Raw genomic sequence first — 102,068 nt, 5'->3', positions numbered from 1 at the left:
TTAAGTTGATGGGTGTGGGGTACCCCCACATCGCCATCAAGCTAAAAATTTATAGTACCCTCAGAACGAAATTTTGTACTAACTTGTAACAAAAAAGCTTATTTTTTTGTTTTGGAGGTATTTGTATTTCTAAGCTTGATAGCGATGGGGTAGAGTCAGGAAAATGTGCATTTACAACGATAAGCATTTGGATACAAGTCTTATGAGACATTATGAAGTCTAATTTAAAGGTGATTTGATTATGTACCAGCTTTACTCTATTGAGATTGTGAAGTTTCCTACTTAAACTAACGGGGCAGGTTAGTTTAAGTAGAAAATATTTGGATTAAGATAGATATAAGTAAAAAAATTAATAACAAGGGGTGATTTTGGGGAGAAAAATATTGGGGATGTAGATTTTTTTAAACAAGTAGTAAAAAGACTTTGCAACTAATAAAATAATAAGGTTTACTTCAGTAAAATAAGGTATATTATATTTGTAGACTAGATTCTCTTTAAAGACAAGAAAAGTAGGTGAACAAAGTGGGAAAATATCAATTGGATTACAAAGGTCAGGTAGCTGTGACGAAGTTTCATGAAAAACAGACGCCTGCCAAATTTGATAAAAAGCAGCAACTTGAAAAATTGCGTGCGGAGTATTTGAAAAAGAAGCAAAAACAAACAGATAAATAACATGTTATGTTTTTCCCAATTTTCTGTATATGGTGCAAACAAACACAAGAAAATAGGTAAGTTATTCATCGTTCAAATATATACAGGCTATTTTTTCAAACCTCTTACTTATGCAACTAACGCATGCGTTAGTTCATTAAGAATAACTAAAAAAGTCGATTCCTTGAGATGGAAATCGGCTTTTTTAATAAGTGACATTTCCTTAGCGTTGTAAATCCGCATTTTCCTGACTCTACCCCATGCCCATCAACTTAAAAAAAATAAACGCCCCAAAACGAAAAAAATGAGCTGACTTCTCAAAATAACTACCTGTAGAGAAAGAAATTTTTCGTTTAGGGGTACTTCAAAACCTTAGCTTGATAGCGATGTGGCGAGACCCCTATAAAAACTATGACAAAATTTATCCTGTTTTCCTTTTTGCTTACTTGCTAAATTCAGCAAGTAAAATATTTTTAAAAGGATCAGGACTGTTAGCTCTATCCGTACTGTTAAAATTGATGGTCAACGTATGCTTGCCCCCAAGTGTACCACCAACAAGAGTAACAAACCCTGGAATGCTACCTGTGTGTCCCCATATCGAGACGCCGTTTGGAAGCTTAGTTTCATAGATTCCAAGTCCATATCCGCTGATTTCATCATATCCTGTAGGAACTGTAGTAAGCATTTGTTTTAGTTGCTGTTCCTTCAGTAATTTGCCACCGAGCAAGGAAGAAAAGAATTTGTTTAAGTCGTCAGCAGTAGAAATCATCTCTCCAGCCGAGCTAGCTATACTTGGGTTATAATAAGTAACGTCTTTTAGCTCACTTGCTCCGTCTGGTTGGACATATCCACGGGCATGCTTGGTGCCTGGAATAACGCTTGAATTGCCAGGTAGGAATGTATTCGACAACTCAAGCGGTTCAACAATCCGATTTTCAATCTCTTCCGCATAGCTGTTTCCGGTTACTTTTTCAATAAGGATACCCAGTAATACGTTTCCTGTGTTTGAATAAGACCAGCCCTTTCCAGGGGCGAAGTCTGGAGGCAGAGAAAGCCCAATCTTCACTATTTCTTCAGCGGCATATGTTTTTTTTGTATTCATCAGATCAACGTCTTTTGAATTTAAGTAGTCAGCGATACCACTTGTATGGTTCAATATCTGCCGGATAGTAATCTGTTTACCATCATAACCGTTTCCTTGAATGACACCAGGCAACCATTTTTCGATGGAGTCGTCTAGATTCAGGCGGTTCTCCCCAGCTAATTGAAGTACAACCGTTGCGGTGAATGTCTTCGTCACGCTGCCAATACGAAAGCGAAAATCTGTTTCCATTGGTTTCTTGGTGCTCAGATTCGCTACCCCAGCGGCATAACCCCACGTTTTTCCACCCTCAGAAGTTTTAGCAAGTATCCCCGGGAATCCAAGTTGCAATGTATCCCGCATTGCTTGCTTGACGGAATTACGATCTCGTTGAGTGCTTGTGTGTGACAAACTAGATACATTTTGGGTGGGCTCTGCTTTTACAATTGAAGTTGGCGCTGTGTATAACAGGGAACTTCCAGCTATTAAAAGGGCAAGACTTGCAAATGTAATTTGACTACGTGTTTTCATAGGGCATTCCTCTCCTCTATTCATATTGTATCGCTGGTTGTTTGCTTGCTATTTCATACTAACCACACAGCTATCATCTCTACCAATGACAAAAAACCAACAATAAAGTGAAACTTTAATCCGTGTGGGTCTTACTGCCCGTTAATGCGGGGTAAAATTGACTTTGTGCTCTTTCACTCTATAATAAACGGAAGATTCTAAATATCTATTTTCCTTACAAGAAGATTACAAAGTTGTCACTCCATCACCATCAAGCTAAGAAAAGCAAATACCCCAAAACGAAAAAATGTACATCTTCAGGTGAAAATGTACATTTTTTTGTTTTGGGGCCTTATAAAATTCTTAAGTTGATGGCAGTGTGGTACTACCCCTTATGTACTTTCAAATCAAGCTCACCAATAAATTGGAATTTTATGCTCCCTTAATCCGATATCCAACAACCATTATCTCATTGGCTCAGGGCATCTCGACAAGTGCCGTTAAATTAATCGATATCTGAAAATATGCGATTAAATAATTCCAGCAGTTTTAAGAAATTCTATTTCCTTTTCGTATGTATCACAAGTATACGGAATTTCGAATAAAGATATATTATGTGACTTGGCATAATCACGTTTTAATTCGTCATTCTTTACTTGAGACTCATATTGTGAAACACCACCGAACTCAGCTACAGGCTTATAATGCTGTTCACCTTGACACTCAATAAGACATTTAATGCTATTATCTGAACCGAGAACAGCAAAATCATAACGCAACAATTTCTTATGCCCTACACCATATAAGTCTTGAAACGAATATTCAACTCTATATGCTACATTATGTTCTCTCAGTATTTTTATAGTTCGCCATTGAAATGATGAAATTTTATGACATTCACAACAAGTATCACAATAATATCCATCCCTCGCTCTAGATCCGTATTTATCATTTTTCATCTTAAAATCCTCGGTCAATTTATGAGTTAAAAAACTCATTACATTATGTTGTTTGGTTTTTAGATATGATAATTACCAAATTTATTTTGATAAAAAAACTCTCTTACATGTAATTCTGCAAGAGAGTTTTTATCCTTACTTATTTTCAAATCTCATTTTTTCGTAGTAATTTTCCATCTCGAAGCGTCAATATACGGTCACATACATCAAGCATTTTTTCATCGTGTGTAATCATAATTGCTGCTTTTTTATTTTTCTTTACTTCATGCTTCATCATTTCAACAACTTCTCTAGCACGTTTTGAGTCTAAACTAGCAGTAGGCTCATCGGCTAAAATTAAATCTGGATCATTCATAAAAGCACGAGCAATGGCTACACGTTGTTTTTCACCACCAGAAAGTTGTCTAGGATAATGGTTAATTCGATGTGTTAATCCAAATGTCTCTAGTAATTCAGTGGCAAACGTGTCGGCTTCAGCTTTATTTTCGCCTTTTAATTTTGCGATATATAGAAGCTGTTCTTTAACTGTTAAGAATGGCACTAAGTTTGCGAACTGAAAGATAAATCCGATTCGTTTCAAACGAACATCCGTCATTTCTTTTTCCGATAAACTAGTTATATCTTGACCAGATACATAAATATTACCTTTAGAAGGAGATAAAAGTGCTCCCGCAATGGAAAGTAATGTACTTTTACCTGATCCAGATGGCCCAACAATACCAATGAATTCCCCTTCCTTTACATCTAGTGTGATGGGATGTAAAGCTGTCACTTCCGTATCGCCTTCCCCATACACTTTACTGACTTTATCTAGTTTTAATAATGATGCTGGTGTCTCCCACTTTAAATCTGTCACCATTACATCCCACCTCCGATAGCTTCTAATGCATCTACTTTCAACACTTGATATAGAGAAATCAATGTCCCTAACACGCTAATTACGATAAAGATAATAGAATACTGCACCATCATTGTCGTTGTTAGCAAGAACGGCATACTTTCAGGGAACACAGTTTGTACCGCGAGTGTTAAACCAATACCTACTATTAATGCAACAACAGTTAAGAATACAGCTTGTACTACTAAGCTATTAGCTAAATAAGAGTTTTTCGTCCCGATCGCTTTTAATACACCTAATTGTTGCGTTTTTTGTAAAGTAATAACATAGAAGAATACACCAATTAACAACGCTGTAATCACAAGTAAAAATGCAATAATCATTGTTAAAGTTGCTTGCTCTTCTTTATATCCAGGAATACTTTGTAATACTTCTTTTTTATCAACCACTTTTGCATTATTAATTTCTTTATCAGTATTTAAAGCAATAACGTTGTACTCTTTTTGATGTGGAAGTGCAATGCTTTCCCATACTTTCTCATTCATATAGGCAACTGGGGCATGACTAAACATTTCATTTTCTGTAAATCCAACTACTTTAAATGCCTTTTTGGATATAGGATCTACAATTTTATCATTTAATGCTAGCCCTTTATTTTTCGCTGATTGATCAATAATAATTTCATTGTCTGCTAAGTCACTTGATTTTCCTTCAATAACCTTTGGAGTAATAAATGAATCTTGTTTATTTGTAAAGATGGCAATGTCAACCTTCTTCGAACTTCCCTCTTTCTCAAATGTAGACATTGCAATATGCATTGGAACCGCTTCTTTTTCACTAACTTGTGCTAATACATTATCTACATCTTCTTTCTTGATTTGAGACCGTAGTAATTTCCCTTCGGCATCTTCAGATACTACAAATTTCTCTGCTTTCATTTCAAGAATGGAAGAAGCATTCGCATTGGATAATCCATTCGCTAACCCCGATATGATAAGTACAAGAAATGATAATAAAATCATGATTGTACCAATTAATCCGTACCTTAATTTCGACTGTTTTAATTCTTTAAGAGCTAAAAACATTCCTTATTTCCTCCTTATTTTGTACTTTGACTATACACTTATCATAAATAAGGAATATGAACAGATTATGAATGGAATATTACAAAAGACAATTTTAAATCGAAACTTCAACTTTTATAAGTACAAAGCCTTAATTATATATACGAAAAGAGACTTGTTCTAAAGAAATATTTTAGTTATTAATCAGCTAACTCCATTCCTTCTCTATTTTTTGGAAGATAAATAGTGAAGGTTGTACCAATCCCTATCTCGCTCTCCACTGTTATTGCACCCTCATGAAGTTCAATGATTTCTTTTACAATGGATAACCCTAACCCGCTACCTTTAATATTTCTATTTCTAGCTGAATCTACTTTATAAAATCGATCAAAGATTCTTTTTATCTCTTCCTCAGGAATGCCACATCCTCTATCAGTAATAGCAATACGCCACTCTAATTCATTTTCTTCAGCTTCAAACGAAATACTTTCCCCGCTTTCTGTAAATTTGATACTGTTAGTAAATACATTCGTCCACACTTGATGAAGTAGATTTTTATCCCCATAAATTTCGATATGAGGAATATCCGTTTCAATTGCAAGATCTTTTTCTTGCCATTCCCACTCAAACATAAATATAATACTTCTTATTTGTTTTCCTAGATTGAAAAATTCTTTACGTAAAGTTAGTTCTTCTTGATCAAGTGATGCTAGTGTTAATAGTTGTTTACACATTTTAGACATACGTTTACTTTCTGATTCAATGATACTCAAGTAACGATGTTTTTCTAATTCAGTTAAATCCTCTGTTTTTACTGTTTTAGAAAACCCTTGAATAGATGACAGTGGTGATTGAAATTCATGTGAAACATTCGAAACGAATTCTTGACGCATTTGTTCTGAGTTTTGCAACCTTTTTGCCATCTTACGAAAGTTCTTTGCAAGTACTCCAATTTCATCTTTTCGGTATTCTGGTAATACTAAATCATACTTACCACTCGCGATTTCTTGTGTCGCTTGTGTAAATTTTTGAATCGGACGAACAACGAAACGAGTAGCTATCGCTATACAGGTTAAGCTAATTAATACAATTAGCCCTAACAATACCGCGTAAAAAATTCGCAACTCTCCAAATTGCTGTTGAATATCCGGGCGAATAAATAGAGCAAATTGCTGTCCATTGGTATGAATAGGGATTCCAATACTGTTTGCTACTGTATTATCAAAAAAGCCAGTGGAAAACAATCGATTAGGATAGTTCTCAATCCCGTTATATACATTACCATTTAGTACATTATCTATGGCCTCGTCACTAATATTAATTTTTTTAAAGCCCTCTCCATATCGTTTTCCTTGTTTCTTTTCATCTACCATATAGATTGCAAAACCAAGATTGGAAATAGATTGTAGATATGTCTCTTTATTTAGTTCACTGTCTTCCTCATATAAATGTTCAATATATAGGGCGTAATTTAGAATTTTTTCACTGTTATATGGTTTTAAATACACATGGTAAAATATATTTGTAAGTAGAAATGCCACTATACTACTAACCACCATAATAACGGCTGATATAATGACAAATCTCCCATACAATGATTTCATTTTATTTCAACTCCTCTTTGGTGAATTTTTTATTCAGTAAATACTTCTGATTTATTCTTACTACATATGGAAAACATCTTTCCTATTGTGAATAGTAAATTAGAATAATTTATACTCTCTAACGATTATGATGAAAAGTATTACAGGGAATTGTAGCTATATAGAAGGTATAATGGAACCAAAAAAATTCATTGTATAAACAATGAATTTCTCCTTGCACTATTTTTACAATAACTAATAATTATGAACGAAAGATGAACATACAATTACAAATTCTTTTAATGTAAGAATACTATTCAGTACATTTATTAAATTCTCTTTAATAGTAACGATCTAGTAATATAATTACACATCAAGCTAAAACATTTTCCATACAAAAAAAGCCTATTTCCTTTTTCTGAAGGATAATCGGCTTTTTACTGTTATATTATACAGGGAGTTTTTATTAATTACTCTATAAAACAATCCGCTTCTCAGTTTCTGAATCGAAATAATGAACTTTGTCCATGTTTAAACCGAGTTCTATATTTGATTGACTTTGTACATCTATAGAAGTGTCCACACGTGCAACAAGGGATTGGCCATTCATATTAGAATAAAGATATGTTTCTGCCCCCATTAATTCTGCTACATCAATGGATACCGTTACTTTTGCGTTATATGGTAAAGATGCGATTGCTTTTCCATAATAAAAGTCTTCTGGGCGTATCCCTATTATGATTTCTTTATTCGTATAACCCTTGTTTCGTAAACTCTTCATCTTCTCTTCTGGCACTTCAATTTTCCACTTATCAATCATAACTGCATTTTCTGTTAATACTCCTTTGAAAAAATTCATTCCAGGAGAGCCAATAAATCCGCCGACAAATACATTCTCTGGATTTTCGTACACTTCTTTTGGTGTACCGACTTGTTGTACAATGCCATCCTTTAGTACAACAAGGCGAGTTGCCATCGTCATGGCTTCTATTTGATCATGTGTAACATACACAGTAGTTGTTTGCAACTTTTGGTGTAACTTTGTAATTTCAGCACGCATTTGAACACGTAGCTTCGCATCTAAGTTTGATAAAGGCTCGTCCATTAAGAATACTTTTGCATTTCGAACAATCGCTCGGCCTAAGGCAACACGCTGACGCTGTCCACCTGAAAGTGCTTTTGGCTTCCGATTTAAATATTCCTCCAGCCCAAGAATTTTTGCTGCATGTTGCACACGTTGGTCAATTTCTTCTTTACTATATTTTCGTAGTTTTAATCCAAATGCCATGTTTTCATAAACACTCATATGCGGATAAAGCGCATAGTTTTGAAATACCATTGCAATATCTCTATCTTTCGGTGTAATATCATTTACACGCTTTCCATCAATATAAAAGTCACCCTCTGAAATCTCCTCAAGTCCTGCAATCATGCGTAATGTTGTAGATTTCCCACAACCTGAAGGGCCAACCAAAACGATAAATTCTCCATCATTTACTTCTAGGTTAAAATCTTTTACAATTGTCACATCATGATCATATTTTTTGTAAATGTTTTTGAATGATAGTTGAGCCATAATATCCTCCTAGAATTTGAGCTATTTTTATAGATGTTGTTAAAAATACTCATGACATGTATTATAAAATTTTCGAAATATCCTTCATACTGTTTAAAATATAATCCGCTTTCCCTTCTAAATCTTCCTTCCGGCTCGCACCCGATAAGACGCCCGCTACTTTAATATTACTATTTCTCGCAAATGTTACGTCTGTTAATGTGTCACCTACCATAAGTACGTCTTCTTCAGTTAGTGAAAATTGTTCTTTAAACATATGATAAAAGTCACTTTCAGGTTTTGTTCTATTCACACCATCATCTGCACCTAAAAAATCTACATAATCATATAACTCTGTCATTTTCAAAGAATGTATAGCTGCATCAACATCGTCTGCCGTAACAACCCCAATAATATATTCATTGTCTTTTAAATATCGTAACGTTTCCTTTGCACCTTCCACTTCTGTAAATACTAAGTCATCTGCAGTAGAGTATTTTTTGAATAAAAGACATACATCATGAATAAACTTCTCTTCATTCACATGTTGATTTTCTAACAACGAAAACCAAGCAGCCGCAATAAAGTAATTTGTGCGACAAGCTAGTAAACTCGTACTCTCAAAATCGTTATCATTCATACCAATAATCGTTAAGTAGTCATCTCGTTTACTCTTTTCATTTGGATACATTTGAAATATATCATCTAACACACGATGCACAATTTTGTACCAAACTGAATCTAATTGTATTAATGTTCCATCTTTATCAAAAATTATTGCTTTATTCACCTTTTATTCCCCCTAAAACTTCATTCCATGTTTTCATATTTTTATACTGAACTTTATTATGAATAGGATTAATAAACGCTACTAATTCATCCTCTTCCCATCCCTCAACTCTAGCATATGCCCCTTCATTTAAAGAGAATTCAAAGGTTACGTCGCTACCATATTCTTTTTCAATTATTTGTCCATTTATAAGTAGTCTCCATTCACACGGTTTATCTGTACGAATGTTGTACATAATATTTCCTTTAGCCTCATCACCGACATAAATCGTTTCACCTTCGTTTTGAATATCTATCGCTAGTTTTCTAAATCGAGAGAAATAAATTTTCCCGTTTTTGATCGCCTCTTTTAAGTTTTTAATAGATAAACCGTTACATAATACAAATGTTCCTGGATCACCGTAAATAGATGGGTCTTTTGATCCTGGGAATGTTTTAGACGGATGTAAATGAGAATCACTTCCTCCTATCCCCCAGATTTTAAGACCATTTGACCACATTTGATCGAAACAACGCAAAGCTTCTAAAGTAGACGACTTACTCTTTTTATACGTTGGATCACACATAATTTCCATCGTATGAACATTTTCTAAATTAATATTCACTTGGTTCGCCCAAGGCTTCATAAATGGATGGTTCACACTCATTAAGTAGCCTCTTTCTTTCATGAATGAAAATAGTGCATTCATTTTTTCGGCGCTATACGATTCGTCTACATACTCTGTAAAATCCACGTATTCCTTCATACCGAATATGTTGTAATGACCGTAAGGAGTTGTAAGTTCCATAGATGGTATAATTAATGTGTTTCCTTTTTCATAAGATGGCATAACAATATTGTGCTCCGTCACATATAAAAAATCTAATTCTTGTTTTTCACATACTTTCATTCCAAGTTCATCATCTATCTCACCATCTGTTAAATCCGTATGTTCATGAAAATCCCCTTTGTACCAGCGATGTTCTTCATTTACTACCTTATTAAAACGATCTTCATCGATAAAAACATTTCCCTTGCAAAAATGCTCTCTATTATACTTTCGTTCCAACTGATCATTCACTACTATATTTACTGTATAGTCAACTTTTTCTCCGGTAAACTTTACTACTTTCTTTGCACAATGTGGTATATACACGACTTCTAATTCCCAATTACCTGACTGTATTTCTCCTCCAATACAACCAGCGGAACAAAACTTTGAATCTTTCGAAACGACTAGTTTTTCATTTACAATTGGAGTTTGATATTGTATACGTACATAACCGTTAGGATCTCTCAAGATTAGTAAAAGAGGAATTTTCCGGCTATCCCCTTGATCAATTGTTAATGTAAAGTTTGTAATATCAGTTTCATCCATTTGGAAACAATGTTTATTTTTTACGAATGGAGAAAGTGTTATCGTACTTTTCATTTCAGCCATAGTTCTCACACCTTTTTTATATTTTTATAAAAGAATGTTAGAGGCACTTCTTTCGTTCAAAAGCACCTCACGTTAGTCATACAAAACAGGTTTATTTCTTCTTTTTCAGAACTTTATCTAACTCTTCTTGTGCAACTTTAGCTGCTTCATCTAATGCTTTTTTTGCTGGAACTCCTTCAATCTCTACTTTATCTTTAGCTACATTTAAGGCATCATTAATTTTCCCGCCCGTTGGATCTACAAATGGTCCCACTCCGTAATTATTAGCTTGTTCTAACGGAACTAATGCTTGTGGTTGTTTTTTAACAAATTCAGCATATGGACCATACTCTGTTACATTGTTACGAACAGGGATATAGCCAGTTGCCATTGACCATTCAGCCGTTTTCTCGGTACTTGTCGCAAATTTCATAAAGTCATATGCACCTTTTGCTACTTCTGGGTCAATATTTCTCGTTAATGTGAATAAATATGTTTCTAATTTTGGTGCTGGTTTATGATTATCCCAAGCTGGTTGTGGTAATGCTTCAAATGTGTTTAAACGTTCTTCTTCCGTCATTCCTTTACCTAATGATTTAAAAACAAATCCTTGGTCACCAGATGATCCTGTAAACCCTAGCGTTCTACCTTCTACTAAATCGATTACTGTTTTATCCCAATATTCCCATCCAGTACCACCTGAATGTATTTTCATAATTTTATCTTCATGAAGCCATGTACGGAATTTCTCCCATACCGTAACCCAAGTATCATCGTTAATTAATACTTTTTTACCATCTTCACTTAATACGCTGCCGCCAGCGCTGCGGACCGCATCAATTAAGTTTGACGTCCCCCACATTGGCATCCAGCCAGCATATGTAACATTTCCATTCTCACCACGTTTTGCGACTGTTTTTGCTACCTTTTCAACACCTTCCCACGTCTTTAAATCCTCTTTTGTAAATCCATTCTCCACTAACGCTTTTTTATTGTAATAAAAGATTTGTGTTGTACCGTAAAACGGAATCCCATATAATTTCCCGTCAATCGTTGCTTGCTCCATAAAACCTTTTCCGTAATCTTCTTTTTTGAAATTATTATCATTTTTAACATATTCATCTATAGGCACAATTAACTGTTTTTTAACATACTCTTGAATGACGTCTGAACCTAGTAATGCGATTGCTTCTTGGTTATTCGCTGCAAATCCACTTTGTAGCTTTTGATAAGACTCATCGTAGTTGCCCGCTTTCGTCGTTTTCACTACATATTTGTCCTGACTTTTATTGTATTCTTCCACGATTTTGTCTACACGATCTGCAAGGGAACCACCTACTCCATTAATAAATGGAACAACAACCTTCTCGCCTTCTTTACTCGCTTTAACAGTACTTCCTTTTCCGCCTGAACAACCCGCAAGTGCACTAACAAACAATGTTAAAACTGTTAGAAGCATGAATATTTTTTTCATCCCACATATCTCCTTTACTATTTAATTACCCCTTTATTCCTGAATCTGTAACACCAGATAAGAACCATTTTTGTAGAATTAAAAATACGAGTAAGAGCGGCACCGTTGCGATTGTACTTGCAACCATAATGTGTGACCAATCTCGTCCTAAAGAACTATTAATGAAATAATCAGCAATTCCATTCGTGATTAACTTTTGCGTATTATCTTTCAAAATAAGAGCTGGCCAAATGTAATTATTATAATTACCAATAAATGTGACCAATCCTAGTGTTACAAATGATGATCGTGTCATTGGAAAAATAATCTTCCAAAGAATACGCCAGTCACTTGCTCCATCAATTTTGGCTGCTTCTACTATTTCAAAACCAACTTTATGGAATGATTGTTTTAAATAGAAAATACCGAATACGCTAACAGCCATAGAAATCATGTATCCAAAATGTGAATTAAGTAGACCAAACTTCCCTAACATTACATATACAGGAACATACGATACAGCTCCAGGGATCATATAGGTTGCCATCACAACACTAAACGTAATATTTTTACCTTTAAACTTGTAAAATGCCAACATATAAGCAAAAAGCGCTGACGAAACAAGTACATATATAGTAATAAGGAAAGAAGTATAGAAACTATTAAATAAATACGTGTTAAATGGAAGTATATCTAATACTTGACGATAATTTTCCCAATGAAATTCCTTAGGCCAAAAGCCTCCTTGTAATACTTCACTGGATGTTTTAAACGAACCAAGTACCATCCATATGAACGGAAAAATAAATAGGATACTTGATAACGCTAGAAAGAGATGCTTTACGATTAATGGACCTTTTTTCATATTATTCACCTTAATAATTCACCCACTTGTCACCTATTATTTTGTTTATAACAGATAGTAGAATTGTAATGATTAGGATGATAAATGCGATTGCTGTTGCAGATCCCATATCAAACTGTTCAAACCCTTGTTGGAAGAATAAATATAGTAACGTACGCGTCGAACCACTAGGTCCACCTTGCGTTAAAATTTTAATTTGGTCGTAAGCTTGCACCGCAGAAATTGTATTGACAACAACTAAGAAGAAAGTTGTTGATGAAACCATCGGTAGTGTTACATATCGAAATTTCTGCCACGAATTCGCTCCATCAATACTAGCTGCTTCATATAAACTATCCGGAACTTTTTCTAATGCACCGATATAAAAAATCATTGTCCATCCAACTAATTTCCAAACTGTCACAATAATGACTGCTAACATCGCTGTTTTACTACTTTGAAGCCAGTCCAAACCTGGTATCCCGAAAAAGTTTAGAACTTTATTAATAACTCCAAATTGAGGCTCATATAAGAGTGACCACACAATGGATACAGCTATCGTTGGCGTTACCCAAGGTGAAAAAATCATTAATTGGTACAATGCGGAACCTTTAAATTTTTTTCGGAAGAATAATGCGAATCCTAAACCTAATGCAATTGTCGGAATGACTGTTCCAATTCCGAAATAAAACGTATTTAACAATGCTTGCATAAAAGAATCTTGTGTAAACAAATTGAAATAGTTTTCTAATCCAACAAAGTTAAAATCATTCGTCATAAAATCCCAATCAGTAAAACTAATACCTAAACTAATGAAATTCGGAATAATCCAAAACAATATTAGAGGTATTCCAACTGGTATTAAAAAGAACACAGCTTTTGATAGTTTTATTTGCATTCTTGCCACCTCCTAATTCATATTGTACGAGTACATTATTAACACAATGTTGTTAATTTGTTAACTAATTGTAAAAACAACATATAAACAAAATAAAACAACATATAAACAAAAAAGAAGACTATTTCTCAACTTACTAAGAAATAGTCTTCTTTTTGTTTTGCTATACTGTTATTACTTCAACCCCATTACTTGTTAACACATTTTGCCACGCTTCATCAAGCTTAGCATTTGTATATAATGCATCTATATCACTAAAATTCCCGCTTTTATAAAACTTTGTTAAATTAAACTTTGACTCGTCAGCCATCATGACAACTTGCTTTGCATTGTTCTTTAACTGCTTATATATTTGTGCATCTTCAATATACGAACATGTCAGTTCTTTTTCTAATGAAATTCCATCACACGAAGCAAATAATTTATTAACAGTGAAATGATCAAGATAGTTTAACGTCATTTCTCCAGACAGTGCTAATGAATTTGAATTCAATATTCCACCAATAACTATTAACCTACAATCAAAGGAATCATATTGTTCTTTAAGCTCAATAATTTTATTTACAGCTGGTATGGAGTTTGTTAAAATCGTCAAATTCTTTTTATCGTGTATGTAATCTAAAATTTGCATTGTAGTTGTCCCAATTTCAATTGCGATAATATCATTATCTTCTACGAGTTTACTTGCTTCCATTGCAATTTTTCGTTTTTCTTCAATATTCTCAGATCGACGTTTATTAAAATGAAATTCTAGTGTTTGATCTTTTTTCTTAAGTGCACCACCATGTATTTTAGTAAGTGTCCCTTCCTTATGCATCATATCTAAATCTCTTCGTATCGTTTCCGTTGTAACATTTAATACTTTCGCTAAATCATTTACCATAACTCGGTTATACTTTTCTAACTCATCTAGTATATATTTTCTTCGTTCAAATTGTGTATACGATTTCATTTCATTAACACCTCTTCAAATTACGCAAAATATAGATTTTCTAAACACTTTTATTATAAGACAGGATTGATTATTACTTTTAACATAACATCATTTACAGAAAGAGGGAACGATTATCTTTATTTAAATTCAAATTTGCTTAACAATATAGACACGATTAAAATAAATAAAGATTTATTGTTAAACGATAAATATCATGTTAGATTAAATAGATAATATTTAAATGAGGTGCTTTATATGAAACAAGGATCAACACTTTTTTTAAAGACCGCTATTTTTCTTATCGGAATCCCTGTTCTTGCTTTATGTATATTTTTAGTTCCTAAAATAGGAAATTATGCAGCGGAATTGTATCCCGATATTGCATCTATAAAATATCTTGTTTTAATCAATCTGTATGCAACGGTGATACCTTTTTATTTAGCTCTGTATCAAGCTTTAAAACTTGTAAGCTTCATTGACAAAAATAACGCTTTCTCGAAATTATCTGTTAGAGCTTTAAAGAAGATCAAATACTGCGCAGTAACAATCAGTATTTTATATGTGGTAGGCATGCCACTCTTCTATCTCGTGGCGGAGAGAGCTGACGCACCGAGTATTATTATACTTGGAATGCTCCTAATCTTTGCTTCAATGGTTATCGCAGTCTTTGCTGCCGTTCTCCAAAGGCTATTAAAAGATGCTATAGATATAAAATCAGAAAATGATTTAACGGTCTGAGGTGAATAACATGGCAATTATAGTAAATATTGATGTAATGCTGGCGAAAAGAAAAATGAGCGTAACTGAACTTTCAGAGAAGGTTGGAATTACAATGGCTAACCTTTCTATATTAAAAAATGGAAAAGCAAAAGCAATTAGAATTTCAACTTTAGATGCTATTTGTAAAGCATTAGAATGCCAACCTGGGGATATTTTAGAATATCAACCTGAAGATACCGAATAAAAAGAGTCCTTCTATATAATGAAGGACTCTTTTTATTGCTCATTACGGTGCAAAGCTAACTTGACCAGTCAATACTAAAATAATTGCGATTATCCAAAATATAATAAATGATGAGGACAGTATTAAAGAAATTATAGGAATTACCTTTTTCTCCGTTTTCTTCGTAATTCCAATTGTTGAAAGTATAATACCTGCACCTGTAAGAGCAATCGTTATATAATCTCCAACTATATTTCCGGCATTCGCTATTCTCGTTGGAGTTATAAAAACGAATAAAAAACACATAATGCCGATGAGTAAAGATATATAGCTTATTATACTGTACTTCTTTTTGGGAACTATTTCGGTATTCAACGTAACCCCCCTCCTTTATACATATAAGTTAATATTAGTACGAACAACTAAAAATTAGTAAAACAAAAAAACAGATAAAGTAAGTACGATCACTTTATCTGTCATTCAACTACTACTTAATATACAACCCTGCTATTTCTTCTTTATCATTATAAGTTACGATAAAGGTACGTTGTTCTTTACTATATTTCGCTACAAGAACCACAGTATATAAACCATCTTTTTCTTCAATCGACTTTTTTTCGATCTTTTCGAATGTACCAGCTTTTTCAATTACAGGAGTAAGATCTTTCATTTTCTCCTCTGATAATGTTGTTTTCATCTTGCTATCAAATTTTTCATGTACTTCTTTATACTTAGCTTCATTTAGTAACGTTACAATTTCTTCCGCTTTCGGAATAAATTTTTTTGAAGTGCTTTCATCTACTTTATTACCCGTACATGCTGCAAGTGCGAAGGCCGTGATAGCACTTATAATAATGAGTAACATTCTCTTCATTTTAATACACCCTTTCTTTTTAAAAGAAAACTATAACTAAATACAAGTAAAGCACAAATTGCTATTGAAACTTCTGCAGCAATTATCCCCCTTTTCCCTGATACATATAGCGGTATAATGCTAGCTAATGCATTTACAGTCCCATGGATGAAAATTGCATATACAACATAACGAAATTTCTTTTGAACAACAGCTTGCAATACAATGAAGGAAAGCCCAACATGTAATACCATCGCAAAAATGCGCTCAATACCGCCGATATAATAACTGTCACCATTTTGAATGACTGTTTGTGACAATAATAGAGATATTACCGGGATACCAACTATCAACACCGCCTCAATACCGCCGTGCCCTGCTCCGAATAAAAAACCAGACTGCCAATCTCGTTGTTTCATAAAATAACGCATTGCGATAAAACGAGCTGTCTCTTCAAAAATACCAGCTGATAAACTAAGCACAATAACAAATAATATAGGCTGCATAACACTAAACATTTGAAAACCTGTGCTATTTCCATTTAAATAGTTCAGTAATGGTATTCGGATTAAAACTTGTGATACAACAAAAGCCAATACTCCGAACATATACGGGATATAGCGTTTCTTCCAAAAAGCATATAAAAGTGCAACAAGCGGTAATCCGATACTTATAAACGCTGTAAAAATAAGACCATTCATCTCGTTTCACCTCTTACTTGAAGTGTATAAAAACGAGTGAAGAAAGTATGTAGTTATTTCTTATTCGGTTTGATTTCCATCATAAATGGTTATCTTTTTTTGTATGAAAGTTTGCGTGAAATAAGGACTCGTATACGTTGTTTCTAACGTTGCATTATTTGTTTTATTTATAATACGTTTTAATGAGAATAACCCATATCCTCTGTCCCCTTCTTTACTCGAATAGTTTTTCTCATAAATTTTTTGTAAATTAATCTCTTTATGATGAGAGCTATTTCGTACAACAAAATATTGCTTTGCATCCATTTCAAAAAAGGCAATTTGCATTACCTTTTCCTCACTATGTAAAGCTTCTTCAGTCGCATTATCTAATAAAACTGAAATAATACGAATAAAAGGAACTATAGGCATTGAAACCGTCGCTATTTTTCCCGGAATATCAAGCATTACTTTTATTTGTTGTTGCTGGGCAGTACCAACTTTCGCTCGTAATACGCTTCTCATTTCAGGAATATGTATACGAGATAGTTTCGCAATATCGAGTTCATGATCATTTATTAATTTTAAAGTAGGAGTAATTACGTCATAATACACTTGCTCGATTTCGTTTACATTTTTTGTACGTATACCAGCTTCTAACGCAAGTAACACATTTATATAATCATGGCGAAAACTAGCCAGTTCATCATGCATTGATTCTAATTTCTCCACATATTCGAGTAACTCTTTATCTAAACGTTTTTCATGTTCTTCTAGTAACTTTTCTTTCGCTAAATGCGAACTCAGTAATACAATAAGTAGTAATACTAAGAATAATATAATTGCTGAAATGAAACTCAATTCACCATATTGTTGATTTAAATTTGCTAAAAAATCATTGGATGGACTCGTCAAAATTAATTCAATCATAAACCCTATAATTAGCAAAACATAACTAATATAATACAGCGGACTTCCTACAATATACTGCGCAATCTTTTGAATTTGTTTACGAGCTACTATAATACCGACAAAAGTAATTAACGACACGCAAAGATGTATGATACTCCCTGTCCATAAATATAAATTAAATGGTGTTAACATAAATAACTTCATACCTAATTCCAAACACAACATTTTCACCAATGTAATAACAACCATACTAACTAGTGCAAAATATAAATTATGCTTAAATTTCAATTCATTTTGCATTAATCCTAAACTTATTAGAAATAACACAATTGTACTATTTAACTCTGGATATCTTGTTACTGTTACGACAATTGCAAGCAAAATAATAAATACAGCACTTAAAACTGCTAACATTCTATAAGATAATCTGTTGTACCGGATTAATTGAATGTATAAGAATGTATGACTCATACTAGTAAGTAGCAGTGCAAATAAATCATAAATATACATTACATCTCACCCTTTAACATTTTACGTACTTTATTCACTAAACGACGTGATACCGGAATACTCTTCCCACTTTTTAAAATCATCATTTTTTGCTTCGCATCGTAAGAAGACATTTGCTTCGTATTCACGATATATGATTGATGACAACGAAATAAACGTTCATCTATTATTTCAATCTCCTTTAATGTCCCGTAAAAATAAATGATACAATCTAACGTAACTAATGCTAAACGATGTGGTTCATCGGTCATAATATATTCGATTTCTTGAAATGGTACTCGCACAGTCGCATTATTATTTTCAACGATAAAATCGTCATTTGGAATAGCAGTCTTATTGCGCGCCTCATATTGAAGCAAACATTGTTCAAAAACTTTGTATCGCTCTTCATATGGCAATCCTTTATCAATAAAAGTTAAAGCTGATACCATATATTGATATGAAATAGGTGCAAATTCAGAATGCGTCGTTACAAACACAATAATCCCTTGCGTATCATACTTTCTTATTTCTTGTGCCACTTGTAAACCTTTACGCTCTTCTCTTTTTATCTCTATATCCAAAAAATAAATTGGGACATAAGTCGCCCTTGAAATGTTATTAATAATGTTTTCACTTTTGCTAGTTACCTCAATAAAGTCAAAAGGCAACATATATTTTGCACAAATCTCCTCAACTAGCCGCTTCATTTGCTGCGCTTGTATGACATCATCTTCTAAAATGAAAATACTCATATAATCACTCACTTTATAGAAATCTACCATTAGAATATCATGATTCCTTACAAATAATGAATAATATTTCCTATATTTTCAAATATAATAATAGTTAATATCCTTTTTCCCTCAAACTGAAAAGGCATTTAAACTACCATTATAGAATACAAACTAGAGGAGATTTTTAATGACTAGTATACATATAGAAACAGATATACTAAATAAATGGATAGAACAATTCCTACCTGAATATGATTTATTCTTTTTTTCAGCTAAAAATGAATGTATAGTAAAGTATTTTACTTCTAACACTTTATTTATGACTAAGCAGGAGTTTTTCAATCATTCTATTTTCAACAATATTGATAATAGAAATAGCTATCAAATATGGAATATCCATAAAGACGTTAATTTAATTTGTGTAGCAAATCCTAATGTGATTACACAATTAGACAATGAGACACGCCAAATTATATTTCAAATTCAACTTGAAGTTAATAGCGGTTCAATTTATGAATGGGATTTTATTGAACTTGCACTACAAGATATCCATTCTGTTTCAATAAGAGATTCTATATTACAATATTTATCTCTTTATTCATTTGAACACAATTCGAAGCAATATATAAGTATGCAAAAAACGCTATGGGATAACTTACATAAAGAATTTAAATATAAATTTCTACTTCTATTAGCGAGACAATTTATTTATTCAAATTCATTAAATGAAAATCAAATTAAAACATTTAATGAACAGTTCCCACATATCGCTCCATATTTTAATACTTTTACAACTACAAATGGACCAAACTGTTTTGCATCAACTTTAGCGAGTATACGTAGCGAACATTCCGAAGTACAATGGATTATCACAAAATGGGTCCATGATTATAGTTTTCTAAAAGGTTTAGACGTAAAAAATTATAGATTAAAATCAATGTCATTAGATTTTTTACAACCTAAAGATATCCTTGTATGGAGAAATGAAGGAAACAATATAATACATGCTTCTTATTATGTAGGTGACGGCTATTTCTTTAATAAAGATGGACAATCATTCTTTAATCCGTGGCAATTAGTACATATTAATAACTTGCAAGATACATGGGGGAAAGAACGTATTGAAGTGTATAGAATTTAAATAATTGTCTCATAAAGAAGCAATAACTCTAAAGCATACAGACTGTACCTTTTAAACAAAAGATACAGTCTATACTCTATAATGAAAACTCCCTATCTCTATCAATAACTACCTTAAAAAACTCAGAGTAATGAGATAAAAAATAGTCCGCTACATCACATTTACCTTGAAACATACATGTTGAAATGCCTAATTCCTTTGCAGGTAATAGATCTAACTCTCTATCTCCAATTGCTAGATCAATATTGTGCTTTTTATGTAAATAATCATAAGCTAAAGAGTTCGGTTTTCGCGGAAAACCATCGTCAATTGTAACCATATCAGCGAAGTATTTGTCCCAGCCGTAATGGTTTAATATAGATAATACACCAGCTCTATCTTTATGAGTCATAATTACATTTTTATGTGCAAACTTTAAAACTTCTTCCACTTTTTCAAATGGTTTTATATCCGCTATAATAATTTGACTCTCTAAAACATCTATTTCACTTATTTGCTTTTCAGAGATTTTATAATAATCAATCGCGTGAGAAAAAGAAACTTTTAATTTTGTATAGATTTCTTCTTCACTTCCTTTCTTGCCTATAACTTGAGAGAGGATCTTTGTATATACTGGATACGTATCAAATAACGTCCCATCAAAGTCCCACAAAATATTCATTTCATTCACCCTTTTATTTTCTAATCATTGTATAACTAAATCAGCTCTCTTCTCTGGCGATTCCTTTTCCAAATAATACTCCTCAGCTTTCCAATACCTACTTTGAAACTTTGAAAGGTTCTGCTGCGTTGCCTCACTCTCACGAAGAAACCTTGTCTCTCTTGAACAATCCAAATACACCATATAATGAAAGAACTCTCTCCATTCTTTTCGCTGAAGAAAAACACCTTCAACAATTATTACACCTACTAAAGGAAGCTGTATTTCTTTCATTTCACATGAGTCTGTTTCATCATGATAGAAAGGCAACTCTATTTGTATATTGCTTTGTAACTTCAAAAAAAAGTTTTGCTGCAACCACTCTATATCCCATTGAAGGTTGTAGTACTCATACCACTCTGCAAATCCAGTATTATATCGCTTGTTACGCTCGGTTATGTGATCATCAATATGGAATATATGAAACGGGATTCCACTTTGCTTCATATCTTCTTCCAATTCTTTAACCAATGTTGTTTTACCCGAACGACTTAGACCATCTATACCTAAAATAAACCGCTCATCTTTATGTTCCTTAATAACTTTCATTATTTTACTTGTGCTCATTACTTTTGCCAATCTTCTTTTAATAATGAATAAACGACCGTGTCATGAGCAACATCATTTTGAATCATATATTTTCGAAGTAATCCTTCCTCTTGAAACCCTGCTTTTTTTAATAAATTACGGGAAGCTTCATTTTCTATATATACGACAGCTGCAATTCTTATAAAGTTCAACTTTTCAAACCCGTAATCTAGCATTGCTTGTAGTGCTTCTGTTGCGTATCCTTGCCCCCAATATGTATCATCTAGCTCATAACCAATTTCGGCTCTTTTATGATGATTGTTAATTAAATGAAACCCACACGTACCAATTAATTGATTCGTGCCTTTCTTCTCTATTCCCCAGCGAAATACACTTCCTTCTTCATAACGCTTTCTAAACGTTTGAATTGTCGTTTTCGCTTGCTCAATATTTTCAAAAGAGTCCATTCCGAAATAACGAATAACGGATTCTTTTGAAAAATAATGGAACATTGTTTCTGCATCTAACAGTGTAAGTTCTCTTAATAGTAAACGCTCTGTTTCTAATTTTGGAAACTCCATCCTCTTTTTCTCCTTCTATTCTAATGAACTACAAATTTCAATATAATTACCGTCTGGATCGGCTATGTAAGCTATTGTTTGTCCCCACGGTTTTACAATTGGCTCGACTAGAACTTTAACCCCTTGTTCTTTTAATTGCTCAATCGTTTCCTTTACATCCTCTACAATAAACCCTAATTCAAAATGAGAAGATTGTAGTACACCTTCTGTAAGAGGTAGTCCTGTTAACTCCTTAACGTCCTCACGTGTATTTATCGCTAAAATTGTTGCTCCTGTTTCAAATTCGATATATGTACCGTGTTCAGCTCTTATCGGTAATTTTAAAATTTCTTTATAAAACTGAAGACATTGTTCAAACTTTTCTACATATAAAATAATGTATTTCATTTTTAAGTTCATCATTATTCCTCCTTTACCTTCACCTCTTAAAATTCGACAAATGTTTTTAAAAACCTTGTACCTTATAAAGCCGAGCACAAAAAAATGAGGCCGATTTCTCGGCCCCCCAGCTTATTGGCATAAAACAGGAGATTTGGTTTGGACATAACCAGTTCTTACATTTATTATATTTTATTTTTTCTGAATTTTAAATATAATATATACCTATTTATATTGAGAAAGTTTTTTCTACATGACCATAAAACTATGTGCATAAATTCATACCATTTAAGAAATGCTACAAATGGAGGTGTATACATATGGAACCAATGCTATGTCCAAGCTGTAAAACGAACCGAACTCGCTTTAATATTCTTGAGCAACAAGTAAAACCAGTAAAATTAAATCCGCAAACTGGTCAAGTAGAAGAAGAATACACAAATGAAACGATGAATGCTTTTCATATGGCTTATCAAGGACCAACTTACCGCGTCCAATGTGCTGTGTGCGGGCTTGTTGAAAATCCTGAACAATTTATTAAACCAGCTCAAAATCAGTCTTTCTCTTAAACATTTTCCCTACCCCCTATCAATTTTCTATAGGGGGTTTTTTCTGTTTTACATCAGCAAGGTGCACAATCACTGTTTACTCAAAGGTTCATAATTCATCTACATGTCTACTATTCATACACCGTCATATATTTTTCTGTTTCACACAATTATAGTGAACCCAATAGAAATTAAAGAACATCTAAACCTTGCGACCCAAAGAAAGGAACATTGGATGAAGCAACAACCTGCAACCTTACTAGACTACCATCACTTTGAATATTAAATACTGACACTGTAGCCTGATTTCCATTAAGGGTGTAAAAATGCCGTCCGTCTTTACTCACTCCAACATCCATCGGAAGACCTGGTGCTGTACCCGGCGGTGTACTAGTAATATGCCTTACTACCGACAATGCTCCATTCGGGGCAATTTGGTAGGTGGAAATGGTGCCACTTAAAGTGTTGGTAGTGTAGGCAAAACGTTCATCTTTCGTTGTTATAACCCAACAAGCAGTTTTATATCCGTTCGGTACAGAGCCACTGATAACATGAAGGATACCGTCGTTACTCAATGAATAAGATGACAGCGCATTTGAAACTGCTTCTGTAACTAAGAGAATTCCAGACGATAGAAAATAAGCTCCCAATGGGCCTTTACCGTAAGAATTATTAACAATTGGTCCTGTAACCGTACCGTTTTTATTTACAGTGAATACACTGAGATGGTTTGATGTAAGCTCGGAAACAACGATTTTACTACCATCCGGAGTGAAGAGAACCTGTGCCGGCTGAGCATTGAAGGTACTAAGAGAACGGGTAGATCCTGGAATAGGAGTAAGACTTCCTTTATCATCTATGTGAAAGCCAGTAATATTTGATGAAAAATTGTTTGCAGCATAACCTACATTGGAGACATAGAGAAGATTACCATACACACCAATGCTATTCGGTTGAGCACCTCCTGATGGTTTTACATCCACGAAAACCGGTACCCCGTTATCTGCTATGATAAAACTACTGATACTATGACTGCCTGCGTTAACTGCAAATAGGAAACGACCATCACGGGACAAAGTCAGAGAACCTTGTGATGCTAGGGGATCTATACCATCATTTGCCGTTTCTGTAGAAACTCCTTTATACCAGTACCTCTTCCGTATGTTGGATAAGAACCCACAAAGGTGAGCATTCCATTCGTGTCCATGTGAAAAGCAATAATGGAATTCATCACTTCATTATTAGTCATCATGTACACCATACTCGCACGCGCCCGAAAATAATTGTTCATACTCTGCATTTTATGACTCTCCTCCCTTCATAATTTTATATGGTTCTTTTTTTATTTAAATTCCCAAACAAATGTAAATTGGTTTAGAAACAAATCCTACTCACCTTATATTTTCTTTAAGTGAAAACCTTAACAATTTCCGCGATGTTATTAACATAAATCTAAAACATTATCAAAAACGTTACTCAACAATTTGGTCCGATTATTGAATAGCATGGCTGGCGCCTTATTATGTTTCAAATGACTACTTTTTTGTTACTTAACAGCTTCGTTGTCATTTATGATTTTGTTAAGATTTACTGCGCTCTTAGTTCTACGCCTTAATTATATGTTTTTTATTATATAAAAAAGAGTGAACAAAATGAATTTAGATAATAATGAAAGAAGATGATTCCGTCTACTATACGGAATCATCTTCTTTTAATATCCATTTCTTTGAATTAAAAAATAATACAAATTTTCTGAATAATTTGTTAAAATATAGAAATATTAGCACTTTTATTATGAAAGGATTGATACATATGATTAATAAATTAAAAGAAAATATAGGATCTGTTTTTGTCGGTAAGGACAATGTTATTGATTTACTCATCGTTTCACTGCTTGCTGACGGACACGTACTACTTGAAGATGTGCCTGGCACCGGGAAAACATTACTAGCTAAAACAATTTCCAAAAGTATTGGTGGTAGTTTTTCTCGTGTTCAATTTACACCTGATGTACTACCGAGTGATGTAACTGGTATTGAGTATTTCAATCCGAAAACGAGTGAATTCGAGTTAAGACTCGGACCAGTCGTGGCAAACATATTACTTGCGGATGAAATTAACCGCGCGATGCCGAGAACTCAGTCTAGTTTGTTAGAAGCGATGGAAGAACGACAAGTAACTCTAGAAAAGCAGTCTACTCCTCTTCCGAAACCGTTCTTTGTTATTGCGACGCAAAACCCGATTGAATCACAAGGAACTTTCCCTCTTCCAGATGCGCAGCTTGATCGCTTTTTAATGACGATTTCTATTGGTTATCCGGCTCCTGAAGATGAGTTAAAAATGATGCGCCGTTTTCGCAATAACACACCGTTAGAAAGCGTTACATCTATCATTTCTTTAGAAGATATTTTAAAAGCACAGAAACAGGTGAAAGAAGTGTTTGTATCAGAACCGTTAGAACACTACATTATTAAACTTGCTCATGCGACCCGAAATCACGATTACATAGCTAACGGTGTAAGTCCGCGTGCCACATTAGCTTTAGTACGCGCCGTTCAAGCACTAGCCTTTTTACGCGGTAGAGAATATTGCACACCTGAAGATATACAATTTTTAGTTCCTTCCGTTTGGAATCATCGTATCGTTTTGTCAATGGAAGGAGCTTTACGTACGACAAAAAATGAAATCATGCAAAGGATTTTAAAAGAAATTGACGTACCTGTGGAGATTGAACAAGCATGAATGGACAGCGCGTTATAACTGTACCTTTATTTTTTCAAATTCATATTATTCAACTAACTGTGCCGATTGCTTTACTATTTACGTTTTTTCTACCGCAACGAATTCTTATGTTTCTCTTTTTCTTCTATTATTTATTTGCGATTTTCATTTATAAATATGTCGCTTACATAGAAAAAAAGTTTCAAGTTATAAATGAAAAACAAACAACTCGCCTTTTCCCTGATGAATCTGGACAGTTTTTTATTCATTTAAAAAATGGCGCAAATATACCACTCGTTAACGGTGTTTGTTATTTTCATTTAAATTCGTCCCTTATACCGCATAAGGATCAAGGAATTGAACAAATATCAAAAACGTTATTTTCTTTCCCCTTTTCACAACCTGCTCATTCAGCACAAAAATGGGATTTAACATTAACCGCAACGAAGCGTGGTGTGTTTCAAATTGAACAATTCGAATGCGTATTAAAAGATCCGTTTCATTTATTAACTGTACATTTACCTGTTTTCGATAAATTAAAAACTGAAATTATTGTATACCCTTCTCCTAAAGAAGTAGCCGGTTTGCAAGAACTTCAGCAACTATTAACTGGTTCTTATCGAACGAATTTTTCTTTTTACAATGATGAAACATCTATTATCGGTGTAAAGCGATACGAACGTGAGTCTTTCCGCTCTATCCATTGGAAAGCATCTGCTAAAATGCAGGCGTTACAAGCGAAGCAATATGAGCCTGTAAAAAATTATAGTTGGACGATTTGTCTTTCTTTAGCTGCTGATCGCGGGTTTGGTTGGAAAGAGAATGTAGAAGAACTTATTTCATTTACAACTTACATTTGTCAATTCGCAACGAAGCATCAAATTCCATTTGAATTATTTATTAGTATTTTAGCAGAAGGTGGCCCATTGCACTTACCTTTAAACGACGGACAAACGCATTACGCAAAGACGTTAGAGGAATTAGCACGTATTTCAGATGATAGTACGTTACTTCCGAAACAAGGATTCCTTCATTATGTCACGAGAAAAAGAGAGCGATCATCTACATTGATTTTCATTGGCTTTCAGAAGAATGAGCTCCCTCTTCTATCGCAGCCTACGTTTCTCATTAATAACGAAGGGATGGTGGAACCAGTTGAAAACTTGGCTCTATCACGTTAATGACTTTATTCTGCTCCTCCTCCTTTCGTTATTAACAGAAAGGGATGAATTAGTTGGTATTGCTATATTTTTAGCGACCGGTTATGTAGGAGTACTTTTTATTAATAAATTTATGAAGAAAAAAACAACAGGATTTGTAATACTGTTAGTTGCTCAAATAGTCGGTTGTTCTTTAACACTACCATTTTCTCTTTTTGGCACAATTATGTTACCGCTTTTCTTCTTTATCGTACACGCGGTCGGACCTGGATATCCAGTTCAAAAATCGTTAGGCGGCATTGTATGGTTTGTCGTTTCAGCTATATTTTATGCACCATTTCCTCCATTATGGAAATTGTTATTATTAGCTTTGCACATTATGATTACATTTTGGCTAACTGGGGCCAATCGCAAACAACAACTATTACGTTTCGCTTCTATCATTACGATTGGCGTAATGAGTATATTAATTGTTCAAGTATTTCCTTTCATTCGACTTATTTTTGGTTTTATCACGGAAGTAATCGCATTAGGGGTCGGCTACGCTATAAATCCATTACTTATAGCCGCTGAATTAAAAGACACTGAAGGGGTTTGGGCAAATAAAGGACATCTCTTAAAACCACGAATTGAAGACGGGAAAAAACTTCCTGATTTTGACCCAATACTCATAAATAGCATTACAATAATAGTTTGTACAACCATCGCTATTTACGTCGTTTGGAAAATAGTAAAAAAACGAAAATATTTGAGCTTAGCAAACATGCCAGTCTTCGAATCTACAATCATTACTGATAAAGAAGGAATTAGCCAAAAACGAATGAAGCGAAATAAACCACCACAAAACGAAATTCGAAAAGAAATTTTCAAACTGGAGAGTAAACTATCCCCTCCTTTAAACCGCGAACGGGGAGAAACAGTTGAAGCTTGGCTAAAGAGAATTAATGATGAAGAAGGTGTAAATACTCAGAGGCATATCATTATAGATGCGTATAATGCAGTACGTTACTCAAATGGTGAAAACACTGTACTTCTGTATGAATTTAAGGAAGAGGTTCATAAGCTTTATGCGTATCAGAAGAGTTTGAAGAAGAAGAGAAAATGAATAAATTTAAGTTTTGATACACACAAAAAGACTCCTATTAAACTAGGAGTCTTTTTGTGTAAAAGTCCACGTTGCTTTTCACAATTTATGCTTTTCGCTCTTCTGCAATTTCTAAAGATTCTTCATGCCACCAAAGTGTTTCTTCAGGGTCTTCTTTAGCGATTAGGTGTGCTTCTTTTTTCGATTCTACTGTAGGATAAGATCCTTTTAGTGCACGTCCTGATGTTGTAACAAACAGTACACTAAATACAATTAATCCAATTACACTTACACCAGTTAAATAAAATGCAGGTGCGAGCGGGTTACCAGTAGCATGAACTAAATATGAACATACGAGCGGTGTTGTCCCGCCAAATATGGATACAGAAATATTAAAGGAGATAGAAAGTGCACGATAACGTACATCGGTGAAAAAGAGTGCTGGTAATAACGATGGTAATGTTCCTTCATAAACACTTAGGAAGAAACCTAAAACGAAAACACCTGCAAATATGGCTGCAATATGTCCATTCCCTATTAATAAAAATGCTGGAATTGAGCATAATGTTAAACCAATTAAACCGATTTGTACTACGCGCTTATTACCAACTTTATCACTTAATTTACCGAAATAAAGTGCCAGTGGAATCATAAGTGCCATCGTAATTGAAATGATTAATAAGCCAGTTGTTTCTTTGACTTTTAATACTTGTGTTAGATAAGAAGGAATATATGAAAGGATCATATAGTTTGTAATGTTAAAGAAGGCAACAATTACTGTGCTTAATAAGAAGTCTTTTTTGTGATATTTTAATATATCACTAAACGGAATTTGTTCATTGTCTTCAGATTCCTCTTGCGCTTTTTCCATCTCTTCAAAGATTGGAGATTCATCTAAATGACGTCGTAAATATAAGCCGACCAAACCGATTGGTGCAGCGATTAAGAAAGGAATACGCCATCCCCAGCTGAGCATTTGCTCATCTGTTAATAATAACGTCAAAATGGTAACAATTACCGAAGCAGCAATGTAACCTGAGAGTGTCCCAATTTCAAGACCACTACCGAGTATACCACGCTTTTTATCTGGAGAAGATTCTGCGATATAAACCATTGCTCCTGAATATTCTCCGCCTGTAGAGAAGCCTTGAATCATTCGAGCAACTAAAAGTAGTATTGGTGCCCATACACCAATTTGTTCATAGGTTGGTAGTAATGCGATGAATAATGTAGATAGTGCCATTAAAATAATAGTTGTACTTAAAACAATCTTTCGGCCATATTTATCACCAATTCTCCCAAAGAAAATACCTCCAATTGGTCGAACTAGAAAGGCCGCCGCAAATGTACCAAATGTAAGTACAAGTTGCAAACCACTATTATCCACACCTGAGAAGAATAATTGACTTAAAATTACCGCTAAATACGCGTATAATCCAAAGTCAAACCACTCCATTGCATTCCCAATGCCAGTAGCAACAACTGCTTTCCTAGCCTGTTTAGGATTGACAATATTAACGTCTTGAGGTTCAAAATTCAAATCATTATTTTGTTGCATATAGTAAAACAGCCCCTTATTTAATTTATCTTCTTTAAGCACACCTTCTCTTATTGAATAAAATTAATACGAAGCACTTAAGGAAAAGCAACGTCTCCTTATCTGTTATTATTATTTCACATAATTAATTATTTGTCCAATGAGATGCTTCCTTGATTAAGGAAATAAGTACTTTAAAATAAGAAAAGACACTATATTAGTGCCTTTTTCAAGCTTTACATTTATTATATTTTATAGTGCGTGAGAGAACATAAATCAATGATTTTCTCCCCTAATCTCTTTTTATGTGAATTGAAAACAAGTTACTTTTTACATTCTAATCGTCACAAACAATTAATTTATTGTAATGAAAATATTATACATAGAAATCAAACACTTGCTAAAGCTGACAATCTATGAATACAGGAAATAAGCTCATTAACAAATGTATCAATCTCTTCTTTCGTAATAATATATGGCGGAAGTAAACGAATGATATTCCCTTGCGTAACATCAACTAACATCCCTCTATCCAATAACGCTAACTGTAATTTCTTTACGTTTTCATTCGTATCATTCATACTAATTCCAAACATCATTCCAGAATGACGTACTTCCTTAATGAGATACGAATTTTCTTTCTGAATTTCTTGAAGTTTATCATTTAAATATAGTGACGTTTCATAAGCTTCCTGCATTAAACCATCATCAATTAATGTTTTTAATACCGTTAATCCTAAAGCCGTTCCGATTGATGAATGAGCAAATGTTGTTCCATGATCTCCTGGTGAAAATACATCACATAGCTTTTCGCCTACAATGATTCCTCCTAGCGGTATCCCGCCTCCTGCCCCTTTACCAAATTGAATAATGTCTGGTGTAATATTGAAGTTTTGATACGCAAATAATTTCCCTGTTCTGCCCATACCACTTTGTACTTCATCAACAATTAGAATTACATTATATTTATCACACAGATGTTGAACGCCATTTACATATTCACTTGATAAAGGATAGATCCCACCACTTCCTAATACAGGCTCTAGCATAATTGCAATTGGATTTTCATTAATAATCGTTCTTTCTAGTTCTTCTATATTTTCTCGTTCCACTTCATATACAGGAATAGATGTTTTCGGGAAGTTTTGATATATACTTTCTTGTCTTGTAAAATGAAGTGCACCTAATGTTCTTCCGTGAAAACTACCTTTCAATACAACTACTCCGTCACGTTCTTCGTTTGTAATAGATCTATATTTATCAATTAATTTCAATGTTGTTTCTGTCGCTTCAGTACCAGAGTTTGTGTAGAAGACCTTACCATTTTGCAAAGTATAATCAACTAATTTCTTTGCATATTCAATCGCAACTGGATTTAAAAAATGGAATGGAAGATGCAGGCATTTCGTAACTTGTTCTAATGTGGTTTGCACAATGTTTGGATGATTGTAGCCTAATAAATTCACACCCACGCCAGAAAATAGATCTAAATATTCTTTACCGTTCACATCATACAGTTTACAGCCTTCTCCTCTTTCTATCGCAACCTCCGTACGACAATACGTAGGCATAATATATTCTTTATCTAATTGAAACCAATCCGTCATGATAAATTCCTCCTAGCTATTTTTCCCGTTTTTAATGTTTATTATCTATAAAGTCATTTTCAAATTAATTTTTAAGATTGAAATTTTAATAGTGGTTTTCTTCCACCTCTTTAATAAAACGTTTTATTTCTCTTCCCGATATTCATTTTTCCATAATTTCTTCTATTTCAACAGGTCCACTGCATGTGCGTTTTTTTCATCTAGCGGTATGTTACTAAATTGAACTTCGTATGTAATACATAATCGAGGCTAAAGAATCATATTTAGTAACAATCAACGAAAAAATTTTGGAGGCTATATCGATGAATGAAAAATATGATAAACAGAGGCAATCTTTATTAGGAGAAGACTTTAATAGCAATCGAGAGCTTAATGAACCAGCTAAACTTCACTCTCAAACAGTTGGTTCACGTGGACCTGTTTTAAAGCAAGATAGTGTACTGCACGAGGCGTTACAAGAATTTATTCATGAAAAAATTTTAGAAAGACCTGTTCATGCAAAAGGATTTGGTGCATTCGGTTATTTTCAAACGATATATCCAATGTCTGAACATACAAAACTAAGCTTTTTACAAAATTCAAATGAGAAAGTTCCTGTTATGGTGCGGTTTTCGTTAGCTGTTAGTACGAAAGGAACACCTGATACTTCTAGAAATGTACGCGGTTTTGCTACAAAATTTTATACAAAAGAAGGCGTATTTGATCTTTTATGTAATCATCTTCCTGTCTTTTCTGTTCGAGATCCGATGCGTTTCCCTGAAACTATTAAAGCGTTGTTGCCTTCACCTAAAAATAACTTAATAGACCCTGATAGATTTTGGAGTTTTGTCGCTAGAGCACCCGAATCCATTCATTTTGTCGTCCGTTTATACTCTGATGCTGGTACGGCAAAAAGTCTTCGCCACATCCCAGGACATAGTGTAAATACATATGTTTGGAGAAATGCTCAAGGTTATCGAAAGTACGTAAAGTATCATTGGTATCCATTTGAAGGTGTACAATTCATTAATAGTGAGGAAGCAAATAAACTAGCTGCCGAAAATCCTGATTATAGCGGGAAAGATTTATACGATGCAATTGAGGCTGGTAAACCAGTGGAATATGGTTTATATGTCCAGCTCATGGATCCAAAAGATGAAGCACACCTTTCTTATGACCCTTTAGACGATACAAAAGTATGGGATGAAAAGGAGTATCCTCTTATACCAGTAGGCAAAATGGTATTAAATAAAAATCCTGAAAATTATATGGAACAAGTTGAAAAAGTCGCCTTCTCCCCTTCTAATTTACTAGACGGTGCAGAACTATCAGATGATAAAATGTTGCAAGGCCGCGCTAACATTTATAGTGATTCTCAAAGAAGAAGAATTGGACCCGAATTTCGTAAAATAGCGATTAACCAACAGCAAGATTGGACACCTGCTAATCAAATTACAAGTGGTGATGGAAGATACGTTGAAGGAAAGCTTGAAAGAACTTCTATAACTAAGCAAAATGACTTTGCACAGGCTGGTGAGTTTTATGAGAAGTTAACACAAATAGAGAAAGAACATCTTGCTGAAAATTTAGCTAATGATTTGAAAGTTATATCCGATGATATTAGAAAGGTAGTTATGGGGTATTTCAATAAGGTATCAACTGATTTGGCAAAAAGAATAGAGATAGAAATGAAGAAGCATTAAGAAGATTAAAATGGTCATTTTAATGGTGAAACGTGATTTTCATTTTATAAGACTGTTTAACTTACAGGTTATTCACTCCATTCTTTGTATGAATCTATTGATGAACTACTATAGCGAGATGAATTTATATGTAAAATGATTTCAGTAGATTTAACCATGAAGATGCTTTATGGACGAGAATTTTAATCCGTAATAGTTTCTTTCTTGTCAAAATCCAATGCAATTGTTTAATTATAAAATTTAAAACCAGTATAACCCCGTTCTTAATACGGGGTTATACTGGCATTACATACTTTCCTACACTAAAAATACAATACAAAAATCGTTTAAGTATAAGTGTTATTATAAAAATCACACCTGTAATTGAAAATAGCCATTTTTAGTAAATCACATTTAATTTAAAAAGAACTTTAACTCAAAAGCACCTACATCATTTCTCCATAATAAATGTCTATATAATATACAAGTTTTCACTGGTTTTTATTAATAATTAATATTTCAGTTGATTTTTTTCAATATCAATCGATTTTACTAACAAAGAAATTTTATTTTCTTCATAATTAAATTATTTTACTTCTACTGTATAATTCCCTGTTCCACCACCATATTTATATACACTTAAGTAATATTTCCCTGGCTTCGCATTATAATTTCCAAGCAATTTGTTTCCATCACGTTTTGTTGCATAAGTTACATAATTATCTAGATCTGATTCAGAATATAACACCCAGTTCAGTCCAAGGTTTTGTTCGTTCGTAACTGTAATTTGTAAATCTTTTGGATCCTTTACATCGATAACAAATCGGTCAACTTGATCTTGATCACTTAAGTTTCCTCTTAATAACGTGTTCAAAGATAATGGATTTGCTGTATCAAATGAATTATTCGGTTCTTTTTCTACAGCAGTACCTTCTTCCGTATTTACTCCACTAAATACAACATCATATTCAAATTGTCCAGCATCATTGACACGGTAATTTACAAAATAAGCAGTCAAAGTTTTGTATCCACTCCACTCTTTTTCTGAGAGATGTTTCAACATATCATTCGTTGCTTGATTCATCACTTTCCTGTCCTCAATTTCTCCTTTTGCTGCACTTCCTGTATATGTTCCCTGTAGTGTGAATGTATTAAAGAATTGTGATTTATTCTTCGTTACCTTCACATTTTTTAACTTTGCTTCATTGGTGATATCTGACGCAACATCTGAAAGCGGTTTTGGAGCATGCTGTGCTAAATACTCATCTGATACTTGTGGAATTGTATACTTATCACGATTATCAATAAGCATTTGCATGTAAGATTGATATTCTTCATTTAATTTATTATCTTTGCTTAATGTAGAACGGTACGTGTCGTAACCTGGAACATCATTTGCACGAATTAAATCATGCACTTTATCAAACATTTCTGGACGGTTATTATACATATACGATTGTAATGCAAACGAATAGTTATAGAAATCCCACGTTCCATATTTTGCATTTAATGTTTGTGCTGCTGTATAACGTTTCGCAGGGTCATAAGACAATCCACCAATTATGCTTTTTCGTGGTACTACGCTGTCTAATCGCGTTGAACCTGCAAAGAACTCTGCATTTCCTTCTTCAAACCATGTTAAACGTTCATTTTGATACATTTCCCCTTGGCCCCATAATCCCGGAACCTCGTATCTTCCTTGTAAATAGTGTGTAAATTCATGGCGGAACAATTCTTCCAAACTATAAATACTTTGCTCTGGTGTACGTTCATATGTAAAGAACGTTCCACTTCCTTCAATGTAAATCCCACCATTATTCGTTTCATAACCATACAATTGACGGTTGAATTGATATTCGTCGGGACTATTATAGATGACCATCGTTAACACATCATCAGCATGTCCACTTTCAAGTGGTTTATCACTACCAACTGTACGATAAAATTGAGAACGTACTTCTTTTGCCGCCCAGTATAGACGTTTAATTTTCTCTTCGCTAACTTTATCCCCAGCTTTAAAGACAATTGCTCCATCATCAAACGTATACGTTTTCGGTAAATATTTCTTTTTACCATCTTCTCGAATTTGATCTAAATTTATAGTTTTTCCGTTCGCATCTACTCCTCCATAATTTGTAGTAATTTGTTCTGCCGCAACAAAATATTGCTCCCCTAAATATGGATAAATTCGCATTGCATCTGTAACAACTTGCTGTCCTTTTGTTGGCGTACTATGAAGCTTGCCCAATCGGCCAGCGTAGTAAATTCCGTTATTAATTAACCATCCGTTTTTATCTGTTACAGTACCAATTAGCGCAAAACGACTAATTTCATTAATAAAACCATCGATGTTTCGATACCACATCGTATCTTTTGCTTCTTTTCCTGTATTATACATATACGTCTGAATGTCAAAATCAATTCCTTTCATCAACTCATATACAGCATTTCCTTTTGTATAGTCTTCAATGAAAGTTGCCACATTATCGTTATATTGTTTGAAGATTTCACCTGCATATTGAACAACCTCAGCATCAGCGGATGCGTTTCCAATCAACATTCCATAGGACGAAATAACTTGGTTTTGTGCTGGTGTACCAAGTTTAAAATTTGGATTCTTTGCAATTGTCTTTAAAGCCGGTAAACATTTATCATGATAGCTACGCTCATTTAGTTTGCTTAATTCATCATGGTAAAAACCTAAATAAAATGCCGCACGTAAAGTTTCTACTAATGTTTCAATCCCTTTTGAATCATCTTTCGTATAAGCTTGTCCTTGTTCTGCTAGTTTATCAATTATCGCTTGCATGCGACTATCATCTTGATAGAACTTAAGACTATCACTATTAAACTGAAATAATTCCGGAATTTGATACCATTTAATCGTCACAAGAAGATCAGTTAATTGTTTGTTGCTTAATTGATTTAATTCGGCCATCGAATATTTTTTCTCTTCAGCTAACTGTTTTTCATTCTCATTTGGTGCTAGCGGACGCTGCGATAAATCCGCTAACTTTAACCGTTTTGTAAAAGATGCATTTTCTTGTACTTTCGAAGAGTGTGCCAACTCATCAACGGATTTCTGTATTCCTACCGGCTCCATTTGTAATACGTTCTTCACATTTTTTTCTTTTGTCTCTGCTTGAATTTGCAAACCATTACATGATATTGTCACTAGTCCAACACCAAGAATCAGCTTAGAAATTTTCGAATATTTAACCATACCGCTACCCCCTAATAATTTAAAAGAAAATTCTGAATTTTAAAAGCAGAACATTCTTATTTGTATGTATTTACAGTTCCGCTATAAATACAAGTAAGATCAATGATGCAATAGTAGTTTGTTTTTTACTATTACTAATACAAATTTCTTAAATGTAATCCTCCTTCCTTAAATTTAATACTAGCAAAAACTGTGCCAATAATATTTCCTGTGAATATCAAACATTCTTTTATTATTACTGTAGAATAAAATATACACAAACGGTTCAACAATGTATAAATCTTTTGACACAAACTCCTCTTTTTACGATGAAAGGATCCGTTGAATATTATAATTGCATTAGCCAGCAAATCATTTTCACCAAACACCATTCCGAATTTTAAACCCATTCAAAAAAAGGTAAATAAGCATATTACATAAGACTAATATGTTTACTTACCTTTCCCTATTTTATATAGACAACAAGCTATCAGTGGATAGAAACAACATTAATTAGTATTTGGTTACATCATTTTATATTTTGATATTCATTTCTCTTTTTCAGATAACCCTTTTCACATTGTAACGGTTTGTATTCCACTATTTTCCCTTGCTTCTTTTTCGTTTCGGTAACAACCCATTCCCCTTTTTCAAGTTTTAGGCGTTTCATAACATTTGTATCGTCTATTTCTTTATACAGTAAAAATGCTTCAAGTGCCTTCACAAACAACCTAGGCTCTCCTCTATATCCACCATTAGCAAAAACTTTAGTTAACGAATTATAATAAGAATCATTTTCCCGTCCACCATACATTAAGTGCGCAGCTTCTAAATCTTTTTTACTTACTTCCATAAATCCACCTTCATCAATATTTATTTCGAAAGTAGATTTGATGTCCTTCATTATATTTTTCACATACTTTTCATCACGAATATTCCTTTCCTCCATACAATCCGAAGACAGCCTTGGTGCATCTGTTTGAGAATGCACTACTTGTTGTATAGATACACATAAAATAAATACACTTAAAACATACAGTAGTTTTTTCATATTTAAGTATCACCTCAAATAATTTAGATACTATATTATTTGTTTTTGAGGAGATTCTATTCTTAAGCTGTAAATATAAATCCCCTATAAAATTGATTTTTATAGGGGATTTATATTTAACATTTAATCGGTGAAGCAATTACTTCTCTATTCTTTACATCATATAAACCTATTGGTGTCACTCTAATGAAAGGTAGATGAGTCGCTGAAAAGAATAGTATTGTGAAAGCTGGATCGTTATAAGAATAACCTCGTTCTTGTAATAATTTCACCATCATTTTCTCTTTATGTATTAATGCGCTCATTTCTAAGTCTGACATAATACCTAATAACGGCAATGAAATTTCATGTAAAACTTCATTCCTTTCAGTTAGTACCATGCCACCGCCGAGTTCTTTTACTCTATTAAAGGCGCCTAACATATCTTCTTTACTCTTTCCAATTAGAATAATATCCCCTGTACCAGAATAAGAGCTTGCAAAACCGCCTAATCGATTCGCAAACCCTTTCACAACTGTATTCACTCGCCAAGTACCATCACGAGCAATCATCATAAAGAAACATTCATCATGTTCAAAAGAAAGTTCCTCACAGTTTAATTCGATTTCACTAACATATGGCTTTGTAATAACGTCGTTTAATAATTTTATGCCCGTTGCACCAGTGAAAATCATATCTTCTTTCTGTAAACACCAGTCTAATTGTAATGGAGCTACTTGGAATTTATCCCATTGTACACTTACTGATTCATTTTTGTTTATTCCTTCACGCTTCACCCATTTCCCTTTTGCAATTACACTAATTGGAGTTGGATTTTCTTTACTTTCCAATATATTAATGTTTGCAATTCTTCCTGTTGCAATCGTACCGTGTAAATGCTCCATATTATAGTAACGAGCAATGTTATAGCTTGCCATATTATAAGCATCAATTATTGGGATTCCTTGTTTTATCGCGGTAGAAATCATCACATTTGTCATACCATTTTCATAAAATGACGGATGTGAACCGTCAGTTGTTAAAATGAATCTATCAAATTGTCTAACACCTAATTCCAGTAATTCTTTCAGTAAAACTTCTAAATCTGGGCGGATCGAAGAATTTCTAAGAGAAACGGTGTAGCCTTGCATAAGACGTGTTAGCGCTTCCTGCCCTGTCATCGCTTCATGATCGCAATCGGTACCTAGTAACTTTAATTTCGCTAACGTAGTTTCAGATGCCCCCGGAAAATGGCCTTCTATTTTCTTCTGTAACCGTTTCGTTTCCTGTACCCAATTTAACATTTCATCATCACCATTTAATAGTTTTGGCCACGCTGTTAACTCGCCGCCTTGAAGAACGTCTTCATGGTTAAGCCATTGCATTATTTCTTCACTATTAAACAAAGATTGACCATTTTGCAGCTCGGTCTGTCCATCGAAACGACACCACCAATACATACTTGCTGGAATCTTTTTGAATTCATCTAACAAACGAAACGCTATTTCACGTTGTAATGTGAAAAATAGAGTTAAATTATCATTAATTAAAGTTGTTGTACCAAATTGCATCGCATGATTTGCTAAAGTCTCTGGGTTATATAATTGGTATGGATGTGCATGTGGTTCTATATAACCGGGAACTAAATACTTCCCTTCGCAATCTATAACTTCACAATCATTTAATTGTTGCGGCAACTTTTCTCCCACATATACTATTCGATCATCATAAATCCAAACGTTCGCTATCGTCCATTCACGTATGTACGGATTTAAATATGTTGCATTCTTTAATAAAATGTGCAGACTTCTTGTGCCATCTATCACTTCAACATGCTCTCGTAATTGTTTATTACTCCATCTTAATTGGCTTTGTCCCAATGTATTCAACTCCAAATCTATTAACTGTTGTATTGGTTAAAACGAAAAATAGTTAATCAACTAAAGTATCTTCCATTCATAACTCCCCTGTAAAACCCCTATAACGTTTATTATATGGAACGATTTCAAAAATAACAATTTTCAGAATCTAACCCTTAGCTCTTTGATCCAAAATAAAAAAGAATGTCATACAACTGACATTCTTTTTTATCTTTATACTAAACTATAAAATTATTTTAGCTTAATGTTGATGTGGTAGACCCCTTTTCAATCGGTATGTTTTTTGAAGCTAAGCTTACAATAATAGTTATTACGATATTAATAAATAATGCTATTGCTCCTGTACTAATGTCGTTAATAGTATGTGGGACTGTTGGAAAAAAGGTTGCAATTTTTATATTAAAAATCGTAGCATACAATACAATGAGCACTCCTGTAATAATTCCAGTCATTGCACCATATTTATTAATATAATTTTTTTGGGAAAAACTAAGGAATAATGCAGGTGCCAATTGTGCGATAAGACTGTATGACATGATATTTAACATTGCAAGTGCTGTTCCACCAAATACTGTGAAGATTAAAGCAGTAAAAGAAAGGATAATGATGAATAATTTTGAGGCTACTAATTGTTGTTTTTCGGTAGCTTTTGGAAAAATAACATTGTAAATCCCTTTTGTTAAGCCAACAGATGCAGACATTAACATAACGGATGCTGGTACTAAAGCCGTTAGTAAACCAGCTGCTCCAACTATTCCGATAATCCAAGGATCAAATGTTTGAATAGATAATCTTAAAAGAGAAAGATCTCCATCAGCTCCTTGTAAACCAGGGATTTTTACGACAGCCGAAAAGCCAATAAAGAAAACAAACAGTAATAATATAGTGTATAAAGGTAGGGTAATTGCATTTTTGCGAAGTGCTTTTTCACCATTTGCTGAGAAAACTACAGTGAAAGAAGTCGGTAATAAATAAAAAGATATTGCATTTAAAAGGATAGTAGAGATAAACCACGGTACACTTAGTCCCTGATCGGCTAACGTTAACAATTCAGGTTTAACAGCCTCAACAGACTTAAACATTTGCTCAATGCCACCAAAATAGTGGATAGGGATGTATAGACCTAAAAAAATAACTACTCCCAAAATCATAATATCTTTAATCACAGCTGTCCAAGCTGAGCCATGAATACCAGAGAATATTACATATGTTGTAATAACTATTGCACCTATAATACTTGCAACTATTGGTGAAATAGCTCCAAAAGAAGCCTCTGAAACAATAATCCCTAACCCTTTCATTTGTATACAAATGTATGGTATAAGCGCTAAACTTCCCACAATAGCCACTATAACCCCCATTGCACGACTATCGTATTTAGATGCAAAATAGTCAGGTTGTGAAATAATACCATGTTCTTTACCGTATCTCCAAATTTTAGGTGCAATCCAATAAGATATTATATATGCTAGAAATATATACGCAGGCACATAATATGCAGCAGCACCTTTGGAATACGCCCAACCACTTCCGCCTAGAAAAGTAAAAGTCGTATAAACCTCTCCAGCTATTAATAGGAATATGAACAAGGTTCCAAAACCTCTGCCACCAACTGAAAATTGCTGCAAATTCATCTTTTTTCCTCTTCTTGCTGCTATCCCCAAATAAAGAGATAGGATTAAGAAAATAAAAATAATAAATAATGATATATTCATTCTGCCTCACTCCCTTTATTATCAGGATCAAGCTTATAAACAATGGTTAAAATAATTGAGGAAAGTACCATCCAAAATACAATCCAAAATAAAAGAAAAGGCATTCCTAATACGTAAGGCTCAATTTTATTTGCAAATGGCAAGAATCCAACACACCCTATAAAAGGAATTAAGAGTAAGAGTTTAATATATTTCAAAATATGCTCGACCTCCTATTTCATAGTTTGAATTTTTATAGATTAAGAGCCAATATCATAAAAGGATTTGTTAATATATAAATCCATTTTAATTTTCTGGCATCTAAATCCCTGCTATGCACAATAAAGGTAACCTACACTCATTTATTCTTTCTGTTTTCACCACACATGTGGCAGAAAAAATATCTGACCGCTTCTATGCATAGCCAGATACTCTCTCCCATCTAAAATGAGGGGTATTTCTTTTTTTAATTGATGTAAAAATTGATTAATGCGAAGTAATATAATTGTAATACCCCCCTTTTATTAACAAATCATTTTGCCTAAATCTAATTTTTCATCATTAAATCATTCTCCTTTTGATAGACAATTTCTCCATCAATAATCGTTGTCTCCACTTTCAAATCCTTAATACGGTCTGGTTCAGCTTTTAAAATACTTTCACTTAAAATAACTAAATCAGCTAATTTTCCTACCTCTAGGCTGCCTTTTATATCCTCTTCAAAACTTGCATAAGCGCCATTCCATGTGTAAAGTTTAATAGCTTCTAGTACACTAATGGATTGATTAGTGCCAATTTCAGCTCCAAATTGGCTTTTTCTATTAACTGCAGTATGAATTCCTAATAAAGTATTATAATCAGTAACCGGTGCATCTGAACTACCTGCAGCAACAATACCTTTATCTATATAATCACGAGCAGCGTACATATAATTAACACGTTCACCATAATTGTGAGCATATATCTCGCCATATTCATATGGAAATGGTGGGTTTGGAATAGGGATGACTTCAAGTTGTTTCATTCTTTCTTGTAAATCTGGGGTTGAAACTCCTGCATGCTCGATTCGATGACGATGATTTTTCCTTGGTGCTTCTTTTAACGCTCTTTCTACGCAATTTAAATACATTTCGATGGCTTTATCACCTTGAGCATGTACTGTAATTTGATATCCTTTTTTATGTGCTTCACCTAAAATTTTATATATTTCTTCCTCACTATAATAAAGAATCCCGAAATTGTTAGCATCGCTGGAGTAAGGTTCTCGAGTTGCAATCGTTGGACCAGAGCTACTTCCATCTAAAAATATTTTAGCCGGCCCAACCCTAAATCTCTCATCCCCTGTACCGGTTACTATCCCTGCATTCATCATTTTACTTACAAATTTATCAGATTCATTTATGGTACCAATTATTGCATATACCCGAACACCGATGTCTTTGGTTTTTATAGCTGTTTGTAACAAACGATAACAATTAGAATCAAAAGTAGCTGCTTCATGAATACTCGTGATACCCCCTGAAATGAAATGATCCGACGCGATTTTAACAGCTTTCATAAGTTCAGCATCTGTATAGCTTGCTACATCATTCATCTTCATATTTGCAGCTTCAAATAATTTCCCTGTAATTTCCCCCTTCTCATTTTTTTCAATTACTCCACCTTGAGGGTTCGGTGTCTTTTCGTCAATTCCAGCCTTCTCTAGTGCTGCTGTGTTTACGATACAGATATGTCCACACGTACGAGAAATGATGATTGGATGCTCCGTTGAAATGGCATCTAGCTCAGCAAGCGTTGGATACCGCTTCTCCTTTACGGTGGTTTCATTAAACCCCCAAGCTCTTATCCACTCACCTTTTGGAGTTTCCAACGCTTTTTTCTTAAGCTCATTCAGCACAGCTGCAACAGAATCGATGTGACTTTCTTTACAACTGATATTCAACTGAAAAACCCCATATAAAACCAGGTGTGTGTGAGCATCAATAAATCCAGGAAGAAGGGATTTGCCTGCTAAGTCAATGACTTCAGTCTTCTCCCCAATGAATTTATTCATTTCTAAATTTGAACCGACCCCAATTATTCGATTATCCTTTATTGCTACAGATTCCACTATTGAGTTTTGTCTGTCTGATGTAATAACTTCACCATTGATAAATACTAGATTTGCATTCATACATACACCATCCTTTTTAATATAAGTACAATTTGAAAAGCCGACATAAAACCTTTCTTTTTAGATGGGAGAGATAATCCAGTCATTCATAAAAACGGTCAGATCCTTTTCCTGCCCCATGCCAAGTGAAAACAATGAGAGAAACCGAGTGCAGATCACCTTTTATTCTTTATAACCGCGACTTATAAGCTAGAAAGTCAAAATGGATATATTTTTAGTATTTTTTCATCATCCTATTAATTGTAATAACGCATAATTAAAACGCTTTCATTTAACGACATTCCTAGGATAAGCTGTTTTTCTCTGTTAATAAAAATGGCGATCTTTTCCGTACCAATAAAAGAAAAATCCATGGTAAATAGAAAAGATTTCATTAAATACCTCCCCCTATAAATTAATAATTCCGCACTGTACACTTTTACAATGCAAAAATCATGCCATCAATTTTGAACAAAAATAGAGTAAATAGACAGAAAATTATAAAAATTACTTTAAATCTAGCAATTGTGAGATATAATGAATTCAGTTCGTTTCAACTGATTCATAAATGGTTCATTCTTTTCACTAATTTCCATCTATTTTGAACCACTTGCGGTTCAAAATAGATGCATTCATAGGAGGGTTCAAGCCATGTCCGACATTCCTGTCCAAATTGAAACCAAATATCTCTTAAAAATTCTCGATAGTCTTGAAAGTGGGATGAATATTGTTGACAAAAATGGAACGATTATGTGGGTAAACGAAGCATGTTGTAAGCTTTTTAACAAAAGCAAGGAAGATTTGATTGGCAGGAATATTTTCGTTCTGAAAAAAGAGGGTGCGTTCACTCCATCCGTAATCGAAATGGCTTTACAAAATGGAAGTACTGTAACCACTGTGCAAGAAATTACTGGTGGTAATAAGATGACAGTAACAGGAGACATTATTTTGGATGAGCAGGAAAACCCCATTTATTTTGTAGCACATGGTCATGATATAAGCAATTGGATGGATAATGTTTCTAAACTAGAATGGGAAGAATTAGCCCCCGTATTGAAGCGGTATTTACTAGAAATAAAAAAAATGAATACACGGTATATTTTAATAAAGGAGGAACAGTCCTTTATCGGACATAGTAAAGTACATAATTTGCTTGCTGAAATCATGGAAAGAGTGGCAAGTGTTGATTCAACTGTGCTTATTAACGGAGAAACAGGTGTTGGAAAAAACGTAGTTGCGAAGCGTATTCATGAGTTAAGCGAACGAAACAGTCAACCCTTTGTCCACTTAAATTGTGCAGCAATTCCCGATTCACTGCTCGAATCTGAATTGTTTGGCTACTACAAGGGAGCCTTTACAGGTGCAAATTCAAAAGGGAAAACAGGGCTCGTCAAAACAGCCGAAAAAGGGACGCTTTTTTTGGATGAAATTAGTGAACTTCCGCTACATCTGCAGCCCAAGCTCCTTCAATTACTGCAAGACAAAACCTATATGCCTATTGGCGGTTCACAGTTAGTAAAGGCTGATATTCGCATTATTGCAGCAACAAACCGCAAAATCGAGGAAATGGTGAAAGAAGGAAAATTCCGGGCCGATCTATATTATCGCCTTCATGTTTTACCAGTAAACATTCCGCCACTACGCGAGCGACATGAAGATATTTTTCCGCTAATCCATTTCTATTTGCAAAAGTATAACCAGATATTCAACCAGACACGTACCTTCTCGAAGCAAACGATAGGTGTTTTACAACGTTATCAGTGGCCCGGAAATATACGCGAGTTGGAAAACACTGTTGAGCAGCTCGTTATTATGGCTAAAAAGGAAGAAATCTCGATTCATGATTTACCAGAGCGCTTTCTTTCAGTAAGTATGAAAGAAGAAGCTTTAGAATCTCTGAAAAAAGGCAACAATTTAAGCGAGATTATCGAAAATATGGAAAAAACAATTATTGAACAGGCAATTAAGGAAAATACGACTACACGTAAAACTGCAAAATTTCTTGGAATTACCCAAACTTCACTGATCCGTCGGTTAAAGAAATACAATATCCGCAATGAAAAAGAATAGCGTTTTTGTTGTAGGGGTATTAATTTAGTTAGCTGGATAGCGATGTAGTCATATCCAGCTATGTAATTTTATTTCAAATAACTATTCTGTGAAACTTTTAAATATTAATGTTGTAATCGATGGTCAAGACTATACACAAGAATAACTTGAAGCCATTCAATATGAACTTGGACAACATGTGCTTCATGAAATGAATCTTTAATACGTTTAGTATTTTTTTATACATCTTAACTTAATCCAATTTCCCATCCCCCTCTATCCAACGTATTATTTTTTCTACCTCTAACTCCGTATACGTCTTTTCACCATACCGAACAGACTCATATATCGGAATAATATCTCTCGTTCGACATATTCGTTTTAACCATTGTTGCATCGTTTCATAGGACCTTCGCTGTTCGTGAAATGGTAAAGTCCTCTCCCATTCAATTAACCTTTTCCGTATTAGATCTGTAGGCAGTGATTGCTCTGACTGATGAATGACTTTTTCATTCTTTACGGTTCTTACCGTATTCTCTTTTTTTACCGATTGTTTCTCCTGCTCTATTTCTGTTTTCGTCAACCTTTTCCTAATAGATTTGTAGAGGAAATATATAATCACCACTGTGATAGTCACATAAAAAGCTATAGTAATCCATGAATTTGAGAGCGCAGAAAATACGTCCCCCCATGAACTTTCCCGTTCAAAAACTGGAAACTTTCTATTCGTTTTCGTTCTTATACCTGTATCTCCTTTTTCTTCATCATCCTTAAATCTTGCAGAATCATCAAACTGTTCGTCTTTACTAGTATCGTTATAAATTTTTTCCGGTTTAGTCTCACTAAAAAAACGCTCTTTTACTATGTCTTGTAAATGCACAACACCTTGTGATAACGTTATCGAACTAAACGCAAAGAACAGTATTATTAAGGCTCTTACACCCCAAAACTTCACTTTCATATGGCGCTTTTTATTAAACATGACATAAGCCCCTTCTTATTCTTTAATTACAATCCATCTGTTTGTTCGGCTAATCCTTTTTGGAGAGGTACCGAGTATTAAGGGAACTGCATCCAATTCCTTACGACGAAAGCCAGCTGTGTAAAAATAAGAAGACGATACAGGAGTATCTTGGTCCGATATTGAGGCAAGTACCTTTAATACATTTTGCAAATGTTTCCGATTATCGCCGTTCTTTATATGTAACAATCCGTTATCTTTCACACTGTTAATCCATAATTCAAATGAACAATCTTGCATGAGTAGTTGTTTGCATATACCTGCTGTTAATTCAATTAGTTCTTCTGTATCATTTCGCAAAGAAACGCCACTTTTATTTTGTAAATTGAGATAAATCGCATATTTATCAGATTGTGTCCGTTCGTATTTTTTTGCAGTTATCGTCCCTGTTTTTGCTGTTGCACTCCAATGAATGGAGCGAAAATCTTCATTTTCATATGATTTCACTCCCATTACTTTCGTTTCATCATATAGCGGAGACGACATTGCTTTTCGAAATCCACGTGACCATTCTTGTAATTCAGGGACTTGTATTTTCGGAACAGCTGGTAAGACTAAATATGACGGCGTATCAACTTGACTATATGTTATGTAGTTTGCTATGAATCCAAAAAAATCAGTAATAACGATTTCAACTTCTTCCCATTTCGCGATACCTCTTTTTAACGCTACAGCTTGTAAATCAAATGAAACTGTCTCTCCTCCTTTTATATTGAAATTCAAATAATAATTTGAACCTGTACTATGATTTTTGTTTAGTTCATCATGATTCCAAGTTAACTTATTTTCACATTTAAATCGAAATACAATATTAAAAATAGGAAATATCGAGTTGTTTGAAATTTTTATTTTGCACGTATTCGTTTCACCTATAAAAACGTTCGAATTCCCTTGATTGTATTTCCATTGAACGTGAGATACTTTACGTATGTAACTATGGGTAGCCCCTATTAATATTAAGTATAAAAACACGAGCGATAGGATTAGTAGATTACTTGAAAATATACATAAAATAACGGCTACAACTGATATACCCCCTATAACGAAAGGTTCCGCTAATGATGTATACACGAGCTGTTGATTCATCGTATATTCTCCACTGGCACATCAATCGTATGAAGAATTTCTTTTATTATTTGTTCTTTTTTCGTTTTCATCTCGCCTTCTATCGTCAAAGTTAATCGATGAGCACAAACTGATGTTGCTAGTAGCTTTATATCATCTGGTGTACAGTAATCTCTTTCATTTAATATTGCTCGTGCTTGAATCGCTCTCATAAATGCCAATGTACCTCGTGGGCTTACACCTATTTCAATTAACTCATGCTTACGCGTTGCTTCAATGATTTCAAGAAGATAATCTTGCACATCATTTCCTACTAACACTTCTCTTGCTCTTTTCTGTATATCAATAATTTCTTCAGTTGAAATAATAGAATGTAGTGCTTCTAGAGGATCATTCGTTTGAAATCGTCTCATCATTTCCTTTTCTGCTTCTCTTGTTGGATAACCTTGACGTATAGTGAGTAAAAATCGGTCTAATTGGGCGTCTGGTAGAGGAAATGTGCCAGCTGATTCAAGAGGGTTTTGTGTTGCTATAACTAAAAAAGGATTTGGCAACGAATATGTATGCTTCGCAATCGTAACGGTACGTTCTTCCATAACCTCAAGTAACGAAGATTGCGTTCTTGGTACAGCTCGATTAATTTCATCAACTAATACTATATTTGCAAAAATAGGTCCTAACCTCGTTTTAAATTCTGATTCTTTCACATCAAAATATTCGAGACCAATAACATCACCTGGCAAAGTATCAGCTGTGAATTGAATTCTTTGAAACTTAGCATCCACGCTTTTCGCTAAACTTTTTGCTAATGTTGTTTTTCCAGTACCGGGGACGTCTTCTAATAAAATATGTCCTCTTGCTATAAGAGCTATAGCTGCTAGTTCAATCGATTCATCTTTTCCTATGATTACCTTTGAAATATTGTTGATAATTTTTTTTAATGTACCCATGACTGTTGACTATAATAGCTTGCGGAGCAGACCTTATACTGTAGACTACACCAGTTTACAGCATAAGATAGATTATATTACTCTTGATATAATTTCTGAGAATTAAAATAATAATTCATTCCAAATTATAACATTTTATGATTTGGAATGCTATTCTATGTGATTGTAGTAGAACGTCTTGCGCGGCAGTTTTGAGGTGTAGTACTGCTGGAAATCCACATCCTTATGTAGGATTATAGTTGAGTTCAGTGAACTACCTTCTAAATTCAAGGTTTTCAATTATTTCATCTGCAATTTCAATAGCAAACTTTCTTTCTTGTATACGACAATTGAATTTTGACTCCTGCCGTATGGCTACTTCCACCTAAACCTCGATAATGTGATGAAAACTTATCTCAAAGCTGAAATGTTGTAGAATCTAGAATCCAAATATAGTATATGCTATTTTTTTATTGTCTTATGTGGCTTTTTTAGAAACGTCTCAACTCTGTTCAAAACATCGCGTCTTTCTTAAAATAACATCCATTTTACGACCATACAAAAAACGCCATCCTTTCCTATACTTCTACAGAAAGAATAACGTCTATTTTGCTTAATGAATGGTGTAAAACCATAGAATTATGGAGATGGACATGTATGTTGATCCCTTATAGAAAAAAGTATAAAAATGGGCGTTCTATACTTTTTTAATTTATATACGCACTAACTTTTGCTATCTTCAATCAATGCACACGCATTTCCCATAAATTTTTCTCTAGCAAACTAGAATTATAATTAGGTGCTAGTACGATGTTTGTATATGTTCCTGTCCCTGAAAGGTATTTGTACCTATGTTTTAACCCCGATGGAATAAAAACAGATGCTGGACTTTCAATTATTTGCAATTCCCCTTCAATTTCCACTTCACATATGAGACCTGTACCATCTATTCTATTCCCCCAGAAAATAAAGGCACTATCACAATGATGTGCGTGAATATCTACATGTCCTTCTAAGTTCTCATCCATCTGTGCATCGTAAAATACACGCTGTATCACATAAAATGATGCTCGTTCATCAGTTCTATAATCCATCTGTACCCAACGTTTTCCTGGACCATCTCGATGATATAAAAGCTCAGATGCCCCCTTTACAAATGGTTTACTAACTCGCAAAGACTTTGAAAGCCTAGGCCCTTTTCTCTCTATGCGTTTTTGTTGTATGTTCCTTACTCTTCCTATCATTTCTGGCTGAATGCCCTCGTATGCTGAGTAATTCTGCTGAACAGCTTTCATATGATAGGGTGCGGTATGTGTAAATATATTTTTCCCAATAATTGGTCTCCAATGATCTACTTTACAATCAGTAGCTAATTGAAGTGATTGAGTTAATTCAGGAATCATCTGTAGTTTAAAGTACGGAAGATTACGCTTTTGAGATAATAAAACGGATAAGTTTAGCAGGTCAACAATCCCTGCACGTTCACCTATTCCGCACAATGTGGTATCAATGACAGATGCCCCTGAATCGATTGCAGCAAGAGCATTTGCTAGGGCTAATCCTAAATCATTATGAAGATGAACTTCAATCTCACAATGGAATGTCTCAACAGATTTCTTCACGATTTCCGCACACTGACTTGGTTCCCAAATTCCTACAGTGTCTGCTAAACTAATTCGGTCTGCTCCAGCTAGATTTGCAACCTTTCCAATGTAGGCGATATCTTCCCATTCAGTTCGTGAAGCATCCTCAATAGTAAAACGGATTTTCATACCTAAAGATTTTGCTTCTTCAATTGCTTGTTTCACTTGATCGATGACGTAATCTTTTGAGCGATTACTATACTTTGTTTGTAAAGAAATTGAATTAATAGACGCCCATATTCCTATCCAATTGGCACCAGCCCGATAAGCCGCATGAACTTCTTCATTTGTAGCTCGAGCATGCATAAGTATTTCGGCATGCTTTGCAGATGCTGCAACTTCTCGGCAAATCTCTTCTTCTTCTTCAGAGATGCCAGGGTGTCCAACTTCAATAAGACTTACTCCAAAATCCTCTAACATGTGAAGTAGTTTAATTTTGTCTTCCTTGGAGAAACGAATACCACATTGTTGTTCTCCTTCACGTAAGGTAGCATCTAATATTGTTAAACCCTTTTTCATTCCTGTTTGCCTTCTTTCGCTTCTATAAAGTTTAATGTCTGTTCAAATAGGGTATTACGATTCTTTTCATAAAGAGCCCAGTGTGTTGCATCAGGGATTACTACCTCTTTTTTTTGTTTTGTACTTGTTAATTTTGACATCATATTTCGGTCTGCAAATATGTCATCTTCACCATAAATAGCAAGTACTGGGACAGTAATTTTAGATACATCATATAGAGGCTGATTTTTCCAAATATAAAATAAATCTTCAAGTGGACCAACTGGTCGACGAATCATTTGATTATTTTTCTTACTCATAGGATCTGAATCAATAAAAACTTGTTTTACGGCATCCATTGCTTCATTTGTAACAATTTTTTTATTTCCCATCATCATATGCCAATGATGCATTCCTTTATCAAAGTCCACCATTTGATAGGCTGATGCTTCAGGATTAAATTGATTAGGTTGTAATGGATTTTCAAGAGGTTTTGTCATCATAGGAAGCGTGAATCCATGCATATATCCGTATAACACCATTTTATTAATATCTTGTGGATGGGAGATCGCATAATTTCCAGCCACAACGCCTCCATACGACCATCCAACAATATGAATTTTTTTTACGTTTCTCTTCTTTTTAATCCAATTTACAATTGTTTCTAGATCCTTAGTTGCATCATTCAAATGAATAACCGGACGGTTTTGGGAAGGAGAATCTGACATTTCTTTAGGGCGAGAAGAACGACCAAACCCTCTGAAATCCATAGCCCAAGTATCATATCCTTTTGCGGCATACTCATCCATCCATGAAAGTTTCGGTACATCAAATGCTTGAGCTGTAGGTACACTAAATGGTTCTAAAAATAAGATAATTTCATCAGATGTATACTGTTTTTTATTATTTAAGTTTTTATGAAGTAAAAATAATTTTTCTTCTCCTTGCTGAATTTCTAATTCTTGTTTTACCACTTTAGAAGTTTGATCATTTTGAGAAGTTTCTTTGATATTAGAACAACTAGACATAAGTATTATCAAAAAAATCCCTACTAAACTAATATGTGCCCATTTTATCTTCATTTAGAATATCCCTTTCATTTCATAGAAATAATAGCTATTATCCCTGCCGCAATAATTAATCCGGCTGGTAACCCTTTTGTAAATAATACGGCAATAAGAGTACCTATTAAAACACCTAGCAATATCGTAGGATTCATAGGTAGAACTCCTACACCTTTTCCTCCTATGTATGACACAGTAAAACCTGCTAGAATGGATCCTAATCCAATAGGAGAGGTAATTAATTTTATTACATTTTCACTTGTAATTTTCCCAGATGTAATTGGTACTAAAAGGAATAACATCAGAAAGAAAATACCAATTTGAAAAGAATATTGTTGAATAAGATGTAATAAAGTTTTTTGTCCAACAGCAAGTACAACTCCTAATAAACAAGCCGCACCAGCTAGGGCATAATCCTTTATTAGCAGGGCGAGTGCCACAATAATTCCGAGTAACAAAAAAGGAAACATATTCTTTTACCTCATCTATAGTGTTGTATAATCCCAACTACCATTTTCCGGTACAAAAACTTGTACCATATTCTGATTTGCAAGGTTAATTTGAATTAAATTTGGACTTATTATAGGTTTTAGTTCTTCTCGATTTATCATAAATTTAAATGCTTCAAAGCTTGCTAGAATGCCTACTATATTCGCAACAGGAGAGAGTACCGCCCATGGCCGATTTTTTTGTACATAACTATTCGCCCAGTTCTCATCCGCGCCGTACGTGACAGAATGAAGAGCACGCCCATCTTTTAATTTATGAATTTCATCTTGGATTTCTGTTGTTAGCTCTTGTTGATAAGACGGATATCCTAACGCAATTTCATAGGGTGTAGAGTCAGGAGTAAAAGACATGACGCCACCTCTAAATGGAGGCGTAACCGCAATCCAAATTGAAGGAATTCCTAAGGTCTGAGCTGTACGATGGATGATTACTCTTGCTACTAAATTATCAGTCGCATCTATAATGACATCTGTATTTGTTAGAAGTCCCAATGCATTGTCCTCTGTAACAAACTCTTTTGTTATTTCTATTTGTAATGATGGGTTAATGTCTTGCAAAACTTCTAAAGCCACCGCTGCTTTTTGCTGTCCTAATTTACTGATGGAACTTAGCATTTGTCGATTGATATTACTTGTTTCAAATATATCTTGATCAATAACATGCAAAGAACCCACACCCATTCGTGCCAATTGGATGAGTGTAATTCCTCCTACGCCTCCTGCCCCAACTACAGTAACTCGAGAATTTTTTAATTTCTCCTGCTCCTCTACAGAGATGACACCAATATTTCTCGTAAAACTTTCTTCATATATATTTTGCATATCATTATTTTTTGTTAACAAATTATTTTCCTCCTTACAGTGTTTTATAATCCCATCCACCCTTTGGGACTTCTTTTACTTGAACCGGAATATGACTATCTAAATCCATTACAATGCCTTTAGGCGCTCTAGCTAGAGGTTCACGACCAGTTAAAACTTGTATTGCTTCATGAAAACTAAATAGCGACAATAGATGCGCACGCATCGGTGTGATAATCCACCCTGCTTTTCCATCACAAAAATCTTGTGCCCACTCTTTCGGTGCGCCTTTCTCCACAGAATACCAAGCTCGACTTTTCTTTATATCAGCAATCTGTTGTCTTAATTCTTGATTTGTTAATTTGCATCCGACACTTGAGATGTTTAATGCTTCTTCATAAGGAATTCCGGTTGGAAAAAATGTAGAAACAAACCCTCGTGTGGGCGGGCTACCTGACATCCCGACACTTGGTATACCCAATTCCCTAGCTGTTCTATGTATAATAACTCTTGAAGGCATATCATCGACGGCTTCTACTACAACATCGTGTCCTTTTATAAGTTCAATTACATTATCCTCATCTACTCTTGTTTGTATAAAATTTGTTGATATATAGGGGTGTATATCTTTTACAACTTGTTCTGCAACCTTTGCTTTTGGTTCACCTAACACACTAGAAAGCGCTAACATTTGTCTGTTAATATTAGAAACTTCAAATTCATCGGGATCAACACCTGTAATATGCCCTATTCCCATTCGAGAAAACAGAATCGCTTCATATCCACCTACTCCCCCTAATCCAAAAATAATGACCCTCTTCTCTCGAAGGCATTCTTGTTCCTGTTTAGAATAAACCCCTATATTCTTCTTAACCATTTCCCAATAATATGAATCCATATCCATTTTAAAATCTCCTTTCTATGTAGTAACTATTTCAAGAAACATTGTTTATGAAATAACTGCTATATATAAAAATAAGATAGATTTATGGCATTTTTGTGTGTTATTTGAAAAAAATGTGAAAAGACTTTCAATTCTTACTTTTCACTTCTTTTTTTGAGTGAGTTATTATATATTAATCTACCTGGTTCTGGTGCAAAAAGAATGACGTTTTTCTCGTTATATGGATATAAAATTATTTTAGCTTGATGGCGATATGGCGGTACCCCACATAACCATCAAGCAAATTATTTTACTTCCTATCTAAATATATCTATTAAAATAGAGCGAAATACTATTCAAATTTAATACCAAAATTTATTACCAAAAAGAAAAGGTTCTAACATATTAGCCATGTATAATATGTTAGAACCTTGATATTTTAAGTATTTTTTAATTTAGGTCTTCCTAACGTATAATATCTCCGTTTTATCGTCAGGCCCCTACCACTGTATTGTGAACTGTCGGTTTCCTTTATACATTGATAGATGAATCCTATATAATATGATGTGTATAATTAAAAATCTAACAGAATGGATGAACATAATGAAAATTTTAGTAATTGAAGATGATCAGCCTCTTCTAGAAGGAATCGTTACAGTTTTACAAGAAGAAGGCTATGAAATAGATTGCGCTGTAGCGGGCGATGAAGGATTATTTATGGCCAAACAAAATATTTATGATGCTATTATTTTAGATATTATGTTGCCGGAGATGAATGGTTTTGAAATTGTGAAAGAAGTACGTGATGCTTCTATTAAAACCCCTATTCTACTTCTTACTGCCAAAGATAGTGTAGAAGATCGTGTAAAAGGTTTAGATGTTGGGGCAGATGATTATTTGATTAAGCCGTTTGCCGTACCAGAATTACTTGCGAGAATACGTGTACTGTTACGAGAAAAAGGAACGATTGGAGAACAGGGGGTTTCTTGTGGTCCAATTCAATTACTTGTGCAAGAGCGTGACGGCCACATAAATGGAAATAAGTTGAATTTAACTATTAAGGAATACGAACTACTTGAATATTTTATAAGGAATAAAGAACAAATTTTAATTCGCGATCAGATTTTTAGCCGGATTTGGGGATTAGATTCTGACGTTGGGCTCGGGGTTGTAGATGTATATGTGCATCATTTGAGAAAAAAATTAAGTACATTTCATGATAAACCGTTTATCCATACTGTACGTGGAGTTGGTTTTATATTTAAAGGAAATGATCAAAATGTTTAAAAAAACGAAGATACAACTTGTCACATTAAATACTATTGTTTTTTCATTAATTTTATGTGCATTTGGTGTCGTTTTGTATTTATATATGAATCATAGCATTTATACAGAGGTTGACTCGAAGCTTAACAGTGTATTTAAAGAAATACAACAAGAAGGCATGAGACATGTTGTGAAAGAACATGACTCCAAACGAGAATCGGAACGGAAAATTGTGTACTTAGTTTGGGGTGAGAATGGCCAGTTCCTAAAAAGCATACCGGAAAACGCCATTTTCTCAAGTGATATTAATGATTTCTCCCCTTCTCGATTCAAAGACAATAATCTCTGGACACAAACAATCAATAAACATAGTTATCGTATCCTTAAGTTTGAGCCACCATCTAGTTATTTAGAAGATATCGGGATAAAATCAGCTCGTACAATCGAGATTGTCTTAAATATAGATCCTGAAATGACTATGTTGCAAAACTTGCTCGAGTTAATTATAGTCGGGTGCCTTACAGGATTTATCATCTCATTCTTTATAGGTTGGTTTTTAGCAAACCGCTCTCTTGTGCCAATTCAGAATTCTTGGGAAAGACAAACTCAGTTTGCAGCGGATGCTTCACATGAACTTCGAACACCTTTGTCTGTTATCCAGACGCATTTGGAATTATTATTTCGGCATCCACAATATACAATTGAACAAGAAAGTATGACAATATACAAAGTACTACAAGAAGTAAAGAGAATGAACAAACTTGTAGCCGATTTGCTGACCCTCACAAAAACAGACTCGAATCAGCTGCTTATCCAAAGAAAAGAGTTTGAATTAGGAGATTTAGTTAAAACAATTGTTCATCAATTCGAACCTATTGCAGAACTGAAAAATATTTCGATTATTAAAGATGTCGATGAGAGATTGATGTATAAAGGTGATAAAGAACGAATTCACCAACTACTCGTTATTTTGATTGATAATGCTATGAAATATAATGTTGAAAATGGACGAATTCAAGTTACATGTAGTAAAGGAGGGAGTTTTATCACTCTTATCGTAGAAGATACAGGTATCGGTATTTCAAACGAGGAACTCCCACACATTTTTGATCGTTTTTATCGCAGTGATAAGAGTAGAACACGCTCTGAAGGTGGAACCGGATTAGGTCTATCTATCGCGAAGTGGATTGTGGACGCTCATAATGGAGAAATAAAAATAAGTAGTGAACTTCATAAAGGAACACGTACTACCATCAAGCTTCCTGTATAACGCAAAAAGGGTGCCGATAGGAAATATTCCCTATCGGCACCCTTTCTATTTCCTTTTTAAGTAGCTACTGAAACAGATGATGCACGTGCAAGATTTTTCTTTCTAGAAATTTTAAATGCTTTCCATCCATTTGCAATTAATATGCCTACTAATAGAAAAATTAACCCTCCGAATAGTATATAAGAAGCTATACTCGCTATAGCTGTAATAGCTCCAAATATAACTTGATCTTTATATTTCCCTAAAGAAGTCGGCGGATCAGTAAGCATAAAGAATGCTAGAAATAAAGTTGAATTTATATAAGGCACTCTTAGTATATCGCCTACATTTTCAATTCCTATCCCCCCCATGACTAGAACTATAAGAAAATAAATACCTAAAAATGAAAAAACTTGTGGGAATTTATTTACTTTCCCTGTTACAAAAAAACCCGCGATGCATACAAATGCAATACACCAATAAGGAAACATTGATAGTCCGCCCCACCAGCTTTGTCCGCTTGAAAACAAAGTAGCCGTGATAAGCAAACCGAAAGCAGCAGGATTAAATATAGTTTTTTTCTTAACTGTAAATAGATGTTTTGATGCAATCGCAATTACTGTCGTTAATACTAAAATATACATTGAAACCATTGGACTTAACACGAGTGCAATTATCAGACCTGTAATAGCAGCTCCATCAGGAAATGCGAGTTTTCGTTTTTTTAACACAGCTATTAAAGTGTCTATGAATATTGCAGTTGTGGCTGCAATCCCCGCATGAAAAAAACCAGTATAATTAGGCATGTTTACCTGAGCTATTAACATTAAAAAAAGAAGCATAACTAAAACTAGTCTTTTCGGAGTCATAAAAGGTTTACGGCCACGCTTTTGATGTCTACTTTCTCTTAATTCGTCTACAATCACATATCCCTTTGGTGTGTGAATATATCTTTGCTTAGTCCTGCTCATTACGTTTTCTTTTTTATCCACGCTCATACAAATACTCCTCCATTCCTTCTGTCATATCTATGTCTAAAGAAGATGTAATCCATATACCCTCAAGATCAACATTTTTAAGTAGTGTAATCCCTTCTTTTTTTCCTAATAGAAAAGCAGCTGTTGAAAAAGCATCTGCTAACATTGTAAAGGGTGCGATAACAGTACAACTTACAATATTAGACTGAGACGTTCCTAAATGTGGGTGTATGAGATGATGCTCATTAAAATGAACAGAACTTTTCCGCTCATAGCTACCAGAAGTGCAAACTGCCTGATTGGTTAGTCGAACTTTGCAAATTGTTTTCTCTTTTTGGAAAGGATGTTGAATACCAATGGTCCACGGCTCTTCCTTTTCATTCGTTCCACTCGCAAAAAGATCTCCACCAGCATCGATGACAAAGCCCTCAAAATCTCGTAGTTCTTGAACAGCTAAATCAACCGCTAACCCTTTTGCTACAGCACCTATATCTAACAAAAGTGGTTTTTTTAATAAAACAGTCCGTTTTTCTTCATCCAGAATTATATCTTGATAATTAGCAGAAACTGAGGTAGATGCAACTATTTTTTCACCTGTTAAATAATGACGATTGAATCCGTACTTTTCAAGCGTGTGGCCTAATGTCGGATCAAATGTCCCTTGCGTTAAATCAGCTACTTGTACTGCAAAGTGTATAACCTGAAATAGAATTTGACTGACTTGAATTGCCTTACCACTTTGCATAGAGAGGCGTCGAAGCTCGCTTTGCTGGTGGAAACGGCTGCATACTTCTTCTACAGAATAAAATGATAAAAATGCTTTTTTGATTTTTTCTTTTACATATTTTTCTGTGTGTGATGTCACTACTGTAATATGGATAATTGTCCCCATATAAAGGGCAGATTGTTTATATGTTTTTCTTATATTGCTAAGCATTCCCTGTCACACTTTCTATATTTTATTTTTTAAAAATTGGCCTGCTTTGCCTGCAATAAAGCCAGTTGAACTGCTTCTTTAAAATCTTCTGTACTTCTTGTCGCCCCGGAAACTACATCTACACCTGAGCTTTGCCGATTTAGAACTTGTTGAGGTAAATCGTCAATATAAGATTGAGAATAAGATGTGGTACAATCTGTTATTTGTACAGATGTAATTTTATCTTTTTGAATCGTAACTGCTACTCCTACCGAACCTATACGATTGGCACCCTGACCGTAATATGTTCCATCTTTATAGGTACTTTTAACCTTTTTAATTGACATATTAGAGGTAGTAGATGGCTGTTTAGATTGCGCTGTAGGTTTCGTTGTATTTTGAAAAGTTTGTGCCCCTTCTACTTTTGGAGATTCTGTAACAATGTATCCCGCTGTATATATCATTCCTACAGCAACTGTGCACAACGTAATCATTTTGTTTCCCATTTTAGCCATATTCATGACCTCCTGCCTCATTATAAAAAATATTTGAATGTTTATTTTTCATTTTACAAGGCTATTATTAAAAAAGTTTTAAAAACCTTTATCTCTGCTAAAAAACATTAACTGGATTCTCAAATTGGGATAGTACCCCATTATTAAGATAATAATGCATGTTTTGCTGTGAAAATAAATACACCGTCACTTTTCATGTGCTTATGCCATACACATTTAGAAGATAGAGTCGTCTTGCCCCAAAATAAAAAATGCCCCTTGGAATACACGCAAGGAACATAACACCCACCATTCATTACAAGTTAGACATTTATTCATTTACCTAACCCTTTCTTATCCATACAATAAGCTAAGAACCCCACTAGTAGTGAAAGTAAAGCATAGAAAGTATTATAAATCACAGCTTTTAAGCTATTCATACCCTTCAGCCCTTATCTTTCCTTAACAACAAACAAGACGCCACCCAGATAACGGCAGCGCCTTGTAGGATTTACACCTAACTCATAATTACACATAGGATATTTAAAAATACATTTGGAGGTTTGCACATGAATAACTATTTAAATAATTACAATTTGTTCAAATTTATGTCAGTTTAACCGGTCAACAACCTCAACCAAAAATAACGGAAAGTTGCCCAGACACTTATTTAGATGGATTAGAATGTGCACTACAAGATGAGCAACGTACGGTTGATTTTTACTTAGAAATCTCAGATGACACAACCGATCCATTTATTAAAGAAACATTTCGTAGAATAGCCGCAGATGAACAAAACCATGCTGTCTGGTTCCTATATTACTTTTTCAAGGCTAGTACTAGATTCGATTAGAGGTTAGACCCTATCAAATGTCCATTTAATTATCTCTATTGTCATTGCACATGGGATTTTCCTATATTCCCCATTATTATATAATTTCTATGCAATAAAGAAAAAATCACCACAAAAGTGACGACTACTACAAAATATTAAAGGAGATGGGAGAGTATGAATTGTGAGTAATTACTGCATTTCCTTAAGATAAAAATTTACATTCTTTTGTTTTTGGTGCGTTATCAACTTAAGACATTCTGTTACCCCCCCAAGTACAAAATAATGGGTTCCCAGTGGGAACCCGTCTAATTACTTCCTTTTAATAATCGCAAACCATTTAAAATAACGAGAATTGTGCTTCCCTCATGACCGATAACGCCAAATGGAAGAGCTAAAAATTGTAAAAAATTCGAACAAATGAGCATTGCAATTACTGTCAGTGAAAAGATAACATTTTGTTTTACAATACGATTCATTCGCTTTGATAAACGAATTGCTTGAGCAAGTCGAGAGAGTTCATTTTTCATAAGAACAACATCTGCTGTTTCTAAAGCAACATCTGTTCCTTCTCCCATAGCAACACCTATACTTGCTGTAGCAAGTGCAGGGGCATCGTTAATCCCATCACCAACCATAGCGACCGTACCATATTTTTCTTTCAGTCGTTTGACTGTTTCTACTTTTGTTTCTGGTAAGCATGATGCATAGTATTCTTTTATATTACTTTCAGTTGCAATTGCTTTTGCTGTTTGTTCATTGTCGCCAGTAATCATAATTGCTTCTACACCAAGGCTTTGTAAATCACGAATTGCGGCAATCGTTTCTTGTCGCAATGTATCTTTCAAAGCAATTAAACCAAGAATTCCATCTTCGTCACTAATGTGCACGACTGTTTTTCCTTCTTGCTCGAGCGTATTAGCAATACCATTATGAAACAAATGTGCTTCTTCGCCGATAAAATCAGCCTTTCCGATTTTATAAGTTTTATTTTCAAGTACTCCTTTCAAACCAAATCCAGTTACATCCTCTACTTTTTCTGGTTTCGTCAATGTAATGTCATATGCGTGCTTTGCATATTTAACAATCGCTTCTGCAAGCGGGTGTGTTGAATGACTTTCTATAGAGGCTGTAATATACACTACCTCTTGCTCTGATATTCCATCACGTACATAGACATCCGTTACAGAGGGTTTTCCTTGTGTTAATGTGCCTGTTTTATCAAAAGCAATTGCTTTTACAGAAGCAAGGCGTTCTAGATGGATTCCGCCTTTAAACAAAATACCATTTCGTGCTCCGTTAGAAATCGCAGATAATGTAGCTGGCGTAATCGATGCAACGAGTGCACAAGGAGATGCAACAACGAGTAAAATCATAGCTCTATAAAATGTTTCATTCCAACTCCAATCTAATAAAAGGTGTGGAACAAACATCATAAGAACAACAACGATAAGCACACCTTTTACATAGGTTCCTTCAAATTTTTCAATAAAAAGCTGTGATGGTGATTTTTCACTTTGAGCACTTTGTACAAGACGAATAATTTTTTGGAACAAGGTTTGATCGCTTCGTTTCGTAATTTTAACTTCAATCGCACCACGTAAATTCACAGTTCCAGCAAATACTTCATCACCTATTGTTTTCCCATTTGGGATAGATTCCCCTGTAATGGCTGCCTCATCAATATTTGTTTCACCAGCATGAATAATACCGTCAGCAGGCAAGCGTTCACCTGGCTTGATTAAAATAATGTCGTCAATTTGTAATTGATCTACGGAAATACGTTCTTCCATTCCATTCGAAATACGTAAAGCTTCTTCAGGTTGTAAATCTAACAATGCTGAGATTTCTTTTTGGCTTTTACTTAGTGTATAAGTCTCCATTGCACCACTTAATGCAAAAATAAATATTAAAACTGCACCTTCTGCCCAGTAACCAATGCTAGCAGCACCAATAGCAGCAAAAAGCATTAACATTTCAACGTTTAAATCTTTTTCCTCAATCGTATCTGTAATACCTTCTTTGGCTTTTACGTAACCCCCAGTGAGATATGCAAGAATATAAAAGATAATCCCAGCTGTTGTTACTTCGCTTTTGGTTAACATCCAACCGGCTAAAATGAAAATACCAGATAGAATAGCAAGGATTAGTTCATGGTATTTTTGCCACATTTGTCCCCACGTTGAATTAGAAATATTGTTATCTTTCGATAATGTTTTTCCTTCTGTGTTCATTCTTATTCGCTCCTTTTTCATTTTTATTGAGAAGAAGAATCAAAATCGAAATCCCTATAAAACGACGAAAGCTGCCATCCATGTGGATAGCAGCTTTTTAAATAACCACACACAGTGTAGTTATTCGTTTTATAGTTATTCTCTATTACTATAGCATAGATTATTCTTATTTGAAGATGTTTTTTAATAAGATATAATGACAAAAATATACCATTGTAAATTCAAAAAAAGATTGCCTCCTATTTTTACAATGGCTATTATTTTGATTAGAAATTAAAAAGTCTCCGTTATCTCATGCCCATCAAGATAAGATTTTGAAGTAGCCCCTAAGCAAAAATTCCACTTCTCTACAGTTAGTTATTTAAGAGAATTCAGCTTATTTTTTCGATTTGGGGGTATTTAATTTTGTTAGCTTGATAACGATGTAATCGTACCCCACTATGTAATTTTTATAATCAGTTAATTTCTCAATATAATTTGTGCATATGATTCCATTCAAAGATACAAAATATCTAAGTAACTATTTATAATTACATTGTTTTTATATCTAAATTCACAAAGGAGCTACATAACATGGATAAAAAAAATCTATTAAGTCAACAACTTGACCACGTATCATCAGATGCTCTGAATACTCCTAGTAAGGCTCAAGAACAAATGCAAGAAACATCTCAAGAGACACATAATCAAAACAACACCAATGTTAAAAAGACAGGCATTACTCAAGATTTACATGGCGTGGACTTACCAATTTCAGACGTATATAGAACAACGAACAAAAAGTAAATTTTAAAGGGAAAAATCTTAAGAACGAGTGAACTTAATTTTTTCCCTTTTCCTATTCAAATAACTATTTTATGAAGCTTTTAAATACCTGATTTCCCTTGCACAATTACACATCTTTTCCATTCCTTCTTCTGGCCGACTCCAATGAGTACAATACAATCCCGCATAACCATTTCTCCCATTTGAATTATCATTACCAAATATACAATCCGGAAAATCTCTAATTAACCCCCACACCGTTCCGCCACTTGAGAAGTATCTGCATCGCTTCTTGTCATACGCATTGGAATAGTGGCCAACAAACCATAGATTTCTACCAACATGTTTAAAATGAGCTGTTCTATTTTCATCTTCATAATGAAAGATATCTTTTTCGTGATCTGCTAAGTAACTAAGAAGTGAATTTACGATTTCAATGCGTTTTTGTTTGTCCATCCCCCATTCCCCTTTACGAATAATCTTTTTTATTTTACACATACTACCTCAGAACCGACTTCCCACCGGCTTCACTCTTTTCAAAACGGGGATTTCTCCTCCGTGTCATGCACAAACGGCGGTTAACCTAGTCAGTTACCTGCCGTTTGTACATATAAACGTTTATATTTTTTTGCTAAGTTTTTATCTAATTTATAAGATATTGATTCATTTTTTGTTTTTGATTCTAGATTTGTGACTTTTTTAGTTAAATACTCATAAATTAGTATAAATACTGTAGGGAAGCATGTAAGAATGAAAGTACAAATCGAATTCATCGACTTTATTTTCTATTTGAGCTGTACCACGAATCGTAGATATAAAAAAGATGACTTTAGCAAAAGTCATCTTTTTTAGGATTTAGTTCAAAGTTCCCAAGGATTTCTCTTATTTTTGTACTAGCTCTCCATTATACACTTGAACATTTAACGGAGCAGTTAAAAACTGTGATGCCTTACTAACGAAAGATGTGAAGTGTTCACTCGCATTATGGCTCGCAACTGCGGATTCATCTTTCCATACTTCTACCATCGTATAAACACTTTCTTTTTCTGTATTTCTATATAAATCATAAGATACATTTCCACTTTCTTCTCTTGAACCATGAATTAGTGGCTGAATTTCTTCTAAAAATGATTGTTGTTTTGCTGGATCTACTTGAAATATTGCGTGAATAATAATCATGGTGTTTCCCCTCTCACATTCCATATATTTCTAAGACTTTATAAGATTACTTCCACTCAGCAACTTTGTCAATTGGAAGACGTACTGATTGGTAACCACTGTCAGCAGCTTTCCCGATTGAAATTAACATTACTGGTACGTAACGTTCTTTATCTAATCCGAATGCTTCTGCGATTTGGTCTTTTTCAAATCCACCAATTGGGCAAGTGTCATAACCGTGAGCACGAGCTGCTAGCATAAATTGCATTGCTACAAGACCACCGTCAATTAGTACTGTATCTTTCATTACTTCTGGTGTAACCATTGAGAAGTAACCTGAAAGTCTTTTCATTTGATCTTCTTTTACTTCAGCTGGCATTAAACCGCGCTCAACTGCTGTACCGTAAATTTCTTCTGCGTTATCAAAGTTGTTTAAGTCACCAAATAAAGCAATCATCGCTGAAGATGTTTCTACTTGAGATTGATTAAATTTAGCAAGTGGCGCAAGTGTTGCTTTTGCTTCTTCACTTTCAATAACTAAGAATCTCCATGGTTGCATGTTTACTGAAGACGGTGCAAGTGTTGCTTCTGTAAGAATTTCTGTCATTTCTTCTTTGCTAATTTTTACTGAAGGATCGTACTTACGAATTGAACGACGCCCTGTTAAAATTTCGTTAAAATCATTTGTTTTTACTGAGTTAGTCATAGTTGTATTCTCCCTTTTTTTATAATTCTTTTATATTTTCTTGAATGCGATCTAACATAGTTAAAAGATTATCGCGTTCTTCTTCACTTAATCCTTTAAATGCTGAAGCGGCAAAACGTTCTTTTTCCTCTTGAAACACTTGAATTTTATTTCTTCCCTCTTCAGTTAGAGAAACTAAAGTAATTCTGTTATCATCTGGATTTTTACGTCTTGTAATCATTCCGTTTGCTTCCAGCTGTTTTAAATGCCTCGTAATTGCGGCATTATCAATATTCACTTCTTGCTGAAGTGCTTTTTGACTAATTTCATCTACTTCATATAACTGAAGTATGAGTTCTAGTCTAGACTGACTCATACCAGTACACCCTTCAAACTTCGAACTTACTTCTTTATTGAGGAAGTGTAATTTATATAAAATAATCGCTTCTTTTGAGCATGAACTTGTCAAATTACCCCTCCTTTACATTCAAAACAAAAACATTTGATGTATCAATAGTTGATATGTCAATTAATATAATAGATAACAATTTAAAATGCAAGCATTTTGTTTTCGTTCTTATTTTTCCAAATTAAGGCGCTTTGTCGCGTTACAAAAAATGTAAATTACATTATAATAGTAATAATTTAAATGACTGGAGAGTGATTGTAATGCGGCAATTCACAAATAGAAATGAGGAAATAAAAATGGAAAACGAAATGAGGATTTCAATATATGACAACAATAAATATAGGGATTGTCGCGCACGTGGACGCTGGCAAGACGAGTTTGACTGAGCGTGTTCTTTATGAAACAAATGTGATTAAAGAAATCGGCCGAGTAGATAGCGGAAATACGCATACTGATTCAATGGAATTAGAAAGACAACGAGGAATTACAATTAAAGCATCTGTCGTTTCTTTCTTTCTTGATGATTTAAAAGTAAATGTCATTGATACACCTGGACACGCTGATTTTATCGCTGAAGTGGAGCGATCATTCCGCGTTTTAGACGGTGCGATTTTAGTTATCTCTGCCGTTGAAGGTGTGCAAGCACAAACAAAAATCTTAATGCGGACATTACAGAAACTAAACATACCGACTGTTTTATTTATTAATAAAATTGATCGTAGTGGTGCAAATACTGAAAAAGTTGTGAAACAAATAAGAGAAACTCTTTCAAATGAAGTATTACCCTTCTATGCAGTTGAAAACGAAGGAACAAAACAAGCTCGCATTATTGAATATGAATCATATGAAGATTGTATTGAACTACTAGCAACATATAACGAATCATTACTTGAATCGTATGTAAATAACGAAATTGTACCGGACGCACTATTAAGAAAAGAACTAGAAAAGCAAATACAGCGAGCAAATGTATACCCTATCTTTTTCGGTTCAGCAATGACAGGTATAGGGATAACTGAATTACTCGAAAATATTTCAGTCTTGCTTCCAGCAAATATTTCGTCTCAAGATGATATATTGTCCGGTGTTGTTTTTAAAATTGAACGTGAGTCTTCTGGCGAAAAGATAGCTTATGTAAGAGTTTTTTCTGGTAGTTTACACGTTAGAAAACATGTTGATATTCAGCGTAGTAAGTCTCTTACACATAAAGAAAAGATTAAAAAAATGTGTATTTTTCATAATGGCAATGCAGTTCAAACTCCTACTGTTCAAAGTGGAGAGTTTGGTAAAGTGTGGGGATTTAGCAATATTAAAATTGGTGATATTATCGGAGAACGGACGAATCATATTAAAGACATTCAATTGGCCGAACCACAAATGGAAGCAGCTATTGAAGCAATGCCAAAAGAACGAATTCATGATTTATACGCTGCACTTATGGAGCTATGCGAAGAAGATCCACTCATAAAAGTGTGGAAAGATAATATTCATAATGAACTGTACATTCGCCTTTTCGGTGAAGTGCAGAAAGAAGTTATCGAGACAACGCTTCATGAAAAATACAATCTACAAGTTACTTTTTCAAATACGCGAGTTGTATGTATTGAAAAACCAGTTGGTATAGGAAATGCCATTGAAATGATGGGAGAAAAAGCGAACCCATTTTACGCAACAATCGGCTTCAAAATTGAACGAGGTGAGCTTAACTCTGGCATAACGTATAACTTAGGTGTTGAGCTTGGATCACTACCTTTAGCATTTCATAAAGCGATTGAAGATACTGTATTTCAAACATTAAAACAAGGTTTATACGGATGGGAAGTTACTGATATTTCCGTCACATTAACTCATACCGGTTATGCAAGCCCTGTCACAACAGCGAGCGACTTTAGAAATATAACACCGCTCGTTTTAATGGCTGCTTTAAAACAAGCCGAAACTTGTGTGTATGAACCAGTAAATGAATTTGAGTTAACAGTTCCGGAGCACGCAATTAGTACAGCGATGTATAAACTAGTTGCCATTCCAGCAACTTTCGCAGAGCCTATATTGTACAATGATTCTTACCACTTAACTGGATCATTACCTGTATCAAAAACTGAAAACTTTAAGCGACTACTACATTCATTTACTGAAGGTGAAGGTATCTTTACAACAAAGCCAGCTGGTTTCACAGAACTGTTGGCTCCCTTCCCTACTCGAAAACGGGTTGACTTTAATCCGCTCAATCGGAAAGATTATTTACTTCATGTGTTGAAGGCTTATTAATCAACAAAAAATAGAAAGCGCCCTCTAGTATGATAAATCCTTTTCTAGAGGGCACTTTTTTTAAATAAGATTACGGTAGCGCTGGTTCAAACTCTCCTGTAATCGTTTGATATCCATTATTGTTCTCATACTCTTGCTTACGTTCTAATCCGAATTTTTCTAAGATCGGAAGGTCGTTAGTTGAAAATAAATAGCTATTTTCTAATGCTACATGTTCGTGCCATGCCCAGTTTGGTACAACAAAGAAGTCTCCTTTAGACCAATCAAAGCGAACACCATTAATAATCGTATATCCTGTCCCCTCATGCACATGATAGATTGATGCATGTGTATGGCGATGTGCTTTCCCTTTATATCCTTCTGGTAATTTTTGCATCCAAGCCGCAATCGTTGGACATGCTGTCTCTCCGTTCGATGGGTTTATATATTCAACAGCATAGCCATCGTAAGCATCTGGCTCAAAACGACTTAATCCAATAAGCGCCGCTTCTGTTCCTGACCACTTATAAGAACTAAGAGGAGCTTTCTTTGCATATCGATCCGAAATAGGTCGAACCATTCCACCTTCATATCGCTTAGTAGTATAATTATCTGGAACATTTGGTTGTTCAATTTTTTCTGGATACGGCTCAAAGAACGTGCCGCCAAGATAATAAATGGTCGGAATATCAAGGCAATCCATCCAAATCATCGGTTTGTCACCAGTGTGACCGTGTCCATGCCACAGTCCATTTGGAGTTGTTAAGAAATCTCCTCGCTCCATGAAAATACGCTCTCCTTGAACAATTGAGTAAGCCCCTTCTCCTTCCATGACAAAACGCAAGGCGTTTTGAACATGCCGGTGTGATGGAGCGGTTTCTCCAGGTTGTATTAATTGAACCGCTGCATATAATGTTTGGGTTGTCGAAGCCCATCCCCAAGGTTTTCTATAATTAAGTCCTGGATTTTGTAAATAGATGGCCCGGCGCTCTCCCCCGCGGTCTGGTGTAAATATTTGCGTCGCTTCCATTAACTTTTTATGAAGCAATTCAGATTTCCAAAGGTATGCTTGCGCATGCGGTTCAGGTGTATGTTTCATTAAATCTGGGATCGCGTTCCACAATGGACCAAGATGATATTGTTCAATATCACGGTTAAAATCTTGAACGAGTGCACTTTCAAAAAAAACATTTTTTTCTGCCATTTTATTTGCCTCCTTTATCGCTCATTAAATTTAGATATATTCCGCTCGATTTGGTTATAATGCTTTTCTGTATGCTCTACGATGAGGTGATTTACGATGAATTCAATCGGCTTGTTGTCGAAACGAGGATTGCGACTTGGAGCCTTTATGGCTAAATCTTCGGCTGTTAATTTCTTTAATACATTTTCTATAATGACAGGTATTGAAGAAAGCTGTTGAATGACTTCATTTACTGATAGTTTATTTATATTCTCTTCAGAAACTGTCTGTAGGCGAACTTTATCTGTCAGGCCACGGCCCCATAGCTTTTCAGGTTCCAATTTAATATTTTTAATTTCTTTTGCCCAATATGGAATTGCTTCTACTAAATGTGTAATAATTTGCATTACTGACCATTCGTCTTCTGACGGTTTCCAACGAACCGCTTCCTCAGGCAAAGACTTAACAACAGTTTCTATTTTATTAATCGATTCATGGATAGATTCGATAGCATTTACCTGCAAATTTTTAATCATAGCACCGGCACCTCTGATGTTTGTTTCACTCTATTTTCAAGTACACCCACTTGATCAATTTCGATACGAACGATGTCTCCATCTTTAAGAAATGCTTGCGGATTACACGCTACACCTACACCACCTGGAGTACCTGTTAAGATGACATCACCCGGCTCTAATGTTATTAAATTTGATAAGAATGAAACAAGATATGGAACAGAGAATACTAGATTCGCGGTATTGGATTGTTGACGCTTCTCTCCATTAACTGTTAGGACAATTTCTAAGCCAGATGGGTCTGTTAATTCATCCGATGTAATTAACCACGGCCCCATTGGAGCACTTCCTTCAACTGTCTTACCTTGAAGCCACTGAATTGTACGACGTTGAATGTCACGGTAAGTAATATCATTTGCAATCGTATACCCTGCCACATACTCGAGAGCGTCTGCTTCTGAAACATTTCGGGCACGCTTTCCAATTACAAAAGCAAATTCCGCTTCGTAATCTAGCTGTTCAGAAATTGGATAAAAAGGAATATCATCTTGTGGGCCAACTACAGTATTAGCAAACTTCGCAAAGATAACTGGATATGGAGGTAACTCTCGTTTCATTTCCAAAATATGCTCACGATAATTGTGGCCTACACAAATAATTTTTCCTGGAGAAGGAACTGGAGCTTCGATTTTGACTTCCTCCTCTTCAAATATCATTTTAACTTCATTCTCATTCGCAAGTGCATAAGCAATAGCTGCCTTTGCTAGATTCATACTTTCTGTTCCACCTTGTAAAAAACCATTCATATCCTTTGGAATATACGCTTCTGCAATTTGAGCGGCCCGAAGATTCCCCTCTGATTTCAACTTCGCTTTAAAAGCTGCGTGCAGATCAATTAATTTTCGATTTTCTAAAGCTGCAATTCTAGTTTCTCCGCTATGTGTAAAAGTAACAAGTTTCATATTAATCTCCCTCTCTTAAAATATAGATCTCAAATAGGTAAACCTCTTTCTTCCTACATAATCAAAAGTAATTGCGGGCCACATTTTTATATACTCTTATCTTAGTTACAATAGATAAAAGGTATCGCCTTCCGGACCAAGAGGTAAATGTCCCCCTTCTAGTAACTCAACTATCGGGAGAAACAGATTATTTTCTTCAGCTAATTCAGTTGCACATGCAAGAACACTGATGTACATCGCATGCCCTACGAGAAATTTGACTGCTTTCTCATCACCAAATATATTGAGCGCTTGCTTATAGGCTCCATGGAATATTGCCTCAGGCACTTTATCTACCACATCTGCAAGGAGTTTTTCGTTTCCTGTACGTACAATTTTCCCCTTTAACTGATCTGGCACTTCTTTTAGTGCTTCCCAAAAAGTACTGTCTTCAAAAGAAAGCCTTCCAATTGTTTCATTTAATTGTTTTCTCGAAATCCATCTTATTTCATATTCACTAATATTTAGTGAACTCATGAATCGATCTACTTTCTTCTCGGCTTCTAGATTCTGTTGTCCAGCATTCACATACCAGTCCAAAGTCGTTAACCGCTCAATTATTTCATTCGCATGACGAGCACCCGAACCGTACTTCTCTTCATTTATTAATTGCGACAAGGCCACTCCATATCTCTCCTTTCATTTTGTTCACATTACTCATCTAGCTGTTTTTTCTTACAATTTCACCAAGATTAATATTTTGTAGTCAGTTCAGGTGGTCCAAATTTTGGTCCGTAAGGCCCTTCATCAAGCCATCTTCCCAATCTCGGAACGATAGATACCATTGAGGCCGCGATTTCTCGTTTCATTTTCATCTCAGAAGAATTTCCTTGAAGGTGATGAAGTGCAGTCGTCGAAGCATCACGGTTCCATTTAGCTGCGATTCGGCGTTCCTTTGCAGCTGCTTCAATCGCTTCTATCCGCTCTTCCTCAGAATGAGATTGCAACGCTTTCTCTATGCCTCGTACAGCAATAACAGCATCTGGAACCCCAGAATTTAATCCCCGTGCACCGAATGGAGCAAATAAATGTGCAGCTTCCCCAGCAAGAAGAATGCGACGCTTTACGTCAGTAAATGAATTTGCCACTACTTGGTGGAAACGATATGAAGACACCCATGTAATCCGCTCAGCATACTTAGCATCCATCACCTTTGGCAGCCATTCTTTAACACTTTCAATATTTGTGTAATCCTCTACGTTGTCTGATTCAAGTAGCTGTAGATCAATACGCCATCCTCCTTTAAACGGAACAAACATTACGTTTCTTTCCCCCATAGCTGGATGTTGGTAATGGAATATTCTTTCTAAAGGTAGCGGGTTCGCTTCATCTTCTTTCGCATCCACAACGATAAAAGTATCTGCAGTGCGCGGTCCTTCGAATTTTAATCCAGCCTGCTCTCTTACGATCGAACGCGCTCCATCACAACCAATCACATACTGTGCCTTTAAAGTTTCTCCACGCGTAGTAGTTAATTGCACTCCGTAGTCTGTAACATCTAACTTATTAATTGGGGCATTCCATAAAAATTCAACCCCCGCCTCCATACAAGCCTCATATATATGCTTTTCAATCTCATCTTGATGGAGCGCCGTAAAATGGGGTAATCTGTTTGACTCAAGATTTTCATCTTTGCCGTAATTGCGCATATACACTTCCTTTCCTTTGTAAAACGTTCGTTTGACAGGCCAAATGATTCCATTTCGAGCAAGTGTAAAACCAAGTCCTTCTGCAGTCTCCTCCAGAAGCTTTAATGAAGCACTATGCAAATAAATGGCTCTACTTCCTGGGCGTGGTCTACCTAATGGATCCGCTTCTATTACTAAAGTTGATATCCCCTTTTTTTGTAATGCAAGTCCCGCTATAAGCCCTACTGGACCTGCACCAACGACAATCACATCATATTTTTTATCATTTGCCATAAATAACTCCCCTTTGTCTATAAACTCCCTACGCCTTGCCTTAGTTTATTCGTTTTTAACTCTCCACTGCCTTTATCTCTGGCATCATCTTCTGCCGAACATCCTCAGGTATTGGATACGCTTTCACTTCTTCTTTGAAAGAAGTCCATGCACGAGTTTCATAACCTTCTGCTACAACTTGTTCCCCTTTTACAAAGACATGCTGAATTGTAAAGACTTTATTATACAAAACGTTTATCGTACTTTTCACAACTACATGATCTTCAAAACGAAGAGGCGACATAAATTTACACTTTGTTTCGAGTAACGGTAAACCAATCTGTTGTTCTACGAAAAGTTTGGCGGAAGGATAACCAATTTTTTTAAAATATTCATGAGTTGCTTCATCCATCCATTTATAAAAATTAGGATAATATACAATGCCCGCTGCATCAGTATCTCCCCATCTTACTTGAAATGTATATTCCTCCATCGTCTCTGATCCCCCCTATTCTATCTTTTAAGCCATTGGACTACTATTTGAAGCTACTTGCTCTCTCAATTTTAACTTTTGGATTTTCCCACTAGCTGTTACAGGAAATTCGTCTGTAAATATTACTTTTTCTGGTATTTTGTATATTGCCATTTGGTCTTTGAGATAAAATTTCATTTTCTCTTCCGAACTTACTTCTTCACTTTTCAGCCGAATGACCGCGCATACTACTTCCCCAAGTACTTTATCCGGAAGACCAATGACTGCCGCTTCTATTACTTGCGGATGTTTCATCAGCACCGCTTCAATTTCTTGAGGGTACACATTTAGACCTCCACGTATAATCATTTCTTTTTTCCGGCCTACGAATCTTAAATATCCCTCATTATCGAGAGTGCCTAAATCTCCTGAATAAAACCAATTGTCATTGTCCAAAACCTGCTTTGTCTGCTCGGGCATATTATAATAACCTTTCATTACACCAAAACTCTTCACTACGATTTCTCCCACTTCTCCAGTGGGAAGCTCCACTCTATTTTCATCTACAATTTTCAATGTTACTCCTGGAATTGCCTTTCCGAGAGTTTCTGTTATGTTCTGTTCCGTATCACCATAAGAGGTCATCGTAATAGAAACTGTTTCAGTTATCCCAAACGATTGACAAAGGTTAATTCCCATCCGTTCTCGTATTTCCGTCACTGTTTTCGCCGGAATAGGTGCAGCGCCGACGAGTCCTGCACGTAATGTAGACAAATCATAACGGTCAAAATCTTCTAATTCTAGTTCTTTAATAAACATCGTTGGTACACCTTGCTGGATCGTTACCTTTTCTTTTGCAATTAGCTCTAAAGTTTCTCGTGGTCGAAATTTTTCCTGTAAGACCATTCGAGCACCCGCAGCGACTGCGCAAAGCATGTTAATTGCCATACCGAAAATATGAAACAGCGGTGCGGAAATAATGAACACATCATCTTGTGTACTACGTAACTCTCGCCCAATTGTTTGTGCAGATTGTACAACAGCTCGGTGTGTAACCATTACTCCCTTCGGTATACCAGTTGTTCCTGAAGTATACAAAATACAAAACAAATCACTATTTACGTTTACATCAACTGTTTCTATTTCAGGTATTGCTGAACGAATTAACTCCTCATATGAGACGGTTGATATCTTACAGTAATAGCTTTTTGAACCATACACAGTGCTTTTTCAAAACCAAAATTCTGTTCAAATTCTTCTGAAGCTATTAATATCTTTGGTGTGGAATTTTTCAATATATATTCAATTTCATGTGACTTATATTTTGGATTAAAAGGGACAATCACCGCTCCTAATTTTGCTGCTGCAAAGTAAACAATTACTGTTTCGGACCAGTTTGGTAGAGAAACAGCGATGCGGTCTGTTTTACTTATTCCTAGTCTCTTTAATGCCGCAGCCAAACAATCTACATCGTTTTTTAATTGTTGATATGTGATTCGTTTAGTTAAATCATATAGTGCTTCTTTTTCGCCATATGCTGAAATAACATGTTCTAACAGCTCATACACCGCTAATAAATTTTCATTCTTTTTCATGCTCTCACTCACCTTCTATCATCTTACCAACCAGTCCAATTCTAAAGTTGAACTTCCATTAGTCGGAATTTCCCGATCCCCCTACTTACAGAAAGTTCGCTAATATCAGCATAAACGATGAAGGAAAACCAGGAATATCTCTCCCTGGTTTCCTATTTTCTACCTAGTACAACGCTTCCCAAATTGCTGCAATCCCTTGGCCTCCGCCAATACAAACAGCCGATACTCCGTACTTTTTATTCCTTCTTCTTAATTCATAAATTAAGGACAAGGAAATTCTTGTTCCACTCGCAGCAAGTGGATGACCGATCGCAATTGCTCCTCCATTGACATTGCCCTTCTCAAGATCGAAGCCTAATTCCTTTTGACAAGCTAAATACTGAGCAGAGAATGCTTCATTAATTTCAATTAAGTCTAAATCGTCCAAAGTCAGATTCGCTTTTTCTAATGCAGTTTGAATAGCAGGAACCGGTCCGATACCCATATACTTCGGTTCAACTCCAACTACAGCCCAAGAAATAAGTTTAGCAATTGGTTTTAACTCTCTTTTATTTGCGTAATCACTCGATGCTAATATAACGGCTGCTGCACCATCTACCATCCCGCTTGCACTTCCGGGAGTTACGACGCCATTTTCGACAAAACGCGGCTTTAACTTTGCAAGTTTTTCCAAGCTTGTTTGACGGATATGCTCATCTTCCTCAATGACTTTTTCCCTTGCTAATAGAGCTCGTTCATGACTTGATAGCGCATGCTGATCTACTTCTTCTCTAGTTAATTTATATTTTGCAGCCAAATTCTCAGCTGTTTCTCCCATCGTGCATTTACCATACGTATCATAAAGTCCATCCCATAACCAATCTTCGACAACTGGTCCGCCAAGAGGGCTCCCCCATCTCATCTCGCGTATTACGTGTGGCACTTGACTCATGTTTTCAGTTCCGCCTGCAAGCGCAACATCCGCTTCCCCACTAAGAATATAACGAGCTGCCGTTAAAATGGATTCGACACCAGTTCCACAAAGACGATTGATTGTCAGCGCAGGAACGTGAATTGGAGTACCAGCTTTTAAGCCGACATGCCTTGCCAATAAATGCGCGTCTTTGCTAGATTGCTGAACATTTCCGAAGATAACTTGATTAATATCTTCAGCAGATATGTTAGCTCTCCGTATTGCTTCCTTCGCAGCAATAGCTCCTAAATCTGTTGCATTGATATGCCGAAACGATCCAGAAATTTCAGTAAATGGAGTCCTTGCTCCCTCTAATAAAACTACTTCTCTCATATGCCTCTCACCTCATTATTTTCCCGAATAAACTGGCTTCCTTTTTTCAACGAATGCTTGAAGTCCTTCTTTACGATCATCTGTTGCAAAGGCATTGCCAAAGCAAGTACTTTCGATTATTAGGCCCGATTCAAGGTCAGTATTACTTCCTACATTCACTGCAGTTTTTAACATTTGAAGCGCTACCGGTGGTTTTTGTGCCAGTTTATATGCCCACTCTTTCGCCGCCTCAAACAGCACTTCAGCAGGCACTACTTTGTTTACAATTTGTAAATCTAGGGCACGCTGGGCGTCAAACATGTCGCCGAAATAGAGCAGTTCTTTTGCTACACCTTGACCAACAATCTTTTGGAGACGTTGCGTACCTCCGCCTCCAGGAATAATTCCTAATCCTACTTCTGGAAAAGCGAACTTTGCCTGATCAGAACTAATACGCAAGTCACAGGCTAACGCTAGTTCAAATCCACCTCCAAGAGCTAGTCCATTTACCGCAGCAATAACCGGTTTTGTTATATTCTCAATTTTGGTAAATACCGTTCGAGATGTTTTGTTCATTTTGTTCACACCGACAAGATCAAGTGCGGCCATTTCATTAATATCAGCGCCAGCGACAAATGCTTTTCTTCCGCTTCCTGTAAGAACGATAACTCGCACTTCTTCATTCGCTTCAAGCGCATCAAACATGCTGGAAAGCTCATTGAACACTTGTGTATTCAATGGATTTACAGGTGGTCGATTAATGGTAACAATCGCTACTTTATTTTCGATATCACATAATAAAAATTCATAATTCATTTCTTTTATCCCCCATTCTTTATTCATAATCATAAAAACCTGCACCTGTTTTTTTCCCATGTCGCCCTGCCCTAACGAGCTGTTTTAAAAGTAACGGTGGCGCATATTGATCATCATTTAATTCTTTTTTGAAATATTCCATCACATGATAACCAATGTCTACACCTGCAAAATCTTGTAGTGCGAACGGACCCATTGGATAATTTAGACCAAGTGTAACTGCCTTATCAATATCCTCAGCAGACGCAACACCATCTTCGAGCAATTTGATTGCCTCAATAAATTGCGGAATCATAATTCGATTAACAATAAATCCTGGAGAATCTTTTTTTACTTCGACTGGTTCTTTAGAAAGTTTTTTGGATAACGCTTTCAATTCTTCAACTGTTTCATCACTTGTTCGATACCCTCGTACTACCTCTACAAGTTTCATAATTTGCGCAGGATTAAAGAAATGCATACCTGCGACACGTTCCGGACGATTCGTCGCAGAAGCGATTTCTGTAATTGACATAGATGATGTATTCGTTGCAAGTATAACCCCTTCCGGAGCAATCCGGTCGAGCGCAGCAAAGATCTCTTTCTTTAATTCTAACTTTTCTAACACTGCTTCAATGATTACATCTGCGTCTTTCATATCTTCCAAACTAGTAGTCAATCGAATTCGGCCAAGCGCCACTTCTTTATCTTCTTCAGTCATCTTTCCTCTTGTAACACTCTTCGTCATAAATCCATTCATACGTTGCATTGCATTATCTAAAAAGCGTTCCTCAATATCATGTAAAATAACTGTAAATCCATTTATTGCAGCTAAATTCGCAATTCCAGAACCCATGGATCCAGCACCGACAATACCAATTGTTTGAATCGACATCTTTCATCCTCCTACTCAACTTTGCAAATATTCTGTAAATAAATTATATCTATATCCAAAAAGTTTTTGTATCTACATAGTGTAGGAAATACACATATTTCTTTCGTACATTTTGATGGTATTCATTTCAGTTCAAATAGCTTCATTTTCCATTTAAAGCGAGGTACAGTTATTTCTCATATAAAAAGTGCGCACCTCAAAACAAATAATTTTCCCTTGAGGCACGCACTCTATATGATGTAAACATTGCAACTATATGTTAACGTTCTTTACCATTTGATGATATAACCGCTTTATACCAATAGAAGCTTTGTTTCTTTATTCTTTTTAAATCTTTTAAATCGTCTTCATCACGATTTATATAAATAAAACCATATCTTTTTCTAAAACCTTGATGCGTAGAAATTAAATCTATCGCTGCCCAAGGACAATACCCAATGACATCAACACCATCGGCAATAGCTAGCTCCATTTGTTCAATATGTTTTCTTAAGTAATCAATTCGATAGTTATCATGAATGGAACCATCTTCATCCAACTTGTCGTATGCACCTATTCCATTCTCTGTAATAATAATCGGTAGGTTGTAACGATCACTAACTTCTCTTAATGTAGCGCGAAAACCAATTGGATCGATCTCCCAGCCAAAATCGGTTAATTCTAGATATTCATTATCATCACCTATGAAGAATCCTTCTTCACCTACTTCGATTTGTTGGTCACCTGTATTATCAATTACAAAGTTCTCATCGTACTCACTAACAGTAATAGAAGAATAATAGTTAAAAGCGATATAATCCGGCTTTGAGCTAGATAAAATTTCCATATCTCCTTCTAATATAACTGGTTCGATATTTTTACTTTTCATAAAATTCCACGCTATATTGTTATAGCGTCCATATACAGCCATATCTAGATATAACCAATTTCGAATTGCATTACAATTTTGAGCTGCAATAATATCGTTAGGTTTACATGTTTTCGGATAAACATAACTAATATTCGGTGCTGGACCAATTTTAGCGTCTTGAATCATTTGATGACATAAGTTCGTAACCTTAGCCTCCGCTAAAAGCATATGATGATTTTGTTGATACAGCTCTTTTTGAGATAATACAGATGTACCAATCGCTTCACCATGTAAAATCATCATATTCTGCTCATTAATGGTTAACCAATTCTTAACCCTATCACCAAAACGTTCAAAAAGAATTTCACAATAATTAACAAATGCATCGATGGTAGATCTATTGCTCCATCCACCCTTTTTCTCTAATTCATACGGTAAATCAAAATGATACATCGTTACTAACGGTAAGATATCATGCTTCAGCAATTCATCAATTAGATTGCTATAGAATGTAATACCTTTTTCATTCACTTCTCCTGTACCATTTGGAAGAATTCGCGTCCAAGCTATTGAAAAGCGATATACTTTTAGCCCTAATTCAGAAAAAAGTTTCACATCTTCTTTAAAATGATGATAATGATCACTACAAACTTTAAAATCTGACGTACCTTCAGGAATAACTTTCACATCTTGAACAGAAAGGCCTTTTCCATCTTCATTATAGGCTCCTTCTACTTGGTAAGCGCTTGTGGAAGCCCCCCATAAAAAGTCTTTTTTAAATGTACGATTGAGCATAATTTTTACCTGTCCTTTTCAAAAATAGTATTGTTATAGTTTGTTTATATTAAGCTTGTTTCACTAAAAATGTTTCATAAACACTTATAAGCTCTTCCGCTATAATTTTAAATCCTTCTGCACTCATTAATTGATCTTCTGCATGTGCTAACAATAAACTTACTTCTACTTTTTCACCAGCTGCTTCTTTACTAATTAATCCAGCATGCGCTCTATGCCCTTCAATAAAAGTTTCACTACCCTCATTCATTAAATCTCTTGCTTTTTCAAAGTTACCCATTTTTGCTTCTTGAATTGCTTCAATATATGAAGATCGTGCGCTACCTACCGCTGATATAATTTGAAATACTACTAATTCATTTTGTTCCATAACTATTCTCCTAACATTTTTTTATTTTTATTATTCAAAAAATAATCAGTGAGGTTTAGCTCATCCCCACCCATTACTAGCCCACAATAATCAGGGTTTTGAGGAATACATTATTATTGTTGTTGTGCTGCTACTTGTTGTTCTGCCTCATAAGCCTTCTTATCTCCCATTTTAAAGAACGGATAATATAGTAGAATTTGAGAGATAATAATTAATACCGTCATGATTAATAGTAACCAACCACCAGAAATATAACCTGCAAATGGTGCTGGTGTTACCCATGGCAATTCAATAAGTGGGTTGAATTTAGATAAGATTCCCGTGATTTTAAGGAATACGATACAAATTAACCCGCCAACTATTGAAGATGCTACTAATGGAATAAAGTAGATTGGATTCAGAACAAGCGGTAATCCAAATACAATCGGCTCATTAATATTAAAGATATTTGGGATGATACCGATTTTTCCAAGTGATTTATATTGCTCCGATTTTGCAAATAACAGATTTATAGCTAAACCTAACGTATTCCCTGTTCCACCAATGGCAACTGCAAAATGCATTAAACTAAATCCTAAATAAGGAATTTCCGCAAAAGGTGTTCCTGAAGCGAAAGCTGTAATTGCTGCCGTAAATAATGGAGCCGTCGCACTATACCATACATTTATGATTGGTGCTGGATGTAAACCGAAGAACCAACATAAATTCATAAAAGTAAAGATCGCAATAACTGACCAAACGGACGATCCAATTACTTTTACAGGTAACGAGATTACTTGGCTTACAAAGTTAAAAATATTTTCATATGGAGTATATCCAAATATTACTCTAATAAAGAAGATAAGCGTGAAAATGATGATTGAAATAAATACAGGATTAATCGCATCAGCTACCATAGGTGGTACCGATTCCGGTAATTTTACTCCAATATTTTTTCTTTTTAATGCACAGTACAATTTACCAGTGAACACGCCGACAAACATGGCAACGAATATTCCATCACTACCTAAATACTGATTTAAAATAGCTGGAATTTGTTCTTCCCCAACCTTAACTGACATTGGCATTAAGCATAAGAAACTACCTAATGCTATAACAGCAGCTGTCATTCCGTTCATGCCTTCTTCTTTCACATAAGAATAAGCGATAATGACAACCATATACACTGCTAACAAGCTAAGTGTCGCACTAATCATGTCCTGCATGTGCGTATATAAACCAATTTGAATTAAAAACTCTTTCCATCCTTTAAATGGTAGATTACCTAAAATAGCAAACAACGTAACACCGATCGTAACAGGAATTGTCATCATCATCCCTGATGTAATTGCATTCACTACTTTACTATTTCCGAGATAATTTGTTAGTGGTGTAATAACTCTTTCTAGTCCGTTTCTTATCCCCTCTAATAGTTTCATAATTACCTCCAACGTTTCTGACTTTTAATTATTTTACTTTTTTCCTTTTTCTACATAACTCATATCATTTACAGACTTAACTGTATATTTCCCATCTTTATATACAACTTTTGAAACACTTGCATTTCCTAACCCCTCTTCCACTTCATTTAACGATTCAGGGGATATTGTATATAACAGCCCCATTAATGATGTACCATGTGATACAACAAGGACTTTACCGCCGCCTTTTCCAGCTACTTCTTCTGCAATTTGATCAACTTCATTTTTCATTCTCTTAGTAACTGTTTCTGTGTCTTCAGCTTGTTTACTCTGATCAATCTTTGCTGCCGTATTCAGCATGATATCGATGTCGAAATTATTCATAAATTCTTCATGGGTCATATTATTTGCTTGTGCAAGTTTTTCCCGAAAAGTATGATTTAACTCCCCTTCAAACTCACCGAAACACGCTTCCCGTAAATTTTTACTTTGATTGATATTCATATCTTTATTTCCACTTTGATCTAACACAATTTTCGCTGTTTCTATTGCACGTCCACTATCGCTACTATATGCCTTTTCAAACTTAACACCTTTCAAACCTTTTCCAAGGTATTCAGCTACTTCAATTCCATCTTTAGTAAGGGGCGCGTCTGCCCATCCCTGTACTCTATCAGTCGTGTTTAGCATCGTTTTCCCATGCCTTACTAAATAAAACTCAACCGGCTCTTCTTCTTTTTTCTCTTTCACTTTTTGGCCTTCATTTGCTGAACATCCAAATAATGAAACTGTTAAAGAAACTAATAAGCAAAGTGATACTATTTTTTTACTCATTATGAAATCTCCTTATGGGCTTATAAAAATATGCTGTACCACCCACATGAGTAGGATGATATTTTTATAATTAAGATATTTAATAGTTATTTTGACTGATTAAACAACCAATTTATCATCTCTTTATCTTGCAAAGCTGGTACCCAAGAGAAATGTCCCATTGGTTTAACGATTCCAGTTGGATATTCTGTATATTTGACTAAAGAACCACCTAATTCTTTAATAGCTTGTACAGCATCCCTGCTATATCTCACATCAACTAGCGGATCATCTTCTGCATGGAAGACCCAAATTGGCATATCTTTAATATCCTTGAATACTGAAGTATTTTGTAATGGTTTATATTCTTCAACAAGCTGATTTTCCGGCAAATCTCCTATTCCACAAATCGGAACAGCAGCTGCGAAAAGATCCGGGTTTTTCTTAATAACATTCCAAGTCCCAATTCCACCATTGGACATACCAACAACATATATGCGATTTTTATCAATATCATATTTATCGATGGTTTCTTTTAGTAAATTAAACATCGTAGTATAGTTTGGTTCCTCGGTCCAATATGCTGTAAGGGTTTCAGCTACTTCAACCTGAGGAGCTAACACATATGCAGGGTGTTTCTTTTGTTGTTCTGGATTAGCCCACGCTACAGCGCCCTCATTTCCTACGACTTGCATATAGTTGTCATTTCCTCTTTCACCTGATCCATGTAAAAATAAGACTAATGGATATTTTTTGTTAGGCTCTTTTTTAGGCTCAAAAAGTCTATATTGCATTTTGCTTCCAGATGCATCTTGATATACGCCTTTTTTAAAATCATCTACAACAGGAGTAACTACATTTGAAATTTTATTTTTCTGTTCAGATGCCTTAAAAGTTGCACCTTCTTTTGTTTTAATTTCTTTCTTAAGCGTTAACTTATAATCTAAATTATCTCTTGTGCTTAAAAATTTTTCTTCATTAAATGTTGAGGTAGATGCATATTTATCGTTTTCATCTAATTCGATCACAACGTATTGTCCGTCTTTTGAAGCCTCTGATGCCTCAGCTTTATTATTTGTGTACACTTTATTTATTTTTCTATTTTGAGGTTTCCCATTCACTTCCACCTCAACTTTGAAACTATCTTTTGTGATTTTTGAGCTATCTATTGTATCTCCAAAATCACAAACGACGGTAGCTCCTACTTCCCCATACGGAAGAACATTCGTTATAAGTGTTATATCTGAGTCTTTTAAAGCCTTATCTTTACTTTCTGATGAACATCCTGAAAGTACCAAACCACCTGCTAGACTCCCAATTACCATACATAAAATTGGAAATTCCCTTATCTTTTTCAGACGATGACCTCCCTCAAAATATGTACTTTTCATAACTGACATAACTCGTATAAAGCTCGTTAATCGTTCCCTATGTATAAACTTTTAATCACCTAAAATGGTTTTAACTTGCTCAATTACTTTTTTTCCATCTAACATGCCATAAGCAGCCATATCAATTACTTCAATATGCTTTTCTGGCAATTGACTTTTCACATTATTTAACGCATATCGAACTTGCGGCCCTAATAAAATGATGTCTGCTGTTGGCCCAACGTTCTTTGCTTCAGTTAATGCATAAGCATTAATTTCACAGTTATAGCCTGCTGTTTCTGCATACCCTCTCATTTTGTTCATTAACATACTCGTAGACATACCTGCATTACATAAAAGTACGATATTTCTCATTTTAAAAACCTCCAATAATTAATTTAAGCGTTTTACATTTCGTTTTTGTAAACGCTTACTTCATGAGTTCAATATAAACTATGGTCTAAGACTAGGGTCAATAGCTTAATTTAATTAATTCATTTATTTTGTATAAACTTAACTAAACAACGAGTAACATTTCTTTAATTTCAAAAAAAATGCATACAATTGTAGACTATGTCTAACAATTACATGCATTTCTTCATTTCGTTCTCTACTTCACATTTACGATATCACTTTGCACCGTTTGATTTAAGAATAGGGATCATAATAATATAATGTTCAACTGTTTTTTCTTGACTCTTTGTTTCACAAACGTATCGACATAAAATATCGCCGTTTAGAGTGTATCCCCGTTCCTGCATAACATATAGCGGTTCATCTAATATCAACGATGATAACGGTTCATTCACGTCTTTTTCATATAAATAATTTAAGCACTCGCCCATATCTATTTGAAAAACTGAATCATCCATAGGTAATTGGCATTCTTTCATCTTTAATTCAGAGATAGCCATTACCCAATAACTGTTATCTATATTTTTTATTTTATATTCTTCAAGTGGAATACATAATGCTGGAGAAACTGTTGGCAAGAAATTTAACCATTCTTTTAATAGAGGATTTACACATAGCGCTCCTTCATTTAAATGAACATGTTTGAGAAAATAATAAGTCTCAGCTTGTTTTATAACCCATCGCTCACCTTCTTGTTTGTATTCTTGTAATAAGTTTATAAATTCATTTATTTGCTTTGTTTCTAATTCTAACTGCTTTATCGCTTCATTTTTTTCAGCTATTTTATCATTACATTTTTTCATTATGTCATCATATTCTAAACCGTTAAAAATCGATCCAATTTCCTTAACATGAAATCCCATTTGTCTAAAGCTTCTAATTGCTAAAAATACTCCAAAATCCTCATATGTATAAAATCTAAAACCATTGTCTTTATCTTTTTGTGGTTTTAGGAAGCCTTTCTTTTCATAAAACCTTAAAGCATCTATCGAAACACCAAATTCCTTTCCTACTTCCCCTATTTTATATTTCTTCATGCATATCACCTTCAAATCTATAATCCCTTTTTCAAATACCCTTATAGTGTAACAAGTTTTATAAAACAATTATAGATAAAATGCGTGACTACTTATCTACAATTTAAAACAATAACGAAAAGAAGTTTCACTTCAGGAGAAACTTCTTTTCGTTTTCTTTTTTGATTTTTCAAACTTTTAACAGCGCAGTAGTTCCGAAGTAGAATGGTGTTATTCAATTACCTCACCATACATATCATAAAGCTTTAGTGCCATCATTAAATTGAATCTTTCTTCAGCATGATTTAAATCAACTGAAATGAGTGACTCGATTTTTTCCAGCCTGTACAAAAGCGAGCTTCTATGAATATAAAGTTCTTCTGCAGCGCTTTTTACATTTCCGTTATTTTGTAAAAAAACATGTAATGTATTATATAAGTCTATATTCTTCCCTTCTGAATATTTAAGAAGGGGACCAATTTGCTTATTAATAAATAGGTCTACGGCTGAAGAATGATTTAAATGATGTAAAATAGCATACGATCCTAAATCTTCAAATAGTGCAAATCCCTGTTTGCGAAAGCGGCTGTCTAAAATATTTAGAGCCTGTATTGCTTGCTGATAACTAATATAATAGTCTTCTAGTTGTTGTGTAACCCCGCCAATTCCTATTAATACACTACAGGAAATGGGTGACGAACCTATCCATTTTTGGATGCTATGATATAGTAATTCCCAAAATTTTTTCGGGCTGTTCTTTTGATTTTCGATAGGCACAACAAGGAGTTGCTCATCATTATGAGAAGCAGCTAAAATGCCGGTTCCAAATTCCGGGAGACGTGACTTAATTAAATCCCATACAAGTGATTTTTTCGCTTGCTGTTCGAGCAGGTTCCCTTTTCTTAATTCTTTCTCATCAAGTGAAATCGATAATATAGCTAGTCGATGTTTTTTGAAAAGGTCCCATTGATACAAGTTTGCATATTGCAAAATGTTATCTCGATCTTCTATTTTTTCAGTAAGCAATTTACTAATAAAGCTGTCTTTCATCTGCTCTTTCGTGTCCAGAACGAGCTTCTGTTTAATAAACTGAATGGAACAAATATTCCTTGCCAAGTCCACCGTCAATTGATCAAATATATCTATTTCTCCAACCGGTCTTCGCACCGCTAAATATCCTAGTAAATTACCGCCTCCATTGATAATCCAAAATGAAAAGCAATAACCAATATGCTTTGGATCAGTAATATAAAATGTATCAGTTATTCGTTGTTTACTTCTTTCTTCTCTTGCCAATTCAGCTATTTGTTCTGTTATCTCATCTTCCTCACTATTATTTGAAATAGGTTGTATAAACCTATCAAAAATAATAACTGAATCTTGGAACAGACTGCCTAACATTGTTGTAATTCCTTCAAAATTATTATCCGCGACCGTTTCTTTTAATAAAGCTTGTTGGTAATCTAATAGAAGGTGAAGACGTTGCTTATGTTCTTTTTCACCATTATATAGCCTTGCATTGTCAAGTATAGTTGCCAAATGATTCGCGAGCATTTCCAACGCTTTTAAATCATCCTTCGTAAAGAACCCTTCACGTTTATTTTCAACATGCAAAACCCCAATAGGTTTCATATCAATGAGCAACGGAACAGTAATTTGTTCACCACCAATGGTCTCAAAAAAAGGAAAATGCTCCTTGAGTGCATATTTATCCTCTATCATCATTTTCTGCGGACGCCCTATTTCTCCGTATGAGGGCGGCTGAAAGACAAAACTGTTTTCCTCCTCGTTATAAAGATATATATATGAAAAACTTGCACCTGTTCCAATTCCAGCTTTAGAAGTCACTTCATATACATGTTTCTCTAACGGAACGTCTAGCGAAAGATTTTTACTAAACCATCCAAATCCTTCAATTTTTTTTAATTGCGCTTCCTTTTGTCTAGCTACCGCTATAGCCACGGCTATGTCTTTTCCAAACTCTTCAAATGATATTTCCATATCTAAAAGAGGCACATGACTTGAGAAGGCAACAATACAAAAACCAAAATGTTGGATGTCATCTTTTAATGGGACAGTAAACCAAGTCTTCACACCAGCATATTCCAAAGTTTCCGCCAGTAGGCACATTTCTGGAGCGTCTGCCGTTTGATCCGTTACGCTTTGATATTGAAGTTTCGGAGAACATTCATCAGAATGAATAGGAAATGCTGCAGCTAAGGAAACTAAATTCCCACTCCATGCTCTCGGTAAAAACTGTCCATCTTCATTCAATATTACAGCTACGAAATCACAATATAATTCAGAGCAAAAGGAATCAGTTAAATATTGAAGTGCTTCTTCTTCAGTATCAATCTTTATAAGCTTACGTGATGTATTTCGTAAATGATATTCAACTCTTTTCATTAATTTTTCCCTCTTTTTGACAGACATAGATCATCTCCTCCATTCACCTTTTCTATCTATTGTAAAAGAAGAGATATATAATATGAAAGAAAATATTTCAAGATTATTCTATTAAAATTATTATAGAAAAACATGACAATTCTTCGCTAATCATTTTTAAATCCCGAAGAATCCTACCTCTCCGGGATTTAAAAAAGTTATTTAGCTGAGGTAAAATTGCTATTTTCCGCTTCTATTTGTTTTTTCTCTTTATAATAGACTCCATGTTCTTCTTTAATGAATAGCATTGCTATGCCGCCAAGTACAGCTGCACTCGCAATAGCGGCGAAATTATATTGCGGCATAAAATGCATTGAAAGAAGTATACCTACGAATGTTGGGGCCACTACACCACCAAGACGCCCAAAGGCCATTGTACTTCCTACTGCTGTTGAACGCATACTACTAGGATAGTATTGGGAAACAAAGGCATTCGACATGTTCTGTAATCCTACAGATGAAGCACCAATTACTGAAATTAAAAGAAACCCGACAAACATATTATTCGCAAACCCGATTAATGATAATGCTATTGCTCCACAGAAAAATAATGGTACAAGTACCTTTTTAAAACCAAGCTTATCCACAATTGGACCGAAAATAATCGTTCCAACAATTGCACCAATCTGCATGACCGCTGTAAATGTAAGGCTTGATTTAAGATCATACCCAGACTGCATCATAAGTCGTGGCAACCATGTACTCATCGAATAAATTAATACGAAAGCACTAAAACATGAGACCCAAAACATAATTGTACTTACTGCCCGTTTTTCCTCAAATAGCTTAACAACAGGAGAGCCTACTTCTTTAGTTGGTGGTTTTATAAATTCAATTGCCGTATCTTTACTTAATTGTGGATTTATCTTAGCTATTACCTTCTTAGTTTCTTCTATTTTCCCTCTCATTAAAAGAAAACCAACAGACTCTGGAATACTTTTTATTAAAAACGGTATGAATAATAATGGAATTCCCGCTAACCAAAAAACAGGTTTCCATCCTGCTGTCACAAGAAGGGAACGACTTGTAAGTGCCGCTGCCATAGCACCTACTGAATATCCACAAAATATGAAAGATACAATAGTAGTCCGAATCCGTTTGGGCGAAAACTCCGTTGCCAACGCAATTACATTTGGCATAACTCCACCGAGCCCAATACCCGCGATGACACGAAAAATTGTAAACATAACGGGCCCATTCGCAAAACCTGATAAAAATGTAAAAAGACTAAATATGATTGTAGTTACTAATATGATTTTTTTACGACCAATTTTATCAGCCAAAAAACCAAAGAAAGCAGCACCTATTGCAGTACCTATAGCCGAGTAACTACCAATTGCTCCTACTGTCACATCCGATATCCCCCATTCCTTAATAAGAGAAGGAACAGACGCCCCAAAAATAACAACATCATATCCATCAAATGCAATTACAATGAACAACCAAAATATCAACCAAATATGCATCGAATGAATACGGCTCTCGTCTATCACATTCATTGGGTTAATCGATTTCATTTTAATAGCCTCCTTATAAGGGAATTTTCTCTTTCTTATACTCCAATATCAGTAAACGCTTTCAGTCCCTCCTAACCTCCTGGTTATTTTTCTGAATTTTCCGTATTTAAATTGTAATAACTACTATTAAAAATTGTTATCCGTTTTTTATAGGAAAAAGAAAAGTAATATTCCTATTTAATGCGGTCTTCATTTCATAGGAATTAGATTTCTAGTAAATGCAATTATATCGGCAATTCTACAATGAATATTGATTTCCCGATCAAAAATGACAATAGTAGCAACCTATATAATAAAAAAGAGGATGTCCCAAAAGATAGTTTGGGTCATCCTCTTTTTTACATGTATTGAAAAATCAAATTAGTTTTCTCTAACGATTCCCTTCAGTTTCTCTATTACTCTTGATAAAGCTGAGATTGAATTTTCTGTTTCAAATTCCCCAACATTTAAAGAATGGTTAGCATTTTTGACAACCTCAATCTTTAAATTCGATTGATCTAATTGCTCAATTTGATTTGCATTGTATTGATGATCTTTGTCTCCAATTACTAAAAGCCCTTCGTGATGACTATGTAAGATTGACTCAAAAATCGAATGATACGTCAGTAAAGGTGTAAGTAATATCATTTTTGACTGTAAAAATCCCTCTCGCTTCATTAAATCATTAGCAATCGGGATTGTTCCGAGTGATTTTCCTAAAAACATCGATTTGTTATATTGCCCGTTTTTTAGAACTTCATTCATTACAGGATTAATATCATCCATCATTATTTTCGTTATTTCTTCCATTGTTTTTTTCATTAATTGTTCATCATAGGAGTAATGGATGTGTACAACATCGATTTTATTTTGAAGCATTACCATCGTTGTATAATAAAATAATGGCTTATCATAATTGTAACCTGAACCTGAAAACATAAAGCAAACTGTATTAAAACCTTTTTCGATATGTGTGTAACGAATTACTTTGTCATCTATATGTATCTCTTTTTTATTCCCCTTCACGGTTTTCCCCTCCGGATACGTTTACTTTTGTAAAACGATATGTTCTATATGAACTGCTATATCCTTTACTTTCTCTTTTATAAATGCTGGCTGTAAGTTATATGCATGTAGCTCTTCTATCGGCACCCACTTAAACAAATATGTTCTACCCTCTTCTTCCAAAATATATTGATCCGCTCCATTTGCAGGTAACTCATGTAGCTCTACTTCATAATAAAAACTGATTTCATGAAACTTCCGCTCAGAAAGTGTAAAGAAATTTTCTACTGACCATATTAATCTCTTCCCTTTAATAGGAACACCTAGTTCTTCTGCAAGCTCCCGTTTTAATGCATCTTCACTATTTTCTAGCATTTTCACACGTCCGCCTGGTACGTACCAAAAATCTTCACCATCACCTTGCAGAATGAGTATTTTATTATCGTGTTTACAAATTGCTCCGACGCGGTAATTAAAACATGTTTCCTCTACTTTAAACGTAAGGTCCATACTTAATCCCCCCTATATATTATTTAAATATCGAATCATTACAAAACTATTATGTATGTGCTGTACAAATAAGATTACTAAATTTCTCTATTTCATTCAATCACTTTCGAATTTTCTGAAATTCACCCTTTCCTCATTTATCATTACAGGTGTATATACATATGTTACAATCACAATGTACACTAGAAAAATATTATGGGGGTAAGAATGGAAACGTTATTAATCCAGCAAACTGAGAAATCAAATAAGTTTTGGAAAATCGTTGTGAAGGATAAAGACTACGTTGTGTTTTACGGAAAAATTGGCACAGCTGGTAGTGTGAAAGCGAAAGAGTTTGAAACAGAAGAAGAATGCATAAAAGAAGCTAACAAACTAATCGCTTCCAAACGAAAAAAAGGATATACAGACCCTATCCTTGGGGAAGTTTACATAAAAGAAAAAACGATAACGGAAGAAGAATTTTGGAATCTACTCGCTCGTGCAAAAACGCAAGGTGAAGATCAAGAAGAACAAATAGAATGGCTTACTTCTCACCTTGCTAAACTGAAATTGTAGCTTTTGATACTCATATGCACCGCATATTAAAGGCTTCTTATACGTCTCGCTTATGGGCAGCGGCTTATATAATTTTAGGTGGTTGTTCAGATGATTGTTTTGATTATTTCCGTGGATGGTTATTGTTCCAAGGAAAAGAAGTGTACGATGCGTGTATTGAAGATCCAGAACTGTTAATTCCTGTGTTAGAAAATTTGAGTGAGTATGACGTTCCAGAAATAGAAGAACTTACGCTATATTTCGGGCAAGAAGTATATGTGGAGAAAACTGGGGATGAAGATGATACATACTTTACACTTTATCATTTCTTATCCAAACAAAAATTCGACGAAATAGATATCGAGTTAGACTGGAATGAAGATGATGAAGAAGGCTTGAAACAGATGTTTCCTAAGCTATGGGAAATGTATGGAGAAGATCCGATTGAGTGGTAGATTCATAAAAGGACTCTGTTTTTATACATTAAACAGAGTCCCTTTTTCATCGTATTCTTACTTACACTCTCTTTATTTCATACCACTTATTTAACAGCACTTCTTCTCTATCATTTGAAATACCCGTTTTTGGTTCCCTATCTTTCATATCCTTCATCCACTCATACACATCTGCAACTGTATCTTCTAAACTTCTAAACGTAAGTCCCTCTTTAACTGCGCTCTCTATATTAATAGAGAATCCACCTTTCCATGACTCTGTTTCACCTTCTAATGCAAAAGTTTCGGGTAGCCATAAAGGCATTTCTGTCCATGGCTGTACTTTATTCTCATTCATAAATGATTCATCGACCCAAACAAATTCAGCATCACTATTCGTAACTTCTTTACACGTATTTAATAATTCCTCCATCGTCAATTTATCTTTCGGACCTGTTACATTAAATATACCTGCTTTATTATTTTCTGCCATGTTTAATCCAAAGCTTGCGACATCTTTTATATCAACTAACTGAACTGGTCGGTCTTTTCTTCCTGGTACTAAAACTTTTCCGCCTTTTGCTACGCGCTGAATCCAATAAGGAAGTCGGTCTGTATAATCAAACATTCCCGAAAGAAGTCCTGCTCTTACGTGTAAAACACGACCCGGCCAATACTTCTCTGCTTCTTTTTCACATAATACTTTTAATGCGCCGTAATACTCATAAGGAGATATTTCACCATTCTCTACAGCCTTTACCTTATCCACCTGCGGGTCAGGTTGTAATATATGGTCTTCTTGTATGTGATGTGGAATCCAATCTTTATATACGGAAAGGCTTGAGATGAATGTATAGTGTTTAATATTATCTTTAAGCACTTCTCCTATTTTCCTAATGTGATGCGGAGAAAATCCACAAGTGTCCACCACAGCGTCCCATTTTCGATTTTCTAAACTTGATACATCATCATTTCTATCACCGATTAACTGCTCTAATTCAGGAAAAATTTCTTTATTCGTTCCGCGATTAAATAATGTAACTTCATGCCCGTTTTTCAAAGCCTCTTCTACAAAAGCTCTTCCTAAAAAACGAGTACCGCCTAGAATTAAAATTTTCATGGTTCTCCCCCATTCATTATTAAAAATCCGTTCTTTTGTTTAACGATTTTTTATTGTAGAAAGATACGGGGTGGCTTATTTTTTCTATATTTCCTACATAGTCCTTATAATTTTCAAACTAGAATCATTTATTAGCACGGCTCACAAAAAAAGATAGATAGAGCAATTAATGTATGCTTTATCTATCCTCATTCTAAATTTATTAATCATTAATAACTACCCCTTTTGGCTATTCATTACTCTATAGCGTAAAGTCACCCAATCTATGAAAATGCTTATTTATACGGACAATGCTCCTGCCAAATTGACAGGAGCATTACTTTTTCATAACTTATTTACTTTTATATATTTGAATTCAAATTAATATGAAGTCCAGCCGCCGTCTACAGAAATCACTTGTCCGTTTACGAAACTAGCTTCGTCTGAACCTAAGAAGATAGCCAGTTGTGCAACTTCTTCTGGTTGTCCAGCACGTGGATTAATTGCCATACCTAATGCTTGGCGGCTCGCACCAAATTCGCTCACATTTGTCATTGTAGAAGCAATGTTTGTTATGACTGCTCCAGGAGCGATACCGTTACAACGGATGTTGTTGTTCGCATACATAAAGGCAGTGTTTTTTGTTAGGCCAACGACTGCATGTTTAGATGCTGTGTAAACAGCGCCAGCACGTGCACCGTATAATCCACCTGCAGAAATATTATTGACGATCGTACCGTGTCCTTGTTCCAAGAATAGATTCACTGCAATACGCATTGTTTTCATTACAGATACTGTATTCACAGAGAAAACCTTCTCCCAGCGTTCGTCTGAAACTTCACCAACAGGCTCCATTCCATCCATGATACCTGCATTATTAACAAGAATATCTAATTTCCCGTAAGCTTGTTTTGTTTCATCGAATAGACGTTGAATATCTTGATCAGAGGTAACGTTTGTTTGAACAGCAATGGCCTCTGCACCTGTAGCTTTAATTCCTTGTACTACCTGTTGAGCCCCTTCTAAATTTAAATCTGATACAACGACTTTTGCCCCTTCTTTTGCATAACCTTCTGCAATTGCTTTCCCCATGCCTGACGCAGCACCAGTGACAATTGCTACTTTATCTTTTAGTCTCATCGGAAACGGCCCCCTTTGTCTTTTATTGCACAGTTGTTCAATAAAAATTATAATATTACAAAAGAGCGCTTACAATGAGCAAAAAAGTGATAAATGTTCATTAATTAACACATTATAAGAAATGTGTTCAATAAGAGGTGAAAAAATGATGCGTACAGATATGCGTATTGTGAAAACAAAAGAGGCGTTACATAACTCATTGCTAGAATTATTAGACGAAAAAACTTTAGAAGTCATCTCTATCTCGGAAATTTGCAGAAAAGCAAAAATAAATCGCGGTACATTTTACTTGCATTATAAACAAGTGGAAGATTTATTTGAGGAGTATTTTAAAGAAATTACAGCGGATTTGACACGTTCTTATCAAGAACCTTATCGCTACGTATCAGTATTGAAAACTAGCAAATTAGATCCTTCTACAATTCGGATCTTTCATCATGTCGAAAAATATAAAACTTTCTATAGAATTGTTTTTTCCAAAAAAGTTCCTTTAATGTACTATTATTTATTTTTTGAGGAAATAAAGCATTTGTTACTTCAAGATAAAGAGTCTTCGCTTAAAGAAGGAGTGAACCATTCACTTTTTTGTTCCTACCAAGCGAATGCAATTATTGGCATCATTATTGAGTGGTATCAAAATGATTTTTCTTATAGTACCAGTTATTTAAATGATCAACTTGTTCAATTTTTAAATATGGGAGTAGATGGTTAATTTAAAACAAAGTTGTTTTATGGAATTTTTCATTTCATATATAATTAATATATCGGATATTCGATTAACAACTTATTTATACTTAGGTAGGTGAACAATATTAATAGAAGCATAGTTTATCATTCAACATTATGTATTTATTGTCTCACATCACTTGTATATATTATCCTGCTGAACATAGAAAATAGTCGTAATTATTTAGGGTTTACGATGGTTGTTCCGCTTTTAGCTGCTATTTTATATCAGAAATTATATAAGAAACAAAAAATAGTTCATACATTTGGAATTTCACGTCCAACATTAAAATCACTAATTTTCTCCATTTTATTCCCACTACTTCTAGGTCTATGTCTCCATTTCTATTTTAATATTTATAATATAAAGTTCTTATTTAATCATTGTAATGAACTGGGATTTCTCCTACTCATTGGTCTTACAATTGGATCTTTATCTGCATTTTTAGAGGAAATTATTTGGCGTGGGAATTTTTATTACTATTTACGAAAAAAATATTCATTAATACAAGCAGCAATAATTACCGCTTCACTTTGGTCTTTATGGCATTTACCAGTAGCACTCTTTTATAAAAACTATGAGTTATGGTTTGTAGGAATATTAAGTTATCTCTCATTATTATTTATATTATCTATAATCTTGACGTACACGAGAGAGTATGGTCGTTCTGTAGTACCACCCGCAATTTTACATGGTATGTTTAATGTATTTTATTTAACAGATGGATTGCAAAACAAGTGGGATGCCAGCCTAATGGAATTAATTAAATTTATCTTATTAGCAATTGTGCTCGGCATGATGTACCTTATACATCGAAAAGTTGAAAAATAGTTAACAATTAAAGAAAAAGGCATTTCAGTTTAATGTACCTTAATTAGCTCATTAAGTACTTCAACACCTTTCAATTATTCAATAATCGTATAGGTGTTGAAGTTGTCTAATCTTAGTTGAACAACTTTTTTCTCACAACACTTACTTCTTTCATTGAGAACAAAACAAGTATAACTAAATCTTTTATTCTCATTTTCATAAAATACACATCTTAATCTTTTAAATAAGGAAGTATGCAGTCTTTAATTAACTTCCATCTATCCCCTGCATTCGGTATAATTTCAGACGCAATCACCACCACCAATTCCTTCTCCGGTATACAACAAATCACATTCCCACCATCGCCCATTGCACAATATGAAAAGGCCCCGTCTTCTTCTCGTAACCACCATAAGTAACCGTATTGATTCGAATTCATTGCTGTTGATTCTTTTACCCATGATTTTGAAAGAATTTGTTTTCCATCATAAGTACCTACATTTAAATATAAACGTCCAAACTTAGCCATATCTCTAACGGTTAACGTAAGTCCCCATCCGCCCGTCGAAATACCGTTTGGATCGTGAACCCACCCTTTCACATCTTTTCCGAATAAGTCATCAAATCCAAATGCTTTCATATTGTAGTTTGGAACTTCTCTCATACCAATAGGCTGAAATAGGTGTTCGTTCGCAAACTCATGAGCACTTTTTCCCGTTGCGCTCGTAATTATTGCTGATAATAAATGAGCTCCTGCAGATGAATATTTAAAAGATCCAATTTCTCCGCCTTGTCCGATTCTATTTAACGTATACTCTATCCAATCCTTTTGTGTACATAATTCTTCTAGCGGTTCCTGCCAGTCTGCATAAGGATATGGTGCTGTCATTGTTAGAAGGTGTCGCACTGTTACTTCAGATGCCTTAAGATTATATTCTGGAAAAAACTCTATTACTTTTTGATCCACACTTTTTATATAACCTTTATCTACACATATCCCAATTAACGCAGAAATAATCGTTTTTGTGACTGATGCTACATGAAATGCATCATCTGATCCGTATCCGTTATAATATTTTTCAAAAACAACATTATCTTTTTGTACAACTAACATACCATTTATATTTTTATAGTCTTCTTTTATCATACAATCTAACTGTTCAGTAGTTTTCATTGTTCTTCCCCCTTAATCTATGATTAAAAAGGTTCGATAGGTACGTAAATGTCAACTATATGTTTATTTTCCAGGTGCTTTCTCGGATTATTTTTATATACTTCAAAAGGATACGAATCTCTCGGTTTATATCCGCTATTCGGTAGCCACTCACCGTATAAAAAATCCCATGCACCTTTATATTCGTCTTGGAATATTTCAAAGTGGCCTACTGCATATTTCCCTGAAGGTATTGTCATGAATCCAATTTCGCTGTTTCCTTCTACTACTTCATCTGGAATTGCTATGCATAGACTTGTTCTTAAATGTTTGTCTTCTGTGAATTCATGATGATCATGATAAATTGTTAACACCTTCGTATCCTCGAATACATGATAGTTTTGCTCCGTTGCGTAATGAAATAGTTTTTCTATCATTTTTGGAAAATCTATAGCTAAATTTTTATATGTACCTACATGTCTTATGTATGCGACGTTTACATTGTCCTTCATTACAATTTCAACATTTCCTCGAACCTTCTTACATTCATTGTATTGAGAACCTTCGCTTGCGTCTTTGCAATTCTTGCTATTGTGATTTCTATAGTAAGATGGACTTACTCCGTAATGATTTTTAAATGTCCGGGAGAAAACTGCTGAATCCGTGAACCCAAAGTGATAAGCAATATCTGTAATCGTCATGTCTGTGCGATACGTAAGTAGATTTGTTGCCCTTTCTAGTTTCAAACGATTCACATACCGAGATAATGGCTCGTCTACTATTCCTTTAAATATTCTATGAAAATGATACTTTGAAAATCCTGCTACATCGGCTAACTCTTCAATGGAAAGTGAATCATGTATATGTGATTCTATATAATCTTGTACTTTATAAATGCGCCTTATATACTCATTTCTACTTTGTTTACTCTCCATACTAATACCTCCTCACAACAAAAAGGCTAACTTCGCGCTAGCCTACTTTTACACATGTTTTAAAAATAAAACCCTACTCCCGCCGGTCCCGTCATAATTTGTATGTACGGATACACCTTCTATTTCATCATCCCCAGCTTCAATTTGAAAACCAATTTCTTGATGAAATTGTATCGATTTTTTATTAACTGGTGATGTGATTGCTTTTACAACTTTACAATTGTTTGCACGAGCGGCATCGAAGAAATAAGAATACAATGTCGATGCAATTCCTTTTCTTCTATACTTTGGATTTACGCCGATAAAATGAACGTACGCTTCCTCTTTATTCGTTTGTGAAAAGAAACCACATAAGAAACCTAACGTTTCTCCATTTTCTTCAATGATAAAACTTGTTTCTTGAAAGTGAACGAAGAACAATTTTGGCAACATATGTGCCATGTCTCTCCCGCCCCACCAATCATTTAAAACGGAATGAATCTTTATATAATCTTCCCCTTGAATATTTCTTACTCGCATATGTTTCTCCCTCTCACTTACTTCATTTTTTCATAAATTTTAATAACCGTTTCGACTAAAAGAATGAATACCCAAATCCCTGAAAATACAAGAACAGACTGGAATATCGATCCAATTATCATAACACCAACTGCACCTGTTATTGAAAATGATATTCCACCAAACCCTGGATCCTGTATAAGTGCTCCAGCAGAAAAAGCGGTTATAATAGATACTATTAAATAAATAACACTCATTATTTTTAATATTTTTATAGGAAGATACGAAGTTTGTTCTTTCTCCACTTGTGATAATTCGATTTCTCCACTCGCAATTCCTTTTTGCAAACAGTCCTCACATAAAAATTCTTCCTTAATTTTTTTACCACCATGCAATGTACCTGTTATTTCTTTACATCGTGAACACTTTCGATTTATCATTTTGGTATCACTCCAATCAACTATGATTATCCTAATACAATTCAACTTTTTCCTTATTATTCCTTTTATGTATTTTATAGAGAAAGGTAGTGTTTTATTATTTCGAAACTCACATTTGGTTATAAAAAACCTACTGTTCAGTATGTATTAAGACCGAGCTGTTATGCGGTTATTTTTAAGGAAGTTTATTCAAAAGTAGCTATTATCAAAAATAGAAACCGTTTCTTTTTACCAGGTGGTGGTATGGAAGGTACGGAAACGAAAGAAGCATGTTTACATCGTGAATTACTAGAGGAATTAGGCTGGGGAATTGAAATTGATCACTATATCGGTAATGCAGCACGATATTTTTATGCGGAAAAAGAAGATACATATTATTTAAATGATGGTTATTTTTACATCGGTCAAAAAATATATGAAGTTGAAACACATGAAGAGGACCATATTTTACAATGGATGTCTCCACTACTTGCTATAGAGCATTTAATTCATGATCATCAAAAATGGGCTGTTGAACAAGCACTTTTATTGCAAAAATAAAAATGATCTCCTTCTATTTGAAAGAGATCATTTTCACTGTTAACTTACTTTTTTCAAATTGAGAGCTGGCTTTTTGATTCCACCTTTTTTTACAACATATAAACCGATGAAGATAATAAGACCGCCAACTAGTTGCATCATATTGATTTGCTCCCCGATTGTTACAGCCGCAAAGATAACTGCGAACAATGGTACAAGATACATATAAACCATTACTTTCGTTGAGCCGATTTTACTAATACCGACATACCACATTGCAAGTCCGAAAATTGTCGCAAAGACGATTGAATATGCTAGAGATCCCCAGCTTAGCATGTCTACTGGCCATGTTAATGTATTTACATTGAATAAACAATATACAACAAGAGGTACAATTCCAATTAATGTTGACCATGATGTGACTCTCATTGCGGAGTATTTTGTAATGAGAGGTTGTGCCAAAATTGGATACCATCCCCACGCAATTGCTGCGACTAATCCAATTAAATTTCCGAGCCACGCATACTCGTAAGTTGCTCCTCCTGTATGCCCTGTTAATAAAACGAGTGCTGCACCAATAAAGGATAATATAGAACCAATTTGTACTTTCATCGAAAAACGTTCTTGTTTGTGCAATACTGCTAATATCCCTGTAAAAATAGGTGACATCGCAATTAATAATGAAGCGTTCGTTGCTGAAGTATATTTTACAGATAACATAAACATCGTTTGATACATTGTCGTTCCAACGATACCGACTGCTAATAATCGTAACCAATCTTTTCTTTCAATACGAAGTGAGCGTTCCATCATAAATGTAATAAGTAATAATACCGGTGATGCTACTAAAAATCGTAAACTATTAAATTGAATGGATGACATAAATGCTACGCCATACTTTCCAATTGTATAATTTGCTCCCCATACTAAAGCGACTGCTACTAGGAGCCACTCCATTTGCCATCGTTTCATCCGAATCTCCCCTTCCATATTTAGCATAGTAAAATTGGCTGGATATAACACCGTCCAATTGGCTGTTTTTTTACCCAGCCAATTTGTTATACTTGATGTATATAAGAGATGCGGAGGCGTTTGTATGGAATGGAAGCTAGATAGTGACAGTAAAATCCCAATTTATCAGCAAGTTGTTGACTTTATTGAAAGACGTATTACGTACGGAGAGCTTCCTCCAGGTAGCTTCCTTCCTTCAGAACGGAAATTAGCTACTCAGTTAAATGTGAACCGAAGTACTGTCACGACTGCTTATAATGAGCTTCGCGCTATGGGGATTGTAGAAAGTACGACTGGTAAAGGTACACGTGTTAGTACACATATGTGGGGCGTTTCTCCAACATTAACGCCGAACTGGAGGGGTTTCGTAGAGGGCGGTACTTTTTTACCAAACTTACCGTTACTTCGTCATATTCGGTCACAAGTACAGCAAAATGAAAACATTATAGATTTCGCAAATGGCGAGCTCGGTTGTAATCTCTTTCCTCACGAACAACTACAAACGATTTTGCGTGAACAACCGTTAACACAGTCATTAAGTTACGATCATCCGCAAGGCTATCTCCCGCTAAGACAAGCGGTAGTAAAATATATGAAGGAATATTTAAAAGTTGAAGCGACCGAACAATCGATTATGATTACATCCGGCGCACAGCAAGCACTTCACCTTATCGTACAATGTTTATTAAATCCAGGTGATGCCGTCGCTTTCGAAAGTCCTTCACACTGTTATTCATTACCGTTATTCCAATCAGCAGGTATTCGTATTTTCCCATTACCTGTCGATGAGCACGGTATTAATCCAGACGATGTGCAAGAGTTATATAGAAAACATCGTATTAAAATGATCTTTTTAAATCCAAATTTCCAAAATCCTACGGGAACAATGCTGCATCCAAACCGTAGAAAAAAACTGTTGTCACTTTGCGCAGACTTACGAATTGCGATCGTTGAAGATGATCCGTCAAGTTTGCTTACTTTAGAAAACAAACAACCTTGCCCTACTTTAAAATCAATTGATGAAAACGGAACAGTCATTTATGTACATTCCTTATCAAAAATGATTGCGCCAGGTCTACGTATTGGATGGCTTGTCGCTCCGCAGTCTGTAGTAGAGCGATTATCAGATGCACGGCACCAAATGGAATTAGGAATGAGCATTTTCCCCCAGTGGCTTATGCAACAATTTTTCGAAACCGTTCCATTCCAGTCACATATAGCGCCCTTACGAAAGCAACTAGCAGAAAAAAGAGATATTATCGTCCGCGCTCTAAACGAGCAACTTCATGATAAAATCTCTTTCTCTAACCCGACCGGCGGTATATACATATGGGGAAAATTAAACGAACCATTGAACGAAAAACAACTCATTATGCAAGGCTTAAAACAAGACATCGCCTTTATGCCAGGTAGTATTTTCGGTGCAAAAGAAGGTTATATTCGTTTATCTTACGGGAAAGTAAATGTTCATCAAATTGAGGAAGGGATTTCTCGTTTACGTGAGGCTATTTTAGTTTGTGGGGACTGAAATAACTTTTTAATAAATTAAAAGCCTTTTTATCGATCGACTCCAGATAATAAGTTAGCACAAAACAATGAAAAGGAGCCTTATTACAATATAAATTAAAAAGAAAGCTCCTGATGATTAATACAGGGGCTTTCATATCAAAGTATATTTGTTTTCTTTATAAATAATTATTCCTTTGTTCTAAGAATGATTATTATAAATAGTAACTCATTATGATTAATTCACCCTTGCGTCCTGTCCTTCTAACCCCATTATCACAAAAGCCACATTTCTTATATAAAGATTGTGCAGCTAAATTTTTAACGTTTACTGCTAAAACAATTTCATTAATACCTAAGAAATTATTTCGAACAAACTCAGGTAATATCTTTAAGGCTTGTTTTGCATATCCTTTCCCTTGATGGTGAAAATCTGTTGAAAATGCTCTAATTAAAACAGATTTTTCATTATCTGTATATGGTTTAACTCCTTCATTTTTATGTAAAACAAAAAATGTTACGAATTCATCGTCTTTCATGGCTAAAATTGAATGTCGATCTGAATCCTCATTCGATAGCTTTACACTCTCTTTAGGTAAACCTGTATAACAAAGTTGTTCCTCTGACAATGTATACTGATTTATCATATTTTTGAATTTTTCATTGTAAAAATGTAGCTCCATATAAATATCGCTCTCCTCAATAAACGGCCGTTTCCATTTCGTTATTTACAAGTTTCTTACCAAAAAACAATATTTTTTATAAAATAATTTAAAGAAACACCTTATTTCCTATTTACAGTCAAATAGCCCTCCTTAATATACTTAACTATACATTTGATATAAATAGAGAAACTTCAGGCTTTTCCTTTTCGGGTAAACCAAGAATTTCGCAATAAAAATTTTTTCCCTCTGCTTCAGCACCTTTTGGAATAGTTATCTGAGCGTGATGTAAACCAAGAATCATAAAATTCACTCCCCTTATCAATTGAAATTTAGATTGTTTTTCTCCTATAACCAAATATCTTTTTAAAACTTTCTAACTCCTCTTTCATTTTATATCAATAAAATACGTATCGTAAGATTCCTTAAAAGTATATCCCAGCTTTTTTGCTAGTTTAACAGATTCAGAATTAGCTCCATCCCAACTAGGGTATTTTCCTCGATCTAGACAATCTAATATGAGTACAGATACTACAACTGTTGCTAACCCTTTTCTTCTTTGATTAGGGTGACTAGCAATTTCAATTTCATCATTATATATGCTAAATGATGTTCCCGTAAAAACAACTTGTCCTTTATTTAAAAATGACAATACAGTTATTTAATGTAGTGTAGTGCTATCCTAAGAGGTAGTGAAAAATCCCTCTTGGAAATAGCACTATTTTTATACCGTAAACAGTTGTTTTGTGCCTTTTAAAACACTTATAGGAAATTAGTATTTTTTAAGACTTAATCTACCCCTGTTTCAATTTAACGCAAATTGTTTACGTTTCGTGGCTACGCTTTCCTGAACACGATAGCAGCACCAAACGCCGAGGCCGACGGTACGAAAATGTCACCCGATTTCGTCTCCGCTATCGGTAAATCGTTTTCTTCGAGATAACTTCGGGTGCGGGAGATGTCGCTCACTGCTACTGCGTACCCGGCGAATCCCGGCACTGGGGGTGCCACCTCTCCTGGTAACAGTTCTGACAACCGCGATGCGGGAACGATTGTGATGCGAGCCCCTTCCAAGGTAAAGATGTTTGTCACTCCATCCGCCCGGGCCTCACGATCCAAGTATCGGCCATATCGCCTAGTGAATTCGTCCAGCTCAGAATCGTCTACACATAAGATTGATTCGACTAAATCCGTCGCCCCATTCGGATGGTTCGGAGGTATTCGCTCCCCCAGTATGGCTGAAGGTGGGTTTTCCGCTACAGCCATACGACCTTCATGCACGTTGTCCCCGTCCATTTCCATATAGCGCACTGGAATAAGTTGAATTCCCCCAGACATCTCAAGAGGTCGCTGCACAGTGTTAACACCACTATGACTGATTCCATTCCGTTGGAAACGGTCCGCTGTCTGGTCGGCGTCCTCAGTACCAAAACAAAGAATATGCACTCCTTCATAACGAGACAGACATCTGGAGACAGTATCGACAGTGCTTTTGATTTTTCCGATTATTGCTTGGAGCACATCCGACGATGCCTGCAACGGAACGAGTTTTGCATTGCTCGGAATCTTCGCGCCTTTCTCGGCAACCGTTACGATTTCGATGAAGCTGCCTAAAAACTCGGCATGCGAATTGGCTGCTCCGAATGGCTTTGGAGGCTCTCCCTCATTTTCGGCCATCGCCGGATAGGACGGCGGCGAACAGACAAATCCCAGTTTTCTGTACAGCTCAAGTGCAGCTTCCATATTAGAGACTACATGGCCGACGTGATGAATAAATTTGATTTCAGCATGCATCTGCATCCACTCTCCTTGAATTCAATAATTGTGAAAAAAGAAAAGTTTATTTTAATTACATGAAACAATTTTGGGTAGAGACACATAGCCATCAAGCTAAAGTTTTATTGCACCCCTAGAATAAAATTTTTAGACTTTCTTGTTACAAAGAAGCTTATTTATCGTTTTTAGGATGAATGGTTTTCTTAAGTTAATGGTAATGTGGTGGTACCCCACATCCATCAACTTAA

At 34.8% G+C, this 102,068-nt stretch carries 92 protein-coding genes and 6 pseudogenes; 20 read left to right on the top strand and 78 right to left on the bottom strand.

From position 1 onward, the window contains the following. Positions 1-522 precede the first annotated feature (522 nt). Positions 523-672 carry a hypothetical protein gene (locus tag VK90_RS30315; protein WP_002174157.1) on the top strand — a complete coding sequence of 50 codons (150 nt, stop codon included), beginning with the start codon at positions 523-525 and terminating at the stop codon, positions 670-672. Positions 673-1,093: 421 nt separating this feature from the next. Here the strand turns inward: VK90_RS30315 and VK90_RS20380 are convergent, their stop codons facing one another. The 12 genes from VK90_RS20380 to VK90_RS20325 all read right to left on the bottom strand — a co-directional run bounded on the left by VK90_RS20380 (position 1,094) and on the right by VK90_RS20325 (position 14,577). Further along, positions 1,094-2,263 carry a serine hydrolase domain-containing protein gene (locus tag VK90_RS20380; protein ID WP_048374803.1) on the bottom strand — a complete coding sequence of 390 codons (1,170 nt, stop codon included), beginning with the start codon at positions 2,261-2,263 and terminating at the stop codon, positions 1,094-1,096. 509 nt (positions 2,264-2,772) lie between these two features. Then, positions 2,773-3,201: a hypothetical protein gene (locus tag VK90_RS20375; protein ID WP_231595915.1), complete on the bottom strand. Its 429-nt coding sequence runs from the start codon at positions 3,199-3,201 to the stop codon at positions 2,773-2,775. Positions 3,202-3,346: 145 nt separating this feature from the next. Beyond that, on the bottom strand, positions 3,347-4,060 hold the full coding sequence (locus VK90_RS20370) for an ABC transporter ATP-binding protein (RefSeq protein WP_025147915.1): 714 nt from the start codon (positions 4,058-4,060) through the stop codon (positions 3,347-3,349). Next, a complete protein-coding gene (locus VK90_RS20365) occupies positions 4,060-5,124 on the bottom strand; it encodes an ABC transporter permease (RefSeq protein WP_048374801.1) in 1,065 nt (354 codons plus the stop codon). The genes VK90_RS20370 and VK90_RS20365 overlap by 1 nt, the downstream gene beginning before the upstream one ends. Before the next feature lie 179 nt (positions 5,125-5,303). Beyond that, a complete protein-coding gene (locus VK90_RS20360) occupies positions 5,304-6,707 on the bottom strand; it encodes a sensor histidine kinase (protein ID WP_025147913.1) in 1,404 nt (467 codons plus the stop codon). Between the two features lie 454 nt (positions 6,708-7,161). Then, positions 7,162-8,262, bottom strand: coding sequence for an ABC transporter ATP-binding protein (locus VK90_RS20355; RefSeq protein ID WP_048374800.1), 1,101 nt, complete (start codon positions 8,260-8,262; stop codon positions 7,162-7,164). 61 nt (positions 8,263-8,323) lie between these two features. Further along, positions 8,324-9,031, bottom strand: a complete 708-nt coding sequence (locus VK90_RS20350; protein ID WP_048374798.1) for an HAD family hydrolase — start codon at positions 9,029-9,031, stop codon at positions 8,324-8,326. Beyond that, complete coding sequence (locus VK90_RS20345) at positions 9,024-10,451, bottom strand: CehA/McbA family metallohydrolase (RefSeq protein ID WP_048374796.1); 1,428 nt, start codon at positions 10,449-10,451, stop codon at positions 9,024-9,026. Before VK90_RS20345 ends, VK90_RS20350 begins: the two co-directional genes overlap by 8 nt. A gap of 91 nt (positions 10,452-10,542) precedes the next feature. Further along, positions 10,543-11,904: an extracellular solute-binding protein gene (locus VK90_RS20340; RefSeq protein ID WP_048374794.1), complete on the bottom strand. Its 1,362-nt coding sequence runs from the start codon at positions 11,902-11,904 to the stop codon at positions 10,543-10,545. A 25-nt stretch (positions 11,905-11,929) separates the two neighbouring features. After that, positions 11,930-12,748 carry a carbohydrate ABC transporter permease gene (locus tag VK90_RS20335; RefSeq protein WP_002172478.1) on the bottom strand — a complete coding sequence of 273 codons (819 nt, stop codon included), beginning with the start codon at positions 12,746-12,748 and terminating at the stop codon, positions 11,930-11,932. Between the two features lie 10 nt (positions 12,749-12,758). Further along, the gene (locus VK90_RS20330; RefSeq protein WP_025147907.1) at positions 12,759-13,625 is read right to left on the bottom strand and encodes a carbohydrate ABC transporter permease; all 867 of its coding nucleotides are present in this window, start codon (positions 13,623-13,625) and stop codon (positions 12,759-12,761) included. Positions 13,626-13,788: 163 nt separating this feature from the next. Then, complete coding sequence (locus VK90_RS20325; protein ID WP_025147906.1) at positions 13,789-14,577, bottom strand: DeoR/GlpR family DNA-binding transcription regulator; 789 nt, start codon at positions 14,575-14,577, stop codon at positions 13,789-13,791. 237 nt (positions 14,578-14,814) lie between these two features. Between VK90_RS20325 and VK90_RS20320 the strand changes: the two genes are divergently transcribed. Together VK90_RS20320 and VK90_RS20315 are read left to right on the top strand one after the other, a co-directional pair. Next, positions 14,815-15,297 (top strand): DUF2975 domain-containing protein, encoded by a 483-nt coding sequence (locus tag VK90_RS20320; protein WP_048374791.1) that lies wholly within the window; start codon positions 14,815-14,817, stop codon positions 15,295-15,297. A gap of 10 nt (positions 15,298-15,307) precedes the next feature. Further along, positions 15,308-15,523, top strand: coding sequence for a helix-turn-helix domain-containing protein (locus VK90_RS20315; protein ID WP_048374789.1), 216 nt, complete (start codon positions 15,308-15,310; stop codon positions 15,521-15,523). Between the two features lie 42 nt (positions 15,524-15,565). Here the strand turns inward: VK90_RS20315 and VK90_RS20310 are convergent, their stop codons facing one another. The 5 genes from VK90_RS20310 to VK90_RS20290 form a co-directional block, all read right to left on the bottom strand. Beyond that, positions 15,566-15,877 (bottom strand): hypothetical protein, encoded by a 312-nt coding sequence (locus VK90_RS20310; RefSeq protein ID WP_048374786.1) that lies wholly within the window; start codon positions 15,875-15,877, stop codon positions 15,566-15,568. Between the two features lie 112 nt (positions 15,878-15,989). Beyond that, entirely contained in the window at positions 15,990-16,376 is a 387-nt protein-coding gene (locus tag VK90_RS20305; protein ID WP_048374784.1) for a DUF3887 domain-containing protein, read from the bottom strand. Further along, the gene (locus VK90_RS20300; RefSeq protein ID WP_025147903.1) at positions 16,373-17,056 is read right to left on the bottom strand and encodes a YhfC family intramembrane metalloprotease; all 684 of its coding nucleotides are present in this window, start codon (positions 17,054-17,056) and stop codon (positions 16,373-16,375) included. Before VK90_RS20300 ends, VK90_RS20305 begins: the two co-directional genes overlap by 4 nt. 60 nt (positions 17,057-17,116) lie before the next feature. Beyond that, positions 17,117-18,457, bottom strand: a complete 1,341-nt coding sequence (locus VK90_RS20295) for a GHKL domain-containing protein (protein WP_048374783.1) — start codon at positions 18,455-18,457, stop codon at positions 17,117-17,119. Beyond that, a complete protein-coding gene (locus VK90_RS20290; RefSeq protein WP_048374781.1) occupies positions 18,457-19,191 on the bottom strand; it encodes a LytR/AlgR family response regulator transcription factor in 735 nt (244 codons plus the stop codon). Before VK90_RS20290 ends, VK90_RS20295 begins: the two co-directional genes overlap by 1 nt. Positions 19,192-19,360: 169 nt before the next feature. Between VK90_RS20290 and VK90_RS20285 the strand changes: the two genes are divergently transcribed. Continuing rightward, entirely contained in the window at positions 19,361-20,314 is a 954-nt protein-coding gene (locus tag VK90_RS20285) for a hypothetical protein (RefSeq protein WP_048374778.1), read from the top strand. Positions 20,315-20,390: 76 nt separating this feature from the next. Here VK90_RS20285 and VK90_RS20280 read toward each other — a convergent pair whose 3' ends face one another. The 4 genes from VK90_RS20280 to VK90_RS20265 are packed head-to-tail and all read right to left on the bottom strand — an operon-like array spanning position 20,391 to position 22,522. Continuing rightward, positions 20,391-20,975, bottom strand: coding sequence for an HAD-IA family hydrolase (locus VK90_RS20280; RefSeq protein WP_048374777.1), 585 nt, complete (start codon positions 20,973-20,975; stop codon positions 20,391-20,393). Positions 20,976-20,999: 24 nt separating this feature from the next. Then, on the bottom strand, positions 21,000-21,581 hold the full coding sequence (locus VK90_RS20275; RefSeq protein ID WP_048374774.1) for a kinase: 582 nt from the start codon (positions 21,579-21,581) through the stop codon (positions 21,000-21,002). Next, positions 21,581-22,123, bottom strand: a complete 543-nt coding sequence (locus tag VK90_RS20270) for a GNAT family N-acetyltransferase (RefSeq protein WP_048374773.1) — start codon at positions 22,121-22,123, stop codon at positions 21,581-21,583. Before VK90_RS20270 ends, VK90_RS20275 begins: the two co-directional genes overlap by 1 nt. Before the next feature lie 15 nt (positions 22,124-22,138). Then, a complete protein-coding gene (locus VK90_RS20265) occupies positions 22,139-22,522 on the bottom strand; it encodes a VOC family protein (protein ID WP_048374771.1) in 384 nt (127 codons plus the stop codon). A 299-nt stretch (positions 22,523-22,821) separates the two neighbouring features. Between VK90_RS20265 and VK90_RS20260 the strand changes: the two genes are divergently transcribed. Continuing rightward, on the top strand, positions 22,822-23,070 hold the full coding sequence (locus VK90_RS20260; protein WP_000433610.1) for a hypothetical protein: 249 nt from the start codon (positions 22,822-22,824) through the stop codon (positions 23,068-23,070). A 170-nt stretch (positions 23,071-23,240) separates the two neighbouring features. Here VK90_RS20260 and VK90_RS20255 read toward each other — a convergent pair. Then, positions 23,241-24,349: pseudogene (locus VK90_RS20255) on the bottom strand (lactonase family protein). 512 nt (positions 24,350-24,861) lie between these two features. On the opposite strand from VK90_RS20255, the gene VK90_RS20250 reads away from it, so the two are divergent. The 3 genes from VK90_RS20250 to VK90_RS20240 are packed head-to-tail and all read left to right on the top strand — an operon-like array spanning position 24,862 to position 28,035. After that, positions 24,862-25,791, top strand: a complete 930-nt coding sequence (locus VK90_RS20250) for an AAA family ATPase (protein WP_048374821.1) — start codon at positions 24,862-24,864, stop codon at positions 25,789-25,791. Further along, the gene (locus VK90_RS20245) at positions 25,788-26,951 is read left to right on the top strand and encodes a DUF58 domain-containing protein (protein WP_048374769.1); all 1,164 of its coding nucleotides are present in this window, start codon (positions 25,788-25,790) and stop codon (positions 26,949-26,951) included. The genes VK90_RS20250 and VK90_RS20245 overlap by 4 nt, the downstream gene beginning before the upstream one ends. Next, complete coding sequence (locus VK90_RS20240) at positions 26,926-28,035, top strand: DUF4018 domain-containing protein (RefSeq protein ID WP_048374767.1); 1,110 nt, start codon at positions 26,926-26,928, stop codon at positions 28,033-28,035. Before VK90_RS20245 ends, VK90_RS20240 begins: the two co-directional genes overlap by 26 nt. 85 nt (positions 28,036-28,120) lie before the next feature. On the opposite strand, the gene VK90_RS20235 is transcribed toward VK90_RS20240, so the two are convergent. Then, positions 28,121-29,572, bottom strand: a complete 1,452-nt coding sequence (locus VK90_RS20235; RefSeq protein WP_025147888.1) for an MFS transporter — start codon at positions 29,570-29,572, stop codon at positions 28,121-28,123. A 368-nt stretch (positions 29,573-29,940) separates the two neighbouring features. Then, the gene (locus VK90_RS20230) at positions 29,941-31,158 is read right to left on the bottom strand and encodes an aspartate aminotransferase family protein (protein ID WP_048374765.1); all 1,218 of its coding nucleotides are present in this window, start codon (positions 31,156-31,158) and stop codon (positions 29,941-29,943) included. A 302-nt stretch (positions 31,159-31,460) separates the two neighbouring features. Here VK90_RS20230 and VK90_RS20225 point away from each other — a divergent pair, with 302 nt between their 5' ends. Then, positions 31,461-32,840 (top strand): catalase, encoded by a 1,380-nt coding sequence (locus tag VK90_RS20225; protein ID WP_048374763.1) that lies wholly within the window; start codon positions 31,461-31,463, stop codon positions 32,838-32,840. A 565-nt stretch (positions 32,841-33,405) separates the two neighbouring features. On the opposite strand, the gene colA is transcribed toward VK90_RS20225, so the two are convergent. The 6 genes from colA to VK90_RS20195 form a co-directional block, all read right to left on the bottom strand. Further along, positions 33,406-36,042 (bottom strand): collagenase ColA, encoded by a 2,637-nt coding sequence (colA, locus tag VK90_RS20220; RefSeq protein ID WP_048374761.1) that lies wholly within the window; start codon positions 36,040-36,042, stop codon positions 33,406-33,408. A 508-nt stretch (positions 36,043-36,550) separates the two neighbouring features. Then, positions 36,551-37,072, bottom strand: coding sequence for a hypothetical protein (locus VK90_RS20215; protein WP_048374759.1), 522 nt, complete (start codon positions 37,070-37,072; stop codon positions 36,551-36,553). A 116-nt stretch (positions 37,073-37,188) separates the two neighbouring features. Beyond that, positions 37,189-38,931: an adenine deaminase C-terminal domain-containing protein gene (locus VK90_RS20210; RefSeq protein ID WP_048374758.1), complete on the bottom strand. Its 1,743-nt coding sequence runs from the start codon at positions 38,929-38,931 to the stop codon at positions 37,189-37,191. A 236-nt stretch (positions 38,932-39,167) separates the two neighbouring features. Continuing rightward, positions 39,168-40,646, bottom strand: a complete 1,479-nt coding sequence (locus tag VK90_RS20205; protein WP_048374756.1) for a sodium:solute symporter family protein — start codon at positions 40,644-40,646, stop codon at positions 39,168-39,170. Further along, the gene (locus VK90_RS20200; RefSeq protein ID WP_048374755.1) at positions 40,643-40,843 is read right to left on the bottom strand and encodes a DUF3311 domain-containing protein; all 201 of its coding nucleotides are present in this window, start codon (positions 40,841-40,843) and stop codon (positions 40,643-40,645) included. Before VK90_RS20200 ends, VK90_RS20205 begins: the two co-directional genes overlap by 4 nt. A gap of 329 nt (positions 40,844-41,172) precedes the next feature. Then, positions 41,173-42,798 (bottom strand): amidohydrolase, encoded by a 1,626-nt coding sequence (locus tag VK90_RS20195; RefSeq protein ID WP_048374753.1) that lies wholly within the window; start codon positions 42,796-42,798, stop codon positions 41,173-41,175. Positions 42,799-43,428: 630 nt separating this feature from the next. Between VK90_RS20195 and VK90_RS20190 the strand changes: the two genes are divergently transcribed. Then, complete coding sequence (locus VK90_RS20190) at positions 43,429-44,847, top strand: sigma-54 interaction domain-containing protein (protein ID WP_048374751.1); 1,419 nt, start codon at positions 43,429-43,431, stop codon at positions 44,845-44,847. A 232-nt stretch (positions 44,848-45,079) separates the two neighbouring features. Here the strand turns inward: VK90_RS20190 and VK90_RS29945 are convergent, their stop codons facing one another. The 8 genes from VK90_RS29945 to VK90_RS20150 all read right to left on the bottom strand — a co-directional run bounded on the left by VK90_RS29945 (position 45,080) and on the right by VK90_RS20150 (position 53,260). Further along, the gene (locus VK90_RS29945) at positions 45,080-45,808 is read right to left on the bottom strand and encodes a hypothetical protein (protein ID WP_048374750.1); all 729 of its coding nucleotides are present in this window, start codon (positions 45,806-45,808) and stop codon (positions 45,080-45,082) included. A 15-nt stretch (positions 45,809-45,823) separates the two neighbouring features. Continuing rightward, positions 45,824-46,933, bottom strand: a complete 1,110-nt coding sequence (locus tag VK90_RS20180; RefSeq protein WP_048374748.1) for a DUF58 domain-containing protein — start codon at positions 46,931-46,933, stop codon at positions 45,824-45,826. Continuing rightward, on the bottom strand, positions 46,930-47,862 hold the full coding sequence (locus tag VK90_RS20175; RefSeq protein ID WP_048374746.1) for an AAA family ATPase: 933 nt from the start codon (positions 47,860-47,862) through the stop codon (positions 46,930-46,932). Before VK90_RS20175 ends, VK90_RS20180 begins: the two co-directional genes overlap by 4 nt. Positions 47,863-48,584: 722 nt before the next feature. Next, the gene (locus tag VK90_RS20170) at positions 48,585-50,003 is read right to left on the bottom strand and encodes a homocitrate synthase/isopropylmalate synthase family protein (RefSeq protein WP_048374744.1); all 1,419 of its coding nucleotides are present in this window, start codon (positions 50,001-50,003) and stop codon (positions 48,585-48,587) included. Beyond that, positions 50,000-51,064, bottom strand: a complete 1,065-nt coding sequence (locus tag VK90_RS20165; protein WP_048374742.1) for an alpha/beta hydrolase — start codon at positions 51,062-51,064, stop codon at positions 50,000-50,002. The genes VK90_RS20170 and VK90_RS20165 overlap by 4 nt, the downstream gene beginning before the upstream one ends. 14 nt (positions 51,065-51,078) lie before the next feature. Beyond that, a complete protein-coding gene (locus VK90_RS20160; RefSeq protein WP_048374740.1) occupies positions 51,079-51,516 on the bottom strand; it encodes a DUF441 family protein in 438 nt (145 codons plus the stop codon). Positions 51,517-51,531: 15 nt separating this feature from the next. After that, the gene (locus tag VK90_RS20155; RefSeq protein WP_053081445.1) at positions 51,532-52,398 is read right to left on the bottom strand and encodes a HesA/MoeB/ThiF family protein; all 867 of its coding nucleotides are present in this window, start codon (positions 52,396-52,398) and stop codon (positions 51,532-51,534) included. Positions 52,399-52,411: 13 nt separating this feature from the next. Then, positions 52,412-53,260: a HesA/MoeB/ThiF family protein gene (locus VK90_RS20150; protein WP_002172503.1), complete on the bottom strand. Its 849-nt coding sequence runs from the start codon at positions 53,258-53,260 to the stop codon at positions 52,412-52,414. 582 nt (positions 53,261-53,842) lie between these two features. Between VK90_RS20150 and VK90_RS20145 the strand changes: the two genes are divergently transcribed. After that, positions 53,843-54,526 carry a response regulator transcription factor gene (locus VK90_RS20145; protein WP_048374739.1) on the top strand — a complete coding sequence of 228 codons (684 nt, stop codon included), beginning with the start codon at positions 53,843-53,845 and terminating at the stop codon, positions 54,524-54,526. Next, on the top strand, positions 54,519-55,775 hold the full coding sequence (locus VK90_RS20140; RefSeq protein ID WP_048374737.1) for a sensor histidine kinase: 1,257 nt from the start codon (positions 54,519-54,521) through the stop codon (positions 55,773-55,775). Before VK90_RS20145 ends, VK90_RS20140 begins: the two co-directional genes overlap by 8 nt. Positions 55,776-55,831: 56 nt before the next feature. Here VK90_RS20140 and VK90_RS20135 read toward each other — a convergent pair whose 3' ends face one another. Genes VK90_RS20135 through VK90_RS20125 form a run of 3 tightly spaced genes read right to left on the bottom strand, consistent with a single transcriptional unit; the run spans position 55,832 to position 58,162 of the window. Then, positions 55,832-56,752 carry an RnfABCDGE type electron transport complex subunit D gene (locus VK90_RS20135; RefSeq protein ID WP_053081444.1) on the bottom strand — a complete coding sequence of 307 codons (921 nt, stop codon included), beginning with the start codon at positions 56,750-56,752 and terminating at the stop codon, positions 55,832-55,834. Continuing rightward, complete coding sequence (locus tag VK90_RS20130; RefSeq protein WP_048374735.1) at positions 56,739-57,668, bottom strand: FAD:protein FMN transferase; 930 nt, start codon at positions 57,666-57,668, stop codon at positions 56,739-56,741. The genes VK90_RS20135 and VK90_RS20130 overlap by 14 nt, the downstream gene beginning before the upstream one ends. 29 nt (positions 57,669-57,697) lie before the next feature. Next, a complete protein-coding gene (locus VK90_RS20125) occupies positions 57,698-58,162 on the bottom strand; it encodes an FMN-binding protein (protein WP_048374733.1) in 465 nt (154 codons plus the stop codon). 574 nt (positions 58,163-58,736) lie between these two features. On the opposite strand from VK90_RS20125, the pseudogene VK90_RS27710 reads away from it, so the two are divergent. Continuing rightward, positions 58,737-58,994: pseudogene (locus VK90_RS27710) on the top strand (ferritin-like domain-containing protein); the annotation flags it as partial. Between the two features lie 287 nt (positions 58,995-59,281). On the opposite strand, the gene VK90_RS20120 reads toward VK90_RS27710, so the two are convergent. After that, a complete protein-coding gene (locus VK90_RS20120; protein ID WP_048374731.1) occupies positions 59,282-61,207 on the bottom strand; it encodes a heavy metal translocating P-type ATPase in 1,926 nt (641 codons plus the stop codon). Between the two features lie 573 nt (positions 61,208-61,780). Here VK90_RS20120 and VK90_RS20115 point away from each other — a divergent pair. Beyond that, positions 61,781-61,993 (top strand): hypothetical protein, encoded by a 213-nt coding sequence (locus VK90_RS20115; RefSeq protein ID WP_048374729.1) that lies wholly within the window; start codon positions 61,781-61,783, stop codon positions 61,991-61,993. 69 nt (positions 61,994-62,062) lie between these two features. Here the strand turns inward: VK90_RS20115 and VK90_RS20110 are convergent, their stop codons facing one another. The 4 genes from VK90_RS20110 to VK90_RS20095 all read right to left on the bottom strand — a co-directional run bounded on the left by VK90_RS20110 (position 62,063) and on the right by VK90_RS20095 (position 64,284). Further along, positions 62,063-62,428 (bottom strand): hypothetical protein, encoded by a 366-nt coding sequence (locus tag VK90_RS20110; protein WP_048374728.1) that lies wholly within the window; start codon positions 62,426-62,428, stop codon positions 62,063-62,065. Positions 62,429-62,854: 426 nt separating this feature from the next. Beyond that, a complete protein-coding gene (locus tag VK90_RS20105) occupies positions 62,855-63,151 on the bottom strand; it encodes a putative quinol monooxygenase (RefSeq protein WP_025147872.1) in 297 nt (98 codons plus the stop codon). 46 nt (positions 63,152-63,197) lie between these two features. Further along, the gene (locus VK90_RS20100) at positions 63,198-63,836 is read right to left on the bottom strand and encodes a nitroreductase family protein (RefSeq protein WP_048374725.1); all 639 of its coding nucleotides are present in this window, start codon (positions 63,834-63,836) and stop codon (positions 63,198-63,200) included. Between the two features lie 19 nt (positions 63,837-63,855). Further along, the gene (locus VK90_RS20095) at positions 63,856-64,284 is read right to left on the bottom strand and encodes a MarR family winged helix-turn-helix transcriptional regulator (RefSeq protein WP_002172515.1); all 429 of its coding nucleotides are present in this window, start codon (positions 64,282-64,284) and stop codon (positions 63,856-63,858) included. A 264-nt stretch (positions 64,285-64,548) separates the two neighbouring features. Between VK90_RS20095 and tet the strand changes: the two genes are divergently transcribed. Next, positions 64,549-66,492, top strand: coding sequence for a tetracycline resistance ribosomal protection protein (gene tet, locus VK90_RS20090; RefSeq protein WP_048374724.1), 1,944 nt, complete (start codon positions 64,549-64,551; stop codon positions 66,490-66,492). Positions 66,493-66,562: 70 nt separating this feature from the next. Here the strand turns inward: tet and VK90_RS20085 are convergent, their stop codons facing one another. The 21 genes and pseudogenes from VK90_RS20085 to VK90_RS19985 form a co-directional block, all read right to left on the bottom strand. Next, positions 66,563-67,675, bottom strand: a complete 1,113-nt coding sequence (locus tag VK90_RS20085; RefSeq protein WP_048374723.1) for a cupin domain-containing protein — start codon at positions 67,673-67,675, stop codon at positions 66,563-66,565. Between the two features lie 14 nt (positions 67,676-67,689). Beyond that, complete coding sequence (locus VK90_RS20080) at positions 67,690-68,178, bottom strand: DinB family protein (protein WP_231595914.1); 489 nt, start codon at positions 68,176-68,178, stop codon at positions 67,690-67,692. Between the two features lie 8 nt (positions 68,179-68,186). Continuing rightward, a complete protein-coding gene (locus VK90_RS20075) occupies positions 68,187-69,131 on the bottom strand; it encodes a fumarylacetoacetate hydrolase family protein (protein ID WP_048374718.1) in 945 nt (314 codons plus the stop codon). A gap of 105 nt (positions 69,132-69,236) precedes the next feature. Further along, positions 69,237-69,794: a hypothetical protein gene (locus VK90_RS20070; protein WP_048374716.1), complete on the bottom strand. Its 558-nt coding sequence runs from the start codon at positions 69,792-69,794 to the stop codon at positions 69,237-69,239. 68 nt (positions 69,795-69,862) lie between these two features. Then, positions 69,863-71,092: an FAD-dependent oxidoreductase gene (locus VK90_RS20065; protein ID WP_048374714.1), complete on the bottom strand. Its 1,230-nt coding sequence runs from the start codon at positions 71,090-71,092 to the stop codon at positions 69,863-69,865. 55 nt (positions 71,093-71,147) lie between these two features. Next, positions 71,148-71,564 (bottom strand): acyl-CoA thioesterase, encoded by a 417-nt coding sequence (locus VK90_RS20060; RefSeq protein ID WP_048374713.1) that lies wholly within the window; start codon positions 71,562-71,564, stop codon positions 71,148-71,150. Between the two features lie 27 nt (positions 71,565-71,591). Further along, positions 71,592-73,138: pseudogene (locus VK90_RS20055) on the bottom strand (class I adenylate-forming enzyme family protein). Between the two features lie 163 nt (positions 73,139-73,301). Next, positions 73,302-74,423, bottom strand: coding sequence for an acetyl-CoA C-acetyltransferase (locus tag VK90_RS20050; RefSeq protein WP_048374711.1), 1,122 nt, complete (start codon positions 74,421-74,423; stop codon positions 73,302-73,304). A 15-nt stretch (positions 74,424-74,438) separates the two neighbouring features. After that, entirely contained in the window at positions 74,439-75,218 is a 780-nt protein-coding gene (locus VK90_RS20045; protein ID WP_048374811.1) for an enoyl-CoA hydratase/isomerase family protein, read from the bottom strand. A 19-nt stretch (positions 75,219-75,237) separates the two neighbouring features. Further along, entirely contained in the window at positions 75,238-76,092 is an 855-nt protein-coding gene (locus VK90_RS20040; RefSeq protein WP_048374709.1) for a 3-hydroxyacyl-CoA dehydrogenase family protein, read from the bottom strand. 259 nt (positions 76,093-76,351) lie between these two features. Next, on the bottom strand, positions 76,352-77,737 hold the full coding sequence (locus tag VK90_RS20035) for a glycoside hydrolase family 1 protein (RefSeq protein WP_048374707.1): 1,386 nt from the start codon (positions 77,735-77,737) through the stop codon (positions 76,352-76,354). A gap of 49 nt (positions 77,738-77,786) precedes the next feature. After that, the gene (locus VK90_RS20030) at positions 77,787-78,107 is read right to left on the bottom strand and encodes a PTS lactose/cellobiose transporter subunit IIA (protein WP_048374706.1); all 321 of its coding nucleotides are present in this window, start codon (positions 78,105-78,107) and stop codon (positions 77,787-77,789) included. A 113-nt stretch (positions 78,108-78,220) separates the two neighbouring features. Beyond that, positions 78,221-79,525 (bottom strand): PTS sugar transporter subunit IIC, encoded by a 1,305-nt coding sequence (locus VK90_RS20025; RefSeq protein ID WP_048374704.1) that lies wholly within the window; start codon positions 79,523-79,525, stop codon positions 78,221-78,223. Positions 79,526-79,558: 33 nt separating this feature from the next. Then, a complete protein-coding gene (locus tag VK90_RS20020) occupies positions 79,559-80,341 on the bottom strand; it encodes a histidine phosphatase family protein (protein WP_048374703.1) in 783 nt (260 codons plus the stop codon). An 86-nt stretch (positions 80,342-80,427) separates the two neighbouring features. After that, the gene (locus VK90_RS20015) at positions 80,428-81,720 is read right to left on the bottom strand and encodes a prolyl oligopeptidase family serine peptidase (protein ID WP_053081443.1); all 1,293 of its coding nucleotides are present in this window, start codon (positions 81,718-81,720) and stop codon (positions 80,428-80,430) included. A gap of 42 nt (positions 81,721-81,762) precedes the next feature. Beyond that, the gene (locus VK90_RS20010) at positions 81,763-82,065 is read right to left on the bottom strand and encodes a PTS sugar transporter subunit IIB (RefSeq protein ID WP_048374701.1); all 303 of its coding nucleotides are present in this window, start codon (positions 82,063-82,065) and stop codon (positions 81,763-81,765) included. A 254-nt stretch (positions 82,066-82,319) separates the two neighbouring features. Beyond that, positions 82,320-83,141 carry a MerR family transcriptional regulator gene (locus VK90_RS20005; protein WP_048374699.1) on the bottom strand — a complete coding sequence of 274 codons (822 nt, stop codon included), beginning with the start codon at positions 83,139-83,141 and terminating at the stop codon, positions 82,320-82,322. 210 nt (positions 83,142-83,351) lie between these two features. Continuing rightward, positions 83,352-85,553, bottom strand: coding sequence for a helix-turn-helix domain-containing protein (locus VK90_RS20000; protein ID WP_048374697.1), 2,202 nt, complete (start codon positions 85,551-85,553; stop codon positions 83,352-83,354). A gap of 170 nt (positions 85,554-85,723) precedes the next feature. Next, on the bottom strand, positions 85,724-87,082 hold the full coding sequence (locus VK90_RS19995) for an MFS transporter (protein ID WP_048374695.1): 1,359 nt from the start codon (positions 87,080-87,082) through the stop codon (positions 85,724-85,726). A gap of 360 nt (positions 87,083-87,442) precedes the next feature. Continuing rightward, on the bottom strand, positions 87,443-88,087 hold the full coding sequence (locus tag VK90_RS19990; RefSeq protein WP_048374693.1) for an alpha/beta family hydrolase: 645 nt from the start codon (positions 88,085-88,087) through the stop codon (positions 87,443-87,445). A 21-nt stretch (positions 88,088-88,108) separates the two neighbouring features. After that, entirely contained in the window at positions 88,109-88,576 is a 468-nt protein-coding gene (locus tag VK90_RS19985; RefSeq protein ID WP_048374691.1) for an NUDIX hydrolase, read from the bottom strand. A gap of 207 nt (positions 88,577-88,783) precedes the next feature. Here VK90_RS19985 and VK90_RS19980 point away from each other — a divergent pair. Beyond that, positions 88,784-89,565, top strand: a pseudogene (locus VK90_RS19980) (DUF4240 domain-containing protein). 61 nt (positions 89,566-89,626) lie between these two features. On the opposite strand, the gene VK90_RS19975 reads toward VK90_RS19980, so the two are convergent. Together VK90_RS19975 and VK90_RS19970 are read right to left on the bottom strand one after the other, a co-directional pair. Then, the gene (locus VK90_RS19975) at positions 89,627-90,664 is read right to left on the bottom strand and encodes an SDR family oxidoreductase (RefSeq protein WP_048374690.1); all 1,038 of its coding nucleotides are present in this window, start codon (positions 90,662-90,664) and stop codon (positions 89,627-89,629) included. 360 nt (positions 90,665-91,024) lie between these two features. Next, positions 91,025-91,783 (bottom strand): SDR family oxidoreductase, encoded by a 759-nt coding sequence (locus VK90_RS19970; RefSeq protein WP_048374688.1) that lies wholly within the window; start codon positions 91,781-91,783, stop codon positions 91,025-91,027. Between the two features lie 145 nt (positions 91,784-91,928). Here VK90_RS19970 and VK90_RS19965 point away from each other — a divergent pair, with 145 nt between their 5' ends. Both VK90_RS19965 and VK90_RS19960 read left to right on the top strand, forming a co-directional pair. Continuing rightward, complete coding sequence (locus VK90_RS19965) at positions 91,929-92,495, top strand: TetR/AcrR family transcriptional regulator (RefSeq protein WP_002172522.1); 567 nt, start codon at positions 91,929-91,931, stop codon at positions 92,493-92,495. 90 nt (positions 92,496-92,585) lie between these two features. Beyond that, positions 92,586-93,341, top strand: a complete 756-nt coding sequence (locus tag VK90_RS19960; RefSeq protein ID WP_048374686.1) for a CPBP family intramembrane glutamic endopeptidase — start codon at positions 92,586-92,588, stop codon at positions 93,339-93,341. A gap of 211 nt (positions 93,342-93,552) precedes the next feature. Here VK90_RS19960 and VK90_RS19955 read toward each other — a convergent pair whose 3' ends face one another. Genes VK90_RS19955 through VK90_RS19940 form a run of 4 tightly spaced genes read right to left on the bottom strand, consistent with a single transcriptional unit; the run spans position 93,553 to position 96,346 of the window. After that, entirely contained in the window at positions 93,553-94,494 is a 942-nt protein-coding gene (locus VK90_RS19955) for a serine hydrolase domain-containing protein (protein WP_048374684.1), read from the bottom strand. A gap of 23 nt (positions 94,495-94,517) precedes the next feature. Continuing rightward, a complete protein-coding gene (locus VK90_RS19950) occupies positions 94,518-95,408 on the bottom strand; it encodes an AraC family transcriptional regulator (protein WP_048374681.1) in 891 nt (296 codons plus the stop codon). Positions 95,409-95,456: 48 nt separating this feature from the next. Continuing rightward, positions 95,457-95,927: a GNAT family N-acetyltransferase gene (locus tag VK90_RS19945; protein ID WP_048374679.1), complete on the bottom strand. Its 471-nt coding sequence runs from the start codon at positions 95,925-95,927 to the stop codon at positions 95,457-95,459. Between the two features lie 17 nt (positions 95,928-95,944). Next, positions 95,945-96,346 carry a DUF3980 domain-containing protein gene (locus VK90_RS19940; protein WP_048374677.1) on the bottom strand — a complete coding sequence of 134 codons (402 nt, stop codon included), beginning with the start codon at positions 96,344-96,346 and terminating at the stop codon, positions 95,945-95,947. Between the two features lie 96 nt (positions 96,347-96,442). Here VK90_RS19940 and VK90_RS19935 point away from each other — a divergent pair, with 96 nt between their 5' ends. Continuing rightward, entirely contained in the window at positions 96,443-96,886 is a 444-nt protein-coding gene (locus tag VK90_RS19935; RefSeq protein ID WP_048374674.1) for an NUDIX hydrolase, read from the top strand. A gap of 39 nt (positions 96,887-96,925) precedes the next feature. On the opposite strand, the gene VK90_RS19930 is transcribed toward VK90_RS19935, so the two are convergent. Next, positions 96,926-97,837, bottom strand: a complete 912-nt coding sequence (locus VK90_RS19930) for a DMT family transporter (RefSeq protein ID WP_048374673.1) — start codon at positions 97,835-97,837, stop codon at positions 96,926-96,928. 124 nt (positions 97,838-97,961) lie between these two features. Between VK90_RS19930 and pdxR the strand changes: the two genes are divergently transcribed. Further along, positions 97,962-99,404, top strand: coding sequence for a MocR-like pyridoxine biosynthesis transcription factor PdxR (pdxR, locus tag VK90_RS19925; protein WP_048374671.1), 1,443 nt, complete (start codon positions 97,962-97,964; stop codon positions 99,402-99,404). Positions 99,405-99,597: 193 nt separating this feature from the next. Here the strand turns inward: pdxR and VK90_RS19920 are convergent, their stop codons facing one another. The 4 genes and pseudogenes from VK90_RS19920 to VK90_RS19910 form a co-directional block, all read right to left on the bottom strand. Beyond that, a complete protein-coding gene (locus tag VK90_RS19920) occupies positions 99,598-100,065 on the bottom strand; it encodes a GNAT family N-acetyltransferase (RefSeq protein WP_048374669.1) in 468 nt (155 codons plus the stop codon). 172 nt (positions 100,066-100,237) lie between these two features. Continuing rightward, a pseudogene (locus tag VK90_RS29075) lies at positions 100,238-100,348 on the bottom strand (glyoxalase); the annotation flags it as partial. Between the two features lie 84 nt (positions 100,349-100,432). Then, positions 100,433-100,693 (bottom strand): annotated as a pseudogene (locus tag VK90_RS19915) (GNAT family N-acetyltransferase); the annotation flags it as partial. 188 nt (positions 100,694-100,881) lie between these two features. Then, the gene (locus tag VK90_RS19910; protein WP_048374805.1) at positions 100,882-101,838 is read right to left on the bottom strand and encodes a VOC family protein; all 957 of its coding nucleotides are present in this window, start codon (positions 101,836-101,838) and stop codon (positions 100,882-100,884) included. Positions 101,839-102,068 lie beyond the last annotated feature (230 nt).

This window comes from Bacillus sp. LK2 (genome assembly GCF_001043575.1).
GTDB lineage: Bacteria > Bacillota > Bacilli > Bacillales > Bacillaceae_G > Bacillus_A > Bacillus_A paramycoides.
Note: the sequence above shows the minus strand (reverse complement) of the source record. Positions and strands in the feature narration are given on the sequence as shown.

Bases quoted from the DNA above. Each gene is read 5' to 3' on its own strand.
- VK90_RS20085 (WP_048374723.1), bottom strand. From the start codon at position 67,675: ATGGCAGAAAAAAATGTTTTTTTTGAAAGTGCACTCGTTCAAGATTTT.
- VK90_RS20015 (WP_053081443.1), bottom strand. From the start codon at position 81,720: ATGTCAGTTATGAAAAGTACATATTTTGAGGGAGGTCATCGTCTGAAA.
- VK90_RS20150 (WP_002172503.1), bottom strand. From the start codon at position 53,260: ATGGATATGGATTCATATTATTGGGAAATGGTTAAGAAGAATATAGGG.
- VK90_RS20335 (WP_002172478.1), bottom strand. From the start codon at position 12,748: ATGAAAAAAGGTCCATTAATCGTAAAGCATCTCTTTCTAGCGTTATCA.
- VK90_RS20325 (WP_025147906.1), bottom strand. From the start codon at position 14,577: ATGAAATCGTATACACAATTTGAACGAAGAAAATATATACTAGATGAG.
- VK90_RS20285 (WP_048374778.1), top strand. From the start codon at position 19,361: ATGACTAGTATACATATAGAAACAGATATACTAAATAAATGGATAGAA.
- VK90_RS20075 (WP_048374718.1), bottom strand. From the start codon at position 69,131: ATGAAACTTGTTACTTTTACACATAGCGGAGAAACTAGAATTGCAGCT.
- VK90_RS20060 (WP_048374713.1), bottom strand. From the start codon at position 71,564: ATGGAGGAATATACATTTCAAGTAAGATGGGGAGATACTGATGCAGCG.
- VK90_RS20205 (WP_048374756.1), bottom strand. From the start codon at position 40,646: ATGAATATATCATTATTTATTATTTTTATTTTCTTAATCCTATCTCTT.
- VK90_RS19945 (WP_048374679.1), bottom strand. From the start codon at position 95,927: ATGCGAGTAAGAAATATTCAAGGGGAAGATTATATAAAGATTCATTCC.
- VK90_RS20290 (WP_048374781.1), bottom strand. From the start codon at position 19,191: ATGAGTATTTTCATTTTAGAAGATGATGTCATACAAGCGCAGCAAATG.
- VK90_RS20235 (WP_025147888.1), bottom strand. From the start codon at position 29,572: ATGCAACAAAATAATGATTTGAATTTTGAACCTCAAGACGTTAATATT.
- VK90_RS20340 (WP_048374794.1), bottom strand. From the start codon at position 11,904: ATGAAAAAAATATTCATGCTTCTAACAGTTTTAACATTGTTTGTTAGT.
- VK90_RS20190 (WP_048374751.1), top strand. From the start codon at position 43,429: ATGTCCGACATTCCTGTCCAAATTGAAACCAAATATCTCTTAAAAATT.
- VK90_RS20005 (WP_048374699.1), bottom strand. From the start codon at position 83,141: ATGAAGAAATATAAAATAGGGGAAGTAGGAAAGGAATTTGGTGTTTCG.
- VK90_RS20280 (WP_048374777.1), bottom strand. From the start codon at position 20,975: ATGAATATTTTGTGGGACTTTGATGGGACGTTATTTGATACGTATCCA.
- VK90_RS20035 (WP_048374707.1), bottom strand. From the start codon at position 77,737: ATGCTCAATCGTACATTTAAAAAAGACTTTTTATGGGGGGCTTCCACA.
- tet (WP_048374724.1), top strand. From the start codon at position 64,549: ATGACAACAATAAATATAGGGATTGTCGCGCACGTGGACGCTGGCAAG.
- VK90_RS20215 (WP_048374759.1), bottom strand. From the start codon at position 37,072: ATGAAAAAACTACTGTATGTTTTAAGTGTATTTATTTTATGTGTATCT.
- VK90_RS20265 (WP_048374771.1), bottom strand. From the start codon at position 22,522: ATGAACTTAAAAATGAAATACATTATTTTATATGTAGAAAAGTTTGAA.
- VK90_RS20365 (WP_048374801.1), bottom strand. From the start codon at position 5,124: ATGTTTTTAGCTCTTAAAGAATTAAAACAGTCGAAATTAAGGTACGGA.
- VK90_RS20370 (WP_025147915.1), bottom strand. From the start codon at position 4,060: ATGGTGACAGATTTAAAGTGGGAGACACCAGCATCATTATTAAAACTA.
- VK90_RS20000 (WP_048374697.1), bottom strand. From the start codon at position 85,553: ATGTCTGTCAAAAAGAGGGAAAAATTAATGAAAAGAGTTGAATATCAT.
- VK90_RS29945 (WP_048374750.1), bottom strand. From the start codon at position 45,808: ATGTTTAATAAAAAGCGCCATATGAAAGTGAAGTTTTGGGGTGTAAGA.
- VK90_RS20305 (WP_048374784.1), bottom strand. From the start codon at position 16,376: ATGAAGAGAATGTTACTCATTATTATAAGTGCTATCACGGCCTTCGCA.
- VK90_RS20320 (WP_048374791.1), top strand. From the start codon at position 14,815: ATGAAACAAGGATCAACACTTTTTTTAAAGACCGCTATTTTTCTTATC.
- VK90_RS20030 (WP_048374706.1), bottom strand. From the start codon at position 78,107: ATGGAACAAAATGAATTAGTAGTATTTCAAATTATATCAGCGGTAGGT.
- VK90_RS19920 (WP_048374669.1), bottom strand. From the start codon at position 100,065: ATGGAGCTACATTTTTACAATGAAAAATTCAAAAATATGATAAATCAG.
- pdxR (WP_048374671.1), top strand. From the start codon at position 97,962: ATGGAATGGAAGCTAGATAGTGACAGTAAAATCCCAATTTATCAGCAA.
- VK90_RS20245 (WP_048374769.1), top strand. From the start codon at position 25,788: ATGAATGGACAGCGCGTTATAACTGTACCTTTATTTTTTCAAATTCAT.
- VK90_RS20025 (WP_048374704.1), bottom strand. From the start codon at position 79,525: ATGAAACTATTAGAGGGGATAAGAAACGGACTAGAAAGAGTTATTACA.
- VK90_RS20125 (WP_048374733.1), bottom strand. From the start codon at position 58,162: ATGGCTAAAATGGGAAACAAAATGATTACGTTGTGCACAGTTGCTGTA.
- VK90_RS19930 (WP_048374673.1), bottom strand. From the start codon at position 97,837: ATGAAACGATGGCAAATGGAGTGGCTCCTAGTAGCAGTCGCTTTAGTA.
- VK90_RS19950 (WP_048374681.1), bottom strand. From the start codon at position 95,408: ATGGAGAGTAAACAAAGTAGAAATGAGTATATAAGGCGCATTTATAAA.
- VK90_RS20065 (WP_048374714.1), bottom strand. From the start codon at position 71,092: ATGGCAAATGATAAAAAATATGATGTGATTGTCGTTGGTGCAGGTCCA.
- VK90_RS20145 (WP_048374739.1), top strand. From the start codon at position 53,843: ATGAAAATTTTAGTAATTGAAGATGATCAGCCTCTTCTAGAAGGAATC.
- VK90_RS20300 (WP_025147903.1), bottom strand. From the start codon at position 17,056: ATGAATGGTCTTATTTTTACAGCGTTTATAAGTATCGGATTACCGCTT.
- VK90_RS20330 (WP_025147907.1), bottom strand. From the start codon at position 13,625: ATGCAAATAAAACTATCAAAAGCTGTGTTCTTTTTAATACCAGTTGGA.
- VK90_RS20050 (WP_048374711.1), bottom strand. From the start codon at position 74,423: ATGAGAGAAGTAGTTTTATTAGAGGGAGCAAGGACTCCATTTACTGAA.
- VK90_RS20195 (WP_048374753.1), bottom strand. From the start codon at position 42,798: ATGAATGCAAATCTAGTATTTATCAATGGTGAAGTTATTACATCAGAC.
- VK90_RS20100 (WP_048374725.1), bottom strand. From the start codon at position 63,836: ATGACTAACTCAGTAAAAACAAATGATTTTAACGAAATTTTAACAGGG.
- VK90_RS20375 (WP_231595915.1), bottom strand. From the start codon at position 3,201: ATGAAAAATGATAAATACGGATCTAGAGCGAGGGATGGATATTATTGT.
- VK90_RS19985 (WP_048374691.1), bottom strand. From the start codon at position 88,576: ATGGACCTTACGTTTAAAGTAGAGGAAACATGTTTTAATTACCGCGTC.
- VK90_RS20180 (WP_048374748.1), bottom strand. From the start codon at position 46,933: ATGAATCAACAGCTCGTGTATACATCATTAGCGGAACCTTTCGTTATA.
- VK90_RS20020 (WP_048374703.1), bottom strand. From the start codon at position 80,341: ATGAGTAAAAAAATAGTATCACTTTGCTTATTAGTTTCTTTAACAGTT.
- VK90_RS20380 (WP_048374803.1), bottom strand. From the start codon at position 2,263: ATGAAAACACGTAGTCAAATTACATTTGCAAGTCTTGCCCTTTTAATA.
- VK90_RS20295 (WP_048374783.1), bottom strand. From the start codon at position 18,457: ATGTATATTTATGATTTATTTGCACTGCTACTTACTAGTATGAGTCAT.
- VK90_RS20010 (WP_048374701.1), bottom strand. From the start codon at position 82,065: ATGAGAAATATCGTACTTTTATGTAATGCAGGTATGTCTACGAGTATG.
- VK90_RS19975 (WP_048374690.1), bottom strand. From the start codon at position 90,664: ATGAAAATTTTAATTCTAGGCGGTACTCGTTTTTTAGGAAGAGCTTTT.
- VK90_RS20110 (WP_048374728.1), bottom strand. From the start codon at position 62,428: ATGGACAAACAAAAACGCATTGAAATCGTAAATTCACTTCTTAGTTAC.
- VK90_RS20045 (WP_048374811.1), bottom strand. From the start codon at position 75,218: ATGAATTATGAATTTTTATTATGTGATATCGAAAATAAAGTAGCGATT.
- VK90_RS19955 (WP_048374684.1), bottom strand. From the start codon at position 94,494: ATGAAAACTACTGAACAGTTAGATTGTATGATAAAAGAAGACTATAAA.
- VK90_RS20165 (WP_048374742.1), bottom strand. From the start codon at position 51,064: ATGAAGATAAAATGGGCACATATTAGTTTAGTAGGGATTTTTTTGATA.
- VK90_RS20345 (WP_048374796.1), bottom strand. From the start codon at position 10,451: ATGGCTGAAATGAAAAGTACGATAACACTTTCTCCATTCGTAAAAAAT.
- VK90_RS20360 (WP_025147913.1), bottom strand. From the start codon at position 6,707: ATGAAATCATTGTATGGGAGATTTGTCATTATATCAGCCGTTATTATG.
- VK90_RS19910 (WP_048374805.1), bottom strand. From the start codon at position 101,838: ATGCATGCTGAAATCAAATTTATTCATCACGTCGGCCATGTAGTCTCT.
- VK90_RS20115 (WP_048374729.1), top strand. From the start codon at position 61,781: ATGGATAAAAAAAATCTATTAAGTCAACAACTTGACCACGTATCATCA.
- VK90_RS19995 (WP_048374695.1), bottom strand. From the start codon at position 87,082: ATGAAATCGATTAACCCAATGAATGTGATAGACGAGAGCCGTATTCAT.
- VK90_RS20260 (WP_000433610.1), top strand. From the start codon at position 22,822: ATGGAACCAATGCTATGTCCAAGCTGTAAAACGAACCGAACTCGCTTT.
- VK90_RS20250 (WP_048374821.1), top strand. From the start codon at position 24,862: ATGATTAATAAATTAAAAGAAAATATAGGATCTGTTTTTGTCGGTAAG.
- VK90_RS20270 (WP_048374773.1), bottom strand. From the start codon at position 22,123: ATGGAGTTTCCAAAATTAGAAACAGAGCGTTTACTATTAAGAGAACTT.
- VK90_RS20140 (WP_048374737.1), top strand. From the start codon at position 54,519: ATGTTTAAAAAAACGAAGATACAACTTGTCACATTAAATACTATTGTT.
- VK90_RS20170 (WP_048374744.1), bottom strand. From the start codon at position 50,003: ATGAAAAAGGGTTTAACAATATTAGATGCTACCTTACGTGAAGGAGAA.
- VK90_RS20160 (WP_048374740.1), bottom strand. From the start codon at position 51,516: ATGTTTCCTTTTTTGTTACTCGGAATTATTGTGGCACTCGCCCTGCTA.
- VK90_RS20040 (WP_048374709.1), bottom strand. From the start codon at position 76,092: ATGTCGATTCAAACAATTGGTATTGTCGGTGCTGGATCCATGGGTTCT.
- VK90_RS20105 (WP_025147872.1), bottom strand. From the start codon at position 63,151: ATGATTATTATTCACGCAATATTTCAAGTAGATCCAGCAAAACAACAA.
- VK90_RS20130 (WP_048374735.1), bottom strand. From the start codon at position 57,668: ATGCTTAGCAATATAAGAAAAACATATAAACAATCTGCCCTTTATATG.
- VK90_RS20175 (WP_048374746.1), bottom strand. From the start codon at position 47,862: ATGGGTACATTAAAAAAAATTATCAACAATATTTCAAAGGTAATCATA.
- VK90_RS20135 (WP_053081444.1), bottom strand. From the start codon at position 56,752: ATGAGCGTGGATAAAAAAGAAAACGTAATGAGCAGGACTAAGCAAAGA.
- VK90_RS19965 (WP_002172522.1), top strand. From the start codon at position 91,929: ATGATGCGTACAGATATGCGTATTGTGAAAACAAAAGAGGCGTTACAT.
- VK90_RS20275 (WP_048374774.1), bottom strand. From the start codon at position 21,581: ATGAGCACAAGTAAAATAATGAAAGTTATTAAGGAACATAAAGATGAG.
- VK90_RS20315 (WP_048374789.1), top strand. From the start codon at position 15,308: ATGGCAATTATAGTAAATATTGATGTAATGCTGGCGAAAAGAAAAATG.
- VK90_RS20355 (WP_048374800.1), bottom strand. From the start codon at position 8,262: ATGGCTCAACTATCATTCAAAAACATTTACAAAAAATATGATCATGAT.
- VK90_RS20120 (WP_048374731.1), bottom strand. From the start codon at position 61,207: ATGAACACAGAAGGAAAAACATTATCGAAAGATAACAATATTTCTAAT.
- colA (WP_048374761.1), bottom strand. From the start codon at position 36,042: ATGGTTAAATATTCGAAAATTTCTAAGCTGATTCTTGGTGTTGGACTA.
- VK90_RS19970 (WP_048374688.1), bottom strand. From the start codon at position 91,783: ATGAGACTAAAAGATAAAGTAGCAATTGTCACTGGTGCTGCGTCAGGC.
- VK90_RS19940 (WP_048374677.1), bottom strand. From the start codon at position 96,346: ATGATAAATCGAAAGTGTTCACGATGTAAAGAAATAACAGGTACATTG.
- VK90_RS20225 (WP_048374763.1), top strand. From the start codon at position 31,461: ATGAATGAAAAATATGATAAACAGAGGCAATCTTTATTAGGAGAAGAC.
- VK90_RS20230 (WP_048374765.1), bottom strand. From the start codon at position 31,158: ATGACGGATTGGTTTCAATTAGATAAAGAATATATTATGCCTACGTAT.